Annotated in this window: 101 protein-coding genes, 4 tRNA genes, 3 rRNA genes and 1 riboswitch (1 of these 109 running past the window's edge); of the genes, 49 read left to right on the forward strand and 59 right to left on the reverse strand. The window is 49.9% G+C overall.

The annotated features are described in order from the left end of the window. From wecB to trxA, 5 genes are all read right to left on the reverse strand, one after another. Positions 1–90: the start of a non-hydrolyzing UDP-N-acetylglucosamine 2-epimerase gene (gene wecB / locus OH773_RS20750; RefSeq protein WP_270141532.1), read on the reverse strand. The gene continues 1,044 nt to the left of window position 1, outside the view; 90 of the gene's 1,134 nt are visible here — the first part of the coding sequence; its start codon is at positions 88–90; the stop codon falls past the left edge of the window. A gap of 62 nt (positions 91–152) precedes the next feature. Further along, complete coding sequence (gene wzzE, locus OH773_RS20755) at positions 153–1,202, reverse strand: ECA polysaccharide chain length modulation protein (RefSeq protein ID WP_270141534.1); 1,050 nt, start codon at positions 1,200–1,202, stop codon at positions 153–155. Positions 1,203–1,225: 23 nt separating this feature from the next. Next, positions 1,226–2,329, reverse strand: a complete 1,104-nt coding sequence (wecA, locus tag OH773_RS20760) for a UDP-N-acetylglucosamine--undecaprenyl-phosphate N-acetylglucosaminephosphotransferase (protein WP_270141536.1) — start codon at positions 2,327–2,329, stop codon at positions 1,226–1,228. A 215-nt stretch (positions 2,330–2,544) separates the two neighbouring features. Beyond that, positions 2,545–3,804, reverse strand: coding sequence for a transcription termination factor Rho (gene rho, locus OH773_RS20765; protein ID WP_034461716.1), 1,260 nt, complete (start codon positions 3,802–3,804; stop codon positions 2,545–2,547). Between the two features lie 357 nt (positions 3,805–4,161). Next, entirely contained in the window at positions 4,162–4,491 is a 330-nt protein-coding gene (gene trxA, locus OH773_RS20770; RefSeq protein ID WP_034461718.1) for a thioredoxin TrxA, read from the reverse strand. 131 nt (positions 4,492–4,622) lie between these two features. Between trxA and rhlB the strand changes: the two genes are divergently transcribed. Beyond that, on the forward strand, positions 4,623–5,894 hold the full coding sequence (rhlB, locus tag OH773_RS20775; protein WP_183273079.1) for an ATP-dependent RNA helicase RhlB: 1,272 nt from the start codon (positions 4,623–4,625) through the stop codon (positions 5,892–5,894). 6 nt (positions 5,895–5,900) lie between these two features. Continuing rightward, positions 5,901–7,385 carry a guanosine-5'-triphosphate,3'-diphosphate diphosphatase gene (gene gppA, locus OH773_RS20780; protein ID WP_270141542.1) on the forward strand — a complete coding sequence of 495 codons (1,485 nt, stop codon included), beginning with the start codon at positions 5,901–5,903 and terminating at the stop codon, positions 7,383–7,385. A 1-nt stretch (position 7,386) separates the two neighbouring features. Here gppA and rep read toward each other — a convergent pair whose 3' ends face one another. Continuing rightward, entirely contained in the window at positions 7,387–9,408 is a 2,022-nt protein-coding gene (rep, locus tag OH773_RS20785) for a DNA helicase Rep (RefSeq protein WP_270141544.1), read from the reverse strand. 83 nt (positions 9,409–9,491) lie between these two features. Between rep and ppiC the strand changes: the two genes are divergently transcribed. Further along, positions 9,492–9,773 carry a peptidylprolyl isomerase PpiC gene (gene ppiC / locus OH773_RS20790; protein ID WP_139883115.1) on the forward strand — a complete coding sequence of 94 codons (282 nt, stop codon included), beginning with the start codon at positions 9,492–9,494 and terminating at the stop codon, positions 9,771–9,773. 78 nt (positions 9,774–9,851) lie between these two features. Here ppiC and ilvC read toward each other — a convergent pair whose 3' ends face one another. After that, positions 9,852–11,327 carry a ketol-acid reductoisomerase gene (gene ilvC, locus OH773_RS20795; protein ID WP_270141548.1) on the reverse strand — a complete coding sequence of 492 codons (1,476 nt, stop codon included), beginning with the start codon at positions 11,325–11,327 and terminating at the stop codon, positions 9,852–9,854. Positions 11,328–11,493: 166 nt separating this feature from the next. Here ilvC and ilvY point away from each other — a divergent pair, with 166 nt between their 5' ends. Continuing rightward, positions 11,494–12,387: an HTH-type transcriptional activator IlvY gene (ilvY, locus tag OH773_RS20800; protein ID WP_270141550.1), complete on the forward strand. Its 894-nt coding sequence runs from the start codon at positions 11,494–11,496 to the stop codon at positions 12,385–12,387. Here ilvY and ilvA read toward each other — a convergent pair. From ilvA to ilvL, 6 genes are all read right to left on the reverse strand, one after another. Then, complete coding sequence (gene ilvA, locus OH773_RS20805) at positions 12,384–13,928, reverse strand: threonine ammonia-lyase, biosynthetic (protein WP_270145992.1); 1,545 nt, start codon at positions 13,926–13,928, stop codon at positions 12,384–12,386. The two genes, ilvY and ilvA, sit on opposite strands and share 4 nt — an antisense overlap. Positions 13,929–13,930: 2 nt before the next feature. Then, complete coding sequence (gene ilvD, locus OH773_RS20810) at positions 13,931–15,781, reverse strand: dihydroxy-acid dehydratase (protein ID WP_270141552.1); 1,851 nt, start codon at positions 15,779–15,781, stop codon at positions 13,931–13,933. Positions 15,782–15,844: 63 nt separating this feature from the next. Then, positions 15,845–16,777, reverse strand: coding sequence for a branched-chain amino acid transaminase (locus OH773_RS20815; RefSeq protein ID WP_183273073.1), 933 nt, complete (start codon positions 16,775–16,777; stop codon positions 15,845–15,847). Positions 16,778–16,796: 19 nt separating this feature from the next. After that, positions 16,797–17,054 carry an acetolactate synthase 2 small subunit gene (ilvM, locus tag OH773_RS20820; RefSeq protein WP_120066180.1) on the reverse strand — a complete coding sequence of 86 codons (258 nt, stop codon included), beginning with the start codon at positions 17,052–17,054 and terminating at the stop codon, positions 16,797–16,799. Beyond that, a complete protein-coding gene (ilvG, locus tag OH773_RS20825; RefSeq protein WP_270141557.1) occupies positions 17,051–18,697 on the reverse strand; it encodes an acetolactate synthase 2 catalytic subunit in 1,647 nt (548 codons plus the stop codon). The genes ilvM and ilvG overlap by 4 nt, the downstream gene beginning before the upstream one ends. Positions 18,698–18,836: 139 nt before the next feature. Next, complete coding sequence (gene ilvL, locus OH773_RS20830; protein WP_072009493.1) at positions 18,837–18,935, reverse strand: ilv operon leader peptide; 99 nt, start codon at positions 18,933–18,935, stop codon at positions 18,837–18,839. 356 nt (positions 18,936–19,291) lie between these two features. Here ilvL and OH773_RS20835 point away from each other — a divergent pair, with 356 nt between their 5' ends. Beyond that, positions 19,292–20,812: a YifB family Mg chelatase-like AAA ATPase gene (locus OH773_RS20835; protein WP_270141561.1), complete on the forward strand. Its 1,521-nt coding sequence runs from the start codon at positions 19,292–19,294 to the stop codon at positions 20,810–20,812. Between the two features lie 27 nt (positions 20,813–20,839). Here the strand turns inward: OH773_RS20835 and OH773_RS20840 are convergent, their stop codons facing one another. Further along, complete coding sequence (locus OH773_RS20840) at positions 20,840–21,178, reverse strand: DUF413 domain-containing protein (protein WP_064541626.1); 339 nt, start codon at positions 21,176–21,178, stop codon at positions 20,840–20,842. 119 nt (positions 21,179–21,297) lie between these two features. On the opposite strand from OH773_RS20840, the gene hdfR reads away from it, so the two are divergent. After that, positions 21,298–22,122, forward strand: a complete 825-nt coding sequence (gene hdfR, locus OH773_RS20845; RefSeq protein WP_270141566.1) for an HTH-type transcriptional regulator HdfR — start codon at positions 21,298–21,300, stop codon at positions 22,120–22,122. Between the two features lie 80 nt (positions 22,123–22,202). On the opposite strand, the gene OH773_RS20850 is transcribed toward hdfR, so the two are convergent. From OH773_RS20850 to btuB, 9 genes are all read right to left on the reverse strand, one after another. Continuing rightward, a tRNA-Trp gene (locus tag OH773_RS20850) sits at positions 22,203–22,278 on the reverse strand. 55 nt (positions 22,279–22,333) lie between these two features. Further along, positions 22,334–22,410, reverse strand: a tRNA-Asp gene (locus OH773_RS20855). Positions 22,411–22,464: 54 nt separating this feature from the next. After that, a 5S ribosomal RNA gene (gene rrf, locus OH773_RS20860) occupies positions 22,465–22,580 on the reverse strand. 110 nt (positions 22,581–22,690) lie between these two features. Then, a 23S ribosomal RNA gene (locus OH773_RS20865) occupies positions 22,691–25,600 on the reverse strand. Between the two features lie 206 nt (positions 25,601–25,806). Next, positions 25,807–25,882: transfer RNA gene (locus tag OH773_RS20870), tRNA-Ala, on the reverse strand. Between the two features lie 115 nt (positions 25,883–25,997). Continuing rightward, positions 25,998–26,074: transfer RNA gene (locus tag OH773_RS20875), tRNA-Ile, on the reverse strand. 69 nt (positions 26,075–26,143) lie between these two features. Beyond that, positions 26,144–27,684 (reverse strand): 16S ribosomal RNA (locus OH773_RS20880). Together the 16S, 23S and 5S rRNA genes with 4 tRNA genes alongside form the textbook arrangement of a ribosomal RNA operon. 384 nt (positions 27,685–28,068) lie before the next feature. Next, entirely contained in the window at positions 28,069–28,935 is an 867-nt protein-coding gene (murI, locus tag OH773_RS20885; protein WP_270141568.1) for a glutamate racemase, read from the reverse strand. Further along, positions 28,880–30,751 carry a TonB-dependent vitamin B12 receptor BtuB gene (gene btuB, locus OH773_RS20890; RefSeq protein ID WP_270145994.1) on the reverse strand — a complete coding sequence of 624 codons (1,872 nt, stop codon included), beginning with the start codon at positions 30,749–30,751 and terminating at the stop codon, positions 28,880–28,882. The genes murI and btuB overlap by 56 nt, the downstream gene beginning before the upstream one ends. 70 nt (positions 30,752–30,821) lie before the next feature. Beyond that, positions 30,822–31,013, reverse strand: a riboswitch (cobalamin riboswitch). A 109-nt stretch (positions 31,014–31,122) separates the two neighbouring features. On the opposite strand from btuB, the gene trmA reads away from it, so the two are divergent. After that, positions 31,123–32,223 (forward strand): tRNA (uridine(54)-C5)-methyltransferase TrmA, encoded by a 1,101-nt coding sequence (trmA, locus tag OH773_RS20895; RefSeq protein ID WP_270141570.1) that lies wholly within the window; start codon positions 31,123–31,125, stop codon positions 32,221–32,223. A 44-nt stretch (positions 32,224–32,267) separates the two neighbouring features. On the opposite strand, the gene OH773_RS20900 is transcribed toward trmA, so the two are convergent. Together OH773_RS20900 and fabR are read right to left on the reverse strand one after the other, a co-directional pair. Then, complete coding sequence (locus tag OH773_RS20900) at positions 32,268–32,624, reverse strand: YijD family membrane protein (RefSeq protein ID WP_270141572.1); 357 nt, start codon at positions 32,622–32,624, stop codon at positions 32,268–32,270. 14 nt (positions 32,625–32,638) lie between these two features. Further along, positions 32,639–33,280 (reverse strand): HTH-type transcriptional repressor FabR, encoded by a 642-nt coding sequence (gene fabR / locus OH773_RS20905; RefSeq protein ID WP_270145996.1) that lies wholly within the window; start codon positions 33,278–33,280, stop codon positions 32,639–32,641. A gap of 196 nt (positions 33,281–33,476) precedes the next feature. On the opposite strand from fabR, the gene sthA reads away from it, so the two are divergent. After that, the gene (gene sthA, locus OH773_RS20910; protein ID WP_270141574.1) at positions 33,477–34,877 is read left to right on the forward strand and encodes a Si-specific NAD(P)(+) transhydrogenase; all 1,401 of its coding nucleotides are present in this window, start codon (positions 33,477–33,479) and stop codon (positions 34,875–34,877) included. On the opposite strand, the gene oxyR is transcribed toward sthA, so the two are convergent. From oxyR to argC, 5 genes are all read right to left on the reverse strand, one after another. Beyond that, on the reverse strand, positions 34,851–35,777 hold the full coding sequence (gene oxyR, locus OH773_RS20915) for a DNA-binding transcriptional regulator OxyR (RefSeq protein WP_270141576.1): 927 nt from the start codon (positions 35,775–35,777) through the stop codon (positions 34,851–34,853). The two genes, sthA and oxyR, sit on opposite strands and share 27 nt — an antisense overlap. A gap of 265 nt (positions 35,778–36,042) precedes the next feature. Next, a complete protein-coding gene (gene argH / locus OH773_RS20920; RefSeq protein ID WP_270145998.1) occupies positions 36,043–37,416 on the reverse strand; it encodes an argininosuccinate lyase in 1,374 nt (457 codons plus the stop codon). A 122-nt stretch (positions 37,417–37,538) separates the two neighbouring features. Next, positions 37,539–38,756, reverse strand: a complete 1,218-nt coding sequence (locus tag OH773_RS20925; RefSeq protein WP_270141578.1) for an argininosuccinate synthase — start codon at positions 38,754–38,756, stop codon at positions 37,539–37,541. 19 nt (positions 38,757–38,775) lie between these two features. Then, positions 38,776–39,552, reverse strand: coding sequence for an acetylglutamate kinase (gene argB, locus OH773_RS20930; RefSeq protein WP_270141580.1), 777 nt, complete (start codon positions 39,550–39,552; stop codon positions 38,776–38,778). Positions 39,553–39,568: 16 nt separating this feature from the next. Then, positions 39,569–40,573, reverse strand: coding sequence for an N-acetyl-gamma-glutamyl-phosphate reductase (gene argC / locus OH773_RS20935; protein WP_183272876.1), 1,005 nt, complete (start codon positions 40,571–40,573; stop codon positions 39,569–39,571). Between the two features lie 184 nt (positions 40,574–40,757). On the opposite strand from argC, the gene argE reads away from it, so the two are divergent. From argE to OH773_RS20950, 3 genes are all read left to right on the forward strand, one after another. Then, the gene (argE, locus tag OH773_RS20940; protein ID WP_270141582.1) at positions 40,758–41,909 is read left to right on the forward strand and encodes an acetylornithine deacetylase; all 1,152 of its coding nucleotides are present in this window, start codon (positions 40,758–40,760) and stop codon (positions 41,907–41,909) included. Between the two features lie 237 nt (positions 41,910–42,146). After that, complete coding sequence (gene ppc, locus OH773_RS20945) at positions 42,147–44,798, forward strand: phosphoenolpyruvate carboxylase (protein WP_270141584.1); 2,652 nt, start codon at positions 42,147–42,149, stop codon at positions 44,796–44,798. A gap of 118 nt (positions 44,799–44,916) precedes the next feature. After that, on the forward strand, positions 44,917–45,771 hold the full coding sequence (locus OH773_RS20950; protein ID WP_270141586.1) for a helix-turn-helix transcriptional regulator: 855 nt from the start codon (positions 44,917–44,919) through the stop codon (positions 45,769–45,771). On the opposite strand, the gene OH773_RS20955 is transcribed toward OH773_RS20950, so the two are convergent. The 5 genes from OH773_RS20955 to OH773_RS20975 form a co-directional block, all read right to left on the reverse strand. Then, on the reverse strand, positions 45,764–46,108 hold the full coding sequence (locus OH773_RS20955; protein ID WP_270141588.1) for a PTS fructose-like transporter subunit IIB: 345 nt from the start codon (positions 46,106–46,108) through the stop codon (positions 45,764–45,766). The two genes, OH773_RS20950 and OH773_RS20955, sit on opposite strands and share 8 nt — an antisense overlap. A gap of 35 nt (positions 46,109–46,143) precedes the next feature. Beyond that, a complete protein-coding gene (locus OH773_RS20960) occupies positions 46,144–47,022 on the reverse strand; it encodes a [formate-C-acetyltransferase]-activating enzyme (protein WP_270141590.1) in 879 nt (292 codons plus the stop codon). Next, complete coding sequence (locus OH773_RS20965) at positions 46,988–49,285, reverse strand: formate C-acetyltransferase (protein WP_270141592.1); 2,298 nt, start codon at positions 49,283–49,285, stop codon at positions 46,988–46,990. The genes OH773_RS20960 and OH773_RS20965 overlap by 35 nt, the downstream gene beginning before the upstream one ends. 67 nt (positions 49,286–49,352) lie before the next feature. Continuing rightward, the gene (locus OH773_RS20970; RefSeq protein WP_270141594.1) at positions 49,353–49,673 is read right to left on the reverse strand and encodes a PTS fructose-like transporter subunit IIB; all 321 of its coding nucleotides are present in this window, start codon (positions 49,671–49,673) and stop codon (positions 49,353–49,355) included. Positions 49,674–49,694: 21 nt separating this feature from the next. After that, complete coding sequence (locus OH773_RS20975; RefSeq protein WP_270141596.1) at positions 49,695–50,777, reverse strand: PTS fructose transporter subunit EIIC; 1,083 nt, start codon at positions 50,775–50,777, stop codon at positions 49,695–49,697. Positions 50,778–51,087: 310 nt separating this feature from the next. On the opposite strand from OH773_RS20975, the gene ptsP reads away from it, so the two are divergent. From ptsP to gldA, 3 genes are read left to right on the forward strand one after another with little or no spacing between them, the layout of a single operon-like run. After that, positions 51,088–53,589 carry a phosphoenolpyruvate--protein phosphotransferase gene (ptsP, locus tag OH773_RS20980; protein WP_270141598.1) on the forward strand — a complete coding sequence of 834 codons (2,502 nt, stop codon included), beginning with the start codon at positions 51,088–51,090 and terminating at the stop codon, positions 53,587–53,589. Positions 53,590–53,610: 21 nt separating this feature from the next. Continuing rightward, positions 53,611–54,273 (forward strand): fructose-6-phosphate aldolase, encoded by a 663-nt coding sequence (gene fsa / locus OH773_RS20985; RefSeq protein ID WP_270141600.1) that lies wholly within the window; start codon positions 53,611–53,613, stop codon positions 54,271–54,273. Positions 54,274–54,308: 35 nt separating this feature from the next. After that, the gene (gldA, locus tag OH773_RS20990; RefSeq protein WP_270141603.1) at positions 54,309–55,412 is read left to right on the forward strand and encodes a bifunctional L-1,2-propanediol dehydrogenase/glycerol dehydrogenase; all 1,104 of its coding nucleotides are present in this window, start codon (positions 54,309–54,311) and stop codon (positions 55,410–55,412) included. 52 nt (positions 55,413–55,464) lie between these two features. Here gldA and katG read toward each other — a convergent pair whose 3' ends face one another. The 4 genes from katG to metB all read right to left on the reverse strand — a co-directional run bounded on the left by katG (position 55,465) and on the right by metB (position 62,594). Further along, entirely contained in the window at positions 55,465–57,642 is a 2,178-nt protein-coding gene (gene katG, locus OH773_RS20995) for a catalase/peroxidase HPI (protein WP_270141605.1), read from the reverse strand. A 242-nt stretch (positions 57,643–57,884) separates the two neighbouring features. Beyond that, positions 57,885–58,772, reverse strand: a complete 888-nt coding sequence (gene metF, locus OH773_RS21000) for a methylenetetrahydrofolate reductase (protein ID WP_270141607.1) — start codon at positions 58,770–58,772, stop codon at positions 57,885–57,887. Positions 58,773–58,998: 226 nt separating this feature from the next. After that, positions 58,999–61,431, reverse strand: a complete 2,433-nt coding sequence (locus OH773_RS21005) for a bifunctional aspartate kinase/homoserine dehydrogenase II (protein ID WP_270141609.1) — start codon at positions 61,429–61,431, stop codon at positions 58,999–59,001. A gap of 2 nt (positions 61,432–61,433) precedes the next feature. After that, the gene (gene metB / locus OH773_RS21010; protein WP_270141611.1) at positions 61,434–62,594 is read right to left on the reverse strand and encodes a cystathionine gamma-synthase; all 1,161 of its coding nucleotides are present in this window, start codon (positions 62,592–62,594) and stop codon (positions 61,434–61,436) included. 261 nt (positions 62,595–62,855) lie between these two features. Between metB and metJ the strand changes: the two genes are divergently transcribed. Then, entirely contained in the window at positions 62,856–63,173 is a 318-nt protein-coding gene (metJ, locus tag OH773_RS21015) for a met regulon transcriptional regulator MetJ (protein ID WP_139881114.1), read from the forward strand. Positions 63,174–63,358: 185 nt separating this feature from the next. Here the strand turns inward: metJ and rpmE are convergent, their stop codons facing one another. Then, complete coding sequence (gene rpmE, locus OH773_RS21020) at positions 63,359–63,574, reverse strand: 50S ribosomal protein L31 (RefSeq protein WP_034461415.1); 216 nt, start codon at positions 63,572–63,574, stop codon at positions 63,359–63,361. Between the two features lie 336 nt (positions 63,575–63,910). Here rpmE and priA point away from each other — a divergent pair, with 336 nt between their 5' ends. The 7 genes from priA (at position 63,911) to rraA (ending at position 71,945) form a co-directional block, all read left to right on the forward strand. After that, a complete protein-coding gene (gene priA / locus OH773_RS21025; protein WP_270141616.1) occupies positions 63,911–66,106 on the forward strand; it encodes a primosomal protein N' in 2,196 nt (731 codons plus the stop codon). 165 nt (positions 66,107–66,271) lie between these two features. After that, positions 66,272–67,306 (forward strand): DNA-binding transcriptional regulator CytR, encoded by a 1,035-nt coding sequence (cytR, locus tag OH773_RS21030; protein WP_270141619.1) that lies wholly within the window; start codon positions 66,272–66,274, stop codon positions 67,304–67,306. An 89-nt stretch (positions 67,307–67,395) separates the two neighbouring features. Then, positions 67,396–68,397 (forward strand): cell division protein FtsN, encoded by a 1,002-nt coding sequence (gene ftsN, locus OH773_RS21035; protein ID WP_270141621.1) that lies wholly within the window; start codon positions 67,396–67,398, stop codon positions 68,395–68,397. A gap of 90 nt (positions 68,398–68,487) precedes the next feature. After that, positions 68,488–69,018 carry an ATP-dependent protease subunit HslV gene (gene hslV, locus OH773_RS21040; protein ID WP_034461419.1) on the forward strand — a complete coding sequence of 177 codons (531 nt, stop codon included), beginning with the start codon at positions 68,488–68,490 and terminating at the stop codon, positions 69,016–69,018. Positions 69,019–69,027: 9 nt separating this feature from the next. Next, complete coding sequence (hslU, locus tag OH773_RS21045; RefSeq protein WP_270141624.1) at positions 69,028–70,362, forward strand: HslU--HslV peptidase ATPase subunit; 1,335 nt, start codon at positions 69,028–69,030, stop codon at positions 70,360–70,362. Positions 70,363–70,437: 75 nt separating this feature from the next. Continuing rightward, complete coding sequence (menA, locus tag OH773_RS21050) at positions 70,438–71,367, forward strand: 1,4-dihydroxy-2-naphthoate polyprenyltransferase (protein ID WP_270141626.1); 930 nt, start codon at positions 70,438–70,440, stop codon at positions 71,365–71,367. A gap of 92 nt (positions 71,368–71,459) precedes the next feature. After that, positions 71,460–71,945: a ribonuclease E activity regulator RraA gene (rraA, locus tag OH773_RS21055; RefSeq protein WP_034500052.1), complete on the forward strand. Its 486-nt coding sequence runs from the start codon at positions 71,460–71,462 to the stop codon at positions 71,943–71,945. Positions 71,946–72,002: 57 nt separating this feature from the next. Here the strand turns inward: rraA and zapB are convergent, their stop codons facing one another. Next, positions 72,003–72,242 carry a septal ring assembly protein ZapB gene (gene zapB, locus OH773_RS21060; RefSeq protein WP_270141630.1) on the reverse strand — a complete coding sequence of 80 codons (240 nt, stop codon included), beginning with the start codon at positions 72,240–72,242 and terminating at the stop codon, positions 72,003–72,005. 444 nt (positions 72,243–72,686) lie between these two features. On the opposite strand from zapB, the gene OH773_RS21065 reads away from it, so the two are divergent. From OH773_RS21065 to fpr, 4 genes are all read left to right on the forward strand, one after another. Further along, positions 72,687–73,538, forward strand: coding sequence for an MIP/aquaporin family protein (locus OH773_RS21065; RefSeq protein ID WP_270141632.1), 852 nt, complete (start codon positions 72,687–72,689; stop codon positions 73,536–73,538). Between the two features lie 21 nt (positions 73,539–73,559). Further along, positions 73,560–75,074, forward strand: coding sequence for a glycerol kinase GlpK (gene glpK / locus OH773_RS21070; protein ID WP_270141634.1), 1,515 nt, complete (start codon positions 73,560–73,562; stop codon positions 75,072–75,074). Positions 75,075–75,171: 97 nt separating this feature from the next. Continuing rightward, positions 75,172–76,182 carry a class II fructose-bisphosphatase gene (glpX, locus tag OH773_RS21075; RefSeq protein WP_270141636.1) on the forward strand — a complete coding sequence of 337 codons (1,011 nt, stop codon included), beginning with the start codon at positions 75,172–75,174 and terminating at the stop codon, positions 76,180–76,182. A 223-nt stretch (positions 76,183–76,405) separates the two neighbouring features. Then, a complete protein-coding gene (gene fpr, locus OH773_RS21080; RefSeq protein ID WP_183272900.1) occupies positions 76,406–77,152 on the forward strand; it encodes a ferredoxin--NADP(+) reductase in 747 nt (248 codons plus the stop codon). 2 nt (positions 77,153–77,154) lie between these two features. Here the strand turns inward: fpr and OH773_RS21085 are convergent, their stop codons facing one another. Beyond that, complete coding sequence (locus OH773_RS21085; protein ID WP_270141639.1) at positions 77,155–77,574, reverse strand: DUF805 domain-containing protein; 420 nt, start codon at positions 77,572–77,574, stop codon at positions 77,155–77,157. A gap of 114 nt (positions 77,575–77,688) precedes the next feature. On the opposite strand from OH773_RS21085, the gene OH773_RS21090 reads away from it, so the two are divergent. Next, a complete protein-coding gene (locus tag OH773_RS21090) occupies positions 77,689–78,288 on the forward strand; it encodes a YiiQ family protein (protein ID WP_270141641.1) in 600 nt (199 codons plus the stop codon). 109 nt (positions 78,289–78,397) lie between these two features. After that, positions 78,398–79,165 (forward strand): triose-phosphate isomerase, encoded by a 768-nt coding sequence (gene tpiA / locus OH773_RS21095; protein ID WP_034461430.1) that lies wholly within the window; start codon positions 78,398–78,400, stop codon positions 79,163–79,165. Positions 79,166–79,182: 17 nt separating this feature from the next. Here the strand turns inward: tpiA and OH773_RS21100 are convergent, their stop codons facing one another. The 5 genes from OH773_RS21100 to cpxP all read right to left on the reverse strand — a co-directional run bounded on the left by OH773_RS21100 (position 79,183) and on the right by cpxP (position 83,875). Continuing rightward, positions 79,183–79,968, reverse strand: a complete 786-nt coding sequence (locus tag OH773_RS21100; RefSeq protein WP_270141644.1) for a CDP-diacylglycerol diphosphatase — start codon at positions 79,966–79,968, stop codon at positions 79,183–79,185. A 94-nt stretch (positions 79,969–80,062) separates the two neighbouring features. After that, complete coding sequence (locus tag OH773_RS21105; protein ID WP_270141646.1) at positions 80,063–81,052, reverse strand: sulfate ABC transporter substrate-binding protein; 990 nt, start codon at positions 81,050–81,052, stop codon at positions 80,063–80,065. 152 nt (positions 81,053–81,204) lie between these two features. Next, positions 81,205–82,167, reverse strand: a complete 963-nt coding sequence (pfkA, locus tag OH773_RS21110; RefSeq protein WP_270141648.1) for a 6-phosphofructokinase — start codon at positions 82,165–82,167, stop codon at positions 81,205–81,207. A 183-nt stretch (positions 82,168–82,350) separates the two neighbouring features. Beyond that, a complete protein-coding gene (gene fieF / locus OH773_RS21115) occupies positions 82,351–83,253 on the reverse strand; it encodes a CDF family cation-efflux transporter FieF (protein ID WP_270141650.1) in 903 nt (300 codons plus the stop codon). A gap of 124 nt (positions 83,254–83,377) precedes the next feature. Next, positions 83,378–83,875 carry a cell-envelope stress modulator CpxP gene (cpxP, locus tag OH773_RS21120; protein ID WP_270141652.1) on the reverse strand — a complete coding sequence of 166 codons (498 nt, stop codon included), beginning with the start codon at positions 83,873–83,875 and terminating at the stop codon, positions 83,378–83,380. A 150-nt stretch (positions 83,876–84,025) separates the two neighbouring features. Here cpxP and cpxR point away from each other — a divergent pair, with 150 nt between their 5' ends. From cpxR to trmL, 3 genes are all read left to right on the forward strand, one after another. Then, positions 84,026–84,724: an envelope stress response regulator transcription factor CpxR gene (gene cpxR, locus OH773_RS21125; protein ID WP_034461436.1), complete on the forward strand. Its 699-nt coding sequence runs from the start codon at positions 84,026–84,028 to the stop codon at positions 84,722–84,724. Further along, positions 84,721–86,091 (forward strand): envelope stress sensor histidine kinase CpxA, encoded by a 1,371-nt coding sequence (cpxA, locus tag OH773_RS21130; protein WP_270141655.1) that lies wholly within the window; start codon positions 84,721–84,723, stop codon positions 86,089–86,091. Before cpxR ends, cpxA begins: the two co-directional genes overlap by 4 nt. A gap of 89 nt (positions 86,092–86,180) precedes the next feature. Further along, on the forward strand, positions 86,181–86,654 hold the full coding sequence (gene trmL, locus OH773_RS21135; RefSeq protein ID WP_120064389.1) for a tRNA (uridine(34)/cytosine(34)/5-carboxymethylaminomethyluridine(34)-2'-O)-methyltransferase TrmL: 474 nt from the start codon (positions 86,181–86,183) through the stop codon (positions 86,652–86,654). On the opposite strand, the gene cysE is transcribed toward trmL, so the two are convergent. The 5 genes from cysE to OH773_RS21160 all read right to left on the reverse strand — a co-directional run bounded on the left by cysE (position 86,651) and on the right by OH773_RS21160 (position 89,803). Beyond that, the gene (gene cysE, locus OH773_RS21140) at positions 86,651–87,472 is read right to left on the reverse strand and encodes a serine O-acetyltransferase (protein ID WP_183272909.1); all 822 of its coding nucleotides are present in this window, start codon (positions 87,470–87,472) and stop codon (positions 86,651–86,653) included. The two genes, trmL and cysE, sit on opposite strands and share 4 nt — an antisense overlap. 76 nt (positions 87,473–87,548) lie before the next feature. Next, positions 87,549–88,568 carry an NAD(P)H-dependent glycerol-3-phosphate dehydrogenase gene (gene gpsA / locus OH773_RS21145; RefSeq protein WP_270141660.1) on the reverse strand — a complete coding sequence of 340 codons (1,020 nt, stop codon included), beginning with the start codon at positions 88,566–88,568 and terminating at the stop codon, positions 87,549–87,551. Next, a complete protein-coding gene (gene secB / locus OH773_RS21150) occupies positions 88,568–89,035 on the reverse strand; it encodes a protein-export chaperone SecB (protein WP_139881178.1) in 468 nt (155 codons plus the stop codon). Before secB ends, gpsA begins: the two co-directional genes overlap by 1 nt. A gap of 59 nt (positions 89,036–89,094) precedes the next feature. Beyond that, positions 89,095–89,346, reverse strand: a complete 252-nt coding sequence (grxC, locus tag OH773_RS21155) for a glutaredoxin 3 (protein WP_124022207.1) — start codon at positions 89,344–89,346, stop codon at positions 89,095–89,097. A gap of 25 nt (positions 89,347–89,371) precedes the next feature. Continuing rightward, positions 89,372–89,803, reverse strand: a complete 432-nt coding sequence (locus OH773_RS21160) for a rhodanese-like domain-containing protein (RefSeq protein ID WP_270141664.1) — start codon at positions 89,801–89,803, stop codon at positions 89,372–89,374. 245 nt (positions 89,804–90,048) lie between these two features. On the opposite strand from OH773_RS21160, the gene gpmM reads away from it, so the two are divergent. The 3 genes from gpmM to OH773_RS21175 are packed head-to-tail and all read left to right on the forward strand — an operon-like array spanning position 90,049 to position 93,849. Continuing rightward, positions 90,049–91,596 (forward strand): 2,3-bisphosphoglycerate-independent phosphoglycerate mutase, encoded by a 1,548-nt coding sequence (gpmM, locus tag OH773_RS21165; RefSeq protein ID WP_270141666.1) that lies wholly within the window; start codon positions 90,049–90,051, stop codon positions 91,594–91,596. 9 nt (positions 91,597–91,605) lie between these two features. After that, positions 91,606–92,889, forward strand: coding sequence for a murein hydrolase activator EnvC (gene envC / locus OH773_RS21170; protein WP_270141668.1), 1,284 nt, complete (start codon positions 91,606–91,608; stop codon positions 92,887–92,889). A 48-nt stretch (positions 92,890–92,937) separates the two neighbouring features. Then, positions 92,938–93,849, forward strand: a complete 912-nt coding sequence (locus OH773_RS21175; protein ID WP_270141670.1) for a divergent polysaccharide deacetylase family protein — start codon at positions 92,938–92,940, stop codon at positions 93,847–93,849. Here the strand turns inward: OH773_RS21175 and OH773_RS21180 are convergent. Beyond that, on the reverse strand, positions 93,840–94,658 hold the full coding sequence (locus OH773_RS21180) for a glycosyltransferase family 2 protein (RefSeq protein ID WP_270141672.1): 819 nt from the start codon (positions 94,656–94,658) through the stop codon (positions 93,840–93,842). The genes OH773_RS21175 and OH773_RS21180 overlap by 10 nt on opposite strands. A 193-nt stretch (positions 94,659–94,851) precedes the next feature. On the opposite strand from OH773_RS21180, the gene OH773_RS21185 reads away from it, so the two are divergent. Both OH773_RS21185 and OH773_RS21190 read left to right on the forward strand, forming a co-directional pair. Then, positions 94,852–96,084, forward strand: coding sequence for a glycosyltransferase (locus OH773_RS21185; protein ID WP_270141674.1), 1,233 nt, complete (start codon positions 94,852–94,854; stop codon positions 96,082–96,084). Then, a complete protein-coding gene (locus tag OH773_RS21190; protein ID WP_270141676.1) occupies positions 96,077–96,997 on the forward strand; it encodes a hypothetical protein in 921 nt (306 codons plus the stop codon). Before OH773_RS21185 ends, OH773_RS21190 begins: the two co-directional genes overlap by 8 nt. Positions 96,998–97,047: 50 nt before the next feature. On the opposite strand, the gene tdh is transcribed toward OH773_RS21190, so the two are convergent. Continuing rightward, positions 97,048–98,073 (reverse strand): L-threonine 3-dehydrogenase, encoded by a 1,026-nt coding sequence (gene tdh / locus OH773_RS21195; protein WP_183272918.1) that lies wholly within the window; start codon positions 98,071–98,073, stop codon positions 97,048–97,050. A gap of 10 nt (positions 98,074–98,083) precedes the next feature. Further along, complete coding sequence (gene kbl / locus OH773_RS21200; RefSeq protein WP_270141679.1) at positions 98,084–99,280, reverse strand: glycine C-acetyltransferase; 1,197 nt, start codon at positions 99,278–99,280, stop codon at positions 98,084–98,086. 219 nt (positions 99,281–99,499) lie between these two features. Between kbl and rfaD the strand changes: the two genes are divergently transcribed. The 6 genes from rfaD to OH773_RS21230 are packed head-to-tail and all read left to right on the forward strand — an operon-like array spanning position 99,500 to position 105,730. Then, positions 99,500–100,432: an ADP-glyceromanno-heptose 6-epimerase gene (rfaD, locus tag OH773_RS21205; protein WP_270141681.1), complete on the forward strand. Its 933-nt coding sequence runs from the start codon at positions 99,500–99,502 to the stop codon at positions 100,430–100,432. Between the two features lie 16 nt (positions 100,433–100,448). Further along, positions 100,449–101,498, forward strand: coding sequence for an ADP-heptose--LPS heptosyltransferase RfaF (gene rfaF / locus OH773_RS21210; RefSeq protein ID WP_270141683.1), 1,050 nt, complete (start codon positions 100,449–100,451; stop codon positions 101,496–101,498). After that, complete coding sequence (rfaC, locus tag OH773_RS21215) at positions 101,498–102,475, forward strand: lipopolysaccharide heptosyltransferase RfaC (RefSeq protein ID WP_270141685.1); 978 nt, start codon at positions 101,498–101,500, stop codon at positions 102,473–102,475. Before rfaF ends, rfaC begins: the two co-directional genes overlap by 1 nt. 6 nt (positions 102,476–102,481) lie before the next feature. Then, positions 102,482–103,573: a glycosyltransferase family 9 protein gene (locus OH773_RS21220; protein WP_270141687.1), complete on the forward strand. Its 1,092-nt coding sequence runs from the start codon at positions 102,482–102,484 to the stop codon at positions 103,571–103,573. A 34-nt stretch (positions 103,574–103,607) separates the two neighbouring features. Further along, a complete protein-coding gene (locus OH773_RS21225) occupies positions 103,608–104,528 on the forward strand; it encodes a glycosyltransferase family 2 protein (RefSeq protein ID WP_270141689.1) in 921 nt (306 codons plus the stop codon). Continuing rightward, the gene (locus tag OH773_RS21230; protein ID WP_270141691.1) at positions 104,516–105,730 is read left to right on the forward strand and encodes an O-antigen ligase family protein; all 1,215 of its coding nucleotides are present in this window, start codon (positions 104,516–104,518) and stop codon (positions 105,728–105,730) included. Before OH773_RS21225 ends, OH773_RS21230 begins: the two co-directional genes overlap by 13 nt. A 17-nt stretch (positions 105,731–105,747) precedes the next feature. Here the strand turns inward: OH773_RS21230 and OH773_RS21235 are convergent, their stop codons facing one another. Further along, positions 105,748–106,707 carry a polysaccharide deacetylase family protein gene (locus OH773_RS21235; RefSeq protein WP_270141693.1) on the reverse strand — a complete coding sequence of 320 codons (960 nt, stop codon included), beginning with the start codon at positions 106,705–106,707 and terminating at the stop codon, positions 105,748–105,750. A gap of 151 nt (positions 106,708–106,858) precedes the next feature. On the opposite strand from OH773_RS21235, the gene rfaQ reads away from it, so the two are divergent. The 7 genes from rfaQ (at position 106,859) to coaD (ending at position 113,901) form a co-directional block, all read left to right on the forward strand. After that, positions 106,859–107,941: a putative lipopolysaccharide heptosyltransferase III gene (gene rfaQ, locus OH773_RS21240; RefSeq protein ID WP_270141695.1), complete on the forward strand. Its 1,083-nt coding sequence runs from the start codon at positions 106,859–106,861 to the stop codon at positions 107,939–107,941. Further along, positions 107,938–109,065 carry a glycosyltransferase family 4 protein gene (locus OH773_RS21245; RefSeq protein WP_270141697.1) on the forward strand — a complete coding sequence of 376 codons (1,128 nt, stop codon included), beginning with the start codon at positions 107,938–107,940 and terminating at the stop codon, positions 109,063–109,065. Before rfaQ ends, OH773_RS21245 begins: the two co-directional genes overlap by 4 nt. A gap of 3 nt (positions 109,066–109,068) precedes the next feature. Continuing rightward, a complete protein-coding gene (locus OH773_RS21250) occupies positions 109,069–110,169 on the forward strand; it encodes a glycosyltransferase (RefSeq protein WP_270141699.1) in 1,101 nt (366 codons plus the stop codon). Between the two features lie 20 nt (positions 110,170–110,189). Further along, positions 110,190–111,191: a glycosyltransferase gene (locus tag OH773_RS21255; protein WP_183272930.1), complete on the forward strand. Its 1,002-nt coding sequence runs from the start codon at positions 110,190–110,192 to the stop codon at positions 111,189–111,191. Between the two features lie 168 nt (positions 111,192–111,359). Beyond that, positions 111,360–112,634: a lipid IV(A) 3-deoxy-D-manno-octulosonic acid transferase gene (gene waaA / locus OH773_RS21260; RefSeq protein WP_270141702.1), complete on the forward strand. Its 1,275-nt coding sequence runs from the start codon at positions 111,360–111,362 to the stop codon at positions 112,632–112,634. Continuing rightward, positions 112,634–113,410, forward strand: a complete 777-nt coding sequence (locus tag OH773_RS21265; RefSeq protein ID WP_270141704.1) for a glycosyltransferase family 2 protein — start codon at positions 112,634–112,636, stop codon at positions 113,408–113,410. The genes waaA and OH773_RS21265 overlap by 1 nt, the downstream gene beginning before the upstream one ends. Beyond that, complete coding sequence (coaD, locus tag OH773_RS21270; RefSeq protein WP_270141706.1) at positions 113,407–113,901, forward strand: pantetheine-phosphate adenylyltransferase; 495 nt, start codon at positions 113,407–113,409, stop codon at positions 113,899–113,901. Before OH773_RS21265 ends, coaD begins: the two co-directional genes overlap by 4 nt. 4 nt (positions 113,902–113,905) lie before the next feature. Here the strand turns inward: coaD and mutM are convergent, their stop codons facing one another. From mutM to rpmB, 3 genes are all read right to left on the reverse strand, one after another. Continuing rightward, positions 113,906–114,715, reverse strand: coding sequence for a bifunctional DNA-formamidopyrimidine glycosylase/DNA-(apurinic or apyrimidinic site) lyase (mutM, locus tag OH773_RS21275; protein WP_270141708.1), 810 nt, complete (start codon positions 114,713–114,715; stop codon positions 113,906–113,908). 72 nt (positions 114,716–114,787) lie between these two features. Beyond that, on the reverse strand, positions 114,788–114,955 hold the full coding sequence (gene rpmG / locus OH773_RS21280) for a 50S ribosomal protein L33 (RefSeq protein ID WP_002208990.1): 168 nt from the start codon (positions 114,953–114,955) through the stop codon (positions 114,788–114,790). 13 nt (positions 114,956–114,968) lie between these two features. Then, a complete protein-coding gene (rpmB, locus tag OH773_RS21285) occupies positions 114,969–115,205 on the reverse strand; it encodes a 50S ribosomal protein L28 (RefSeq protein ID WP_034461465.1) in 237 nt (78 codons plus the stop codon). Positions 115,206–115,343: the final 138 nt, after the last annotated feature.

The following is a 115,343-nucleotide window of genomic DNA, read 5'->3' on the forward strand; positions in this document are numbered from 1 at the left end:
GTCAAAAAATGGATCTTTTGCCAACGCATCAACCAGAGGGGCCATTTTGATGGCCTCCGGGCGCGTGCCAAAAACAGTTAACACTTTCACAGCAATTCTCTTTTATTAAAAAAGGTGAAAGCCGTCCATCGAGCTTTCACCGGGTAAGGGCGTTATAACAATTTTGGACGGCGGGCTAATGCCACACCAGCACCAATCAGGGCCCCAACCATACCCCACATGATCAGTAAGAATGCCCGGCGCGGGCTATCGCGTTTCACAGGCTCTTCAGGGGTACGTAAATAGCGGTAGGTTTGGAAGCGAGCGTCGAGCGTCGGCCCAACATTCAGCGTCGATAGCATGGCTCGATTCTGGTCGTAGTCGATATCATAGTTTGGACCTACCGCTTGCAGGCTTTCAAGGCGTGCCTGCAACATTGGGCGTCCTAACATGAACATTTCAGAATCGGGTAACTCATCGGCAGGAACTTCTGTTTCACTTTTGGAAATATTTTGCTGTTGAGCGATTTTCAGCGCTTGCTCAATGCTGTGCACTTTGCGGTCAAAAATAGACTTCGCAACGGCTTCCTGGCGTTTAACTTGTGCTTTCATCTGAACAGTGCGAGCAGCCCAGGCTCCCGACAGTTCTTCATTCAGATGGCTTGCTGCACGCTGGCTGGCAAAAGCGACATACTGACGCAGCAGGTTGTTAGCGTCGGCGGCAGTTTCAGCAATTAACTTGACGCTATCGCTGGTATTACGGGCGACATCTCCTGCTGTAAACTGAATGTTATCAACCATTTCGTCTAGCAGCGCAGCATCAACTTTACTGTTGCCGACCTGACGTTGTTTGTAATAGTCAGTCTGCAGCCAAAAATCACGGCGGGTATCGTAGGCAGATAGCTGCATGATGAATTCTTTGTAAGCTTCATCCATCACCGACGGTTGATCAACCGGCAGCATATTGGCCCTGAGGTCGAGATTCCGCAGGAATTGCTGCTGCGAATAATAACCACCCAGCATATTCACTGTAGGGCGGTCAGTTATCGCGTTAGCACTCCACTCCTGCTTAGCAAAGAAGGTGTAGATTAGCGCGACAGCTGCAAACAACACTGCCACACCCACAATCCACAACTTACCTTGCCAAAGTGTCCGGAATAAACCACGAATGTCCAACTCGTTGTCTACCATTCCCGGGTTACTTCCTGGCACGTTTTGTTTCATCACTTCCCCAATTACATTCAGAATTAAGAAATGCCACTGCTGTTTCTACGTTGCCGACGCTTATGACGTCTTATAAAACGAGCCACTTTCCAGGCACGTTTAATGCAATAATCATATAGAACAAATGCAAGCAAGAATAATGCCAACATTACCCATTCAGGGACTTTCGCATAGTACTCTGCAAACACCCCTACTGCAGCTAACAGTGCAGCAGCTAGCGTAATCAATGCAAATGCCTGACGAGAAGTAAAGCCTGCTCGCATAATAAGATGATGAATGTGTTGGCGATCTGCAGAGAAAGGGCTTAATCCTTTACGGAGCCTCCGATACATAATGGCGATCATGTCCATAAGAGGGATTGCAATTAACCATAAAGCAGTCACTGGGCTCATTGGATGAGAGGTACCCTGCGTTGACTCAAGTAGCATCCAAATCAAGGTAAATCCAATAAGCGTACTACCAGCATCGCCCATAAAGACTTTATATCGTCGCCCCAGCACGCCGAGGTTCAATAATATATAAGGCAATGTTGCCGCAATCATGGCGAAGCTCCACATCGCGAGGCTCGTTTGCCCATCGAAGATTAAAATAATACCCAATGCTGCGAAGGACACACTCGAAAGCCCGCCTAGCAAGCCATCAATGCCGTCAACCATATTGAAGGCGTTTATTGCAGCCCAAACGGCAAACAGCGTTACAAGATAGCCAAATGGCCCAAGAATGAACTCCCAAGGTCCCAGAATAAATCCCAATGTAGCGAGATATAATCCCCCGTAGATCATCATCACAACTGCAATAGCCGCCTGAACAAGCGCCCGAAATTTTACGCTAATATCAAAGCGATCATCTAATGCTCCAACCAACACCATAACACCGGCGCATACCAGGTAAAGACGGGCATGAGGGATATAATAGCTAGAGGCCAACCACGACATAAAGAATGCGAAACAAACCCCAGCATAGACGGAAATACCGCCAACCAATGGGATTAGCCCCTGATGTCGTTTTCTGAAATTTGGTTTGTCTACCAATCCCACTTTTTTTGCCACTTTTCGGGCAAAAAACAAAAAGACGAAGGTAAAGGAGAAAACAAGGATGAGGTCTGTACTCTGATTGAGTAAGTTCACAATAATGACTCTCTGCTAAATCGTGCAGTTACTAAGCAAAAATTGTACCAACATAATGATTATTTGATGTTTTATATTGCAAATCAAGTATTCAATAACTTCATATTGCACTTATTTTGTTTACGAATACCATCGTTCGATCAATGCTGATTGTATTATACACCACTAAAGAAAAACGCCACGACTAAGCGTGGCGTTCCCCGAGTTTTTATTGCTTACGAGCGCTTCATCATATCGAAGAAGTCTTCGTTGGTTTTCGTCATCGCCAGTTTATTGATGAGGAATTCCATCGCATCAATCTCACCCATTGGGTGGATGATTTTACGCAGGATCCACATTTTCTGCAGTTCTTCCTGAGTCGTCAGCAATTCTTCTTTACGCGTACCAGAACGATTATAGTCGATAGCAGGGAATACACGCTTCTCAGCGATTTTACGCGCCAGATGCAGTTCCATGTTGCCGGTACCTTTAAATTCTTCATAGATAACTTCATCCATTTTAGAACCGGTATCAACCAGAGCCGTAGCGATGATAGTCAAGCTACCACCCTCTTCCACGTTACGCGCTGCACCGAAGAAGCGTTTTGGACGATGCAGGGCATTGGCGTCCACACCACCGGTCAATACTTTACCGGATGCCGGAACTACGGTGTTGTAGGCACGAGCCAAACGGGTAATGGAATCAAGCAGAATGATCACGTCTTTCTTATGCTCAACCAAACGCTTCGCTTTCTCGATGACCATTTCAGCAACCTGAACGTGGCGAGAAGCTGGCTCATCAAAGGTAGAAGCGACAACTTCACCCTTAACCAGACGCTGCATCTCGGTCACTTCTTCAGGACGTTCATCAATCAGCAGAACCATCAACACACAATCAGGGTGGTTGTAAGCGATGCTTTGCGCGATATTTTGCAGCAGCATGGTTTTACCGGCTTTCGGCGGTGCCACAATCAGGCCACGCTGGCCGCGACCGATTGGGGATGCCAGGTCCAGTACGCGAGCGGTTAAGTCTTCAGTAGAACCGTTACCACGTTCCATGCGTAAACGAGAGTTCGCATGCAGCGGGGTCAAGTTTTCGAACAGGATTTTGCTACGCGCGTTTTCTGGTTTGTCGTAGTTAACTTCGTTAACTTTCAGCAGCGCAAAGTAACGCTCACCTTCTTTCGGCGGACGAATCTTACCGGAGATGGTATCCCCTGTGCGGAGGTTGAAACGGCGGATTTGGCTGGGAGAAACGTAGATGTCATCGGGACCGGCGAGGTAGGAGCTGTCTGCAGAGCGGAGGAAACCAAATCCGTCCTGCAATATCTCCAGTACACCGTCACCAAAGATATCTTCGCCACTCTTCGCATGTTGCTTCAGGATGGAGAAAATAATGTCCTGCTTGCGCATACGGGCTTGGTTTTCCAGCCCCATATTTTCGCCGAGAGTAATCAGCTCAGAAACCGGCGTATTCTTTAATTCGGTAAGATTCATAATGGTGGGTTCTTAAACTCGGGGTAAATCTCGAACATGTATCGTGAATGGTATGGCAGGATCATCCATGCCTGTTTAATGGCCACCACCACATGTCTTATCGCTGTCTGGTCATAGGAAAAACGCAGAACTGAAACGACACGACGGAATGGGTGATACGCCCGAAATCGATTTTGCGACCGTATGTTCACTGTAAAACAGCGTCTTAGTGAAAGTTAACTGGAAGCATTGGGTATTACAAAGATTCAAACTACAAGACAAGTTCTAAATGCAGTAAAAGTAACTTAGCATGACTGACGCCGGGCGTCCAGCAGCTCACAAAAATTTGCGAACCCGCACGCACCGGCTGAGATTCCATTATGCCAGATTAGCGTCGAGGAACTCTTTTAACTGGCCTTTAGACAGCGCACCGACTTTGGTCGCAGCCACTTCACCGTTCTTGAACAGCAACAGAGTTGGGATACCACGGATACCGTATTTCGGCGCCGTGCCCGGGTTCTGATCGATGTTCAGTTTAGCAACGGTCAGATTGCCCTGATATTCATCAGCGATTTCATCAAGAATCGGGGCGATCATCTTGCATGGACCACACCACTCTGCCCAGAAATCAACCAGAATCAACCCATCAGCTTTTAGCACGTCCGTGTCGAAACTGTCGTCAGTCAGGTGAATAATTTTATCGCTCATGTTCTACTCCGCAGGATTATGTCTACCTTGTTGGTGTAGCATTAACCAACTCAGGGTGACTTTATTTCACCCCGTTTATTTCAACGGATGTGCTTTCGTAAAGCAATAGTAAACTGATATTCTACCACACTATGAGCAAAACACATTTGACCGAACAGAAGTTTTCCGACTTCGCCCTACACCCTAAGGTGATTGAAGCCCTTGAAAATAAAGGCTTTCATAACTGCACCCCAATTCAGGCACTGGCACTACCGCTGACACTAGCGAATCGTGACGTTGCAGGGCAGGCGCAAACCGGTACTGGCAAAACGATGGCGTTTTTAACGTCAACGTTCCATTATTTACTCTCTCACCCGGTTCCAGAGAATCGCCAGGTGAACCAGCCGCGTGCCTTAATCATGGCGCCGACTCGCGAACTGGCAGTACAAATTCACTCTGATGCAGAGCCACTTGCACAATCTACCGGTCTGAAACTCGGGCTGGCATACGGTGGTGATGGCTACGACAAACAGCTTAAAGTACTGGAAAGCGGTGTTGATATTCTTATCGGCACAACGGGCCGTTTGATTGATTACGCTAAACAAAACCACATTAACTTAGGTGCAATTCAGGTTGTGGTATTGGATGAAGCCGACCGGATGTACGATCTGGGCTTTATTAAAGATATCCGCTGGTTGTTCCGTCGCATGCCGCCTGTCACCCAACGCCTGAACATGCTGTTCTCCGCCACATTATCTTACCGTGTGCGTGAACTGGCGTTCGAGCAGATGAACAACGCGGAATACGTGGAAGTTGAGCCGGAACAAAAAACCGGTCATCGCATCAAAGAAGAGCTGTTCTACCCTTCTAACGAAGAAAAAATGCGCCTGCTGCAGACGCTTATCGAAGAAGAGTGGCCAGATCGCGCAATCATCTTTGCAAACACCAAACACCGTTGTGAAGATATCTGGGGTCACCTTGCCGCAGATGGACATCGTGTTGGGCTGTTAACCGGTGATGTTGCTCAGAAAAAACGTCTGCGCATCCTTGATGAATTCACCCGTGGCGATCTTGATATTCTGGTTGCAACCGATGTTGCCGCTCGCGGTTTACATATTCCGTTAGTGACTCACGTTTTCAACTACGATTTACCGGATGACTGCGAAGACTACGTTCACCGTATTGGCCGTACCGGTCGTGCAGGCGAAAGTGGCCATTCCATTAGCCTGGCATGTGAAGACTATGCGTTAAACCTGTCTGCCATTGAAACCTATATCGGTCACTCAATCCCAGTCAGTAAGTACAAAACTGAAGCACTGTTAAGCGAACTTCCTCCACCGAAGCGTCTGACTCGTTCCCGTCCGGGTAACGGTCCTCGCCGCAATGGTGGCGCCTCCCGTGGTAATCGTCGTCGCACAGGTTAAAAATTTATGCTCAGCTCCACCTCGCTGTATGCTGCAATTGATTTAGGCTCTAATAGCTTTCATATGTTGGTGGTACGTGAGGTGGCAGGGAGTATACAAACCCTTGCCCGCATTAAACGGAAAGTCCGCCTTGCTGCTGGTTTAAGCAGCGAAAATACGCTTTCACGCGAAGCGATGGAGCGCGGGTGGCAATGCCTGCGCTTATTTGCTGAACGTCTTCAAGATATCCCTCAGACACAAATTCGTGTTGTCGCCACTGCGACACTACGACTCGCCGTCAATGCTAATGAATTCATCGAGCAAGCTGAAAAAATCCTCGGCTGTCCGGTACAAATCATCCATGGTGAAGAAGAAGCCCGCCTGATTTATCAAGGCGTTGCTCACACTACGGGTGGTGCCGATCAGCGCTTAGTCGTTGATATCGGCGGTGCCAGTACTGAACTCGTGACGGGCAGCGGTGCGCAAACTACAGCACTGTTTAGTTTATCCATGGGATGTGTGACCTGGCTCGAGCGCTTTTTCAGCGACCGAAACCTGGCAAAAGAAAACTTTGATGCCGCAGAAGTGGCTGCAAAAGAAGTGCTCAAACCCATTTGCGATCGCTTAAAACATCATGGCTGGAAGGTTTGCGTCGGAGCTTCTGGCACCGTGCAAGCATTGCAAGAAATCATGATGGCGCAGGGAATGGACGAACGCATCACGCTTGTAAAACTTCAACAACTGAAGCAAAGAGCGATTCAATGTGGGCGGCTTGAAGAGCTGGAAATTGAAGGTCTGACGCTCGAAAGAGCACTGGTATTCCCAAGCGGTCTTGCCATTTTAATTGCGATATTCGAAGAGTTATCGATTGATTGTATGACGCTTGCAGGTGGCGCGTTGCGTGAAGGTCTGGTCTACGGAATGCTTCATCTGTCTGTTAATCAGGAAATCAGAAGTCGCACAGTGCGCAATATCCAACGCCGTTTTATGGTCGATACTGGCCAGGCAGAGCGCGTCCAGCAGTTAGCTCAGGCACTCGCCAACCAGGTCAAGGACGCATGGAGTCTTACGCCGCTCAGCATCGAAATGCTAAACAGCGCTGCTTTGCTTCATGAAATTGGTCTGAGTGTCGATTTTAAACAATCACCACAACATGCCGCTTATCTGGTGAAAAATCTCGATCTTCCAGGTTATACGCCAGCGCAGAAAAAGCTGCTTTCGACCCTGATGTTAAACCAGACAAACCCCGTCGATCTCTCTTCTCTCCACCAGCAAAATGCTGTGCCGCCGCGCATTGCAGAACATCTTTGCCGTCTGCTACGTCTGGCGATTATTTTCGCCAGCCGCCGACGGGATGACATCCTGCCGGAAATCACGCTGAAAGTGGAAAGTGAAACCTTACTTCTGGAGCTGCCAGAAAAGTGGCTTGAATGCCATCCACTGGGGGCTGAATTACTGGCACAAGAAAGCCTGTGGCAAAGCTATGTCCACTGGCCTTTGACTATCAGGTAACTCAGTTTTTACGTGCTTTTGCCAGCATTTCACGGATGTTGGCAACATTATTCTGGCCTTTATGCATCCGCTCTTCAGCCGATACCACCTTGCGTTCGGTCTCCCACTGCAAATCATCTTGCGGTAATTCCAGCAAGAAACGACTCGGCTCCGGACGTATCAGTTCGCCATACTGACGGCGTTCTTTACACAGCGTAAAGGTCAATTCTTTCTGCGCACGAGTAATCCCCACATACGCGAGGCGACGCTCTTCTTCGATATTATCTTCATCAATACTGCTTTGATGCGGCAGCAACCCTTCTTCCATCCCCACTAAAAATACATAGGGGAACTCCAGCCCTTTTGAGGCATGAAGAGTCATCAACTGAACCTGATCGGCTTCTTCATCGTTTTCTCCGCGTTCCATCATATCGCGCAGGGTAAAACGGGTGACGACTTGAGTTAGTGTCATCGGCTCGTCTATTTCCGATCCTTCAAGCATTTCGGTCATCCAACTAAACAGTTGGTTGACGTTTTTCATACGCATTTCTGCCGCTTTCTGGCTAGGCGATGTTTCGTAGAGCCAGCTTTCATAATCAATGCCATGAATTAAATCGCGTACCGCCGCAATCGGCTCACGCTCAGCAAGAGTTGCCACATCGCGTAACCAATGGGTAAAACGCTGTAACGACTCCAGACCACGGCCGCTTAGCGTCTGACTCAGCCCCATGTCGAAGCTGGCACCAAACAAACCTTTATTACGCTGCATCGCCCATGCACCCAGTTTTTGCAGCGTAGCCGGTCCGATTTCTCGCTTCGGTGTATTCACAATACGCATGAATGCGCTGTCATCATCCGGGTTGGTCAGTACACGCAAATAAGCCAGCAGGTCTTTGATTTCTGGTCGGGAGAAAAATGATGTTCCGCCTGAAATGCGATAAGGAATGCGGTTCTGCATCAGCATCTTCTCAAACACGCGCGACTGGAAATTCCCGCGATAGAGAATAGCGTAATCTTTGTAGCTGGTTTTATTGATAAAATGATGAGCTATTAGCTCGCCAGTTACCCGCTCAGCCTCATGATCTTCGCTATTTGCCGTCACCACTTTCAATTCAGTGCCGTAACCCAACTCCGAAAAAAGCCGTTTTTCAAAAACATGGGGATTATTGGCGATCAGAATGTTCGCCGCCTTCAGAATACGCCCGGAGGAACGGTAGTTCTGTTCAAGTTTAATAACCTGAAGTGCCGGGAAATCCTGACTTAGCAGGACGAGGTTTTGTGGCCTTGCGCCACGCCAGGAATAGATCGACTGATCATCATCCCCTACCACAGTGAATCGTGCGCGTGCACCCACCAACAGCTTCACTAATTCATACTGACTGGTGTTGGTATCCTGATATTCATCCACCAGCAAATAGCGGATGCGGTTTTGCCAGCGTTCACGCACTTCTTCGTTACGTTGCAAAAGCAGCGTCGGCAGCAAAATCAGATCGTCAAAATCCAGCACGTTGCAGGATTTCAGATGCGCATCGTAGAGGCCATAGCAATGGGCGAAGATTCGGTCACGCTCTCCTTTCGCCTGCGCTGCGGCCTGAGAAGGCGACATCAGATCATTTTTCCAGTTTGAGATCGTTGAGATCAGTTGCTGCAATAAAGTCTTATCTTCTTCGAGTAAACCTTCGGTCAGCTCTTTCAGCAAGGCTGTCTGGTCGGTGTCATCAAACAATGAGAAATTAGATTTCATCCCAAGCGCCGCGTATTCACGCTTAATGATTTCAAGCCCCAAGGTATGGAAAGTTGAGATCAGTAAGCCGCGCGCTTCTTTGCGCCCTAGCGTTTGTGCGACACGTTCTTTCATCTCACGCGCCGCTTTATTGGTAAACGTAACGGCGGCGATATGACGAGCCTGATAGCCGCATTCGCGGATCAAATACGCCATTTTATTGGTGATGACACGCGTTTTGCCCGAGCCTGCGCCAGCCAGAACCAGGCAAGGCCCAGTGACAAATTCGACGGCTTGTTGTTGGCCAGGGTTTAAACGCATAAGGTCACTCAATGAAAGTCAGGAGGGGAGAAAAAGAGCATGGTAGTATAACGAGCGTAATCAACATGACTCAAGGTACTATCATGGCAAAAACCGCGGCAGCATTGCATATCCTTGTTAAGGAAGAAAAACTGGCTCAGGAAATTTTGGCGCAGCTTCAGAATGGCGGCGACTTTGAGAAACTGGCTAAAAAGCATTCCACCTGCCCGTCAGGCAAAAAAGGCGGTCACTTAGGTGAATTCCGTCAGGGCCAGATGGTTCCGGCGTTCGATAAAGTGGTGTTCTCCTGCCCACTGCTCGAGCCAACAGGCCCGCTGCACACGCAGTTCGGTTATCACATCATCAAAGTGTTGTACCGGAACTAAATAACAAAGCCTTCTCAATGAGAAGGCTTTTAGTGTTTGCCCCCCTCTCCACGTGGGAGAGGGCATCAGGCGACTCGATTAACCCGCAACGGCGATGCGCTTCATATCTTTCATATATCCGCGCAGTGTATGACCAACGCTCTCAATCGCATGGCTACGAATCGCTTCATTCACGTCACGTAATTGCGCGTTATCAACAGCACCCGCTGGAATTTCTTTGCCCAGATCGCCCGCTTGCAGCGTAGTCATAAACTCTTTCAGCAATGGAACCGCTGCGTAAGAGAACAGATAGTTGCCGTACTCAGCGGTATCGGAGATAACCACGTTCATTTCGTACAGACGCTTACGAGCAATGGTGTTGGCAATCAGCGGCAGCTCGTGCAGTGATTCGTAGTAAGCCGACTCTTCGATGATGCCGGAATCCACCATGGTTTCGAATGCCAGCTCAACGCCTGCTTTCACCATGGCAATCATCAGAACGCCTTTATCGAAATATTCTTGCTCAGCGATTTTGCCATCAAACTGTGCAGCCGTTTCGAACGCGGTTTTGCCAGTCTCTTCACGCCAGGTCAGCAAGTTTTTATCGTCATTTGCCCAGTCAGCCATCATGCCGGAAGAGAATTCACCGGAGATGATGTCGTCCATATGTTTCTGGAACAGCGGAGCCATGATGGTTTTCAGTTGTTCAGACAGCGCATAAGCACGGAGTTTTGCCGGGTTGGACAGACGGTCCATCATCAGCGTAATTCCACCTTGTTTCAGCGCTTCGGTGATGGTTTCCCAGCCGAACTGAATCAGTTTTTCGGCGTATGCCGGATCGGTGCCCTCTTCCACCAGCTTATCGAAGCACAGCAGGGAACCAGCCTGCAGCATACCGCACAGAATAGTTTGCTCGCCCATCAGGTCTGATTTCACTTCAGCCACGAAGGAAGATTCCAGAACACCTGCGCGGTGGCCACCGGTTGCCGCAGCCCAGGCTTTGGCGATCGCCATACCTTCGCCTTTCGGATCGTTTTCTGGGTGAACCGCAATCAGCGTCGGCACGCCGAAACCACGTTTGTATTCTTCACGAACTTCAGTACCTGGGCATTTTGGCGCAACCATCACCACGGTGATGTCTTTACGAATTTGCTCGCCCACTTCAACCACGTTGAAACCGTGGGAGTAACCCAGTGCTGCGCCATCTTTCATCATTGGCTGAACAGCTTTAACTACCGCTGAGTGCTGTTTGTCTGGTGTCAGGTTTACGACCAGGTCAGCTTGCGGGATCAGATCTTCGTAAGTCCCAACTTTAAAACCATTTTCTGTCGCTTTACGCCAGGAAGCGCGTTTCTCAGCGATAGCTTCTGCACGCAGCGCATAGGCTACATCCAGTCCGGAATCACGCATGTTCAGGCCTTGGTTCAGGCCCTGTGCGCCACAACCGACGATGACGACTTTTTTGCCTTTGAGGTAGCTTGCTTCATCGGCGAATTCATCGCGCCCCATGAAACGACATTTACCCAGTTGCGCCAACTGCTGACGCAGGTTCAAAGTGTTGAAATAATTAGCCATCGTGGTGGTACTCCGTAGTCGTTGTGTTGTGCTTTTATAGGGTTCGCCAGCCGTGTCTTGCTTGCGATAATGAACTCACTATATGACAGGAAATGCGTTGCTTAAATTGATATATTAACAACGTGACGTTGCAATTTATGCAACGTGAAAACAAAGGCTGATAACCATGGATTTGCGCGATCTGAAAACGTTCCTTCATCTTGCGGAAAGTCGCCATTTCGGCAGAAGCGCACGTGCGATGCACGTGAGTCCCTCGACGCTATCGCGCCAGATTCAGCGCCTTGAAGACGATCTGGGTCAACCCTTGTTTTTACGAGATAACCGCACCGTTACGCTGACGGAAGCCGGAGAACAACTCAAACAGTTCGCCCAACATACCCTTTTACGATATCAGCAAATGCGCCACACCATCGGGCAGGAAGGGCCGTCGCTCACCGGGGAGCTACATCTTTTTTGCTCCGTCACCGCCGCGTACAGTCATTTACCCCCCATTCTTGATAGATTCCGCGCGGAGCACCCCAACGTGGAGATAAAACTGACCACGGGCGATGCCGCCGACGCCGTAGAAAAAGTGGATTCTGACGAGGCTGATATCGCTATTGCAGGTAAACCTGAGACATTGCCGCCAGGAATCGCTTTTTCCATTCTGGATAATTTGTCCGTGGCTCTCATCGCCCCGGCGTTACCCTGCCCGGTTCGTGCACAGGTAAATCTACCTGACCCAGACTGGGCAAAAGTTCCGTTTATTTTACCGGATCAAGGCCCGGTACGCCGCCGCATTGAGCTATGGTTCCGTCGCCAAAAAATCAGTAATCCGTTTATTTACGCGACTGTCGCGGGACATGAAGCAATGGTTTCGATGGTGGCATTGGGTTGCGGCGTGGCGTTGATTCCCGAAATCGTGCTGGAAAATAGCCCTGAGCCAGTACGCAACCGCGTGCAGATACTGGAACGCAGTGATGAAACCACGCCGTTCGAGCTTGGCGTTTGTGTACAAAAAAAGCGGCTCAATGAGCCGCTTGTTCATGCGTTCTGGAAGTTACTGCCCGGCAGTCACTAGCCCGCCAGGAAGAAACGGAACGCCGGATTGTTAGATTCGTCATGGCAATCGTAGCCCAGCTCGTTAAGCCGGGTTTCGAAATCAGGCTCGTTATCGCCCAGTTCGAATGCCGCCAGTACACGGCCATAATCCGTACCGTGGCTACGGTAGTGGAACAGCGAGATATTCCAGTGCGTCCCCAGCGTTTGCAGGAATTTCAGCAAAGCACCTGGTGATTCCGGGAATTCAAAACTGTACAGCCGCTCGCGCAATGGCTTAGACGGACGCCCACCCACCATGTAACGCACGTGTAGTTTCGCCATCTCGTCATCAGAAAGATCGACCACGCCGTAACCATTTTCGTTCAGCAGTGAGATAATCTCGTGTCGCTCTTCCACGCCGCGTGTCAGACGAACCCCCACGAAGATGCAGGCATCAGACGAGCTGGAGTAACGATAGTTAAACTCGGTGACCGAGCGCCCACCCAGCACCTGGCAGAATTTCAGGAAGCTGCCTTTCTGCTCTGGAATGGTGACGGCCAGCAATGCTTCACGCTGTTCGCCCAATTCGCAACGTTCAGACACGTAACGCAGACCGTGGAAATTGACATTGGCACCTGAAAGTACATGCGCAAGGCGCTCGCCACGGATCTGATGCTGCTGGATGTACTTCTTCATGCCCGCCAGCGCCAGAGCACCAGACGGCTCCGCAACAGCACGAACATCTTCGAACAAATCTTTCATAGCGGCGCAGATTGCATCGCTATCTACGGTGATGATGTCGTCGAGATATTCCTGGCACAGACGAAAAGTTTCATCGCCAATGCGCTTAACCGCTACGCCTTCAGCAAACAAACCCACACGCGCCAGATCAACCGGCTTGCCCGCATCCAATGCCGCTTTCAAACAGGCTGAATCTTCTGCTTCGACGGCAATCACTTTGATTTGTGGCATCAACTGCTTGATCAACACCGCAACACCCGCTGCCAAACCACCACCGCCAACGGGTACAAATACGCGATCGATATGCGCATCTTGTTGCAGCAGCTCAAGCGCCAGCGTGCCCTGCCCGGCAATCACTGCCGGATGGTCGAATGGAGGCACGTAAGTGAAACCCTGCTGTTGCGAAAGTTCGATGGCGCGAGCCTTCGCTTCATCAAAGTTTGCGCCATGCAGAAGCACTTCACCGCCAAACGCTCTGACAGCATCCACTTTGATATCCGCCGTGGTCACCGGCATGACGATTAAAGATTTAATGCCCAAACGCGTTGAAGAAAGCGCCACGCCCTGGGCGTGGTTGCCCGCCGATGCCGTAATCACGCCACTGGCTTTTTGCTCGCTATTCAGTCCAGCAATCATCGAATACGCGCCGCGCAGTTTAAAACTGTGCACCGGCTGGCGATCTTCACGTTTCACCAGAATGACGTTATCCAGACGTGACGACAGCTTTTCCATCTTCTGCAATGGCGTGACCTGCGCAACTTCGTAAACCGGAGCGCGCAGCACGGCTCGCAGATATTCCGCCCCGCAAGGGGCGTCTGGTAGCGGTTGTGATTCGGCCATCATTAGCCTCCAAGCTTACTTTTATCGCGCACCGCACCTTTATCAGCACTGGTGGCAAGCATGGCGTAAGCACGCAGAGCGAAGGAGACCAGGCGTTCACGCGCACGTGGAGTCCATGCCTGATCACCGAGAGCTTCTTGCGCTTCACGACGAGCTGCCATTTGTTGCTCGGACAGTTCCAGTTGGATACCACGAGACGGGATATCAATCGCAATCATGTCGCCATCTTTAATCAGTGCGATATTGCCGCCGCTTGCCGCTTCTGGAGAAACGTGGCCAATAGACAAACCAGACGTACCACCAGAGAAACGGCCATCAGTGATCAGAGCACAAGATTTTCCGAGGCCCATAGATTTCAGGAAAGTCGTTGGGTAGAGCATCTCTTGCATACCCGGCCCGCCTTTTGGCCCTTCGTAGCGAATGACGACGACGTCGCCTGCCACAACTTTTCCACCCAGGATGGCTTCAACCGCATCATCCTGGCTCTCGTAGACTTTTGCAGGGCCACGGAACACCAGGCTTTCATCGTCCACGCCTGCGGTTTTCACGATACAGCCGTTTTCCGCAAAGTTGCCGTATAACACGGCCAAACCACCTTCCTGGCTGTACGCATGCTCTTTGGAGCGGATACAACCTTCTTTACGATCTACGTCCAGAGAATCCCAACGGCAAGATTGTGAGAACGCCTTAGTAGTACGAATACCCGCCGGGCCCGCGGAGAACATGCTTTTCACGTTTTCGTCTTTGGTCAGCATGACGTCGTACTGTTCCAGCGTTTGCGGCAACGTCAGGCCCAGCACGTTTTTCACGTTGCGATGCAGTAAACCACCGCGATCAAGCTCACCAAGGATACCGATAACACCACCCGCGCGGTGCACGTCTTCCATATGGTATTTCTGGGTGCTCGGCGCGACTTTGCACAGTTGAGGCACTTTACGGGAAAGCTGGTCTATATCAGTCATCGTGAAGTCGATTTCAGCTTCCTGAGCAGCAGCCAGCAGGTGCAAAACAGTATTGGTTGAGCCGCCCATCGCGATGTCCAGCACCATAGCGTTCTCAAAGGCTTCTTTGCAGGCGATGTTACGCGGCAGCACGCTCTCGTCATCCTGCTCGTAATAGCGTTTGGTCAGAGAAACTATGCGTTTACCGGCATTGAGGAACAGATCTTTACGGTCAGAGTGGGTTGCCAACAGAGACCCGTTACCTGGCTGAGATAAGCCCAGCGCCTCGGTCAGACAGTTCATCGAGTTGGCGGTGAACATACCTGAACAAGAGCCGCAAGTTGGGCATGCGGAACGTTCAATCTGCTCGCTTTGCTCGTCACTGACCTTCGGGTCGGCGCCCTGAATCATCGCGTCAACCAAATCAAGTTTGATGATTTGATCAGACAGCTTGGTTTTCCCGGCTTCCATCGGGCCGCCAGAAACAAAAATAACCGGAATGTTCAGGCGCAAAGAGGCCATTAACATCCCTGGGGTGATTTTGTCGCAGTTGGAGATACACACCATCGCATCGGCACAGTGTGCGTTCACCATGTATTCCACAGAGTCGGCAATCAGCTCGCGTGACGGCAGAGAATAAAGCATGCCGCCGTGTCCCATGGCGATACCGTCATCAACGGCAATGGTATTGAATTCTTTAGCCACGCCACCGGAGGCTTCGATTTGTTCGGCAACCAGTTTTCCCAAATCGCGCAGGTGTACGTGGCCTGGTACGAATTGGGTAAAGGAGTTTACTACCGCAATAATTGGCTTGCCGAAATCGGCATCAGTCATCCCAGTTGCGCGCCACAGAGCGCGGGCACCCGCCATATTACGGCCATGGGTGGTGGTGGCTGAACGGTACTTAGGCATGCTTATTTACTCCCGTCTGTCTGAGAGCGGACGGTCTATCGCCATCCGCTTGATTATCATTTTTTACTGCGGGTTTACTGGATCTAACCAGCCCCATTTATCTTCAGTCTCACCCGTAAACAGGCCAAAGAATGCCTGTTGAATGCGTTTGGTGACCGGGCCGCAACGACCTTCGCCCACCTGAATACCATCAACGCTACGAACTGGCGTGATTTCTGCCGCTGTACCGGACATAAACACTTCATCCGCCAGGTAGAGTGATTCGCGAGACAGCACTTGTTCGCGCACTTCGATACCCATATCTTTCGCCAGTTTAATGATGGCGTCGCGTGTAATGCCCGGCAGCGCGGAAGAGGTAAACGGAGGGGTAAACAGAATGCCATCTTTCACTTCAAACAGGTTTTCGCCCGCACCTTCGGAGATGTAACCGTTCACGTCGAGCGCAATCCCTTCCTGATAACCATGGCGGCGCGCTTCGCTGCCAACCAACAAGGAAGAAAGATAGTTACCCCCTGCTTTCGCAGCGGTAGGAATGGTGTTTGGCGCAACACGGTTCCAGGAGGAGACCATCGCGTCGATCCCTTGATCCAGTGCTTCGGCACCCAGGTAGGCGCCCCATGGGAAGGCGGCGATGATCACATCAGTGGTGTATCCGTCTGGCGGGTTCACGCCCATACCGACATCACCAACAAACACTAACGGGCGGATGTACGCGCTGGTCAGATTGTTTTTGCGAATAACGGCGCGGCAAGCTTCCATCAGCTCATCAACGCTTTGCGATACAGGGAAACGATAGATTTTTGCTGAATCACGCAGACGCTGCATGTGTTCGCGATGGCGGAACACCACTGGACCAATGTGAGATTCGTAGCAACGGATGCCTTCAAATACCGATGTCCCGTAATGCAGTGCGTGAGACATTACATGAACCTTTGCCTCGCCCCACGGCGTCATCTCACCATTGAACCAGATGTAATCAGCTTTCTTCGTTGTCATTATTCTCTTCCTTCTACGCTCAGGCGCGGATTTGTTGTGTTGTTTGTTGCTGGATTTCGACGCGGCCCACGTCAACCAGTTTGCTTAATTGACTAAACAGTAATTCGACTGGACGCAGGCTGGCAACGGTCAATTCAATATTAATATCGTCGGTATTCCCCTGCGTGACCATGTTCATAGAACACACCTGAAAACCGCGGTGACGCACGACGCGTAACACGCGCTCCAGAGTTTCCGGGCGAAAACGGGCCGTTACTGCGAGCTGATGTTGCATCATGATAATTTCTCCAGCATTTGTGAGTTACTGGCACCGGGTGGTACCAACGGCCAGACGTTTTCGTACTCATCAATTGAGACGTGAAGCATGTACGGGCCATCGCAATTGAGCATGGTGTCGATGGCGGCTTCGACCTGGTCTTTACGGGTAATGTGAAGGCCAGGGATACCGAAGGCGCTGGCCAGCATGAGGAAATCGGGGTTATCAGAGAGGTTGGTTTCGCTGTAACGTTCGGAGAAAAACATCTGCTGCCACTGGCGAACCATCCCTAAACGTTGGTTATCCAGTAAAACGATTTTCAACGGCAGCTGTTTTCGTTTTACGGTGCCCAACTCCTGAACATTCATCATGAAGGAGCCGTCACCGGAGATACAGATTACCGTATCGTTCGGCCGGGCTACTTGCGCCCCTACTGCCGCCGGTAACCCAAAGCCCATCGTCCCTAACCCACTCGACGTGATGAAGTTTTCCGGTCGAGTAAAGGACATATGTTGAGCCGTCCACATTTGGTGCTGGCCCACATCGGTGGTCACCACGCAGTCTTGTGGTTTACGGTCGGAGATTTGCTTGAGCAGCAACGGAGCAAAAATAGCTTCACCTGGATGATCGTAACGCCACGGGTTTTCGGCACGTAAGTTCGCGACTTCCTGCTGCCACTCAGTGATATCCAGAGGTTGTTGCAGAGCCTGCAATAACTGAGTCAAATCACCCTGTAATCCGACATGCGCCTGGCGCAACTTACTCAGTTCTGCCGGATCGATATCCATATGAATCACTTCAGCGTGTGGGGCAAAGGTATTCAGTTTCCCGGTTACGCGGTCGTCAAAACGTGCGCCAACTGCAATCAGCAAGTCACACTCTTGTACGGCAAGATTTGCCGCTTTGGTACCATGCATCCCTAACATTCCGGTATAAAACGGATGGTCTGCCGGAACCGCCCCCAAACCTTTCAGTGTGACTGTTGAAGGCATGTTGGTGACCGCGATGAATTCACGCAATGCCGGAACCGCCTGAGCCATACCAACGCCACCACCAACATACAGCATCGGTTTGCGAGCATTGGCAATCATTTCGAAGGCCTGGTTCAGTTCTGCGCGTGGCATTTCAACATCATCTGCAACTGTTGATAACCAGGGCTCCAGGTCGCCTTGCGCTAACTGAATGTCTTTTGGAATATCCACCAAAACGGGGCCAGGACGGCCAGAGTTAGCTATTTCAAAAGCTTCTGCGAGAACGCGGGGTAAATCATCAAAAGATTCAACGAGGAAACTGTGTTTGGTGCAGGCGAGTGATAATCCTAAAACATCGACTTCCTGAAAAGCGTCAGTACCAATAAATGGGGCTGCAACCTGTCCGGTGATGGCAACGACTGGAACGGAGTCTAATAACGCATCAGCAAGACCAGTGATTAAATTGGTAGCGCCTGGCCCGGAAGTTGCGATGCAAACACCTGTTTTTCCAGTAGAACGAGCATAACCAATCGCTGCCATGGCAGCGCCCTGTTCGTGACGGCAGAGCAAATGTTCTACGCCACCGTCATACAACGCATCGTAGACTGGCATGATTGCGCCGCCCGGATAGCCGAATACAGTCTCTACCCCTTGCGCTCGCAACGCATGTACCACCCACTGTGCACCATTCATAGTTAGTTCCCCGTCTCATTATCGGAGAAACAGAATTTTATTCTGTAACGCATCATCTGTTCCTCTCCGAATTTCTTTGCCCAACAAAAAACCCCCGGACCTTTCGGTGCGGGGGTTCTTTTCGATTCAGGCTTGATTTTTAAGCCTTTCTTTCTCCAAGTGCAGCCCCGCACGGTGGGATAATAATCACCACCACGCTAATCACGACTAGGCTAATCACTTGTAGAAGGGCTTTCATATTTGTATGTTCTGACAACTTGTTCGAAGTAATGCCTACAGAGTTATCACAGGCTCAACCAGATGCACAAGATTTTTTTATGGTTTGCGAAAGACCTTAAAAATAAACTGACAGAAAACCTATTTGTTTTCAGCAGATAACACGATAGTGAAAATATTTCACGCAGAGCAAACTCTTATTCCTTTTCCAAAAACTCCCTCAATAAATAAATCTTTTGCGATACACATCGCAGAATAGTTTTCAAAATAAGATGTCTCGGTCGAAAGTCTGGAAGGCTTTTCGAGAAATAGCAATTCACCTCTTTTGACGGCCTCTGCTAACTGCCAGGATGAAAATTCATCCCAGAGGAATCAACTATGTCACTGGCAGTTGTTAATACAAGGGCAGCTTTAGGCATCGCCGCACCACTGGTCACCGTAGAAGTTCATATCAGCCAGGGATTGCCAGGCTTAACTCTGGTTGGTTTGCCGGAAACAACCGTCCGTGAAGCTCGGGACAGGGTACGAAGTGCCATCATAAATAGTGGTTACACTTTTCCAGCCCGTAAAATAACCATAAATCTCGCGCCAGCAGATCTTCCCAAAGATGGTGGCAGGTATGACTTACCCATCGCGCTAGCGCTGCTGGCAGCGTCTGAGCAACTCTCAACCGATAAGTTGAGTCAATATGAGTTCGTTGGAGAACTCGCGCTTACCGGTGCGTTACGTGGCGTCCCTGGCGCGATTTCGTCTGCCATGGAGGCTTTAAAATCAGGGAAGAAGATTGTTGTTGCAGATGAAAACGCTGCGGAACTTGGCCTAATAGAGCAGGCAGGTTGCCTTACTGCGAGCCATCTCACTGAGGTATGTGCATTTCTGGAAGGCAAAGGTGAATTGCCTGCACCAGAAAAACTGCAGCATCAGCAGATTGAGCATCGACAAGATCTCAATGAAATCTTTGGCCAGTCCCAAGGGAAGCGAGCGCTGGAAATCACAGCTGCGGGTGGGCACAACCTCTTGCTCATTGGGCCACCAGGTACGGGCAAAACCATGTTAGTCAGCCGTCTGACAACGCTGCTCCCTCCATTAAACGACAACGAAGCATTGGAGAGTGCGGCCATTCTCAGCCTGGTCAATCCACATACGCTACAGCAGCAGTGGCGTCTGCGGCCATTCAGAGCGCCTCACCATAGTGCTTCACTGACCGCCATGGTTGGCGGAGGTTCGATTCCCCTGCCCGGTGAAATATCGTTGGCACACAACGGAGTCCTGTTTCTTGATGAACTTCCGGAATTTGAACGTCGTGTGCTTGATGCATTACGTGAGCCTATAGAATCGGGGGAAATTCATATCTCTCGTACCCGGGCCAAAATCAGTTATCCGGCAAATTTCCAATTACTCGCAGCAATGAATCCCAGCCCGACAGGACATTATCAGGGAAAGCATAATCGCTGCACTCCCGAGCAAACATTACGCTACCTCAGTCGTCTTTCAGGCCCCTTTCTCGACCGCTTTGATTTATCGGTTGAGATCCCCCTTCCTCCTTCCGGCATGCTAAGCAATCCTGTTCTGAGCAGTGAAAGCAGCAGCGATGTAAGAGCTCGGGTAATCGCCACACAGCAGCGGCAATATATTCGCCAACAAAAGCTAAACGCTAGACTGGATAACCATGAGATTCGCAAACATTGTGTCATTGAGCACAGTGATGCTATTTGGTTGGAAGCAACGCTGTTAAAACTGGGATTATCAGTTCGCGCATGGCATCGATTATTAAAAGTTGCGCGAACGATCGCAGATATTCAGGAGTGCGAGAAGATAAAGCGGGAACATCTTTTGGAGGCGCTAAGCTATCGCGCAATCGACCGCTTGCTGATTCACTTACAGCAGCTTATTGGATAAAAAATGGGGCCTTAGCCCCATTTTTAATTAATCATCACTGTCGGTGTAGTCTTCAACAGCGTCCGCCTGTGGTTTTCCACCGGAGAGAGTATGGAAACGCTTAGGACGCTTGATTCGCGTCATATACTTGCTCCACACACGCTCAGCTTCTGTCACTGGCTCACGTTCGCCACGGCACACAGCAACAAACAGAACTTCTTCTTCAGTACCAGGTTCACGTTTGCCAAGATCCAACTCATTGAACGCATAACCATGACGTTCTAACAGTTGGGCTTCTTTGATGGTGAAATCACCATGGCGAGCGAACCCGCGCGGATAATGTTTATTGTCGAAAAACCGATTAGTCGTCGTAAAGCTTTCCGCCATCCTGCACGCTCCTAATTCTCTTGGTCGAGCTATTTATGGCGCGGAGTATTAGTTACGCTTGACAGAGCGTCAAACAAAACATTTAAATCATAACGACAAAATTTTTTTGGGAGTGAGTCGTGGATACTGAATTACTAAAAACGTTCCTCGAAGTAAGCAGAACTCGTCATTTTGGGCGAGCTGCGGAGGCTCTTTATCTAACACAATCAGCCGTTAGCTTCAGAATTCGGCAATTAGAGAATCAGCTCGGTGTAAATCTTTTTACTCGCCATCGTAATAATATTCGTCTTACTACGGCTGGTGAACGTTTACTGCCTTATGCAGAAAATCTCATGAATATTTGGCTTGCTGCCAAGAAAGAGGTTTCCCACACATCTCAGCACAATGAACTCACGATTGGTGCCAGTGCATCACTTTGGGAATGCATGCTCTCAGAGTGGCTAGTGACGCTCTATCAACAGCATAAAGACATGCAATTTGAAGCTCGTATTTCCCAACGACAGTCGTTGGTGAAGCAGCTACATGAGCGGCAGCTTGATCTGCTGATCACAACTGAGTCACCTAAAATGGACGAATTTTCGAGCCAGTTATTGGGACATTTCAACCTGGCGCTATTTTCCGCCTCTGCGCAAAACTCTAAGGAAGGATTGACGTATTTACGTCTGGAATGGGGTCCTGATTTCCAGCAGCATGAAGCGGGGCTCATCAGCAATGATGATATTCCCGTTTTGACGACCAGCTCAGCTCAAATTGCTTGTAAGTTATTACCACAGCTCAATGGATGTTCATTTTTGCCTGTGGAATGGGCTAAAAATCGCGAAGGAATTTATCAGGTACCGGATACAACTGCGCTTTCGCGTCCACTGTATGCAATCTGGTTACAAAATAGCGATAAACAAAACATAATCAAAGAGTTATTAAAGACACCACTCATGGCGCAGTAATGCGCTTTTGTAGTTTCTTGGAGGGAGGTTGGGGAATTTGGACAAAAAAAAATCCTTTGCCGAAGCAAAGGATCATTATATGGCAGGGGCGGAGAGACTCGAACTCGCGACACCCGGTTTTGGAGACCGGTGCTCTACCAACTGAGCTACGCCCCTAAATAACGCTTATTATTAAGCCCGCTAATTTAGCAGGCATAATATTTTTAATAAGTGGCGGAACGGACGGGACTCGAACCCGCGACCCCCTGCGTGACAGGCAGGTATTCTAACCGACTGAACTACCGCTCCACCGAATTTCTTGTCACTACCGAATTTTACTTCGGTTTACTTCCTGAATTTGGAGCCTGGCAGTTCCCTACTCTCGCATGGGGAGACCCCACACTACCATCGGCGCTACGGCGTTTCACTTCTGAGTTCGGCATGGGGTCAGGTGGGACCACCGCGCTACTGCCGCCAGGCATATTCTGTTTTCATCAACCGTCACAGTGTTACCTGTAACCATCGACTTAAAATCTTGGAATTAAGCTGAAAATTGTCTGTCTCTTCACCAAAACACCTTCGGTGTTGTAAGGTTAAGCCTCACGGATCATTAGTACTGGTTAGCTCAACGTATCGCTACGCTTACACACCCAGCCTATCAACGTCGTAGTCTTCAACGTTCCTTCAGGAGACTCAGGGTCTCAGGGAGAATTCATCTCGGGGCAAGTTTCGCGCTTAGATGCTTTCAGCGCTTATCTTTTCCGCATTTAGCTACCGGGCAATGCCATTGGCATGACAACCCGAACACCAGTGATGCGTCCACTCCGGTCCTCTCGTACTAGGAGCAGCCCCCCTCAATTCTCCAGCGCCCACGGCAGATAGGGACCGAACTGTCTCACGACGTTCTAAACCCAGCTCGCGTACCACTTTAAATGGCGAACAGCCATACCCTTGGGACCTACTTCAGCCCCAGGATGTGATGAGCCGACATCGAGGTGCCAAACACCGCCGTCGATATGAACTCTTGGGCGGTATCAGCCTGTTATCCCCGGAGTACCTTTTATCCGTTGAGCGATGGCCCTTCCATTCAGAACCACCGGATCACTAAGACCTGCTTTCGCACCTGCTCGAGCCGTCACTCTCGCAGTCAAGCTAGCTTATGCCTTTGCACTAACCTCACGATGTCCGACCGTGATTAGCTAACCTTCGTGCTCCTCCGTTACGCTTTAGGAGGAGACCGCCCCAGTCAAACTACCCACCAGACACTGTCCGCAACCCGGATCACGGGTCTACGTTAGAACATCAAACATTAAAGGGTGGTATTTCAAGGTTGGCTCCACGCAGACTGGCGTCCACGCTTCAAAGCCTCCCACCTATCCTACACATCAAGGCTCAATGTTCAGTGTCAAGCTATAGTAAAGGTTCACGGGGTCTTTCCGTCTTGCCGCGGGTACACTGCATCTTCACAGCGATTTCAATTTCACTGAGTCTCGGGTGGAGACAGCCTGGCCATCATTACGCCATTCGTGCAGGTCGGAACTTACCCGACAAGGAATTTCGCTACCTTAGGACCGTTATAGTTACGGCCGCCGTTTACCGGGGCTTCGATCAAGAGCTTCTCCTTACGGATAACCCCATCAATTAACCTTCCGGCACCGGGCAGGCGTCACACCGTATACGTCCACTTTCGTGTTTGCACAGTGCTGTGTTTTTAATAAACAGTTGCAGCCAGCTGGTATCTTCGACTGCCTTCAGCTCCATCCGCAAGGGACTTCACCTACCGACAGCGTGCCTTCTCCCGAAGTTACGGCACCATTTTGCCTAGTTTCCTTCACCCGAGTTCTCTCAAGCGCCTTGGTATTCTCTACCTGACCACCTGTGTCGGTTTGGGGTACGATTTGATGTTACCTGATGCTTAGAGGCTTTTCCTGGAAGCAGGGCATTTGTTACTTCAGCACCGTAGTGCCTCGTCATCACACCTCAGCGTTAACAGAAGTCCGGATTTACCTAAACTTCCCGCCTACATGCTTAAACCGGGACAACCGTCGCCCGGCTAACATAGCCTTCTCCGTCCCCCCTTCGCAGTAACACCGAGTACAGGAATATTAACCTGTTTCCCATCGACTACGCCTTTCGGCCTCGCCTTAGGGGTCGACTCACCCTGCCCCGATTAACGTTGGACAGGAACCCTTGGTCTTCCGGCGAGCGGGCTTTTCACCCGCTTTATCGTTACTTATGTCAGCATTCGCACTTCTGATACCTCCACCAGACCTCACAGTCCAGCTTCAACGGCTTACAGAAACGCTCCCCTACCCAACAACGCATAAGCGTCGCTGCCGCAGCTTCGGTGCATGGTTTAGCCCCGTTACATCTTCCGCGCAGGCCGACTCGACCAGTGAGCTATTACGCTTTCTTTAAATGATGGCTGCTTCTAAGCCAACATCCTGGCTGTCTGTGCCTTCCCACATCGTTTCCCACTTAACCATGACTTTGGGACCTTAGCTGGCGGTCTGGGTTGTTTCCCTCTTCACGACGGACGTTAGCACCCGCCGTGTGTCTCCCGTGATAACATTCTTCGGTATTCGTAGTTTGCATCGGGTTGGTAAGCCGGGATGGCCCCCTAGCCGAAACAGTGCTCTACCCCCGAAGATGAGTTCACGAGGCGCTACCTAAATAGCTTTCGGGGAGAACCAGCTATCTCCCGGTTTGATTGGCCTTTCACCCCCAGCCACAAGTCATCCGCTAATTTTTCAACATTAGTCGGTTCGGTCCTCCAGTTAGTGTTACCCAACCTTCAACCTGCCCATGGCTAGATCACCGGGTTTCGGGTCTATACCCTGCAACTTAACGCCCAGTTAAGACTCGGTTTCCCTGCGGCTCCCCTATACGGTTAACCTTGCTACAGAATATAAGTCGCTGACCCATTATACAAAAGGTACGCAGTCACCCCATAAAAGAGGCTCCCACTGCTTGTACGTACACGGTTTCAGGTTCTGTTTCACTCCCCTCGCCGGGGTTCTTTTCGCCTTTCCCTCACGGTACTGGTTCACTATCGGTCAGTCAGGAGTATTTAGCCTTGGAGGATGGTCCCCCCATATTCAGACAGGATACCACGTGTCCCGCCCTACTCTTCGAGTTCACAGCAAGTGCATTTTTGTGTACGGGAGTATCACCCTGTACCCTGCGACTTTCCAGACGCTTCCACTAATGCACAAACTGATTCAGACTCTGGGCTGCTCCCCGTTCGCTCGCCGCTACTGGGGGAATCTCGGTTGATTTCTTTTCCTCGGGGTACTTAGATGTTTCAGTTCCCCCGGTTCGCTTCGTTAAGCTATGTATTCACTTAACGATAGTGCAACGAATTGCACTGGGTTTCCCCATTCGGAAATCGTCGGTTATAACGGTTCATATCACCTTACCGACGCTTATCGCAGATTAGCACGTCCTTCATCGCCTCTGACTGCCAGGGCATCCACCGTGTACGCTTAGTCGCTTAACCTCACAACCCGAAGATGTCTCGTGAGACACAATCGAGGTTGCGAAAATTTGAGAGACTCGAACACACCGATACATCCTTTCTTATTACGGAGAAAGGAAACAGTGTGTCGTTTCAATTTTCAGCTTGTTCCAGATTTTTAAAGAGCAAATACTTCTCAGCACACTGTTAAACAGTACACTTAGAAGTATTGAGCGAGCATGAAATAATGGTGGAGCTAAGCGGGATCGAACCGCTGACCTCCTGCGTGCAAGGCAGGCGCTCTCCCAGCTGAGCTATAGCCCCATCGATTTCGTAAAACCTTTTGATTTACCGTGAATACTTCACTGTTCAAGGCGCAACTTCGCGACGCATAATGAATTATGCGAGCCGGAGGTGCAACGCAGAACAGGGGAGGATTTGGTAGGCCTGAGTGGACTTGAACCACCGACCTCACCCTTATCAGGGGTGCGCTCTAACCACCTGAGCTACAAGCCTATAAGGTTTTACTGCTCGTTTTCTATCAGACAATCTGTGTGAGCACTACGCAAGTTCGTATCTATTAGGTAAGGAGGTGATCCAACCGCAGGTTCCCCTACGGTTACCTTGTTACGACTTCACCCCAGTCATGAATCACAAAGTGGTAAGCGCCCTCCCGAAGGTTAAGCTACCTACTTCTTTTGCAACCCACTCCCATGGTGTGACGGGCGGTGTGTACAAGGCCCGGGAACGTATTCACCGTAGCATTCTGATCTACGATTACTAGCGATTCCGACTTCACGGAGTCGAGTTGCAGACTCCGATCCGGACTACGACGCACTTTATGAGGTCCGCTTGCTCTCGCGAGGTCGCTTCTCTTTGTATGCGCCATTGTAGCACGTGTGTAGCCCTACTCGTAAGGGCCATGATGACTTGACGTCATCCCCACCTTCCTCCAGTTTATCACTGGCAGTCTCCTTTGAGTTCCCGGCCGAACCGCTGGCAACAAAGGATAAGGGTTGCGCTCGTTGCGGGACTTAACCCAACATTTCACAACACGAGCTGACGACAGCCATGCAGCACCTGTCTCAGAGTTCCCGAAGGCACCAAGCCATCTCTGGCGAGTTTCTCTTGATGTCAAGAGTAGGTAAGGTTCTTCGCGTTGCATCGAATTAAACCACATGCTCCACCGCTTGTGCGGGCCCCCGTCAATTCATTTGAGTTTTAACCTTGCGGCCGTACTCCCCAGGCGGTCGACTTAACGCGTTAGCTCCGGAAGCCACTCCTCAAGGGAACAACCTCCAAGTCGACATCGTTTACGGCGTGGACTACCAGGGTATCTAATCCTGTTTGCTCCCCACGCTTTCGCACCTGAGCGTCAGTCTTTGTCCAGGGGGCCGCCTTCGCCACCGGTATTCCTCCAGATCTCTACGCATTTCACCGCTACACCTGGAATTCTACCCCCCTCTACAAGACTCTAGCTTGCCAGTTTCGAATGCAGTTCCCAGGTTGAGCCCGGGGATTTCACATCCGACTTGACAAACCGCCTGCGTGCGCTTTACGCCCAGTAATTCCGATTAACGCTTGCACCCTCCGTATTACCGCGGCTGCTGGCACGGAGTTAGCCGGTGCTTCTTCTGCGAGTAACGTCAATCACTGTGGTTATTAACCACAATGCCTTCCTCCTCGCTGAAAGTACTTTACAACCCGAAGGCCTTCTTCATACACGCGGCATGGCTGCATCAGGCTTGCGCCCATTGTGCAATATTCCCCACTGCTGCCTCCCGTAGGAGTCTGGACCGTGTCTCAGTTCCAGTGTGGCTGGTCATCCTCTCAGACCAGCTAGGGATCGTCGCCTAGGTGAGCCATTACCTCACCTACTAGCTAATCCCATCTGGGCACATCTGATGGCATGAGGCCCGAAGGTCCCCCACTTTGGTCCGAAGACGTTATGCGGTATTAGCTACCGTTTCCAGTAGTTATCCCCCTCCATCAGGCAGTTTCCCAGACATTACTCACCCGTCCGCCGCTCGTCACCCAGGAGCAAGCTCCCTGTGCTACCGCTCGACTTGCATGTGTTAGGCCTGCCGCCAGCGTTCAATCTGAGCCATGATCAAACTCTTCAATTAAAAGCTTGATTTGCTTCAACTCGTGAAGCGGTGCTCAAAAATTAACTTTCGTAATAATTCAACTAAATGAATTACTGCTTGGTCACTCTTCAAGACTTGATATTTTTTTGATACCCGAAGGTATCTGAGATATCAATCCTGCGAGTGCCCACACAGATTGTCTGATAAATTGTTAAAGAGCAGTGAGTTACGCGCTTTCGCTTGCTAACTCGAGGTGGCGTATATTACGCTTTCCTCTTTCAGAGTCAAGCGTTTATTTTCGCTTTTCGTCTGACTGACGGGCCGGTTTGTAAGCCGTTGTGCCGTGTCAGTGGAGGCGCAGTATAGGGATTTTCTGGAAGCTGACAACCCCTATTTTCAATTTTTATTTCAACCGTCGATTTTTTATTCAAAATCGTCGCAAACAGCCAGTTTTTCTAGCCTTGGGAAGCCATAACGCTGCAAAACGGGTGCTAATTGTGCAATCTCAGGAGTTAGCCCCATGCAGAATGCAATATTCTCATCCGCAGATGTTGCATTCGGAGATTCATGCTCCAGCAGCCATACCGTACGGCGAGCAATCGCAGCACCTGAATCTATCAACCTGGTGCCTTCAGGAAGAACTTGTAGCAACTCTTCTTCTAATAGAGGGAAATGGGTGCAACCTAATACGACAGTATCTGGCGGCTCCTTCATTCGTAGCCATGGGCGAAGAATCTTGCGCAGTTCTTCAAGGTCCACAGGCTGACCGTGTAACTTGGCCTCTGCTAATTCCACCAGCTCTGCCGAGCCGAGCATTTCGATTCTGCATTCCGAAGCAAAACGCGCGACCAGCTCATGAGTATAAGGGCGGCGAACCGTACCGCGAGTCGCCAGTAAGCCCACAACACCATTGGTCGTCAGACGGGCAGCAGGTTTAATCGCAGGAACGACACCAACAACCGGGAAAGCGAACTTTTCACGAAGAGCGGGAAGCGAAACGGTACTCGCCGTATTACAGGCGATGATGGCGAGCGCGAGTGGATAACGTTCCTGAACAGCGGTAACAATTTCCAATACGCGTTCAACAATGAACTCTTCGCTTTTCTCACCGTAGGGAAATGCTACGTTATCGAAAGCATAGATATAGTGCAGGTCAGGCAGAAGTTGCCGGACTTCATCATACACAGAGAGCCCACCGACACCGGAGTCAAAAACCAGTACGGTGGGACGTGTATTAGAAGGTATAGCTGCCAGAGAGGTAGTATTCCCGTCCTGGGGTTTGATAGCCATAAACCGTCTCGTAATCTTTATCGAACAGGTTGGCGATTCTACCACGAACGGTTAACTGAGAGGTGACTGGATATGAAGCCGCTACATCAACTGTGCTGTAACTCGGCAAAATTTGCTGAGTAGGGTTATAAGCAGAGGTGTTGTTGTCATAGCGTTTTCCGTAATACTGCCATGCCACATCCATATCTACGTTAAACATCGTCCAGTCGAGCTGGTACTTTGCCTGGCGCTTGGCGCGACGAGCCAGCACTTCATCATTCTGGTCATCACGCGGATCCATATACTGCAGCGTTAGCTTGTGGGTAAAGATGCCAGTATCAACGCTCCCGGTCCATTCAATCCCTTTGATGGTTGCAGACTTGATGTTGTCATAAGACCCATCATAAGTAACCGGATCGGAATAGTAGGTAATCAGGTTTTCAATCGTGTAGTGATAAGCCGACAGACGCCAGTCCACCGGTCCGGTCAAACCTTCAAGCCCTGCTTCCCATTGTTTAGATTCTTCTGGTTTCAGATTCGGGTTTGAGTCGATACCAAAGCGTGTCGAGCCATACTGTTGTCCGAGTGATGGCGCAAGGAACCCTGTACCGTAAGAGATCGTTGCGCGATATCCTTCAACGAACTGCCAACCCGCGGCAGTCTGCCATGTGCCGTGCCAGCCGAATTGTTCGTCATTATCTTCACGACCAGAGGCTTCTAAGGTTACGTCACCAAACTGCTGCTGCCCACTAAGGTACACGCCCGTGTTATCGCGTTTATAGCTATCAGACATCACAGTATCAGAGGATGTCAGACGCTGTTGCTGCCAGTCCACCCCAGCACTGATTGAGCCATTCCCAACAAGGAAGTTGTTACCCCATTGGATGTTGCTCTGGGTCATGCGGTCAAGTGTCGTACCATCGTTATAGCGGCCAAACTCACTGCTATAGTTGTAGTCCTTCACTTTTTGATAGCTCGCCAACAACTGCGTGGAATAGATTCCAGAATGGAAACGCAGGCCAGCATCATAATTCTGGTTATAGAGTTGATGCTCATCGGCGCTATACGCTGGTGAATAAGGAGGAGCACCTAAATCATAATCGCTGTTGTTGGTGTAACCGTAGGTACGGAAGAAACCATCAAACTCTTCGCTAAATTTGTGCTCAAGGCCCGCCCAATAGCTTTTGCTACGGTAGCCATCGCTGTCGTTATCACCGCTATAAGTCGAGTGTGGCTGAACGTTGAAACCGTTGGTGGATTCATACGCACCAGAGATTGTCGCTACTGTATCGCCAAAACGTTTACGCAACGTTCCATCATATTGTTGATAGCTATTCGAACCGACACCTGCATTGATCTGCGATTTCTCTTCATCGCTCTGGGTAATGATGTTCACCACACCGCCAATCGCACCGGAACCATAAACGGCGGAACGCGGGCCACGAATGTATTCCACTCGCTGCACTAAAGAGATAGGGATTTGGCTGATATCTGAAGAATTAGAAATGCCAGGGCGCGCAAGCGGAACGCCATCCACCAGCACTAATACATGGCTGGCGCTCGTCCCGCGAACAAACATGGAGGAGCTCTGCCCCAGACCACCGTACTGCACAATATCGACACCCGGTAAACGGCGCATCACATCATTAAGTGATTTTGCCTGCCATTGGTCGATCTCTTCCCGGGTGACAATATCAGTTGGAGCCAGAACAGTATTCACCGGTTGCTGAAAACGGTTAGCCGTTACCACCAGGGTTTCGTCAGAATTGCTGTCTTGCGCCCAGCCTGAAAAAGCCGTTACGGACAGAGCCGTAAGCAGCGAAAGGTTTTTTACCATCATTTTTAATAAGCATCCGCTTTCCAATAAGGATGCCGCAGACATAACCGATAGCACGCGATAGTTATGCAGATTGCGACGTATACCGGCAGGTCTTCGGGCTTGGAGGCGTATTACTTCCGGATGATGACTTCCCACTTAGTTAAGCAGTGTCTGCATATTGCGCTCATCCCACTCTTCCTTACCGCTGCGCGTCAGCCCCAGAATTACACTGGGTTCCCTTTTAACTCATAAAAAAGAGGCCGGAATCTCTATGCTACGATTTTGTTAACAAGTTTGTCTAGAAACATCAAAATGCAACAGCACTGGACATCACGTACCTATTCCCTACAATCGCCGCGTAGTTTGACTTCATTAACAGGTATGAGCTCATGACCCCCGAACATCTCCCAATTGAACAGTACGACGCGCAACTGGCCGAAAAAGTCGCCCGCTTGCAAAGCATGATGGCCCCTTTTACGGCACCCGCGCCGGAGGTGTTTCGCTCGCCGGTCAGCCATTACCGGATGCGTGCCGAATTCCGTATCTGGCACGATGAAGACGACCTGTATCACATCATGTTTGACCAGCAAACCAAACAGCGTATTCGGGTCAATAGCTTCCCTGCTGCCAGTACGCTTATCAATGCGCTGATGCCTGCGATGCTCGACGGAGTTCGTGACATCCCAGCCCTGCGCCACAAACTTTTCCAGATCGATTATCTGACCACAATGAGCAACCAGGCGGTTGTTTCGCTGCTTTACCATCGCAAGCTTGGTGAAGAGTGGCAGCAGCATGCCCAGGCGCTGCGCGATAATCTACGCGCGCAGGGTTTCAACGTTCATTTGATTGGCCGCGCCACCAAAACCAAGATTGAACTGGATCAGGACTTCATTGATGAACGCTTAACCGTTGCCGGTAAAGAGATGATTTATCGCCAGGTTGAGAACAGCTTTACTCAGCCTAACGCGGCGATGAATGTTCATATGCTGGAATGGGCGCTGGATGCGACTCAAGGTTCAAAAGGCGATCTGTTGGAATTGTACTGCGGTAACGGCAACTTCTCGCTGGCCCTGGCACGTAATTTCAGTCAAGTGTTAGCGACGGAAATTGCCAAGCCTTCTGTTGCTGCGGCGCAATACAACATTGCCGCTAACCAAATCGATAACGTGCAAATTATCCGCATGGCCGCAGAAGAGTTTACTCAAGCGATGAATGGCGTACGCGAGTTTAACCGCCTGAAAGGCATCGATCTGAAAAGCTATCAGTGCGAAACCATTTTTGTCGACCCACCTCGCAGTGGCCTGGATGCCGACACAGTGAAAATGGTTCAGGCGTATCCGCGCATCCTCTATATATCCTGCAACCCGCAAACCCTTTGCGAGAACCTGGAAACATTGAGCGAAACCCATAACGTGTCACGCCTGGCGCTATTCGACCAATTCCCGTATACGCACCATATGGAATGCGGCGTGTGGTTAACGCGCAAATAGCAAAACGGACGCCTCGGCGTCCGTTTTTGTTTCTTCCAGCGTGATTATTCAGTCACCTGCGTTTTACGAGCGCGGACTTTAAAACCAATCCAGAACAACAGAGCAACTGAAAGCACAGCTGGCAAGAAGTTAGAGCCGATCGCCGGATATTCAGCGCGCACAACAGCGCTATACAGCAACACACCCAACACGAAACACGCGGCGGCAATAGTTGGCAAACCAACCGGCATCGTGCGGTTTTGGTAGCGTTGATGCAAACAATACACGGTCAGCACCAGCGCAATAATAGGGAAAATGGAAAATGGCACGACCGAGCTAAACACCGCGGCAAACGTACCGTTTATCGACAAGCCAGCGATAAACGCTAACCCGAGCGTACCTCTCTCTTGTAACTGTTTCATAGCTCTTCCTTCACTCACTCTTCGGATAAATGAGCCAATGCCACTTTTTCTTGCTCCCGGCGATACCAGTAATACGCACCTTTAGAAATCATGCGCAGCTGAAGCACCAGTCGCTCTTCAAGCTGACGACGCTGATCGGCATCAACGTCCAACGCTTCGGCACCAGCACTAAATACAATTGTTACCATCGCTTCCGCCTGCGCCTCGGTAAAGCTGCGCGGCATGCGGTTTTCGAGTTCCAGATAGTCAGCAAGTTCCGCAATAAAGTGCTGAATTTCACGTGCGACGGCAGCACGGAAAGCAGCTGACGTTCCAGAACGCTCACGCAACAGTAAACGGAACGCGTTGGGATTATTACCGATAAATTCCATAAATGTTGAGACGGAAGTACGAATTACGCTTCCGCCTTTAGCAATTCGTTGGCGAGCCTGGCGCATTAACTGGCGCAGCATCAGGCCGCTCTCGTCGACCATCGTCAGCCCAAGTTCATCAACGTCACGGAAATGGCGATAAAACGATGTTGGCGCAATACCAGCCTCACGAGCGACCTCGCGCAAACTCAGGCTGGCAAAACTCCGTTCAGCACTTAACTGGCTAAACGCGGCTTCTACCAGAGAACGCCTGGTTCTTTCTTTTTGTTGCGCTCTTACACCCATCATATTGCCTGAATCTCTTAAATCGAAACCGCACTATACCAGAGATTAACTTAACTGGTTTTATACGGGATCGTGAATGATTGTTTACGCGAGCTTCCTCGCGTTACGTAGCAAAAAGCACAACGACAATTGGGTTATCTCGGCGTTGATGTTACCATCGTGTTGCTTTTATGTATAAGAACAGGTAAGCCTTACCATGTCACACACCTACGATTATGACGCAATAGTAATTGGTTCCGGTCCTGGCGGCGAAGGCGCTGCAATGGGGCTGGTGAAACTTGGAGCAAGGGTAGCCGTCGTCGAGCGCTACCATAATGTGGGCGGCGGTTGTACCCACTGGGGAACCATCCCCTCGAAAGCCCTCCGCCACGCAGTCAGCCGCATTATCGAATTTAATCAAAACCCGTTATACAGCGACCACACTCATCTTCTCCGTTCTTCTTTCGCCGATATTCTTAATCACGCCGACAGCGTTATTAACCAACAAACACGCATGCGTCAGAGCTTCTATGAGCGCAACCACTGTGAGATGTTGCAGGGCGATGCACGTTTTGTCGATGAGCACACCATTTCACTGGAATGCCACGACGGTTCAGTGGAATTGATCACCGCTGAGAAATTCTTGATAGCTTGCGGCTCACGGCCTTATCGTCCATCAGAAGTTGATTTCAGCCATCCCCGCGTGTACGACAGCGACTCCATTCTCAATCTGCACCATGAACCGCGCCACGTCATTATTTATGGTGCTGGGGTGATTGGTTGCGAATATGCGTCAATTTTCCGAGGCATGAATGTCAAAGTGGATTTGATTAACACCCGCGATCGCCTGCTGGCATTCCTCGATCAAGAGATGTCCGATTCGCTCTCTTACCACTTCTGGAATAGCGGCGTCGTCATTCGCCACAACGAAGAGTTCGAGAAGATTGAAGGCGTGGAAGATGGCGTCATTGTCTCGCTGAAATCAGGCAAAAAAGTGAAAGCTGATTGCCTGCTATATGCCAACGGACGTACCGGTAATACCGATTCATTGTCGCTGGAAAATGTCGGTCTGGAAGCGGATGGTCGTGGTCTGTTGAAGGTCAACAGCATGTACCAGACAGCCCAGCCGCATATTTATGCCGTGGGCGATGTGATTGGCTACCCAAGCCTGGCTTCAGCCGCATACGATCAAGGTCGAATAGCTGCGCAAGCGATGGTCAAAGGTGAAGCTACCGCGCATCTGATTGAAGATATTCCAACTGGTATTTACACCATTCCAGAAATCAGTTCCGTCGGGAAAACTGAGCAACAGCTGACCTCGATGAAAGTGCCATACGAAGTGGGCCGTGCGCAGTTTAAGCACCTGGCTCGTGCGCAAATTGTTGGAATGAACGTGGGTACGCTAAAAATTCTCTTCCATCGCGAGACGAAAGAGATTTTAGGTATTCACTGCTTCGGTGAGCGTGCGGCTGAAATTATTCACATCGGCCAGGCGATTATGGAGCAGAAAGGTGGCGGTAACACGATCGAATACTTTGTTAACACCACCTTCAACTACCCGACTATGGCGGAAGCCTATCGGGTTGCGGCACTAAACGGTCTGAACCGCTTGTTTTAACGCTGGCTCAAAATGGCCATCCATATGTGTACGGATGGCCTCTGCGAGCTGCTCATAGCGACCACGCAGCGGAGAACCCGGACGATAAACCAGGCCGATAGTACGGCGCGGTTCTGGTTTATAACACGGCAGATAGACGACACCATCGCGCTCGCGCTCATTCGGCACAGCCAGTGCGGGTAACAAGGTAATTCCGCTCCCTGCCGCAACCATGTTACGCAGCGTTTCAAGGCTGGTTGCACGGAAATGCGTATCTTCATCGGCGCCCGCTTCAAAGCAGAAACCCAGAGCCTGATCGCGCAGGCAATGCCCATCTTCCAGCATTAAAAGCTTTTCACCCGCAAGATCCGACAACGGCACACGATCGCGCTCTGCCCATGGATGATCCTGGTAAATCGCCAACTTCATCGGCTCGTCGAATAACGGTACTTCGATAAACGCTTCACTCTCTTTCACCAGAGCCAGAATCGCACAATCAAGCTTGCCGCTATCAAGTTGCGCGAGCAGTTGATGGGTTTGCGCTTCGTGAAGGTACATTTCTAGTTTGGGGAAGGTTTTATGCAGCATCGGGATAATCTGCGGTAACAGATAAGGCCCAACGGTTGGGATCAACCCAATGTGCAACGGCCCCGACATCGCTTCGCCTTGTTGGCTCGCCATCTCTTTCAGGACTTTCACTTCGCGCAGCACTGTACGGGCCTGATCCACTAACAGTAAACCCGCTTGCGTGAACAAGACTTTTCGGCTGGTGCGCTCAAGCAGCATGACACCGAGTTCATCTTCAAGCTTACGAATCTGGCCGCTCAGCGTTGGCTGACTGACATGGCAGGCATCCGCTGCCCGACGAAAGTGGCGATGTTCAGACAACGCCACCAGATATTCAAGATCACGAATATTCATTCTCTATCCTCCGTCGCCATGATAGCCCATGGCGATAGAAATCATAGCAACGAACGATTATCCCTATCAACCATTGATGGTAAATAATAGCCAGCAACAGCACAAACCATCCATGACCGTGGTTTTGTTGCAGAGACACCCTGAAAGCCTAAAAAAGTAATGAAGCCAACGTGAGTTATTTAGCGGACATCATGTCCGCTTTTTTTTATCCGTTATAAACAAAAAAACCTGGCACCAGGCCAGGTTCTTCCTACTGAAAACGATGTTAACTCAGACGTTGTTTTGCGTCGGCAATCGCCTGTGCTACCTGCTGTGGAGAGACGCCGCCTTTTGCTGCGCGCTTATCCAGGCAAGATTGCAATGACAAAATGGGATAAACATCATCACCAATCGTCGCGCTAAATTTCTGCAAATCAGCGAGTGACAATGCTTCCAGCGCTTTGCCCTGGCGAATCGCTTCCACCACTGCTTCACCCACAATATGGTGCGCTTCGCGGAATGGTACGCCTTTCGCGACCAGATAATCGGCCAACTCGGTTGCATTGGCATAACCCTGTTCGGCAGCTTCTTTACAACGCGGGCGTTTCACCTGAATACCATCCAGCACCAGCACGGACATATGCAGGCAATCCATCCAGGTATCGAGTGCGTCGAACAAGCCCTCTTTGTCTTCCTGCATGTCTTTGTTATACGCCAGCGGCAGCCCTTTCAGGGTCATCATCATGCCTGTCAGCGCACCCTGCACACGACCACATTTGCCACGGATAAGCTCCAGTGCATCCGGGTTTTTCTTTTGTGGCATCAGGGAAGAGCCCGATGTCACACGGTCAGACAGCTCCACAAACCCTGCTTCGCCGGTGTTAAAGAAAATCAGATCTTCAGCAAAACGCGACAAGTGCACCATACCGATGGACGCATCAGAAAGCAGCTCCAGCACGTGATCGCGGTCAGAAACACTGTCCAGACTGTTACGGGTTGCCGAGGCGAAACCTAACCAACCCGCCAGTTGTTCACGGTCGATTTCATAGGCTGTGCCTGCTAATGCGCCGCTACCCAGAGGACTAACATCCAGACGCTCGAGCGTGCTCTGCAAACGGCTTTCGTCACGCGCCAGCATTTCCACATACGCCAGACACCAGTGTGCAAAAGTCACCGGCTGAGCACGTTGCAAGTGCGTATAGCCCGGCATCACCGCATCCTGATTGTTTTCTGCTGTCTCAATCAGCGCCTGTTGCAGTTGGCGAGTCGCCCCCAGCAGCTCACTGATTTGCATTTTGCACCACAGTTTAAGGTCAGTGGCGACCTGGTCATTACGGCTACGGCCGGTGTGAAGTTTTTTACCCAACGCACCGACTTTATCGATGAGTTTTCCTTCCACCCAACTGTGAATATCTTCCGCATCGCTCTCAAGAATCGCCTGCGGGTTAGCCCGTACTTCTTCAAGCAGGAAACTCAGCGATTGCTCAAGTTCCTGTTGTTCAGCAACCGTCAGAACACCAACCGTGACCAGCGCTTTGGACCAGGCGACAGAACCCACAATATCTTGCTCAGCCAGTCGATAGTCAAAGCGCAATGAATCATTGAACGATTTGAACCGCTGATCTGCTGCCTGAGTAAAACGTCCACCCCAAAGTGCCATATTGATGCTCCATAAAATTATCATCTTGTCCCCCTCACCCCGACCCTCTCCCTGAGGGAGAAAACCGGTCAATCCCCTCTCCCTCAGGGAGAGGGTTAGGGTGAGGGCAAATATTTAAACTGTTACTTCTTCAATTCGTTCAATGCACGAATACGTGATGACAGCGAGAACAGACGGATGAAGCCGCCCGCGTGGCTGTGGTCATACACTTCATCTTCACCGAAGGTTGCGAACTCTTCGCTGTACAGGCTGTTCGGAGATTTTTTCTGCAACGCCGTTACCTGACCTTTATAAAGCTCCAGTACAACTTCACCGTTCACTTCTTCTGCCAATGACTCAGCGGATGCCTGCAAAGATTTACGCAGCGGTGCAAACCAACGGCCATCGTAAACCACGTAGGACATTTCCAGGCCCAATTGCTCACGCCATTTGAAGCTATCACGATCCAGAACCAACTGCTCAACGCCACGCAGTGCAGCCATCATGATGGTGCCTCCTGGGGTTTCGTAGCAGCCGCGGGATTTAATCCCTACCAGACGGTTTTCTACGATATCAATACGGCCAATACCGTGTTTAGAACCGATCTTGTTCAGCGTTTCCAGGCACTGGAATGGGCTCATGGTTTCGCCATTAACCGCAACAACTTTGCCCTGCTTAACAGTTACAGTGACTTGCTCTGCTTGATCTGGTGCTTCTTTAGGATCAACCGTCCAGACCCAGCAATCTTTGTTCGGTGCATTCCACGGGCTTTCCAGCACACCGCCTTCGGTCGAGATGTGCCATGCGTTTTCGTCACGGCTGTAGATTTTCTCTAGTGAAGCTGTAGTCGGGATATCACGCTCTTTCAGGTAATCCAGCAGAGCTTCACGGGAACGCAGGTCCCACTCACGCCATGGCGCAACCACTTTCAGATGTGGCGCCAGAGCCGCCCACGTGGATTCAAAACGTACCTGGTCGTTACCTTTACCAGTCGCGCCGTGGCACAGGGCATCTGCGCCGACTTTATTCGCTACATCAACCAGTGCTTTAGCAATCAATGGACGCGCCATTGACGTACCCAGCAGGTAGCTGCCTTCGTACAGTGCGCCAGTTTGCAATACTGGATAAACGTAATCGCTGATGAATTCTTCACGCGCATCCACGACATAGCACTCAGTTGCGCCAGAGCGCAGTGCCTTTTGTTCCACGCCTTTCAGGTCTTCACGATCCTGGCCAATATCCACCACACACGCGACCACTTCACAGCCGCCGTAGTTTTCTTTCAACCATGGAATGATGGCAGAAGTATCAAGGCCGCCAGAGTATGCGAGAACGATTTTTTTGATGCCGTGATTTTGCATTGTCTTTTTCCTTTAAATCTTAAGCTAAGATCCGGGTGCCGATGGCCACACCGTTAAACAAAGAAGGTAACTGCTCCGCGTGACGCCAGGACGCAATGTCCACAGGGCGACCCAGCGTGCGGGCTGCATCCAGCGCCGCGTTGACTTTAACAATCATGCCGTCGGTAATAATGCCTTGAGCGATTAACTGCTCCGCTTTTGCCGCCGTCATTTCTGCAATACGTTGCCCTTTGCCATCAAGAATGCCGCTGACATCTGACAGCAGAATCAGATCGGCACCCAGTGTTGCTGCCAGCGCCGTAGCAGCCTGGTCAGCATTTACGTTCATCAACTCGCCTTCAGCAGTCACGCCAATAGAGCTGACAATCGGCAGGAAGCCAGAATCCAAAAGCGTGGTAATCAGCTTAGCTGAACCTGGTTTCGCCAGGCCTACATGGCCCAGTTCTTCGTCAAGTCTGGAAACCGTTACGCTATTGCCATCACCAAGGCAAAGGCCGACACCATTGATGTCATGTTTTTTTGCCCACGCCAACAATGTTTTGTTCGCCGTTCCTGCCAACGCACCGGTAATAATGTCAATCTGGTCAGCAGGTGTCACACGCAGGCCATTTTTCTTGATAACCGGTAAGGAGAGCTTTTTCATCAGCTCATCGACTACGCAGCCGCCGCCGTGAACAATCACCAGTGGACGTTGATGAGACTGACGATAGTTCACCAGCGCAGTAAACAGACGCTCCAGCGCTTCTTCGCTATCCAGCAGTACGCCACCTAATTTGATAATTAATGGATTCATCATGTCACCCAACTACCGGTTAAATAAGAGACTGCGTTTCGGCAAAGCCAAAACGAATATTCAGACACTGCACAGCCTGAGCCGATGCGCCTTTAAGAAGATTATCTTCAGTTGCGACGACAATCAGATGCTCGCCTTGCACTGCGAAACCAATATCGCAGAACGGCAGGCCAACCACGTTTTTCAGTGCTGGCACGCCTTTGTCATACAGGCGCACTAACGGTTTATCTTGATAAGCTTGATTAAACACCTCAGCGACTTGCTGCTGAGTTACCCCTGCTTTCAGACGGCAGGTTATGGTCGCCAGGATCCCACGCGGGAAATTGCCCAAGTGCGGAGTGAAAATCACTGGAGTACCAAGATGGCTGACAATTTCTGGATGATGGCGATGATTAAAAATGCCATACGGTTGCAGGCTCACTTCGCAGAAACTGTTGGAAATCGCAGCCTTACGCCCAGCGCCGCTAACACCGCTGGTCGCGTTGATCACAGGCCATTGGTTTAAATCCAGCAGTCCAGCATCAATCAGAGGTTTTAACGCCAGCTGAGATGCAGTGGGATAGCAGCCAGGAACCGAGATCAAACTGGTTTCTTTAATGTTGTCGCTCTGCCATTCCGCCAGACCATAAACTGCCTGTTCCAGCAATTCAGGATGTTGATGCGTAAAGCCGTAGAAAAGTTGATAAAACTTGGCGTCGTTAACGCGGAAGGCGCCAGAAAGGTCGATAACGACACAGCCTTTCTCCAGAAACTGCGGTGCCAGGTCATGGCTGACTTCATGGGCAGTTGCGAGAAACACGACATCCACGCCGTCGGTAAATTCGCTGATATCCGACATTGGCTGTAACGGCATATCAACGATACCTTTTAATTGCGGGTGCAAATCAGATATCAATTTTCCTGCGTCATTACTTTGCGCTGAAACCGTCAAAGCGGTTATGTTCATATGAGGATGGCGATTCAAATAGTTCACAAGCTCTGCGCCTGCATAACCGCTGGCACCAACAATCAGCGTATTCAACATCTCGGCTGTACACCTTCTTAGGTTGTGTCTGCTAAAGGTGTCAGCTGGAAAGCCATCACCCAACGTACAATTACGTGGTTCAACCCACCGGAACCAGGGGTTCCATCGCGGCAGGTAATAATGTATTTTTATTCAATATTACTGCATGATTATGTATACCAACCTGAGCTAAGGCCTGTCAACAGTGAAGATGAAATTACCTCCTTTTATCGAGATTTACCGCGCATTGATCGCGAGCCCTTCCATCAGCGCTACCGATAGTGCGTTGGATCAGAGTAATGAGTCTTTAATCAATTTGCTGGCGGGCTGGTTCCGCGACATTGGATTTAACGTCGAAATACAACCGGTACCGGGTACGCGCAATAAATTCAACATGCTGGCGAGTACCGGTAGCGGTGCCGGTGGGCTACTGCTTGCAGGTCATACCGATACCGTGCCGTTTGACGATGGCCGCTGGACGCGCGACCCCTTCACGCTGACCGAGCATGAAAATAAACTGTATGGGCTCGGCACGGCGGATATGAAAGGCTTCTTCGCGTTTATACTTGATGCACTGCGTGATGTGGATGTCACCACGCTTAAAAAACCACTCTACATTCTGGCGACCGCCGATGAAGAAACGACGATGGCCGGTGCACGTTATTTCTCTGAAACGACGAGCTTACGCCCGGACTGCGCCATCATTGGTGAACCCACTTCATTACAGCCAGTACGTGCCCACAAAGGCCACATTTCGAATGCTATCCGCATCCTTGGACAATCTGGCCACTCGAGCGATCCAGCTCGTGGTGTGAACGCCATCGAACTGATGCACGACGCAATCGGCCATATCATGTCGCTGAAGAACACGTTGAAAGAGCGTTATCACCATGACGCCTTCACTGTGCCTTATCCCACGCTGAACCTCGGGCACATTAACGGTGGCGATGCCGCCAACCGTATTTGTGCCTGTTGCGAACTGCATATGGATATTCGTCCACTGCCTGGGCTGACATTAAATGATCTTAATGGTTTGCTAAATGAAGCATTAGAGCCCGTGAGCCAGAAATGGCCGGGTCGTTTGACGATTTCTGAACTGCACCCGCCGATTCCAGGCTACGAATGCGCCAAAGACCACCAGTTAGTGCAAGTTGTCGAGAAATTACTGGGCGCACAAACCGAGGTCGTGAACTACTGCACCGAAGCGCCATTTATTCAGACGATTTGCCCAACGCTGGTTCTGGGACCGGGCTCTATCAATCAGGCCCACCAACCAGATGAATACATAGAAACGCGATTTATCGAACCTACTCGCAAACTCATCACGCAAGTCGTGCATCATTTTTGCTGGCATTGAAAAATAGCGTTTATGGGGGTTTTGCCCCCTTTTTAAGCTACTTTTTAGCGAATCCTCATAAGAAATGCTTATCCACGAAGTTAGTAATTAAATTTCATGAATTAGCGCAATTTATTCGTTTGCTGAAACGATTTCGTAGCAATTGACGAAACAAAACTTACGTGGCTTTATAAAGACGGTGTTGAACCTTCACGGGTGAAATTAAGTTACATAAAAGATGGGGTGTGTGGGACTATAATGAACGAACAATATTCCGCTTTGCGAAGTAATGTCAGTATGCTCGGCAAGTTGCTCGGGGATACCATCAAGGATGCGTTAGGTGAAAACATTCTTGACCGCGTAGAAACAATCCGCAAATTGTCAAAGTCCTCACGGGCAGGCAATGAAGCAAACCGTCAGGAATTGCTGACCACGTTACAGAACCTGTCTAACGACGAATTACTCCCCGTAGCCCGTGCATTCAGCCAATTCCTGAACCTGGCCAACACCGCCGAGCAGTATCACAGTATTTCCGCCAATGGCGAAGCTGCCAGCAATCCTGAAGTCATCGCTAAGACACTCCAAAAATTAAAAAATCAGCCTGACCTTAGCGAAGCCGCCATTCGTGATGCTGTTGAATCATTGTCACTGGAATTAGTGCTGACCGCACACCCGACTGAAATTACCCGTCGCACCTTGATTCACAAGTTGGTTGAAGTAAACAGCTGCCTGAAACAGCTCGACCACAGCGACATCGCCGACTACGAACGCAACCAGATCATGCGCCGTCTGCGCCAGTTGGTCGCTCAAGCCTGGCACACCGATGAAATCCGTAAACACCGCCCTTCCCCAGTCGATGAAGCGAAATGGGGTTTTGCGGTGGTAGAAAACAGCCTGTGGGAAGGGGTTCCAAACTACCTGCGTGAGCTGAACGAGCAACTCGAAGACAACCTGAATTACAAACTGCCGGTCGATTTCGTTCCGGTGCGTTTCACTTCGTGGATGGGCGGCGATCGCGACGGCAACCCAAATGTGACCGCCGACATCACCCGCCACGTACTCCTGCTCAGCCGCTGGAAAGCAACTGACCTGTTCCTGCGTGATATTCAGGTACTGGTTTCTGAACTTTCAATGGTGGAATGCACGAAAGAACTAAGCGCGCTGGCAGGTCCTGATGCTGCGCAAGAACCCTACCGTTGCATTATGAAAGGCATTCGTCAGCAATTACTGGCGACTCAAGCCTGGTTAGAAGCTCACCTGAAAGGCCAGCGTCTGCCAAAACCAGAAGGTTTATTGACGCAGAACGAACAGCTTTGGGAACCGCTCTATGCGTGTTACCAGTCGCTGCAAGCGTGCGGCATGGGCATTATCGCCAACGGCCAGTTGCTTGATACTTTGCGTCGTGTGAAATGCTTCGGCGTGCCGTTAGTCCGTATTGATGTCCGCCAGGAAAGCACTCGCCATACCGAAGCGCTGGGCGAAATGACTCGCTATCTGGGCATTGGTGACTACGAAAGCTGGTCCGAAGCGGACAAACAAGCCTTCTTAATCCGCGAGCTGAATTCTAAGCGCCCACTGCTGCCACGTCAGTGGGAGCCAAGCGATGAAACTCGTGAAGTGCTGGAAACCTGTAAAGTCGTTGCCGAAGCACCGCGTGGCTCTATCGCTGCGTATGTTATTTCTATGGCGAAAACACCGTCTGACGTGCTGGCAGTCCACTTGCTGTTGAAGGAGGCGGGTTGCACCTTCGCTCTGCCTGTTGCTCCGCTGTTCGAAACACTCGACGACCTGAACAACGCCGATGACGTAATGACCCAGTTGTTGAACATCGACTGGTATCGCGGCTTCATTCAGGGTAAGCAAATGGTCATGATTGGCTATTCTGACTCCGCAAAAGATGCCGGCGTAATGGCTGCATCCTGGGCACAGTACCAGGCGCAAGACGCACTGATCAAAACCTGTGAGAAAGCCGGAATTACTCTGACACTGTTCCACGGACGCGGTGGTTCAATTGGCCGTGGCGGTGCACCGGCACATGCAGCTCTGCTTTCTCAGCCTCCGGGCAGCCTGAAAGGTGGCCTGCGCGTGACCGAACAAGGCGAGATGATCCGCTTCAAATATGGTCTGCCGGAAATCACTATCAGCAGCCTGTCGCTCTACACCAGCGCGATTCTGGAAGCGAACCTGTTGCCGCCACCAGAACCTAAAAAAGAGTGGAAACATATCATGGAGGAGCTGTCTGTTATCTCCTGTGATATGTATCGTGGCTATATCCGCGAAAACGAAGACTTTGTGCCGTACTTCCGTTCAGCTACACCTGAGCTGGAACTGGGTAAACTGCCGCTGGGCTCACGCCCTGCAAAACGTCGCCCGAACGGTGGTGTTGAATCTTTGCGTGCTATCCCGTGGATCTTTGCCTGGACGCAAAACCGACTGATGCTTCCAGCCTGGCTGGGTGCCGGTGCCGCACTGCAAAAAGTAGTAGAAGATGGCAAACAAGATGTCCTGGAAACCATGTGTCGCGACTGGCCGTTCTTCTCCACACGCCTTGGGATGTTGGAAATGGTCTTCGCCAAAGCCGACTTGTGGCTGGCGGAATACTACGACCAACGTCTGGTGAAACCAGAATTGTGGAAACTGGGTAAACAGCTGCGCGATCAACTGGAAGCAGACATCAAAGTGGTGCTGGATATTGCTAACGATTCACACTTGATGGCTGACCTTCCATGGATCGCTGAATCCATCATGCTACGAAATATCTACACCGACCCGCTAAACGTGTTGCAGGCTGAATTGCTGCATCGTTCACGTCAGTCGGAAGAAAAAGGTGAAGAGCCAGATCCGCAAGTAGAACAAGCGTTGATGGTGACCATCGCCGGTGTTGCGGCAGGTATGCGTAACACGGGTTAATCAGTAAAAATCGTTTCTTTCAAACCCCGCGCAAGCGGGGTTTTTTGTTTTGGCGCATGCGCAAAGTACGACTATTGTGCCAGGATAAGCCATCCCGGCAGGCCCAAAGCAGACTCCTATGAATGACGACGTAAGCCAAATTCTTTCCCGACTGCTCAATAGCCCCTCAGGCGTTCATCACGTCTGGTTTGCTGGCAGCCAAGTGGCCCCATCAGAACTTGCCTGGCAGGTAGACTTCCCGCGCATTGAAGTGGTGCTTGATGGCGTGCTTATGGATGCCTGTGATGAGGGTATGCCTGCAAGGCTTGAGCAACACGACGTGCTGTACGTCCCGGCCAAATGCTGGAACAACCCACAGTGGAACACCCCGGTCACCACGCTAAGTATTTTATTTGGCAAACAGCAGCTTGGGTTCAGTATTCTGCACTGGGACGGAACGAAATTTACCACGTTGGGGAAACAAAACGTGGCGCGTCGCGGGCCACGTATCGGCTCATTCTTGCTTCAGGCACTCAACGAACTGGTCACGCAACCTCAAGATCAGCAAACCGCAAAATTTATCGTCAGTAGTATTCTTAGCCATTGCACTGATTTACTGGGCAGCCAGATCCAAACCGCCTCCCGCAGCGAAGCGTTGTTCGATGCTATACGCGAGTACATTGATGAAAAATATGCTCAGCCGCTCACGCGAGAGTCAGTTGCCCAGGCTTTTTATATTTCACCCAACTACCTTTCGCACCTGTTTCAGAAAACCGGTGCTGTGGGCTTTAACGAATACCTGAATCACACCCGTCTGGAGCATGCCAGAACGTTGCTCAAACGTTACGACCTGAAGGTCAAGGAAGTGGCTCACGCCTGTGGATTTGTCGACAGCAACTACTTCTGCCGCCTGTTCAGGAAGAATACCGAGCGTTCGCCGTCAGAGTATCGCCGCCAGTACCACAGCCAGCTAACGGAAAAAACGCTCAGCTAAGGATGATATGAGTATCCTGGGGCGTTCCAAAAATTCGGCGTACAGCAGAGATAGTCTTTTGTGGCTCACGCAGAAATGCGCTAATTCCAGACTGCACACAGCGGCAGTGAGTAAAACGCGCAGCACCGGCAAGCTCAATATCCGTAATTAACAAAACCACATCAGCTTGTTCTATATCCGCCGCGGTCAGCTCGTTTTCAATACCCAATGCGCCCTGGGTTTCGATTTTTATCGACCATTTCTCTATCTGGCAGAGCTTTTCAAGACGCTCTGCTGCCATGTAAGTGTGGGCAACACCACTGACACATGCCGTCACTGCAACCAATTGTCTTGTCATCTGCACACTCCCTATAGCGAGCATTACACTTACATTTAGCCGCCAATCGTCACGCGGTAACCGGCATTTTCAGCCATCCGGCGCATTTGAGCAATTTCCCGCTCATCAGGCGGTGCGATCCCGGCCATTTGCCATGGTTTGCCGAGCAACTGATATTTCGGCTCTCCATACTGATGGAAGGGTAGCAGATGCAGCTCGGTAAGCTTCATGGGCGCGAGGAAATTGATAATCGCCTGCATATTATCCTGGTCTAAGGTATAGCCCGGAATAAGCGGCACCCTTGGAATAATACGCACACCAGCCTCCACCAATAACCTGAAGTTATCCAGCACGCGTGGCTGATGGATGTTCAGCACATTCTTCGCTTGAGCCACATCCATGATTTTCAGGTCAAACAACACTTCATCACACTGTTGTGCGAGAGCGAGCACTTTTTCAGGTGCCGCGTCACCCGCAGTTTCAATGGCGGTACGAATACCCAGCGACTTCAGGCGCTTCAAAAAGCGTGTGGCAAAGGCCGCTTGCATCAGCACTTCACCTCCCGAAAGCGTTACGCCACCGCCAGATGCGCGAAAAAAAACCTCATCTTTCAGCACTTCTTTTTCCAGTGCAGCCAAAGAAATATCGCGCCCAATTCTTTCTGTCGCACCTGTTGGGCATTCGTCCGCATCATTGAGACACGTTGCACAATGTATGCATTTCGCCATGCGTCTTACGGTCTGGATTTTCCTGGAAATAGACTCAGGATTAGCGCACCACGGGCAGTGATGCGGGCAACCCTTGAAAAAAACTACTGTCCGAATCCCATGCCCATCGTTTAATGAGTAACGCTGAATATTAAAAATCCGTGCCGTTAATTCCCCATCATCAATGATCACGTCACAGTTGATGCGCGGTGCGGCGAATAATGTCATCCTGGATCTCCTTCGACAGCTCAACAAAGAAGGCACTGTAGCCTGCAACCCGAACCACCAAACCTGCATAATCTTGTGGACGCAGTTGCGCTTCACGCAACGTTTCTGCATTCACCACGTTAAACTGAATATGCTGTAATTTAAGTTTGGTGAATGCCCCAAGGAAATCGGCCAGTTTGTGCAAGCCGGCATCACCCTCTAAAGTGCTGGGGGTGAATTTCACGTTGAGCAGTGTTCCATTGGAAAGCAGGTAGTTATCCAGTTTGCTCACTGACTTGAGCACAGCGGTTGGCCCCTGGCAGTCTTGTCCCAACATTGGCGACAACCCTCCATCGGCAAGTTGTTCACCCGCATAGCGCCCGTCAGGCGTCGCACCCACTACCGCGCCAAGCGGTACGTGTGCAGAAACGGTATAAGAACCTGGCGTGAAATAACCGCCGCGAGGATTCGCGTATTTCTCGACTTCTTTGCAGTAAAAACGCAACAGATCAGCACTAATGTTATCGACTTCGTCGATATCGTTGCCGTATTTCTCAAAACGATTAATCAGCCGTCCACGGATCTGCTCACCTTCTGGTGTGGCAAAATTCGCTTTCAGCACTGCTAGCAATTCATCAAAACTCAAACGCTGCTGTTCAAAAACCATGCCGTTGAGAGCGTGCAATGAGTCACTGAGATTTGCGATACCGATACCCTGCACGCCAGAAAAGTTATAGCGCGCTCCGCCATCAGTAATGTCTTTGCCCTTCATCAGGCAGTCGTCGATAAACGAAGAAAGTAAAGGAACCGGCGCCCAGTCGCGGTGGCCGATATCGCAAATGTTGCTACCCTCAACCATCAGCCTGATGTAGTGGCTAATTTTCTCCCGGATTTGCAGCAACAGTCCTGCGTAGTCAATCTTGTCGTTACCTTCGTTTTCCAGCAGCACAATTTCCATCACCTTCAGAAGGTTAAACATGGCAATGTCATGCAAGCCGTAAGTTTTGCCGGGAATGGAGAGTTCTACACAGCCCACCACCGCGTAGTCGCGCGCATCTTCAAGTGATACGCCACGATTCAGAAACGCAGGCACCACCACTTCGTCATTGAAGATTTGTGGGATACCGGTGCCTAAACGCACGGTTTCAGCCGTTTTAAGCAGGAACGGACGGTCGATAAGCTCATTGACCCGCACCCCAAGGTTAGGCTGCGGCAACTGGATGCTCTGGTAGGCGTCCAGACACAGGAAAGAGAGCACGTTCACCGCGCTGCGTCCGTTCTCCGTCAGGCCGCCTAACAAAATGGTGTATCCCGTCGGGAAGCCAGCAAAGTAGCGAGCACTACTTGTGGAGCGCAGTAATACGATGTCGTTACACTTCACCCATAAAGATTCGAGCAATTCACGCAGGAACGCCGGGCTTTCGTCACGATTCAGTGACGCCTGATAAAACGGCAACATGTACTGATCGAAACGGCCGAGTGATAACGAGCTGGCGTTGGATTCATACTGCAGAATAATGTTCATGTACCAGAACAACTGACACGCTTGCCAGAAATCTTCTGGGCGGCATTCTGAATTATGGCGAGAAATGGCCGCCATTCTCAGCAGTTCTTCGCGTCGCACCGCATCTTCACATAACGTTGCCATCTCCTCTGCCAGTGCAGCGTAACGCAGGATATGTCGTTGTGAGGCTTCAAGCAGAATTAACGCTGACTGATAGAAAGGGTTTTCTGGTGCTTTCCTGCAATGTTCACGTAGCTCCATCACCAACTTACCCAGACCATTTTGCAGCAGGCGCGGATAATCAATGATGATATGTCCTTGCCCTTTGTCAGTCTGGTTAACGCTAAAAATTTGCGTTTTGACTGCAGCTTTAACTTCATCTGTCATCTGGCTGTTGATGAAGTCTTTCATTGAACGCTTTTCCCAGTAGGGATAAAGCTGCTCACGATAAAGCGCTTTGTCTTGCTCGCTGATTTCAAAGCGGTCCTGTGGGCGATCAGGGAATTTATCTAACTCGTTGAGTAGCCAGTAAGGGTCCATCTCCGGGGACATGATTCCAGCACGGGGTTTCACTGTGCGATTCCCCGCGATCAACTCATCTTCACGAATGGTTATTTCGACGTTGTCGAGAATGTACGCCGTTGCTTTTGCGCGCCGTAAAAGGACATGTTCCCCTTCCGTTTTGCGATGGCTGGCGGTATACAGCACAGCTCGTTCAAGTGAGATTTCGCGCGGCTGAGCAAACAAAGCTGATTTCAGTCGTTCGATGCGATGAGTCATGATGAATTCCTTACTGCAGGGCTATACCAGATGAAGAAAGGGCGCCATGTTCCGCGCCCTGCAATACTCAGGCGGTCTGCGCTAAGTGGGCTTCAATTTTATTCATAATGGCGTCAGCGCGTTTCACCGCATCGCTGATGTTGACGCGCACAATCGTTTTCCCGGTAAAGCGCTCTTCCATTTTGATACCAATGTCTTTGGTCAGGATCACCATATCGGCGCTTGCTACATCGGATGTTGTCAGCTCATTTTCCAGGCCAATTGAGCCTTGAGTCTCAACCTTAACTTCCCAGCCCTTCGCTTTTGCAGCACTTTCCAGCGCTTCAGCGGCCATGTAAGTATGGGCAACACCTGATGGACAAGCGGTCACAGCAATAATTTTCGTCATGGTCAATTCCTTCTATCTCAATCAGTTAATTTCAAAATCCAAATCCAGGTCGTCTTCAGTCTTCGCTGATGCAGCAGACTGATTTTTGCGTGCATAGCTTTTGAGGAGGTTGACGCACACAGCAGTCACCACGGCCCCCACCAGCAACGCAGCGATATAGCCTAATTTCCCGTCAACGACTGGCAGTACAATCAAACCACCCCAGCCCGCGTAACACTGCGCACCTAACAATGCGGCTGTCACTGCACCGCAAGCTGAGCCCAACATAATTGAAGGGATTACACGCAGCGGGTCAGATGCTGCAAAAGGAATCGCCCCTTCAGTTACGCCCACGCATCCCATCACCAGTGCCGCTTTACCCGCTTCTCGTTCTTCACCCGTGAAGTTTTTACGGTTGATTAATGTCGCAAGACCCAGCCCAAGTGGAGGCACAGCAATCCCAACGGCGGCAATCGCTACGACGCTATAAACCCCTTGCGCCACACAGATCAGCATGAAGGCGTAGGCCACTTTATTCACAGGGCCACCCATATCGAATGCCAGCATCAGCCCCATAATGACGGCAAGAACCACGATGCTGCCCTGCTGCATTCCTTGCAGCCATTGCGTCAAGCTGCCTGTGATTGCTCCAACAGGTTCACCCAGGCCCCACATCATTACGCCTGCGGTAATAAAGGTGCCAATGATTGGAATAACGAAGATGGGCATCACTGAACGCAAAATTTTAGGGACAGGGATTTTCTTCAGATAAAAAACGATGATGCCGCCAATAATGCCGGCGATGATGGCTCCAAAAAAACCTGCGCCGAAACTGTTACCTACCCATGCACCAATTGCACAGGGTGCCAGAGCTGAACGCTCCGCAATGGAGTAACCAATGTAGGCCGCCAAAAATGGCACCATCAGCGTTAACCCTGCCACCCCGATATCAAATAACTTTTTCAGATTGGGGTCTGTCAACGCATCCGGGACAGCGCCTTTGCCATAGAGCATCACCGAAACAGCCAACAAAATGCCGCCAGCCACCACGAATGGGATCATATGTGAAACGCCAGTCATCAAATGCTGACGCGTATTCTTGAGGATCTGGACTAACTCTTTCATAAAGCACTTCCTTCTCGAGCAGTGATTGTCCAAACAGCGTTGGGCACACAATAGGGAATCTGTGCAACGGCAGACAGTGGACAAAAACACCATTTACTGGATTTTTGTAATACAGAAAGAAAAATGCGATCGGACTCAAAACTTCCATGGCTGGCGATCATTATTTGTTACAGCTTGATTTTGTGAGGTATCTCGCAAACTGACGTGGATATTACATTTGTCCAGTTTTTGGCAGTTTTGTCCCGTGGTAGTCCGGACCGTGGCACTCTTATGCTGTAACTCATTTCAAGCGTTGGCTCAGGAGAAGGTTATGGCCCTGATAGTAAAATTCCGCTGCGACTTACCCAATGGCGTACACGCCCGTCCAGCCAGTCATGTTGAAACGCTGTGTAATCAGTTTTCCTCGGCCATTGAGTGGCTCAACCTGCGTACCGAGCGCAGCGGGGATGCGAAAAGTGCGCTGGCGTTGATTGGCACCGGCACTTTAAAGGGAGATGAGTGCCAGTTGTCGATCAGCGGTGAAGATGAAGAAAGTGCCTTCGCAAGGCTTTCAACCTATATCGTTGAAGAGTTCCCCCATTGTGATGCCCCTTTGCCTCAGGCGCCCATCGCTGAAATCTCCGAACTTCCTGAATCTCTTTCGCGTTTGAATCCAACCTTTTTCCGCGCTCTGCCAGTCTGTGGTGGCGCAGCCAACGGGACGTTGATTCGCCTGGCTTCTCTTGATTTACACCAGTTGGGCGAACTGCCCGCTACACGGAGTCTCGACCAGGAACAAGCGGCTCTGGATCAGGGGCTGGCACAACTTCTTAAAGCGATAAATCTCGAGTTACTGGCCAATGAAGGGACGGCCAGCGCGATTCTGGAAGCACACCGTTCACTGGCAAGCGATTTATCCCTGCGCAATATGTTGTTGGAAAACGTCTCTACCGGCGCGAGTTGCGCACAGGCTATCGTCGCAACAGCCGACCATTTCTGCGCCCAGTTGACTCAGTCAGAAAGTGCTTATCTTCAGGAACGCGCACTCGATGTTCGTGATGTTTGCTTCCAGCTTTTGCAGCATATTTATGGTGCAAGCCGCTTCCCTACGCCTGGAAAACTCCAACAAGCGGCGATATGCATGGCGGACGAACTCACACCAAGTCAGTTTCTTGAATTGGATAAAACGCTGCTCAAAGGCTTGCTGCTACGTAGCGGCGGGACGACCTCTCACACCGTTATCCTCGCGCGCTCTTTTAATATTCCAACGCTGGTTGGCGTTAATCTCGATGCCCTCACCCCGTGGCTTGGCCAGAATGTGCAAATTGATGGTGATATTGGCCTGGTCGCCGTGGCACTCACCGAAAACGTCACCCGTTACTACCAGCAAGAGGCAGCCGTGCAACAAGCGATTCGCGCACAACAGCAGGTTTGGCTAGACCGGCCAGGGCGGACACATGACGGAATACAGCTCGAAGTCGCAGCAAATATTGCACACTCGATAGAGTCAGCTCCGGCCTTCAATAACGGTGCTGAGGCCATTGGTCTGTTCCGTACAGAAATGCTGTATATGGACCGCACTCATGCTCCTTCCGAAGATGAGCTTTACAATATCTATTGCCAGGCACTGGAAGGGGCCAATGGGCGCAGTATTATTGTAAGAACGATAGATATCGGTGGTGATAAGCCAGTGGAATATTTAAATATTCCTACTGAAAACAACCCATTCCTGGGGTATCGCGCGGTACGAATTTACCAGGAATTTTTGGCACTTTTTCAAACGCAGCTACGCTCAATTTTGCGCGCCTCGGCACATGGATCGTTAAAAATCATGATCCCCATGATCTCCTCAATGGAAGAGATCCTATGGGTGAAGGATCAATTGGCGGAAGTGAAACAAAGCCTGCGCAGTGAACATATTCCTTTTGATGAAAAAATTCCGTTGGGCATTATGCTGGAAGTGCCATCGGTGATGTTTATCATCGACCAGTGCTGCGAAGAAATTGATTTCTTTAGTATTGGCAGCAACGACCTGACGCAATATTTGCTGGCAGTCGATCGTGATAACGCCAAAGTGACCCGACACTATAACAGTCTTAATCCTGCATTCTTGCGTGCTCTGGATTACGCAGTGCAAGCCGTTCATCGCGAGGGGAAATGGATTGGTTTGTGCGGCGAATTAGGGGCGAAAGGTTCTGTACTTCCGTTACTGGTTGGCCTGGGCCTGGATGAAATCAGTATGAGCGCCCCGGCTATTCCGGCAACCAAAGCACGTCTTGCTCAGCTCGATAGCAAAGCCTGTCGCCAGTTGCTTAATCGCGCTATGGCTTGCCGCACCTCGCTGGAAGTCGAGCATTTATTAGCGCAGTTCCGTATGACTCAGCAAGATACTCCGCTGATCACCACGCAGTGTATTTCGCTCAACAACGACTGGCGTAGCAAAGAAGAAGTGATGAAAGGCATGACAGATAATTTGCTGTTAGCCGGACGTAGCCGCTATCCCCGCAAGCTGGAAGCCGATTTATGGGCGCGTGAAGCGGTGTTCTCCACAGGCCTGGGCTTTAGTTTTGCCATCCCGCATAGCAAATCGGAACATATTGAGCAGTCCACCATCAGCGTGGCGCGTTTGCCTGCACCGGTTCGTTGGGGTGATGACGAGGCGCAATTCATCATCATGCTGACACTCAACAAGCATGCCGCAGGCGATCAGCATATGCGTATTTTCTCCCGCCTGGCGCGCCGCATTATGCATGAAGAGTTCCGCAATGCGCTGGTGAATGCTGTGCGTTGCGAAGATATTGCCGCTCTGCTGGAACGTGAGCTGGAACTGTAATTCATTTAAGAGGAAATATTGATGGAGCTTTATCTCGATACAGCAAATGTTGCAGAAGTAGAACGTCTGGCACGTATTTTCCCTTTGCAGGGCGTGACAACAAACCCCAGCATTATTGCGGCGGGTGGAGAATCTATCTGGGATGTGCTGCCGCGTTTGCAAGCTGCGGTAGGTAAGGAAGGTCGTTTGTTTGCCCAGGTGATGAGCCGCGAAACCAGCGGTATGGTTGATGAGGCGCAAAAACTGGTCTCTCATGTTCCCGGTATTGTAGTGAAGATCCCTGTCACATCTGCAGGGTTAGCCGCCATTAAACAACTCACAGCATTGGGCATTCCTACACTGGGCACGGCAGTTTACAGTGCAGCGCAAGGGTTACTGGCAGCATTGGCTGGAGCAGCTTACGTCGCGCCTTACGTTAACCGCGTTGATGCACAAGGCGGGGACGGGATTCAGATGGTGCAAGAGTTACAAGCACTCCTCGAGCTTCACGCGCCAGACAGCAAAGTTTTGGCTGCCAGTTTTAAAACACCGCGTCAGGCACTGGATTGTTTACTGGCTGGATGTGAATCCATCACGCTCCCTCTGGATGTAGCTCAGCAGTTTTTAGCGGCCCCGGCAGTGGAAGCGGCGATCGTGAAGTTTGAAGAGGACTGGCAGGAAGCGTTTGGTCGCTTAAGCCTGTAACCCAATTTATTTGGCTTAATCACAGGAGGCAGTAAATGGACCGCATAATACAATCACCAGGTAAATACATTCAGGGCGCAGAGGTTATTACTCGCCTCGGCAGTTATCTCAAACCACTGGCGGACCGCTGGTTGGTCGTCGGTGATAAGTTTGTATTAAGTTTTGCGCAAGAAGCATTATGCAAAAGCATGAAGGATTCCGGGCTCGCGCTGGAAGTTGCACCATTTGGTGGCGAATGTTCGCAAACTGAAATTAATCGTTTACGCGCCGTGGCCGAAAAGATGCAGTGCGGTGCCATTCTGGGGATCGGCGGGGGGAAAACTCTCGATACTGCCAAAGCACTGGCGCATTTTATGAACGTCCCGGTTGCTATCGCCCCGACCATTGCCTCTACAGACGCCCCATGCAGCGCACTGTCCGTTATTTATACGGATACAGGGGAATTCGACCGCTATCTGTTGCTTCCTAATAACCCTGATATGGTCGTCATTGATACTCAAATCGTCGCCAATGCGCCCGCTCGTTTACTGGCCGCAGGTATTGGCGATGCGCTGGCAACCTGGTTTGAAGCCCGCGCCTGCTCACGCAGTGGTGCCACCACTATGGCTGGAGGCCGTTGCACACAGGCCGCTCTGGCTCTGGCGGAGTTGTGCTACAACACGCTTCTGGAAGAGGGTGAAAAAGCAATGCTCGCAGCAGAGCTTCACGTTGTCACGCCGGCGCTGGAACGCGTCATCGAAGCAAACACCTATTTGAGTGGTGTCGGTTTTGAAAGTGGCGGCCTGGCTGCAGCGCATGCGATACATAACGGCTTGACGGCAATTCCAGATGCTCATCATTTCTATCATGGTGAGAAAGTGGCTTTCGGGACGCTAACCCAGCTAGTGCTGGAAAACGCACCGCAAGAAGAGTTCGAAACCGTTGCAGCATTGTGCAACGCGGTCGGTTTGCCACTCACACTTTCACAACTGGATATCAAAACTGGCATTGAGGAAAAAATGCGGATTGTTGCGCATGCTGCCTGCGCGGAAGGAGAAACTATTCACAACATGCCAGGTGGTGTATCACCCGACCAGGTCTACGCTGCGCTTTTGGTCGCCGACCAGTACGGCCAGCGTCTCCTGCAAGCGTGGGAATAACACCAATAAAAAAATCCCCGCATTTGCGGGGATTTTTGTGTCAGATACAGGCTTAGTTCAGATCAAAACGATCCAGATTCATCACTTTTACCCAAGCCGCAACGAAGTCTTTCACAAACTTCTCTTTCGCATCTTCACTGGCATATACCTCTGCCAGTGCACGCAAAATGGCGTTGGAACCAAAGACCAGATCCGCGCGAGTCGCCAGGTGCTTCACTTCACCCGTTTGACGGTCACGGCCTTCAAACAGTTCAGAAGAGGCATCGGTCGCTTTCCATTCCGTGCGCATATCCAGTAGATTGACAAAGAAATCGTTACTGAGTACACCCAAACGATCGGTGAACACCCCATGCTTGCTACCATCAAAATTCGCACCCAGCGCGCGTAAACCACCCACCAGCACTGTGAGTTCCGGCGCGGTTAGCGTCAATTGTTGCGCTTTATCAATCAGCAGTGACTCTGTTGTTGTCTCCGAATCAATACGCGCACGGTAGTTGCGGAAACCGTCTGCAGCAGGCTCAAGCAGGTTGAACATCTCGATATCAGTCTGCTCCTGACTCGCATCCACACGTCCAGGAATAAATGGAACACGTACACTGATACCTGCAGCTTCCGCCGCCTGCTCAACACCCACAACACCCGCCAGCACAATGATATCGGCCAGCGAAGCTTTGCCAGAGGCTTTCTGAATGGCTTCCAGTGCAGGCAGAGCACGAGCAGCAGTGGCGTTCACATCCCAGTTACGCTGAGGAGCCAGAGCCAATCTCGCACCATTTGCGCCGCCACGTTTATCGCCGCCACGGAAAGTAGACGCTGACGCCCAAGCCACAGAAATCAGTTCACTGACCGAGAGACCGGAATGAGCAATCTCTGCTTTCAGGTGATCAATATCTGCTGGAGTTGGCTTAAATGTGGCTTTTGGCAATGGATCCTGCCAAATCAGCTCTTCTTTTGGCACTTCTGGGCCAATGTAACGCGCTACCGGCCCCATATCGCGGTGAGTCAGCTTGAACCATGCACGGGCAAAAGCTTCATTGAATGCTTGAGGATCATTGAGGAAACGGCGTGAAATTTTCTCAAATTCCGGATCGAAACGCAGCGTCAGGTCAGTGACCAACATAGTCGGCTTACGTTTTTTCGATGGGTCAAAGGGATCTGGAATGATTTCTGGTGCATCCACAGCTTCAAATTGAATGGCGCCAGCAGGACTGCGTGTTTGTACCCATTCGAATTTGAACAAGTTCTCGAAGAAGTAGTTGCTCCATTGAGTCGGCGTTTGTGACCAGACGACTTCCAGGCCTGAAGTGATGGCGTCAGCACCTACCCCAGTGCCGTGGCTGCTCGCCCAACCTAAACCCTGAGCTTCAATAGGTGCCGATTCTGGATCGACGCCCACATGAGTTGCCTCTGCTGCACCATGGGTTTTCCCCAGCGTATGACCGCCCGCAATAAGCGCAACCGTCTCTTCGTCGTTCATTCCCATGTTGCCGAACGTAGCACGAATGGCAGCGGCCGCTGAGAGCGGTTCACCACTGGCATTTGGCCCTTCAGGGTTAACGTAAATCAGCCCCATTTCGGTCGCAGCTAATGGACGTTTGGCCAGCGCTTCTGGGTCACGATGCTCAAGCCAGGCTTTTTCATTACCCCAGTTCACATCGAGGTCTGGCTCCCAAACGTCTTCACGCCCAGCACCAAAACCAAAGGTACGGAAACCGGAGTTTTCCAGCGCCACGTTTCCTGCCAGCACATAAAGGTCGGCCCAGGAAATTTTCTGACCGTATTTCTGTTTGATAGGCCACAGCAGGCGACGAGCTTTATCAAGGCTCACGTTGTCTGGCCAGGAATTGAGTGGTGCAAAACGCTGCTGACCACGGCCTGCTCCACCACGCCCGTCAACTGAGCGATAGGTACCGGCACCATGCCAGGCCATACGAATAAACAGCCCGGCGTAGCTGCCCCAGTCCGCAGGCCACCATGGTTGAGAATCCGTTAATAATGCTTTCAGATCGCCTTTCAGCGCAGAATAATCGAGTTTGCTAAATTCTTTGCGGTAATCGAAATCTTCACCCAGAGGGTTTGAACGGTTGGAATGCTGATTGAGGAGATCGACGCGGAGTTGTTTCGGCCACCAGTCACGACTGCTTGTTCCGGCTCCAGCACTTTCATCATGGCTACCCTGATGGAACGGGCATTTTCCTGCGGACAATTGATCGTTTTCGTTTGTGCTCATCTTCCTGCTCCCTTCGCTATTTTTTTATCAGGATATACAGCTCTGCAGATAAGTTATAGATGAAAAAAACTACAGATTTGATAGTTATTTCCTGTTGGCTACCAGGCAACATAGCAAAAATTTTTATACGAAACGTCGACAGCTACATAAACTTTCAAAACTTAACATTAGAAATGATATGGGTATTTGAAGGGGGGCGGAACAAGGGAAGGAGTAATGGCCCTGGCGGGCCATTTTCTGGATCAGACTGGGCGAACACCCAAAGTGTGGCAGATCGCATAGCTCATTTCTGCGCGATTCAACGTGTAGAAGTGGAAATCTTTCACCCCTTCACGGCTCAGAATCTTCACCATATCCATCGCAATATTGGCACCGACCATTTTGCGAGTCTCTGCGTCGTTATCCAGCCCTTCAAACATCTGCGCCATCCAATTTGGAACGCGCACATTGGTCATAGTGGCGAATTTGTGAGCCTGGTTGTAGTTACTTACCGGCAGAATGCCCGGCACGATCTCGACATCGATACCGGCGGCAGCACAACGGTCGCGGAAACGCAGATAGCTTTCTACATCGAAGAAAAACTGAGTAATCGCGCGGTTTGCACCGGCATCAATCTTGCGCTTCAGGTTGATAAGATCAGCTTGCGCACTTTTTGCTTCAGGGTGAACTTCCGGGTAAGCAGCGACCGAAATATCAAAATCACCGACATCTTTCAGTAACGTCACCAAATCTGATGCGTACATATCTGGTTTGCCGCTACCTGGGGGTAAATCACCGCGCAGAGCAACAATATGACGGATACCGTTATTCCAGTAGTCCTGGGCGATGGCGCGCAGTTCATCGCGAGTGGCATCAATACAGGTCAGGTGCGGTGCCGCTTCCAGGCCCGTGCGATCTTTAATGCCTTTGATGATGCTATGCGTACGGTCGCGTTCTCCAGAATTTGCGCCGTAAGTCACGGAGACAAATTTTGGTTTCAGGCTGCTGAGCCTGTCAATTGAGCTCCACAGGGTCTGTTCCATTTCACTGGTGCGCGGCGGGAAAAATTCAAAGGAAACGTTAATTTGCCCAGCAACTTCAGCCAGACTCTGATTCAGTGCTTCCCGCTGGTTGGCGTGAAAAAAGCTCATACCCTTACCTCATCAATCGCATTTATCGTTATGTGTTGTGTCTTGTTTCTATCCAGACGTTTAGACGTCCAGATAGCAAGATGAAGGAAAAGCGTGACGTCGTCAACTGAAAATTCAACACAAGAAATGAGGAATTCTCAATCAACTTGAAATTTCTTCATGTTAGATAAAAACAATAAAAAAAGACCAGCAAAAGCTGGCCTTCGTATTTTTATGCCTCAGAAATTTACAGCAACTGTGCCAGACGGTTGAGGTCCGATTGAATAGCGCCCGCTGTCACATCACGTCCAGCACCCGGCCCACGAATAACCAATGGGTTATCGCGATACCAACGGCTTTCAATGGCAAACACGTTATCGCACGGCAGCAATGAAGCCAAAGGATGCTCTGGACGCACCGCTTCCACACCCACACGCGCTTTACCGTTAGCGTCGAAACGTGCGACATGACGCAACACCAGCCCCATTTCCTGAGCGGCTTCCAGACGCTGAATCATCTGCTCGTTTATCTCATCGCCATTTTCAAAGAAATGGTCAATAGAGCCTTCTTCGCTACCGTTGGTTACCAGAGACTCAACACGCACCTGATCCGGTTCGATGTCATAACCCGCTTCGCGGGCAAGGATCACCAGCTTGCGCATCACATCTTTCCCGGAGAGATCAACGCGTGGATCAGGTTCAGTCAATCCTTGCTGCCAGGCCTGGTCCACCAAATCGGTGAACGGCACCGTGCCATCGAATTGCAGGAACAGCCAGGAGAGCGTGCCGGAGAAAATACCGCTGATCGCAAGAATCGAGTCACCACTTTCACGCAAGTCACGAACGGTATGGTTCACCGGCAAACCTGCACCCACCGTGGCGTTATACAGCCAGTGACGGCCAGTTTTGGTAAATGCGTTACGAATTTCACGGTACTTCTGGCTGTTGCTGGCGCCCGCCAGTTTATTAGCGCTAATAACGTGGAAACCATGGCTTGCGAAATCAAGATATTGGTCGGCCAATTGCTCGCTCGCCGTCACATCCAGAACCACCAAATCGTCATACGGATGCGAACGCATCCACTGGAACAGCGATTCTTCATCCTGCTCTACTGCTTCGTCGTTAAAGAAAGCAAGCGCACGGCTAGCGTCCAGCCCTTCGTAATTCAGCAAGCTGCGGCTACTGTCTACCACTCCAGCCAGCACGAATTCAAAACCGGTACGCGCGGAGAGGGTTTCTTGTTCGCGAGCGAACAGTTCCAGCCAACGCGAACCAATGTTTCCTTTACCGAACAAAACCAGACCAACGCGTTTTTCAGCGCGGAACAGAGACTTATGCAGACCCTTGATTAAGTTTTCAGTTGGGCCAACACGCAGTACCGCAACCAGACTAATTCCGTCCTCAGACTGCCAGATAAACTCAACAGGTTGGTCTTTTAGCTGCTGCCAGAAACGGTGGCTGTGCAGTGGGTTACGACAAACACCTGCGCCAACCATTGCCACTAGCGCCAGACCTTCACGCAGGCGTAGTTCGCCCGGCAGACTGGCCTTCGCGAGCGTTTCTAACACGCTGCCAGCAACTTCCGAGGTATAGCAAAGTTGCAGCAGGTTACGATCGGGATGAACCCCCACTGACAGCGGGCGAATCTGAGCGCGTTTTAACAACGTATCCAGCTCTTTGTGCGCTAGCTTAAAATCTTGCTGTGGGGAAACCTGCAGTTCAATCAGGCAGACATCGTCGTGGCTGGTGACGATACGCGCGCCAGTACCTGATGCCAGTACGCGTTCGATACGTGTTGAGCCTTGTTCCGGCGAATAGCTGCAACGTAATTGCAGGTCGATGTCACTACCAGAAACAGGCTGCAATGTACGAGCGTGCAGTACAGGAGCGGCCAGACGAGCCAATTCACTTGCTTCATCGAGCCGTAAGAGTGGGAGCAAGCACGCATCTTTCACTTTGCGTGGATCGGCGCTGTAAACCCCAGCAACATCACTCCAGATGGTCACGCGGGAAACCCCAGCCAGTGCGCCAATCTGCGTTGCAGAATAGTCAGAACCATTACGGCCAAGTAACACGGTTTCACCCGCATCATTACGACAAATAAAACCGGTAACGACGAGGCGTTTATGCGGATGTTGCGCCATGAGCTCTTGCAACAAAGGCCATGATAAACCTTCGTTAACTTGTGGTTGAGCAGCACGTTCAGCGCGCATAAATTCGCGAGCATCCAGCCACGCGGCAGGATGACCTAATTGATTCAGCACCGCAGACATCAGACGCGCAGACCAAATTTCACCATGACCCACAACTTCGGCATACACTGCGTCAGTTATTTTGCCATCGAGCAAACCCGCCAGACGCTCAAGGTCATGAATAAACTGACCGATTAAGCTGTCAGCAACTTCAGGTGCCACAAGACCGCTAATCAAATCGCTCTGATAACGGCGTAGTGCTTGCTGAACCTGATGAGCTGAAAGACGATCGCTTTGGCTCAATTTCAACCAGTTAATCAATTGGTTAGTTGTGCTACCGGCGGCAGAAACCACCATCATATCGCCAGGATTAGAGTACTCGGCCATAATCCCCGCAACGCGCAGGTAACACTTCACATCTGCCAGACTACTGCCACCAAATTTATGCAGTTGACGAACCGGCGCCCCTGCAGGTGCTGAAACACTCATGCTTACCCCTCGGCTGCAACCCGGAACGCATTTTCCAGGTCAGCAATTAAATCTTCGCTATCTTCAATGCCAGTCGAAATACGCAGCAGGCTTTCGGAAATCCCCGCTGCGGCACGCGCTTCTGGCGCCATGCCCGCATGGGTCATTGTCGCCGCGTGTGAAATCAAACTTTCTACTCCACCCAGCGATTCCGCCAAAGTGAAAAGAGTCAGGCTACTCAGGAATCGACGCAGCGTTTGCTCGTCGCCATTAAATTCAAAACTCAGCATCGCGCCAAAACCTTTTTGCTGACGAGCAGCAATTTCATGGCCCTGGTTTTCTGGCAGCGAAGGATGATAAAGCTTTTTCACCAGCGGTTGCGTTTGCAGGAAATCGACAATCGCCTGTGCATTTCGTTGCGCCACTTCCATACGTGGTGAAAGTGTACGCAGGCCGCGAAGCAGCAAGTAGCTATCGAAAGCACCGCCGGTTACGCCAATGTTGTTTGCCCACCAGGCAAGCTCTGTGACGGTTTCCGCGTCTTTCGCAATCACTACACCCGCAACAACATCTGAGTGGCCATTCAGGTATTTAGTACAAGAGTGCAGCACCAGATCCGCGCCCAAAGCCAACGGGTTTTGCAGCGCAGGGCTCAGGAAGGTGTTATCCACCACACTGATTGCCCCTGCTTCGCGCGCAGCGGCGCAGATTTTCGCAATATCTACCACTCGTAACAAGGGATTACTTGGGCTTTCGACCAGCACCAGTTTTGGTTTTTCGTTAAGAGCCTTAGCTAAGGCTGCTTCATCACCTTGATCGACAAACAAAACACGATATGCGCCGCGTTTTGCCAGGCTATCAAAAAGTCGATAGCTGCCGCCGTAACAGTCATGTGGAGCCACCAGCAGATCGCCAGGTTTCAGGAAAACCGTCGTGACCAGGTGAATGGCTGACATACCGGTATTTGTCAGCACAGCCCCCGCTCCCCCTTCCAGTTCGGCCAGTGCACGTTGTACAACATCACGCGTAGGATTCCCTCGACGCGAATAGTCATGCGCGCGCGGTTCGTTAAACCCGGTGAAATTGTAAGTACTGGAGAGGTGGATAGGCGGTACAACGCAGCCGTATTGCTCGTCATCGTTTAAACCGCTACGTACTGCGATAGTTGCCTGTTTACGCGTCATGGCTCTCGAATCCTTGCTGGTCGAATAAAGGTCAGGCACCAGAGTAAACACTGCCGAGTTAGACGTCAATACATCTGGACATCTAAACTTCTTTGCGTATAGATTGAGCAAACGCGCAATAGCCGTTAAAATTATACGCTTTAGGGTGATAGCGTCGCAGACCGCGAATCAATAAACGCTTACACTACGACCAGAAAATCGCCTCAGTCGCGAATCGTCCGACTGGAGCCTATATACATTGATAAGAGGATTAAGTATCTCATGGCTGAATGGAGCGGCGAATATATCAGCCCTTACGCTGAGCACGGGAAGAAGAGTGAGCAAGTAAAGAAAATTACGGTGTCCATTCCTCTGAAGGTGTTAAAAATCCTCACCGATGAGCGTACCCGTCGCCAGGTGAACAACCTGCGTCACGCAACAAACAGTGAGCTCCTGTGTGAAGCATTTTTGCATGCGTTTACGGGCCAACCGTTGCCAAACGATGCAGACCTGCGCAAAGAGCGTAGTGATGAAATTCCTGAGGCAGCGAAGGTGATTATGCGCGAGCTGGGGATCGATCCGGATACCTGGGAATACTGATTTCAGAAATCACAGGGTTACCCTATAGCATTTGAGTCGTAGGAAGGCAGCAAGAGAGAGAATCCCGGGAGCTTACTGAAGTAAGTGACTGGGGTGAACGAGCGCAGCTAACGCGCCTATGGCTCGAATGATGATGGGTAACAAAAAAGGCGCCTATAGGCGCCTTTCTCTTACCGTGCGGCGAATTACTTCTTCGCGCCTGGAACGCTGAAACGCTTGTTGAAGCGGTCAACGCGGCCACCGGTAGCAACATCACGCTGCTTGCCAGTGTAGAACGGGTGGCATTCGCCACAAACGTCCAGGTTCAGATCGTGACCCACGGTAGAACGGATCTTGATAACATTACCGCATGAGCAGTTTGCAGTAACTTCTGCGTAGTTCGGGTGAATATTCTTTTTCATGGAAAACCTCTGTATAAGGCCGCGTCGCTCTTCCAGCCCTAACGCCAGACACCACGCGAAGTTGATAAATTAGGTTTTTTGATACCAAAAACTGCGCATCAAAGGCGGCGAATCATACAGAACCCCGCACATGGATGCAAACTGATCCGCATTTTCTGGAACACACAGTGTACACTATTTGTTTGTTCGAATCATTCTTGCTACCGCAAGGCGGCAACTGAACGAATCACCAGGAGCTTACTTAAGTAAGTGACAGGTGTGAGTGAAGGCAGCCAACACAGTGGTAGTGAGAAGGATGAAGAATAAATCGTCATTTTTATCAGCCTGGAAGCTTTCATGCCTGTAGCCCACGTCGCTTTGCCGGTTCCCCTTGCCCGAACTTTTGACTACCTCATTCCCGCTGGAATGCAGGTGGCATCAGGTTGCCGCGTCAAGGTGCCGTTTGGTAAACGCCAGGCTGTCGGGATTGTCGTAGCCGTTAGCGAGCACAGCGAATTGCCGCTTAACGAGCTCAAGCCAGTGGCTGAAGTTCTGGATGGAACCTCATTGTTTCCAGCTTCGCTATGGCGTGTCCTGATATGGGCTTCCGAGTATTACCATCATCCCATTGGCGATGTGCTTTTTCATGCGCTTCCTGGTTTGCTGCGTGAAGGCAAGCCCGCGCACCACGCGCCGTTGTGGTACTGGTTTGCCACCGAAGAAGGCAAAGCTGTTGACCTTAACAGCCTCAAGCGCGCGCCCAAACAGCAGCAGGCACTGGCAGCGGTTCGGCAAAATATCATCTGGCGTCATCAGGTCAGCGAGCTGGAAATCAGCGAAGCAGGGCTACAAGCGCTGCGGGCCAAAGGTTTGTGCGACCTGAAAAGTGCTGCACCAGCGACGACTGACTGGCGCGATAGCTATTCCGTCGAAGGCGAACGCTTACGCCTGAACACTGAGCAAGCCACTGCAATCGGTGCCATTCATAGCTCTGCCGATCACTTTGCGGTCTGGCTTTTGGCGGGCATTACCGGCTCCGGTAAAACGGAGGTGTATCTCAGCGTGCTGGAAAATGTACTGGCCCAAGGCAAGCAGGCATTGGTGTTAGTGCCAGAAATTGGTTTAACGCCACAAACCATCGCCCGTTTCCGCGAACGTTTTAACGCGCCAGTAGAAGTCCTGCATTCCGGGCTTAACGACAGTGAGCGTCTTGCTGTGTGGTTAAAAGCACGCAGCGGCGAGGCCGCGATTGTCATTGGCACACGCTCGTCGCTGTTTACCCCATTCTGTCGACTCGGCGTGATCGTCATTGATGAAGAGCACGATAGCTCCTATAAACAGCAAGAAGGCTGGCGTTACCACGCTCGCGACTTAGCCGTTTACCGTGCACATGCGGAAGACATCCCCATTATTCTTGGCTCCGCGACGCCCGCCCTGGAAACCCTGCACAACGTTCAATTGGGAAAATATCGGCAGTTACGCCTGACAAAGCGAGCCGGTAATGCACGCCCTGCTACACAGCAAGTCGTGGATTTAAAAGGACAGCCGTTGAAGTCCGGTCTGGCACCTGCGCTTATCAAAAAAATTGGCCAGCATTTAAAGGCTGATAATCAGGTGATCCTGTTCCTTAATCGCCGTGGATTTGCCCCCGCCCTGCTGTGCCATGAGTGCGGTTGGATAGCGGAATGCCCTCGCTGCGATCACTACTACACCTATCATCAAGGCCAGCGCCATTTACGCTGTCACCATTGCGACAGCCAAAGGCCGGTTCCGCAGCAATGCCCGCACTGTGGTTCAACCAATCTGGTTCCGGTCGGCATGGGGACGGAACAGCTTGAGCATAGCCTTGCACCGGAATTCCCAGGTGTTCCGATTTCGCGTATCGACCGCGATACCACCAGCCGAAAAGGGGCGCTTGAGCAACAGCTGGCGGAAGTCCATCAGGGTGGCGCGCGAATTTTGATTGGTACGCAGATGTTAGCAAAAGGCCATCACTTCCCTGACGTCACTCTGGTGGCGTTGCTGGATGTCGATGGCGCACTTTTTTCCGCAGATTTCCGTGCAGCAGAGCGCTTTGCCCAACTCTACATTCAGGTTTCTGGGCGTGCTGGACGAGCAGGCAAGCAAGGTGAAGTCCTTCTGCAAACGCACCATCCTGAGCACCCTTTATTACAAACACTGCTCACCAAAGGTTACGACGACTTCGCAGGCCAGGCTCTAAAAGAACGCCAGACGGTCTTTTTACCGCCGTTTACTAGCCACATCATGTTCCGCGCGGAAGATCAGAATAATCATCAAGCACCACTGTTTTTGCAGCAATTGCGCAATCTGCTGGAATCCAGCCCGTTAAGAGATGAGCAGTTATGGATTATGGGGCCCGTTCCTTGTTTGCAGCCTAAACGAGGCGGACGTTTCCGCTGGCAAATTCTGCTGCAACATCCTTCACGAGCACGTCTGCAACGCCTGGTTAGCCATTCACTGAAACTGATCAATACCTTGCCGGAATCACGCAAAGTGAAGTGGACGCTGGACGTTGATCCGATAGACGGGTAGCACAAACTCCTGTGGATATGCGAAGCGGATCTAGAAATTCAACAACCATCACACTTTTAATGAAATAACTGTAACCAACGAACATCAATTTCTGCTAAGAATGTGGACATGGTCAGACACCAGGGACGTTGTCAGCACCTGTCGAGTGCACGCGAGGAGAAGAAGTTGAAGCCGAAGAATCAGGTTGCAAGTGCAACCATGAAAGATGTTGCTGTTAAGGCGAAAGTCTCAACCGCAACAGTGTCCAGGGCACTAATGAACCCGGACAAAGTATCGCAAAGCACTCGTAATCGTGTGGAACAAGCGGCAATAGCCGTAGGTTATTTACCCCATTCATTGGGGCGAAATTCAAAGCGTAATGAATCACGCACTATTCTGGTTATTGTCCCGGATATCTGCGATCCCTTCTTTAGCGAAATTATTCGCGGTATCGAAGTGACGGCAGCGGAACAAGGCTATTTGGTGTTAATTGGTGATTGCGCTCATCAAAACCAGCAAGAAAAAACCTTCATCAATCTGATCATCACCAAGCAGATTGACGGGATGCTATTGCTTGGCTCGCGCCTTCCCTTCGATGCCAGCATTGAAGAGCAACGCAATTTGCCGCCGATGGTCATGGCAAACGAATTTGCGCCGGAACTGGAACTGCCAACGGTTCATATTGATAACCTGACAGCCGCGTTTAACGCTGTTTATTATCTGCAGCAGCTTGGCCATCAAAAAATTGCCTGTATTGCGGGCCCTGAAGAGATGCCACTTTGTCACTACCGCTTGCAAGGGTACGTGCAGGCATTGCGCCGTGCAGGAACCGTTGTCGATCCGCATTATATTGCGCGGGGAAACTTCACCTATGAAGCAGGTGCAGCGGCGTTATCGGCTTTACTGGCACTGCCAAATCCGCCGACCGCGGTGTTCTGCCATAGCGATGTAATGGCGTTGGGAGCACTATCCCAGGCCAAGCGCAGCGGCTTACGCGTGCCGGAAGATTTATCAATCATGGGCTTTGATGACATCGCGCTTTCCCAGTTCTGTGACCCACCGCTCACCACGGTAGCGCAACCCCGTTTCGATATCGGGCGAGAAGCTATGCTGTTGCTATTGGATCAACTTCACGGGCAAGCCGTGAGTAGTGGTTCGCGTTTGCTGGACTGTGAGCTCATTGAACGAGGCTCCACCAGCGCACCAGGCAGTAGAAAATGAACCGCTTTAGGACACTGGATTCTGGTCAAAGGGATGTCCATTAAGTAACATGGCGGGCTGATAAACGTAAAAAATATAGCGAATCGATAGTGGCACAACGAGATTATGTACGCCGCGGGCAATCGGCAGGTACGCGGCGTAAGAAAAGTAGCACCCGCAGCAAGCAACGCAGCCTACCATCTGTCTCGCCGACAATGGTCGCCATTGCGGCCGCCGTTCTGGTGACCTTTATTGGTGCTCTGTACTTTATTACTCATCATAAGAAAGATGAAAGCGAAACCCTGCCTGGCCATAAAGTCACAGGAAATGGTCTGCCGCCTAAACCAGAAGAACGCTGGCGTTATATCAAAGAGCTGGAGAATCGCCAGACCGGAGTGCGTAGCCCTACTGAGCCTACTGCCGGTGGCGAAGTGCAGAATAAAGATCAGCTCACCAGCGAGCAGCGCCAGTTGTTGGAGCAAATGCAGGCGGATATGCGCCAGCAGCCCACGCAGTTGAATGAAGTGCCATGGAATGAGCAGACGCCAGAACAGCGTCAACACACATTACAGCGCCAGAAAGCCATTCAGCAGCAGCAAGTACAACAGCAGCAGTTCACCGCTCAACAAGTTGCGCCACAACCAAGAGCCGTGCAACAGCAATCGCAGCCAGTAACGACGCAACCACGTCCAGTACAGCAGCAACCGCGTGCAACAGTGACAACGCAGCAGCCGTACCAGGATTTGTTGCAGACTCCACCGCATACTCAGCAACGTACGGCAACGACGCAACCACGCGAACAGGCGCAACCAAAAGCGACTCAACCGGCAGCGCCGATCGACGTTGTAAAATCTGCTCCGGCTCCGCAGGATAAACCGAAAGATGAAAAACGCTGGATGGTGCAGTGTGGTTCATTTAAAGGTAGCGAGCAGGCTGAAACCGTTCGTGCTCAGTTGGCTTTCGAAGGTTTTGATTCGCGCATCACCACCAATAATGGCTGGAATCGCGTCGTGATTGGGCCAATCAAAGGCAAAGAGAATGCCGATGGGACGATCAACCGTCTGAAGATGGCAGGTCACTCTAACTGTATTCGTCTTGGCACTGGGGGTTGAAACCCCCAAAATCCCCCCCATCTATAATTGCATTCAGCCCCGATATAATATCGGGGTACTTTTTTAGCTGATGCAATAAGGGGTCTGCTCGTGACAACAATAGTAAGTGTACGCCGCAACGGCCATGTCGTAATCGGTGGTGATGGTCAGGCCACGCTTGGCAATACCGTGATGAAGGGCAACGTCAAAAAAGTGCGTCGTTTGTATAACGACAAAGTGATTGCTGGTTTTGCTGGCGGCACCGCTGATGCCTTCACCCTATTCGAACTGTTTGAGCGCAAGCTTGAAATGCACCAGGGTCACCTGGTGAAAGCGGCGGTTGAACTCGCAAAAGACTGGCGTACCGACCGTATGCTGCGCAAACTCGAAGCGCTGCTGGCCGTCGCCGATGAAAATGCTTCCCTTATCATCACTGGTAATGGTGACGTTATCCAACCAGAAGACGACCTGATTGCTATTGGTTCCGGTGGCCCTTACGCCCAGGCCGCAGCGCGTGCGCTTCTTGAAAACACCGAACTGGGTGCTCGTGACATCGTAGAGAAATCGCTGGGGATCGCCGGTGATATCTGCATCTACACCAACCATTTCCATACTATTGAAGAATTAGCGTCTAAGGCGTAAGGAATCCCCATGTCTGAAATGACTCCACGCGAAATTGTCAGCGAACTGAACAAACATATCATTGGCCAGGACAATGCCAAGCGTTCCGTGGCGATTGCGCTACGTAACCGCTGGCGCCGTATGCAGCTTGATGAAGAGCTGCGCCATGAAGTTACCCCAAAAAACATTTTGATGATCGGCCCAACGGGTGTCGGTAAAACCGAAATCGCCCGTCGTCTGGCGAAACTCGCAAACGCCCCGTTCATCAAAGTTGAAGCAACCAAATTCACCGAAGTCGGTTATGTGGGTAAAGAAGTGGATTCTATCATCCGCGATCTGACTGATTCCGCGATGAAAATGGTACGTCTGCAATCCATCGAGAAAAATCGCTTCCGCGCTGAAGAAATGGCAGAAGAACGTATTCTTGACGCGCTGATCCCACCGGCTAAAAACAACTGGGGCCAGGCTGAAGCACCGCAAGAACCTTCTGCAGCTCGTCAGTCATTCCGTAAGAAATTGCGCGAAGGCCAGTTAGACGATAAAGAAATTGAAATCGATCTGGCTGCAGCGCCAATGGGCGTTGAGATCATGGCTCCTCCAGGCATGGAAGAAATGACCAGCCAGTTGCAGTCTATGTTCCAGAACCTGGGCGGCCAGAAGCAAAAGCCACGCAAGCTGAAAATCAAAGATGCGATGAAACTTCTGATTGAAGAAGAAGCCGCGAAGCTTGTGAACCCGGAAGAACTGAAGCAAGACGCGATTGATGCCGTTGAGCAACACGGTATCGTGTTTATCGATGAGATCGACAAAATCTGTAAACGCGGCGGCAACAGCTCCGGCCCGGACGTTTCCCGTGAAGGCGTTCAACGTGACTTGCTGCCGCTGGTTGAAGGCTGCACCGTTTCGACCAAACACGGTATGGTCAAAACTGACCACATTCTGTTTATCGCATCCGGTGCGTTCCAGGTGGCAAGCCCGTCAGATCTGATCCCTGAATTACAGGGTCGTCTGCCAATTCGTGTGGAACTGCAGGCGCTGACCGTTGAAGATTTCGAACGTATTCTGACCGAGCCAAATGCATCTATCACCGTGCAGTATAAAGCGCTGATGGGCACTGAAGGCGTGACTATCGACTTCACTCCAGACGGTATTCGCCGTATCGCTGAAGCCGCATGGCAGGTGAACGAATCCACCGAAAATATCGGCGCACGTCGTCTGCACACGGTGCTGGAACGTCTGGTTGAAGACATCTCTTATGATGCCAGCGACCTGAGTGGCCAATCCATTCTCATTGACGGTGAATATGTCAGTAAGCATCTGGATGAGTTGGTAGCAGATGAAGACTTGAGCCGTTTTATCCTATAATCCCGCTCAACGTATTTTCTTCATTTCAAATGGAGGGCTTATGCCCTCCATTTTTTATATCTAACAGAGAGACTTATGAGCGAATCGCACTCTGTAAGCACAACTCAGGCCTGGCTTGAAAGCTTGCGTCCACGCACGTTACCCCTGGCATTTGCCTCTATCGTCTGTGGCTCCGCGTTGGCTTTTTGGCAAGACGTGTTTAATCCGGCCATTGCATTACTGGCGTTGCTGACAGCGGGGCTCCTTCAAATCCTCTCGAATCTGGCGAATGACTACGGCGATGCGGTTAAAGGTAGTGATAAAGAAGACCGAATCGGCCCACTACGCGGAATGCAGAAAGGGGTGATTACTCAGGCGCAAATGAAGAAAGCGCTGATGATCACCGTGGTGTTGATTTGCTTGTCTGGCCTTGCTTTAGTCGCCGTTGCTTGCCATACGCTGGCAGATTTCCTTGGCTTCCTGGCCCTGGGCTTGTTGGCTATCATCGCCGCTATTACCTACACCGTGGGCACTCGTCCCTATGGTTACATGGGGCTTGGCGATATTTCAGTGCTGGTCTTTTTTGGCTGGTTGAGCGTGGCAGGAACCTGGTATCTGCAAGCGCATACCCTCGCGCCATTGGTCTTTTTCCCCGCGACAGCATGCGGATTACTCGCAACGGCAGTGCTCAATATCAACAATTTACGTGATATCGATAGTGACAGGGAAAACGGTAAAAACACGCTGGCTGTGCGCCTCGGGCCTGTTTTAGCTCGTCGCTATCATGCCTGCCTGTTACTAGGCGCTCTGGCATGCCTTGCGCTATTTAATCTGTTCTGGCTGCAAAGCCTTTGGGGATGGCTGTTTGTTCTGGCCGCGCCATTGCTGATTAAGCAGGCACGTTATGTCTTGCTTGAGAAGGAGCCTGTCGCTATGCGCCCGATGCTTGAACGCACGGTAAAAGCGGCATTACTCACTAACCTGTTGTTTGCAGTAGGAGTTGTACTAAGTACGGTGTCGATTTAGCTGACAAATATCAATTAACAATTGATGATTTTGCCAACAGTTAACATTAAGCGATATACTGACAACTCGTGCAGCAACAGAATCTTAATCCTATGAAATATGATACTTCCGAGCTTTGCGACATCTATCAGGAAGATGTCAACGTCGTTGAACCGCTGTTTTCCAATTTCGGTGGGCGGTCGTCCTTTGGCGGGCAAATCATCACGGTGAAATGTTTCGAGGACAACGGATTGTTGTATGATCTGCTCGAACAAAATGGCCGTGGCCGTGTTCTGGTCATTGATGGCGGCGGCTCTGTTCGCCGTGCTTTGATTGATGCAGAGCTTGCTCGCCTGGCGACGCAAAATGAGTGGGAAGGCATTGTGGTATACGGTGCCGTGCGTCAGGTTGATGACCTGGAAGAACTGGATATTGGTATCCAGGCTATCGCTGCTATTCCTGTGGGTTCCGCAGGTGTTGGTGTTGGCGAAAGCGATGTACGCGTTAATTTTGGCGGCGTGACGTTCTTCTCCGGTGACCATTTATATGCCGATAACACGGGCATCATCCTTTCCGAAGATCCTCTCGATATAGAATAGCGAAATCGAATAACAAAACGGGCGCCCAGGGCGCCCGTTCTTTTTGAAGCTCAGGTCTTACACTTCTTCCATTTTACCCAGCAGGGCATGCAGACGATCCTGCCAAACGTGCTGTTGTTCTTTCAGAGAATTGTTTTCGCGTACTAATTCTTCATGATTGCTCTGAGACTGCTGAACTTGTTGAGACAAATTGTTGTTGTTCTCTTTCAGCTCTTCGATTTCCATTTGTAGCAGGGTGATGGTATCAATCGCCTGCTGTACTTTTGCTTCCAGTTTCTCAAACACTTCAAATGACATTTAGAATCTCTCCTGAATTGCAAGGCGTTGATGGATGTTTAAATCCCCGTCCCGGATATTCCCCGAAGACACCTTATGAATATATGCGCTCCACGCGGCGTGTCTCGATTGTAAGTAGCGTGAGTACCCGTGTCCAGCGAGTTCAAGCGCTCTTTGCGTAACATAACGTTTTTCAGCATATGCCGAATGATGCGGCCCCCAAAAATCACTCTTTGTTAACCCACTGATGACTTCTATGAGCGTTTACGTTGTCTTTTTTGGGTGATAATGCGCACAAGTTGGCGCGAGATCGCTCATTTTTATGACGTAACACACAAATTTAAAGCTCGATATTTCTCGTTTATGTTCGTTAACGATAAATTAACACTATGCCTACATGGCACCTGCGCGGCAGGGAATGCCCGAACAAACAATAATCATTAATTTTGCCTTCAGGACCCTATTATGAGTCAGACAGCTCCATCAACCTTGAAAGGTCAGTGCATCGCCGAGTTCATGGGTACCGCGTTGTTGATTTTCTTCGGTGTAGGATGTGTAGCCGCCTTAAAAGTGGCAGGTGCCAGCTTTGGACAATGGGAAATTAGTGTCATCTGGGGTCTGGGGGTGGCAATGGCTATCTACATGACCGCGGGGGTTTCCGGCGCGCATCTTAATCCGGCTGTGACCATCGCATTATGGTTGTTTGCCTGTTTTGATAAACGCAAAGTCGTGCCATTTATTGTGTCGCAAGTTGCAGGTGCGTTTTGCGCAGCAGCTTTGGTTTATGGCCTGTATTACAATTTATTCCTTGATTACGAGCAGACGCATCACATGGTGCGTGGCAGCGTAGAAAGTCTGGATTTGGCGGGGATTTTCTCAACCTACCCTAATCCACACATTAATTTTCTACAGGCGTTCGCAGTAGAGATGGTGATTACCGCCATTTTGATGGCCGTTATCCTGGCACTGACGGACGATGGCAACGGCGTTCCTCGTGGCCCGTTAGCTCCACTGTTAATTGGTTTGTTGATCGCAGTAATCGGCGCATCAATGGGACCTTTGACCGGATTTGCCATGAACCCTGCGCGTGACTTTGGCCCGAAACTTTTCGCCTGGCTTGCAGGTTGGGGCGACATTGCCTTTACAGGAGGTCGTGATATCCCTTACTTCCTGGTACCGGTATTTGGCCCGATAGTTGGCGCTGCGTTAGGTGCGTTTGGTTACCGTAAGCTTATTGGTCGCCATTTACCGTGTGATGTTTGTGTGGAAGAGGAAGAGAAGTCTAACCACTCCACGCAGCAAAATGCTTCTTTGTAAGACTGACTTCAGGACAAAATTATGACCCACGAAAAAAAATACATCGTCGCACTTGATCAAGGTACCACCAGCTCTCGCGCCGTCGTCCTGGATCACGATGCCAACGTCGTCAGCGTTTCACAGCGTGAATTTCAGCAAATCTATCCAAAAGCAGGATGGGTAGAACATGACCCTATGGAAATTTGGGCAACACAAAGCTCCACGTTGGTAGAAGTCCTGGCGAAAGCAGACATCAACTCAGACCAAATTGCCGCCATTGGCATCACTAACCAGCGTGAAACCGCAATTGTCTGGGAAAAAGAAACCGGTAAGCCGATTTACAATGCCATCGTCTGGCAATGCCGCCGCACCGCAGAAATCTGCGAACAGCTGAAACGCGATGGCCTGGAAGAATACATCAAATCAACGACTGGCCTGGTGGTTGACCCGTACTTCTCTGGCACCAAAGTGAAGTGGATCCTCGACCACGTGGAAGGCTCGCGTGAGCGTGCTCGTCGTGGCGAACTGCTGTTTGGCACGGTTGATACCTGGCTTATCTGGAAAATGACTCAGGGGCGTGTGCACGTTACTGATTACACCAACGCCTCGCGTACGATGCTGTTTAATATCCACACACTTGACTGGGATGACCGCATGCTGGAAGCGCTGGATATCCCACGTGCCATGCTGCCAGAAGTACGCAAATCCTCAGAAGTGTATGGACAGACCAACATCGGTGGTAAAGGAGGTACACGTATTCCTATCGCCGGGATCGCCGGTGACCAGCAGGCTGCGTTGTTCGGCCAGCTGTGCGTCAAAGAAGGAATGGCGAAAAATACCTACGGTACCGGCTGCTTTATGTTGATGAACACCGGCACGCAGGCGGTTAAATCCACGCACGGTTTGCTGACCACTATTGCCTGTGGCCCGCGTGGCGAAGTGAATTATGCGCTGGAAGGTGCGGTATTCATGGGTGGCGCATCTATTCAGTGGCTACGCGATGAGATGAAACTTATCAGCGATGCTACAGACTCTGAGTACTTTGCCACTAAAGTCAAAGACACCAACGGTGTGTATGTCGTTCCAGCCTTTACCGGCCTGGGCGCGCCGTACTGGGACCCGTATGCCCGTGGCGCTATCTTCGGTCTGACCCGTGGCGTGAACGCCAACCATATTATCCGCGCAACGCTTGAATCCATCGCCTACCAGACACGTGATGTGCTGGAAGCGATGCAGGCCGATGCAGACATTCGTTTGCACGCTTTACGTGTTGATGGCGGTGCAGTGGCGAATAACTTCCTGATGCAATTCCAGGCGGACATTTTGGGTACCCGCGTAGAGCGCCCTGAAGTGCGCGAAGTGACTGCGTTAGGCGCTGCTTATCTGGCAGGTCTGGCGGTAGGCTTCTGGCAGAATCTGGATGAAGTCAGCGAGAAAGCGGTTATCGAGAAAGAGTTCCGTCCGGGTATTGAAACCACCGAGCGCAACGTCCGTTATGCTGGCTGGAAAAAGGCCGTTAAACGCGCACTGGCCTGGGAAGATCACGAAGAAAGCTAATCTTCATTTCCCCCTCACCCTGCCCCTCTCCTTCAAAGGAGAGGGGATCAATCTGTGCTACAATCCGTCGCAATTGGGCTTGCTAAATGAGTGTGCGATGAGACGAGAACTGGCGATTGAATTTTCCCGTGTAACCGAAGCTGCAGCGCTGGCGGGTTATAAATGGTTAGGGCGTGGCGATAAAAATATTGCGGATGGTGCCGCTGTTAACGCGATGCGTATCGTGCTCAATCAGGTCAATATTGATGGCCAGATTGTGATTGGCGAAGGGGAAATCGACGAAGCGCCCATGCTCTACATTGGCGAAAAAGTCGGTACTGGCCTTGGCGACGCGGTAGATATCGCCGTTGACCCAATCGAAGGCACCCGCATGACCGCCATGGGTCAGGCAAACGCGCTGGCAGTACTGGCCGTGGGTGATAAAGGTAGCTTCCTGAACGCTCCAGATATGTATATGGAAAAGCTGATTGTGGGCCCGGATGCTAAAGGAATCATCGACCTGAATCTGCCGCTGGCTGAAAACCTGTATAACGTCGCCGTAGCACTCAATAAACCGCTCAGCGAACTCACCGTAACCATTCTTGCTAAACCTCGCCACGATGAAGTCATTGCTGAAATGCAAAAGCTCGGGGTGCGCGTATTTGCGATTCCTGATGGTGATGTTGCGGCTTCTATTTTGACCTGCATGCCTGATAGTGAAGTCGATGTGATGTACGGTATTGGCGGCGCACCTGAAGGCGTTATTTCCGCAGCGGTTATCCGCGCTCTGGACGGTGATATGCACGGCCGCCTGTTGGCTCGCCACCACGTGAAAGGTGACAACGAAGAAAACCGTCGAATCGGTGAGCAAGAGATAGCTCGTTGTACAGCAATGGGCATTGAAGCCGGTCTGGTATTGAAGCTCGATGATATGGCGCGTAATGACAACGTTATTTTCTCGGCCACCGGTATTACCAAAGGCGATTTGCTGGAAGGGATCACGCGTAAAGGGAATATGGCGACCACTGAAACGCTGTTGATTCGTGGTAAATCTCGCACCATTCGCCGCATCAAATCGATTCACTACCTCGACCGTAAAGACCAGGACGTACAGACCCATATTCTGTAAGTCCGTCGTTTGTCTGATTGAGCTTTCCAGCTTTAACCGGCTGGAAATCTCTCACTTTTCTGGTGAAGATAGGGCAATTGAAATTTACCCTAAATAATTCGAATTTCAGGTAGGCGGCAAGGGAGCGAATCCCCAGGAGCTTACTTGAGTAAGTGACTGGGGTTTGTGAGTGCAGCCAACACCCCTGAAATTTGAAGTATAACGGGTACATAAGGAGGACATCATGGCGGAATGGGTTAAAGGTAAAGTAGTTCAGGTTCAAAACTGGACTGACGCTCTTTTTAGTCTCACAGTTCATGCGCCTGTCGCCCCTTTCACTGCGGGTCAATTTACCAAACTTGGGTTGGAAATTGATGGCGAACGCGTTCAGCGCGCCTATTCCTACGTCAATTCGCCGAGTGATCCCAACCTTGAGTTTTATCTGGTGACGGTACCTGAAGGCAAACTCAGTCCCCGCCTGCACGCACTGCAACCTGGCGATGAAATTATGCTGGTGAGCGAAGCGGCTGGATTCTTCGTGCTAGATGAAATCCCGGATTGTCAGACATTGTGGATGCTGGCAACGGGAACAGCACTCGGCCCGTATCTTTCTATTTTACAGGAAGGCAAAGGGCTCGAGCGTTTCGAAAATATCGTGTTGCTGCATGCTGTGCGCTATGCGCAGGACTTGAGTTATCTGCCGTTGATGCAGAAACTTCAGCAGCAATATGAAGGGAAATTACGCATTCAGACGGTTGTTAGCCGGGAATCTATTGCAGGGTCATTAACCGGGCGTGTGCCTGCACTTATAGAAAGCGGTGAACTTGAAGCAGCGGTTGGTCTGCCGATGAATATCGAAACCAGCCATGTGATGTTATGCGGCAATCCGCAAATGGTGCGAGATACGCAGCAGTTGCTGAAAGAGACCCGGCAGATGACCAAACATCTTCGCCGCCGGCCGGGGCATATGACTGCTGAGCACTACTGGTAAAATCAGCGGTACTTCACTTCGCTAGTGTCTTTACCAAAGCGGTTTTCACCCTGGGTGCCAACAAATGCGCCCAGGTCCATAATAATCATCACTAAAATAAGCGTCGGGATAAAACGACCCAGTCCCCACTGCGCTAACGTACCGAAAGTTTCCCAATTACCTGCAAGCAGCAGCCACGCAGGAATAAACAGCAGTGCCCACCAACCTTTCTTATTTCGGTCATGCAGACGTTTCACAATCACGGCGGCAGTCGGTATCAACGAACCCGATAAAAAGAAACCGGCGGTAGAATATGGCATGATTTCAGCACCCGCGAGGGTGAAGAGTATGATCAGCGCAATTAACCAAACGCCAATCCAAATCCAGAAATCACGGCGCCCTATACGTCCGTTAAAAGAGAACAGCCATTGCTGTATGGTCATGGTAAGGTCCATTTTATTGTTTAGCGCCGTAGTGTACCCTGGCTATGCTGGGTTTTGACAAGCCAACGGAATGCCGATTTAATCGGAAAGCAGAATTCACAGGAGAATTTGTCGATGAGACATCTGGTTGCAGCTCTGGCTTTACTGACACTACCCGTCGCGGTGGTTTGGGCTGATCCGCCTTCAGATTCCCCCTCAACGCTACAAGCCGCTCCCTATTTATTAGCAGGCGCCCCAACATTCGACATGAACATCACGCAGTTTCGGGAAAAATTCAACGCTGAAAACCCGACATTGCTCATCAATGAGTTCCGTGCCATTGACGCCAATGCTGATGAAGTAAACTTGATTCGTGCTGCCAGTAAAATTAACGAAAATCTCTACACATCTTCTGCGCTAGAGCGCGGCACGTTGAAAATAAAGTCTATCCAGATAACGTGGTTGCCGATTCAAGGACCTGAGCAAAAAGCGGCGCGGGCAAAAGCGACAGAGTATATGGCAGCGCTGATCCGCACATTTACGCCCTCGCTTTCAAAGCCGCAAAGCGTGGCTAAACTCACTAAACTCCTCAGCAATGGCAAGAACAAACGTTATTACGCACAAACTGATGGCGCTATCCGCTATGTTGTCGCAGACAACGGTGAAAAGGGGCTCACCTTCGCTGTTGAACCGATTAAGCTGACGCTATCTGAAACACTTAACAACGGCGAATAAATGACAAAAAGCAAAGCCTTTCGCCTGTTGAGTCTCTATACTGTTTCACAGACCATGCTGCCTGAAGGGCAGCGATTCTTTTATTAGTTTGACCTTGTGGAGAATTAAGATGCGACATCCTTTGGTGATGGGTAACTGGAAACTGAACGGCAGCAAGCACATGGTACACGAGCTGATTGCTGGCTTACGCAAAGAACTGGCTGGCGTTGCTGGCTGTGGCGTGGCTATCGCTCCTCCTACTATGTATCTGGATCTGGCTAAACACGCCGCATCTGGCAGCCACATCATTCTTGGTGCTCAGAACGTAGACCTGAACCTGTCTGGCGCATTCACTGGTGAAGTTTCTGCAGAAATGCTGAAAGATGTAGGTGCTAAATACATCATCATCGGTCACTCCGAGCGTCGTACTTACCACGCAGAGTCTGATGAGCTGATCGCTAAAAAATTCGCAATTCTGAAAGAAGTGGGCCTGATCCCCGTTCTTTGCATCGGTGAAACCGAAGCAGAAAACGAAGCGGGCAAAACTGAAGAAGTTTGCGCACGTCAAATCGACGCCGTTCTGAAAACTCAGGGCGCTGCGGCATTCGAAGGCGTTGTTATCGCTTACGAACCAGTATGGGCAATCGGTACTGGCAAATCAGCAACTCCAGCTCAAGCTCAGGCTGTTCACAAATTTATTCGTGACCACATTGCTAAAGCTGATGCGAAAGTGGCTGAGCAAGTCATCATCCAGTACGGCGGTTCCGTAAACGATAAAAACGCAGCAGAGCTGTTTGCTCAGCCGGATATCGACGGCGCGTTGGTTGGCGGTGCTTCTCTGAAAGCTGACGCATTTGCCGTTATCGTTAAAGCTGCGGCTGAAGCGAAAAAAGCGTAAGTTTCTGCTTTGAAATGTTAAGGCTCTGCTCCGGCAGGGCCTTTATTTTTTAGAAGCTCACAATCATGGTCTTGTAGCTGTTCAGCTGACGCCAGATTCAATTGCAATAAATTCCGCTCCGTCGCCAACACGACCCACTCCCCATCCTTTAGTTGTGCCATCGCCAGGCCGTAATGCCCCATGTTTTCCCTTACCTGCGAAACCTGGGAGGCAAGCAGGATAAAAGGACTGTACTGTGAAAACTCAGCTTCCGTCACTTTTCTTGCGATGTATTGGTTTCCCGCCAGTGTTACCGGAAATGCCTGCCATTGCGTGCTTAACGTATTCGAATACTGATTCAACTGCTCTCGAACATCCGTACGCAAACAAGAAATGTGGATATGCAGCTGATTCTGAGTGCGCCCTGTCGCAGAGTTTATCGTAAGAGAAATCACGCTATCAGGAATCGGAGATTCATGGCGCATACTCATAACGTTACGCTGTTGCCACGCCAGCCATAAGAAATTAGCGGTTTTAGACTGCAACAATTCCGGGCTTTCCATACCGCTCATTTTCGCAGTCGGTAGCAGCAGGTATTGCAGCGGGCCATTGATATCTTTTAGCAGCACATATCCCGTCTGCAAATCCACTTTGGCGCAAGGCTCAGGATTCTGATTATCACGCTGATGAGGGACGCACTGTTCGCTAACGATACGCCACAAGGCGTCTGGATGATGCAGGTATTGCCGCAGGGTTAACCCGCAAACAACCGCAACGATCAATAAGAGGATAATGAGAACAATTGTTCGGCGGCGGCGCAGCATTGAAACCTCAGGAACAATGAAGAGGGCTGCTCAGCGTAACGCAATCGTGGGGACCGCAAAAGCAAAACGGCCCTTTTCAGGGCCGTTACTACGCTTACCGCTGACTAATTTGGTCGAAGGTACCACCATTCGAGAAGTGTTCTTTCTGCGCTTTCGTCCAACCGCCAAACTCGTCATCAATCGTGAACAATTTAAGTTTTGGGAAGACGTTTTCATATTTCTTCGCCACTTCGGCATTACGTGGACGATAGTAATTTTTCGCCACAATTTCCTGCCCTTCCGGTGAATAGAGGTATTTCAGGTACTCTTCAGCCACTTTCTGAGTACCTTTCTTCTCTACCACTTTATCTACGACTGAAACAGTAGGTTCAGCAAGAATCGACTCACTTGGCGTTACGATTTCAAACTTGTCTTTGCCCAGCTCGTTGGTTGCCAGAAACGCTTCGTTTTCCCAGGCAATCAACACGTCACCGATTCCACGCTCAACAAAAGTACTGGTTGAACCACGAGCCCCAGAATCCAGCACTTCAACGTTTTTATACAACGCTTTCACAAAATCCTGTGCTTTGGCCTGGTCGTTATTGTTGTGATGCAAAGCGTAGCCCCAGGCTGCCAGATAGTTCCAGCGCGCGCCACCTGAGCTTTTTGGGTTCGGGGTGATAACAGAAACGCCCGGTTTAATCAGATCGTTCCAGTCATGAATTTGTTTTGGGTTGCCTTTGCGTACCAGGAACACGATGGTCGAGGTGTAAGGTGCGGAGTTATCCGGCAGGCGTTTGATCCAGTTTTTATCGATACGGCCACGCTCAGCAATAGCATCCACATCGTATGCCAGTGCAAGAGTCACCACATCAGCTTCAATACCGTTGATAACAGAGGTCGCTTGCTTACCGGAACCGCCATGAGACTGGCGAACCACAACGTTATCGCCAGTTTGCTGTTTCCAGTGAGCACTGAACGCCTTGTTGTACTCGTCATAAAGTTCGCGAGTGGGATCGTAAGAGACATTAAGTAACTGAATATCTTTAGCCAACACGCTGGTTGATGCCAACAGTAATGTAAGTCCAACTCCCCACTTATTCATCGTTCGCTCTCTTTAATCGGATTTGATAAAAGCAGCGTGCCAGAAAGTTAACCATTCATTAAAGAATAAAAAAAGATTGGCTATAACTATTGAGCATATAACAGACAGCAAAAAGCCGGGTTTCCCCGGCTTCAATTTTCACAATCCGCGAATTAGTACAGTTTCTTCGCGCAATCCAACCAATCACCTTTGAACGGACGCTTCATGTTTTCGATAGCGTCGATAATGTCATGGTGAACCAGTTGTTCGTTCTGAATACCGACACAACGACCGCCATAGCCCTGCAACAGCAGCTCAATGGAGTACGCACCCATACGGGAAGCGAGAATACGGTCATAAGCAACCGGAGCCCCACCGCGCTGGATGTGGCCCAGTACGGTTGCACGCGTTTCACGTTTGGTTTCAGTCTCGATGAACTGCGCCAGTTCGTGAATATCACAGATGTGTTCTGTAATCGCGACAATGGCGTGTTTTTTTCCTTTCGCAATACCGGCTTTGATTTCTTCAACCAGCTCTTCGCGCTTGAACTCGACTTCCGGCAATACGACAAACTCACAACCACCAGCGATCGACGCAGCCAGGGTCAGATCGCCACAGTAACGCCCCATCACTTCAACGATAGAAATACGCTGGTGAGAAGAAGAAGTGTCACGCAGACGGTCGATAGCTTCAACGACTGTTTCCAGTGCCGTGAAGAAACCGATAGTGTAATCGGTACCTTTGATGTCGTTATCAATCGTGCCTGGCAGGCCGATGCATGGGAAACCCATTTCGGTCAGACGTTTTGCGCCCATGTAGGAACCGTCACCACCGATAACCACCAGCGCATCAATGCCGCGTTTTTTTAAATTCTCGATAGCTACTTCGCGAATTTTCTCATCACGGAATTCCGGGAAGCGAGCTGAACCCAGGAAAGTACCGCCACGGTTGATCATATCGGACACGCTATAGCGGTCCAGATTTACCATGCGGTCTTCGTACAAACCGAGATAGCCGTCATATACGCCCGCAACTTCAAGACCTTCGCTCAATGCTGCACGGACAACACCACGAATTGCAGCGTTCATGCCTGGAGCATCACCACCACTCGTCAACACACCAATTTTTTTGATCATGACTACCTCTGAACTTTTGAATGCAAATTAATCCTGTTGCCGGAAACGGCCTGCGGCATGCCGTGGCTCGACTCTGCTACAAATAGTATAACAGCCGCTTCTTGCTGAATTGATTCAGGTCAGGCCATATGTCGGTATTTTATTCACAAAGCATCGACTCTGTCTGACTTTTACAACGAAAAATTAAAGCTCAAAATGCCCTTGCTGCTGCGTCGGCACAACCGAGCAGGGGTCCTGGTGAATAATCACATCTGATCCAGGGAAACGACGCAAGAGAGCTTGCTCCACTTGTTCAGCAATAACATGTGCTTGAACCAGTGGTAGGTTGTCTTCCATTTCGATATGAACTTGAATAAAGCGGGTCGGCCCTGACTGCCGCGTTCGTAGATCATGCGCCCCTTTAACACCCGGCCATGAATTGATGATATCAATAATTACCTGTCGCTCGTCATCGGGTAAAGCGCGATCTAAAAGAGATTGCACGGCTTCATAACCCATACGCAGTGCGCTATACAAAATATAGACACCAATACCTAAAGCAAATATCGAATCTGCGCGGTGCCAGCCATGCCAGGACAACGCTAGCGCAATCAGAATGGCTCCATTCATCATAACATCAGACTGATAATGAAGCATATCTGCTCGAACCGCCTGGCTTTGTGTTTTCCGCACGACCCAGCGTTGGAATGTCACCAGAATTAATGTGCTGACTAACGCAATGACCGTGACCACAACCCCCACTACAGGCTGTTTCATGGGTGACGGTTCAGCTAAATGCTGAATACCCGTCAAAAACAGGAACAGCGCAGAACCGGAAATAAACATACTTTGCGCCAGTGCTGCCAGCGATTCAGCTTTGCCGTGGCCAAAAGTATGTTCTTCATCTGCAGGTTGCAGCGAGTAACGCACGACAAGTAGGTTAGTCAGCGACGCAGCAATGTCCACCAGCGAATCGACCAACGCGGCCAGAATACTGACCGAACCGGTGTTCCACCAGGCGAAAATCTTTATTAAAAGTAACAGTGAGGCCATTACCGTCGCGGCAATTGCTGCACGGCTAACCAGCATCCCATATTGTTGATTCATAGGGGCTCCAGCAAATCATTGCTGGCTAGTATAGCGGATTCATGTGAACCATCAGGCAAAAAAAACCCGCCTTGGTAGGCGGGGAAGACAGGGATGGTGTCTATGGCAAGGAAAACAGGGTTTGTTACTGGTTACTACGCTTACTGCTACTACTCAGTTCCTGCAACGAAGGCATCTGTTGCAGATCCGCCAGTTCACGAAATTGATCCATGCGCTGTTGGTGTTTGTCGTTTAAAACGGCCTGCTGCTCAGGCGTTAACAAGCGGTACATTTGATTGCGTACTTTCGCCATTTCAACCTGGCGAGCCACTTGTTCTTGTGCCATTTTTTCAGCCTGGACACGCACTGCCGTTTCATCAAAATTTTCAGCGATGACCAGATTATGCATGGTCTCCATTTCGCTTACATTCACGGGTGGGCTATCATGCCGTGCCCGTTGCATTAGATCGCGCATCTGTTGGCGCTGTTGTTCGGTCAGGTTTATCCCTTCGAACATATGACTCTGAAGGTTATTACGCTTAACTAAGCCTTCACCGCCTTGATACCAGTTGTCGCTTGCCTGACTGGACAGGGTTATCAGAGTCAATGTAGAGGCCATGACGGCAGCGGTAACATTGCGCATCACTTGCTCCTGAAATCATCTGTGCTGCGATTCAACGAGAGCCAGTCTACGATTCCCGCTGCAAACTAGCGTCAGGGGGTGTAAAACAACGTAAAGTCATAGATTAGCGCGCCTTGATGACGTAATTTCTGCCTCGGAGGTAATTTAACAATGAATAAAATTCTGCTAGTTGATGATGACCGAGAGCTTACTTCCCTGTTAAAGGAACTGCTCGACATGGAAGGTTTTAACGTAATTGTTGCCCACGACGGCGAGCAAGCGTTGGAGCTTCTTGATGACACCATTGACCTTTTATTGCTCGACGTGATGATGCCAAAGAAAAACGGCATTGATACGTTAAAAGAGTTGCGCCAGTCACACCAGACTCCTGTCATTATGCTTACAGCTCGAGGAAGTGAGCTAGATCGCGTTCTCGGCCTTGAACTGGGTGCAGATGACTATCTGCCTAAACCATTCAACGATCGTGAGCTGGTGGCCCGTATACGCGCTATTTTGCGTCGTTCACACTGGAGTGAGCAGCAGCAAAACAGCGACAGCGGTTCTCCGACGGTCGAAGTTGACGGTTTAAGCCTGAATCCGGGTCGTCAGGAAGCGAGCTTTGATGGACAAGCGCTTGATTTAACCGGCACCGAATTCACCCTGCTCTATTTGCTTGCACAGCATCTGGGCCAGGTCGTTTCACGCGAACACCTAAGCCAGGAAGTTCTGGGTAAACGCCTGACACCTTTCGACCGCGCTATCGACATGCATATTTCGAACTTGCGTCGTAAGTTACCGGATCGCAAAGATGGGCATCCGTGGTTTAAAACATTACGTGGCCGCGGCTACCTGATGGTGTCTGCTTCATGATAAGTAGCCTTACCGCGCGTATTTTTGCCATCTTCTGGTTGACGCTGGCGTTAGTGCTGATGCTTGTACTGATGCTGCCGAAACTGGATTCGCGTCAAATGACCGAGCTGATGGAGAATGAGCAACGTCAAGGCATCATGATTGAACAGCATGTCGAAGCGGAACTTGAAAACGATCCACCGAACGACCTGATGTGGTGGCGTCGCTTGTTCCGGGCCATTGATAAATGGGCACCACCCGGACAACGTTTGTTACTCGTGACCAGCGAAGGGCGAGTTATTGGCGCCCAGCGCAATGAAATGCAGATTATTCGTAACTTTATCGGCCAGTCTGATAACGCCGATCATCCGCAAAAGAAAAAGTATGGCCGCGTGGAATTAGTGGGGCCATTTTCGGTACGTGATGGTGAAGATAACTACCAACTCTACCTAATTCGCCCTGCAAGTAACTCCCAATCTGATTTTATTAACCTGCTGTTTGATAGACCTTTATTGCTGCTTATTGTCACGATGCTGGTCAGTTCACCGCTGCTGCTATGGCTGGCATGGAGTCTGGCAAAACCTGCACGTAAGTTGAAAAATGCCGCCGATGAAGTGGCTCAGGGTAATTTACGTCAACATCCTGAACTCGAATCCGGGCCCCAAGAGTTTCTGGCAGCCGGAGCCAGTTTTAACCAGATGGTTACCGCGCTGGAAAGGATGATGACAACTCAACAAAGACTGTTGTCCGATATCTCTCACGAATTGCGTACTCCGCTAACCCGCTTGCAATTAGGCACAGCTTTATTGCGACGCAAAACCGGTGAAAGCAAGGAACTGGAGCGTATCGAAACGGAAGCTCAGCGTCTAGATGGGATGATCAACGACCTGCTGGTGATGTCCCGTAATCAGCAAAAAAATGCGCTGGCGAGCGAGACTATGAAAGCCAATCAAATCTGGTCCGAAGTGCTGGATAACGCAGCCTTTGAAGCAGAACAGATGGGTAAATCGCTGGAAGTGACCTACCCGCCTGGCCCATGGTTGATGTACGGCAATCCCAACTCGCTGGAAAGTGCGCTGGAAAATATTGTCCGCAACGCATTACGCTATTCACACACGAAAATTGCGGTTAACTTCTCCGTTGATAATCAAGGTATTACTATCACCGTAGATGATGATGGCCCAGGCGTTAGCCCGTCCGATCGTGAACAAATATTCCGTCCTTTCTACCGTACAGACGAAGCGCGCGATCGTGAGTCAGGCGGTACGGGTTTGGGGTTAGCGATTGTAGAAACTGCCGTTCAGCAACATCGTGGTTGGGTGAAAGCCGACGACAGTCCTCTAGGTGGATTGCGCCTGATACTGTGGTTACCGCTCTACCATCGTTAATTCTTCATCGTAAAGAACAGGTCCTTCGGGGCCTGTTTTCCTTCTGGTAATAAATTGATATTCTGCGCGCCAAGTCTTATGGGGGCAGTATGCTAAATATCGTTTTGTTTGAACCTGAAATCCCACCGAATACCGGGAATATCATCCGTCTGTGCGCCAACACTGGCTTCCGGTTACACATCATTGAACCAACAGGTTTTGGTTGGGATGACAAGCGCCTGCGCCGCGCCGGGCTGGATTATCACGAATTTGCCGCTGTGAATCGCCATAAAGACTATGACGCCTTTCTGGAAGCAGAAAATCCGCAGCGCCTGTTTGCCTTAACGACCAAAGGCACCCCAGCCCACAGCGCGGTGAGTTATCAGGATGGTGATTATCTGGTGTTTGGACCAGAAACACGTGGCCTGCCTGCAACTATTCTTGATGCATTGCCCGCTGAGCAAAAAATCCGCATCCCAATGATGCCGGACAGCCGCAGCATGAATTTATCAAACGCAGTATCGGTAGTGGTGTATGAAGCCTGGCGTCAGCTTGGTTATCCTGGCGCCGTTTTGAGAAGTTAGATCCCGTCGCCGTACTCGAAGCCATTGCTGGCTCCGTTAAAGTGCTGGTCCATATCGATGGCAGGCTTATCGCTTTCAGGCTTGCCAACAATTCGAGCTGGAACGCCTGCTGCAGTGGTATGAGGTGGCACAGGTTGTAACACCACGGAACCTGCGCCAATTTTCGCTCCGCGCCCTACTTCAATATTGCCAAGGATTTTAGCCCCAGCACCAATCATCACACCTTCACGAATCTTTGGATGGCGATCGCCGCTGGTTTTACCTGTACCGCCCAACGTGACCGACTGCAAAATTGACACATCGTTTTCGACAATCGCCGTTTCACCGATCACAATGCCGGTCGCGTGATCGAGCATGATCCCGCAACCAATTTGGGCCGCCGGATGGATATCCACCTGGAATGATACTGATACCTGGTTTTGCAGGAAAATAGCTAACGCCCGACGTCCCTCTTTCCACAGCCAATGGCCGATACGATAGGACTGCAAAGCATGAAAGCCTTTCAGGTATAACAGCGGAGTGGAATATTTATCGACTGCCGGGTCACGGGTACGCACAGCCTGAATATCACAAGCGGCTGAGGCAATCATTTGTGGTTCTGCCGCGTATGCTTCTTCGACAACCTCACGAATGGCGATAGCAGGCATAATCGGGGAAGCTAACTTATTGGCGAGCATATAGCTCAATGCACTACCGAGATTTTCGTGCTTGAGGAGAGTTGCATGATAAAAACTGGCCAACATCGGTTCACAATCGGCAAGCGCTCGTGCTTCAGCTTTAATATTGTTCCACACCAGATCCAGTTCTTCAGACGACATTGCTCTCTCCAGACAGAAAAACAGCGCCCGGCACTTAGTACCGGAACGCTTCAGTTATCGCGGTTGTGTTGTTCCATCAGTTGCTGCTTCGTTCATCCTTGCGCGTTCGACCCAGCAACGTTAATGCTGCCTCGCGAGCGTTTTTTCCGCAATACAATACCTGATAAATTTCCTCGGTTATTGGCATTTCGACGCCAAAACGCGCCGCCAATTCCCGCACTTCTTTGGTATTGCGGTAACCTTCAACCACCTGGCCGATTTTCTGCTGTGCCGAATCTACATCCGCACCCTGCCCCAGCGCCATGCCGAAGCGACGGTTACGTGATTGGTTATCCGTACATGTCAGTACCAGATCGCCCAAGCCCGCCATTCCCATGAAGGTTTCAGGATCAGCACCCAAGGCGCAACCAAGACGAGTCATCTCAGCAAGACCACGGGTAATCAACGCTGTACGTGCGTTCGCCCCGAAGCCAATGCCGTCGGACATTCCCGCACCAATCGCAATCACGTTCTTCACCGCACCGCCTAGCTGCACGCCAATGAAGTCAGGGTTGCTGTAAACACGGAAGCTTTTGCCGCAGTGCAGCAATTGCTGGAGGTCTTGAGCGAAGGTTTCATCCGTTGCCGCCAGCGCGATTGCCGTCGGCAATCCTGCAGCCAGCTCTTTGGCAAACGTCGGGCCGGAGATCACCGCTAACGGGATTTCATCGCCAAGCGCTTCACGTGCAACGTCTTGCAACAAGCGTCCGGTGTCCGCTTCCAAACCTTTTGTCGCCCAGACGATACGAGCATCTTTACGCATTAACGGTTTGATTTGACGCAGCACTTCCCCAAAAACGTGGCTCGGCACGACAACCAAAATATTACGGCTGGCAGACAGTGCTTTCGCCAAATCGCTTTCGAGGTGGAGTGTGTCAGGGAAAGGGACATCAGGAAGAAACGCCGCATTACAGCGATCGGCCTGCAATGTAGCAAGGTGTTTAGGGTCATGGCCCCACAGTACAACGTGGTGACCATTACGCGCCAGGGTGATGGCAAGAGCGGTGCCGTACGAACCGGCACCGATCACAGTCATTGAGGCATTAAGGCTATTCATCAGGCATCCTGATGGTTTTCAGCACCTTCGCCGTTTTGCTGCTGCAGGTAACTCATGAACAGTGCATCGAAGTTAACCGGTGCAAGGTTCAGCTGCGGGAAGGTACCACGAGAAACCAGGCTAGTGATTGCTTCACGTGCATAAGGGAACAGAATGTTCGGGCAGTACGCACCCAGGCAATGTGCCATCTGCGGACCTTCGATCCCACCGATGGAGAAGATACCAGCCTGCTGAACTTCACACAGGAATGCAGTGTCTTCGCCCAGTGTTGCGGTCACAGTCACACGCAACACAACTTCATAGACGTCGTCTGCCAGTTGGCTGGAAGCGGTATCAAGATCCAGCTTCACTTCTGGCTGCCAATCTTTCTGGAAAACGTGCGGCGCATTAGGTGCTTCAAAAGAAATGTCTTTGGTGTAGACACGCTGAATCTGGAAAGCCATTTCTGTGTTGTTTTGTTCTGACATTGTTAACCCTTAAAAAATTAATACGTCCTTAAACGGCAGTAAGCGACAAAGGAGTTGCACTAGCGAAGTAGGGGATCGAGTCCACCACGAGCATCAAGTGCATACAAGTCATCGCATCCGCCAATGTGCTGTGCGTCAATAAATATCTGCGGCACTGTGGTTCGCCCACTGCGTTTAATCATCTCTTCACGCTTAACGGCATCACCGTCAATCGCTAACTCCTGAAACGTGACCCCTTTGCTTTGCAGCAGGTCTTTTGCACGGTGGCAAAACGGACAGGTTGCTTTAGTGTAGATTTCAATATTCGCCATGGTCTTCTCCAGTGTGCGTCTCGATTTATTTACCGCGAACTAATGGCAGGTTATCCCCGCTCCAGCCAGCAATACCTTCTTTGAGCAAGGTAACTTGTTCGAAACCGGCTTTTGTCAGCAATACGGCTGAATCTTGAGAAGTCACGCCATTGCCACAAACCACGATTACAGGCTGCGCTTTATGTTTTTCCAGCTCACCGAAGTTGCCACTTTTAATATCAGCTGGCAGGACATTCAATGAGTTAGCAATATGGCCTTTGCGATAATCATCACGTGAACGCACGTCGACTACAATGGCATCTTCTTTATTGATGAGGCGGGTTGCTTCGCCACGGGTGATGACCTTCACCTTGGAGGTTAAACCTTTAAAGGTCATGAAAAGTACGGCGGCAAACAAGCCAACCCACGCCAGACTAAGTATGGGATGACGACCAATGAATTGCATAATTTCTTGCATGGGGGGGTGTAGCTCCCGACTAAGTAATATGAAAAAACCAGGTGAGGAGTATACATTTGCATTGTGCCAAATACAGCCAGTCTGCGTTAGGTTATGTTGATTCTGCGGACTGTTACGAAAAAAATTACCTTAACGACGTAAAACCGATCACAATCCAACCCGTTTCTTTGATCTTCTGCGGCTATTTACCCCGTGGCCTGTAGTAAAATTACGCAAATTTTGTCTTTGACTTAGAGGTTATCGCAATGTCAGTTACTAAAAAACCTATGGTTCTGGTGATTCTGGATGGCTATGGTCACCGTGAAGAGCAGCAGGATAACGCTATTCTGAATGCTAAAACCCCGGTTATGGATAACCTGTGGGCACAGCGTCCACATACCTTGATTAACGCTTCTGGTATGGAAGTCGGTTTGCCAGACGGCCAAATGGGTAACTCCGAAGTGGGTCACGTAAACCTTGGCGCTGGCCGCATTGTTTACCAGGATCTGACTCGTCTGGACGTGGAAATTAAAGAACGTACTTTCTTCTCCAACCCAACGCTTACCGCCGCAGTAGACAAAGCTGTTGCCGCAGGTAAAGCAGTACACATCATGGGTCTGGCATCAGCTGGCGGCGTTCACAGCCACGAAGAACACATTCTGGCGATGATTGAACTGGCTGCCGAGCGCGGTGCTGAAGCAATCTACCTGCACGCTTTCCTGGATGGTCGTGATACTCCACCTCGCAGTGCAGAGTCTTCACTGAAGAAATTTGCTGATAAATTTGCATCCCTCGGTAAAGGCCGTGTTGCCTCGCTGATTGGCCGTTACTACGCAATGGACCGCGATAATCGCTGGGACCGCGTTGAACTGGCTTATGACCTGCTGACTCAAGCAAAAGGCGAATTCCAGGCAGAAACTGCCATTGCAGGTCTGGAAGCAGCATACGCTCGTGATGAAAACGACGAATTCGTTAAACCAACCGTGATCCGCGCAGAAGGCGAAGCTGAAGCAGTCATGAACGACGGCGATGCGCTGATTTTCATGAACTTCCGCGCAGACCGTGCACGTCAAATTACTCGTACATTTGTTAACGCTGACTTCGACGGTTTTGCTCGTAAGAAAGTGGTTAACTTCGGTGATTTCGTGATGCTGACTGAATACGCAGCAGACATCAAAGCCGCATGTGCCTACCCACCAGCATCACTGACCAATACATTTGGTGAGTGGATGGCGAAGCACAATAAAACTCAGTTGCGTATCTCCGAAACTGAAAAATATGCACACGTTACTTTCTTCTACAACGGTGGCGTTGAAGAGCCGTTTGCTGGCGAAGACCGTATTCTGATCAACTCCCCGAAAGTTGCCACCTACGATCTGCAACCAGAAATGAGTTCTGTAGAACTGACCGAAAAACTGCTGGCAGCAATCAACAGCGGCAAATACGACACCATCATTTGTAACTATCCAAATGGTGACATGGTTGGGCATACCGGTGTTTACGAGGCGGCTGTGGCAGCAATCGAAGCTCTGGATAACTGCATTGCTCAGGTTGTTTCTGCCGTTGAGAACGTGGGTGGGCAGTTGCTCATTACCGCTGACCACGGTAACGCAGAGCAGATGGCAGATCCGGCAACAGGTCAGGCTCATACTGCGCACACCAGCCTGCCAGTTCCGTTGATTTATGTGGGCTCCCGTAGCGTGAAAGCAGTAGAAGGCGGCAAGCTTTCTGACATCGCTCCGACAATGTTGAACCTGATGGGTATGGATATCCCGCAAGAGATGACTGGCAAGCCGCTGTTCATCGTGGAATAATCCCTCCCCATGAGGGGAAAGGCGATTTATTCAATAAGATGGGCCGTGAAATCGAAACTGTTTTCAGTCAGGCCTATTTTCTACGCCAGCGTTCTAAGCGCTGGCGTATTGTTATGCCCTTTTACCAGTCACGCAGACGATCGCGACCACTTGAAATCTATCCAGCAGGATATTGCGACTAAAGAGCGCGCGGTACGCCAGCAGCAACAGCAACGCTCAACATTACTTGCTCAACTCCAGGCACAAGAAAAAGCCATTGCTGAAGCCAGCCGCAAGCTGCGCGACACGCAAAATACGCTTGCCGATCTCAATCGCCAAATTGCCACCATGAATGCTTCCCTCGCGAAACTGCAAAAACAGCAGGCATCGCAGGAACGTAATCTGGCCGCTCAACTCGATGCTTCATTCCGCCAGGGCCAACATACTGGTATTCAGCTGATTTTAAGCGGTGAAGAAAGCCAGCGTGGACAACGCTTGCAGGCTTACTTCGGCTACCTGAACGCCGCACGTCAAGAAACCATTGAGCAGCTAAGGCAAACTAAAGCGGAAGCGGCAGAGCAAAAAGCGGATCTGGAATCGAAGCAAACCGAGCAACAGACGTTGCTCTACGAGCAACAAGCTCAGCAAGCTAAGCTTGAAAGCGCACGCAACGAACGTAAAAAAACACTCTCTACTCTCGAATCCTCTTTGCAGCAAGATCAGCAAAAGCTGAGTGAAATGCGCCAGAACGAATCGCGTCTGCGTGATCAGCTCGCCCGTGCAGAAGCCGCAGCTCGAGCGCGTGCCGAGAAAGAAGCACGTGAAGCTGAACAGGTTCGAAACCGTCAAAAAGAAGCGACCAGCAAAGGCAGTACCTACAAACCTACAGAGAACGAACGTTCGCTGATGTCACGCACCGGCGGTCTCGGGTCACCTCGTGGGCAAGCATTCTGGCCAGTTCGCGGCTCAATCTTGCATCGCTATGGCGAACAGCTTCAGGGTGAGCTACGTTGGAAAGGGATTGTTATCGCCTCAGGTGAAGGCACAGAAGTTAAAGCCATTGCTGATGGACGCGTGATCCTTGCTGATTGGTTACAGGGTTATGGCCTGGTCGTTGTCGTTGAGCACGGTAAAGGCGATATGAGTTTGTACGGTTATAACCAGAGCGCATTGGTTAATGTTGGAACACAAGTTCGCGCCGGCCAGGCTATTGCTCTGGTAGGCAACAGTGGCGGTCAGGGCCGCCCGTCACTTTATTTCGAAATTCGTCGCCAGGGCCAGGCCGTCAATCCACAACCGTGGTTGGGAAGATAAGTTTTGCTTCAAATCCGTCGTGTGTTTTTCTCTCTCGTCAGCACACTAATGCTGACAACCCCCGTTTACGCCGGAAAACTGGCAATTGTGATAGATGATTTCGGTTATCGCCCCGCACAAGAAAATCAAGTTATCGCACTGCCTCCTAACATTTCTGTTGCCGTTCTGCCCAATGCTCCTCACGCCCGCGAAATGGCCACCAAGGCGCATAATGCCGGGCACGAAGTGCTGATTCACTTGCCAATGGCTCCCCTGAGCAAACAGCCTTTGGAAAAAGACACCCTGCGCCCGGATATGAGCAGCGGTGAGATCGAAAGAATCATCCGTGACGCAGTCAATAAAGTGCCCTTCGCAGTGGGTTTAAACAACCACATGGGGAGCGCCATGACCTCCAGCCTGTTCGGCATGCAGAAAGTGATGCAGTCACTTGGGCAATACAATCTTTATTTTCTCGACAGTATGACGATAGGAAATAGCCAGTCGATGCGGGCTGCTGCAGGTACTAGCGTCAAAGTTATCAAGCGTAAAGTCTTCCTGGACGATACACAAAACGAAGCCGATATTCGCTTCCAGTTTAATCGGGCTGTAGAGTTAGCTCGCCGAAATGGTTCCGCGATTGCCATCGGACACCCACACCCGTCGACGGTGCGCGTGCTGCAACAAATGGTCTACAACCTGCCTTCGGATATTACGTTGGTGCGCCCAAGCAGCTTACTCAACGAACCTCAGATTGATACTTCCAGACCAAATAATACGCGCCCTGTACAGCCTGTTAAACCGACTGAACAACCCAGAAATCCTTTCAGTGGCGTGAAACTTTGCAAGCCTAAGAAACCGCTGGAACCCGTGTATGCCACAACATACTTTACTGTTCTGAGCGACAGTATCAGTCAAAGCACGCTGGTGAAATATATGCAGTATCAATGGCAGGGATGGGACACAAGCAAACCTCAGTCCTGACGCGAAACACGCGCAGAGGAAGTCGTGGCTGAACTTTCTTTGCGCGCTTTCTTGTGTTCCTGCCCTTTTTTATACCAGGCTTTGAAATATTTCAGGAAACTGTAGAAAGTTGCATAAATACCTGTCACCAACCCTACTCGCCCAGTTCGCCATGCACCACTGAATAAATACCATTTAAAGAACGCCCCGATTGCGCTAAATATACCTCTGGTAAGTGAAGGAGTGATATCTTTGTTGGCAACAAGTCTTGTGGTGTAACTATTTAATTTATTAAAAACTTCATGAAGATTATAAAAAGTATCATGACGAACAAAGCCGGGTATTACTGATGAGTGAGAATACCCGGTAACCTGATCGTCCACCGGGCGATCGTTAAATTTTGCTTGCTGGCGATTAAACAGTCGGACGGGAAAATCAGGTGAGGAAACAGGATAAATTGTTCTGACTTGTTCACCCAACACGAACCAGTAGCGCGAAATTCGCCATGACTGCCCGGCCTCTGGGCTTTCGCCGGATTTCAATGCCAACAGATAACTCACCGTCTTATCATCAAGTATCTCATCACTATCCATGCAGAATACCCAATCGTGGCTGGCCAGAGTGATGGCATAATTCATTTGCTGACCATGAGTCTGGAATTTATTGTAGACCGGCTCAATACCAAACCGACGAGATATATTAATCGTTTCATCAGTACTTCCTGAGTCTGCAATAATAACTTCATCAGCGATTTTCATTAATGGCGTCAATACATCACTCAGCAAACGAGATGAATTAAAGGTCAGGAGACAAACAGTTAATTTAAACATAGCCACACATCGAAAAAAGGAAAAACTATATAATGAAAAAACCACCAACTTTAAAATAAATGATGTCCGGTTTCATATTATATATAATCATAAAACTGGAAGCAGCGCCGCATGAACAACTAAAAGCATTAGTTATCACACTTATCAGCCTTTATAATGCGGGCTGATTATTGCTACAAAGGCCTGGGCTTCAATGACGCAACAACGGCGTAAAATTCTCCTGCTGGATAACGGTAAAGAGTGGGGTGGCGGTACCAACAGCATGTTGGAACTGCTCAAACGTATTGACCGTCAGCGGTTTGATATCACGTGCTGCTTTTACTACAACTACGCACGCGGAGAAGGTGAAACCATTGAGAAGGTGCTGAATAGCATTGATATCCCTGTTATTTTCATCCCGCAGCGCAAACAGCCGGGTTGGGCAAAAGTCAGCAAAGAAGTGGCACGCGCATTTTTGTTTTTCAGCAAGGCTGGGCGCAAAAAAGTAACCGCATATATTGATGCTCAATGGCGAATCCAACCGAACGCAAAACGTATTCGCGAGATAATCCAGCGCGATAATTACGAAATTCTGTACATGAATAACCAACCTGGATCCAATTTGGAAGGTTATCTGGCGGCAGAGCCACTTGATGTTGCTGTCGTTCAACACTGCCGCATTGAGCCGGTGATGAGTCAGTCGATTTCCAGAATAGTGAACCGTGTCGGCGATGCCGTTATTGCCGTCTCCCATGGTGTTGAGCGGGTATTGCTCAATCATGGTGTGAAGAAATCACTCTGTGTTACGGTTCCAAACGCCATTGATATACACCAACCGCTGCCTTCCGGCATTGCGTTACGCCGCTCGTTGGGCATTGAAGACGGCACATTTTTGTTTGGCAGTATTGGGTCATTGATCCCACGAAAATCCTGCCATCATACACTTGAAGCTTTGCATCGTTTTCAATTGCAGCACCCCGAAGCAAAATGGAAGTTTGTCCTGGTGGGAGAAGGCGCAGATCGCGAAAAGTTAAAGCGCCAGGCAGCTGATTATGGATTCGCCGATCGCGTGATTTTTACTGGCTTTCGTAATAACCCACTGGATTATTTGGCCGCGTTTGATGCCTTCATACTTGCTTCTAAAAGTGAGGGATTGCCGCGAGTTGTCCTCGAATCCATGTTGCTCAAAACTGTCGTTATCGGTTCAAATGTGACAGGTACTGCCGAGTTAATCGACTCAGGCCGCACCGGTCTGCTCTACCCATATGGTGATACCGTTAAACTCGCTTCGCAACTTCAGCAAGTATGGCAAGATAGCGAATTACGTGATGCTTTAATTGAGCAAGCTTACGTGCGTGTGATTGATAATTATGCGATCGAGCACTATGTTGCCGGTGTCGAAGCCGTTCTTGGCGCAGTAAAACCAACCCGGAATGAAAATGTTTAAATTTCTGAATGCAAAATATCGCCATATTACGGCGCGACATAACATCCCTTATCAGGAGCCAGCAGTTGGAAGTGCTGCTGTGCCAGTAACGTCAATTGTCATTCCTTGCGCTGGCGCGGATTACATCGAAGAAGGTTTGCTTTCAGCAACGTTCGCAGCACGTTTCGCTCCTGATGTTGAGGAGATCGTGCTTGTTTCCGATCGCCCTGCCAGTGAGTTTGGCGAATTACCACCTAAAACGAGAGTCGTCACCCTTGATCTTCCTCAGCGCGAAGAAGGCTATCGTTACAAGCAAATTTATCTAAGTCGCTTAATCAAGCTGAATGCGCCTTTGCAAGCTCGTACCGACGGTATTTTGATGATCGACTCCGATCTCAATCTGCTGCAAATGCCGCGTTTTAAAATCGAAGAACATCATATTTATTCCAGTTTCCGTCAGGGGAAAATGATCGCCAAACTGGATAAAGCACCGGCCGAAAAGGTGCCTGCATATTACAAAGATACCGTTCGTCCATACATTGTCGATCACGTTAACGGGGCTTTCCTGGCCGCGTCACGAAAAACCTGGCGTCGAATCTGCCCGTTATGGCTCACGTTATTCCAGGACACCTGGGAGCTGATGGACGATAGCCAACCGCCAACAGACCAGCTACCTTTGGCTGCATTACTGGATATGCTCGATATCAAAACGGTGAATTTGGGTGACTGGATGAACTGGCCGGTATCCAAGAAAATTGGGGGAGTAGCCTCAGTTATCCCAAAACCGGTTGTAGGTGCACATGGCGGTTTCCCACTTTCAGAATGGCAAAAATATCTTGTCTCGCCGGAGAGCGAATTGCTGTTTAAAGGACAAGATTACACCCGTAAAGTGCGTTACCTGACGGATGCAGAAAAGCTTACTGCAAGCGAATAAAGATGTTAAAAAGGCCGGTTTCCCGGCCTTTTTTAATCGTCACGGCGTGATTAATCCCAGCTAAGAATCACTTTACCTGACTGCCCGGAACGCATTGCATCAAACCCTTTCTGGAAATCATCGATACCAAAACGATGAGTGATAATGGGTGACAGATCCAGGCCAGACTGAATCAATGCCGCCATTTTGTACCACGTTTCGAACATCTCACGTCCGTAAATCCCTTTGATGAACAGACCCTTGAAGATAACTTTCGTCCAATCGATAGACATATCTGATGGCGGGATCCCCAACATCGCAATACGGCCACCGTGGTTCATAGTATCGAGCATGGTACGGAACGCAGGCGGTGCGCCTGACATTTCCAGACCCACATCAAAGCCTTCGGTCATACCCAACTCTTTCATCACATCAGTCAGGTTTTCTTTGCTGACGTTAACCGCACGAGTGATACCCATTTCACGCGCCAGCTCAAGACGGTACTCGTTCACATCAGTGATGACGACGTTGCGCGCGCCCACGTGTTTAGCTACTGCCGCAGCCATGATGCCGATCGGGCCAGCACCAGACACCAGTACATCTTCGCCAACCAAATCGAATGACAGCGCGGTGTGAACAGCGTTGCCAAACGGGTCAAAGATAGAGGCTAAATCGTCGGAGATGTTGTCAGGAATTTTGAAAGCATTAAAAGCAGGCAGGACCAAATATTCTGCAAAACAGCCAGGACGGTTAACACCAACGCCAGTCGTATTGCGGCACAGATGAGTACGGCCCGCACGGCAATTACGGCAGTGGCCACAGGTAATATGGCCTTCGCCGGAAACACGATCGCCGATTTTAAACCCTTTCACTTCCTGGCCGATTCCGACCACTTCACCTACATACTCGTGGCCAACAACCATCGGAACCGGAATGGTCTTCTGAGACCATTCATCCCAGTTATAGATATGCACATCGGTCCCGCAAATCGCGGTTTTACGGATTTTGATCAGCAGATCGTTATGACCCATTTCTGGCTTGGGCGCATCCGTCATCCAGATGCCTTCTTCTGCTTTCAGTTTCGCTAATGCTTTCATGACCGCTCCCTCAGGCGATAACGCCCAACTTTTTACCGATACACGTAAATGCGTCAACCGCACGTTCAATTTGCTCTGTGGTATGTGCCGCAGACATTTGAGTACGGATACGCGCCTGACCTTTTGGTACCACCGGGAAGAAGAACCCAGTGACATAAATGCCTTCTTTTTGCAGTTCACGAGCAAAGTTCTGCGCCACAACAGCTTCACCTAACATCACAGGAATGATGGCATGATCAGCACCGGCTAAAGTAAAACCAGCCGCGGTCATTTTCTCGCGGAACAAGCTTGCATTAGCCCACAGGCGATTACGCGTTTCGGCGCCCGTTTCCAGCATTTCCAACACCTTAATCGAGGCAGAAACAATAGCGGGAGCCAAAGAGTTGGAGAAAAGATATGGGCGAGAACGCTGACGCAACCACTCGATAACTTCTTTACGACCCGCGGTGTAACCACCGGAAGCGCCCCCCAGAGCTTTACCCAACGTGCCGGTGATGATATCTACACGATCCATTACATCGCAGTATTCATGGGTACCGCGTCCGTTCTCACCCACGAAACCTACCGCGTGAGAATCATCAACCATGACCAGTGCGTCATATTGATCGGCCAGGTCGCAAACCCCATTCAGGTTGGCAATAACCCCATCCATAGAGAACACACCATCGGTGGCGATCATGATGTGGCGAGCACCTGCCGCTCGCGCTTCTTTCAGGCGAGCTTCAAGTTCTTGCATGTCGTTGTTGGCATAACGATAACGCTGAGCCTTACACAGGCGCACACCATCAATAATAGAAGCATGGTTCAACGCATCAGAAATAATCGCATCTTCTGTGCCGAGCAAGGTTTCAAACAAACCGCCGTTGGCGTCAAAGCATGAAGAGTAAAGAATCGCATCTTCCATTCCCAGGAAACGAGCAAGTTTCCCTTCTAGCTCTTTATGGCTGTCTTGCGTGCCACAAATGAAACGAACAGAAGCCATCCCAAAACCATGTTTTTCCATGCCCTGCTTTGCGGCATCGATCAGTTGTGGGTGGTTAGCAAGCCCCAGGTAGTTATTGGCGCAGAAGTTAATAACATGGCTGCCGTCAGCAACAGTAATGTCAGCCTGTTGGGCTGAAGTAATAATACGTTCTTCTTTGAACAACCCTTCCGCGCGTGCGGTTTCAAGTTGGGATGTTAACTGTTGGTAAAAATCTCCGCGCATTGCGATTCTCCAGGCATGGCTAATTTCAGAACATATTACCCAAACCTATACCAGGAGACGAGATGACGCTTCAATGAAATTGGAATTTTCAGCATAAATCACGAGGTGCTTTCCAGAATCGGGTTATTAGGAAAGACAATTCGGGTGGTGGTATGATAGGAGTCATATACGCGTGAGGTATTGGGCCTCATTGCCCCCTAATTTTTTAAGGTTACGCTTATGATCATTGTCACCGGTGGTGCCGGATTTATCGGCAGCAACATCATTAAATCACTGAATGATATCGGTCTTACGGATATCCTGGTTGTGGACAACCTGAAGGATGGCACTAAATTCGCCAACCTCGTAGATTTAAATATCGCTGATTACATGGATAAAGAAGACTTCTTAATCCAGATTATGGCCGGCGAAGAGTTTGGCGATATTGAAGCAATCTTCCATGAAGGTGCATGCTCTTCCACCACTGAGTGGGACGGTAAGTACATGATGGATAATAACTATCAGTACTCTAAAGAAGTTCTGCATTACTGCATGGAACGGGAAATTCCGTTCCTGTATGCCTCTTCAGCAGCAACCTATGGTGGCCGTAACAGCGACTTTATTGAATCTCGTGAATACGAGCAACCACTGAACGTCTACGGCTATTCAAAATTCTTGTTTGACGAATACGTTCGTCAAATCTTACCTGAAGCTAGCTCTCAGATTACGGGTTTCCGTTATTTCAACGTTTATGGGCCACGTGAAGGCCACAAAGGCAGTATGGCAAGCGTTGCATTCCATCTGAATACCCAGCTGAATAACGGCGAGAATCCGAAACTCTTTGAAGGTAGCGATAGCTTTAAACGCGACTTCATCTATGTGGGCGATGTAGCAGCTGTAAATCTGTGGTTCTGGCAAAACGGCGTATCCGGTATTTATAACTGTGGCACAGGTCGAGCAGAATCCTTCCAGGCCATTGCTGATGCAGCACTCGCATTCCATAAAAAAGGCAGCATTGAGTACATTCCATTCCCGGAAAAACTCAAAGGTCGCTATCAGGCATTTACTCAGGCCGATTTAACCAATCTGCGTGCCGCAGGTTACGACAAGCCATTTAAAACTGTTGCCGAAGGCGTAACAGAATACATGTCCTGGCTCAACCGTGACGCATAAGCAGGTAGCCTGACGCATGAAAATACTGGTGATTGGCCCGTCATGGGTGGGCGACATGATGATGTCGCAAAGTCTCTATCGCACGCTCAAAGCGCGCTATCCCCAGGCAATCATTGATGTGATGGCACCGGCATGGTGCCGTCCATTACTGTCACGTATGCCGGAAGTTAACGAAGCATTGTCGATGCCACTCGGGCATGGTGCTTTGGAAATTGGAGAACGTCGTCGCCTTGGACACGCCTTGCGTGCCAAACGTTACGATCAGGCATATGTGCTGCCCAACTCATTTAAGTCAGCACTTGTTCCGTTCTTTGCCAATATCCCGCAACGCACGGGTTGGCGTGGTGAAATGCGCTACGGGTTACTCAATGACGCGCGTGTTCTGGACAAGCAAGCCTGGCCATTAATGGTTGAGCGTTACATTGCTTTGGCTTATGACAAAGGCAAAATGCAGTCCGCTAAAGATCTTCCCCAACCGTTGCTGTGGCCACAGTTGCAGGTTAACGACGGGGAAAAAATGCAAACTTGTCAGTCTTTTAGTCTTGATGCACAACGGCCGATAATTGGTTTTTGCCCAGGCGCTGAATTCGGCCCGGCTAAACGTTGGCCGCATTATCACTATGCTACGCTTGCGGGCAAACTCATTGATGATGGCTATCAGGTCGTGTTGTTTGGTTCGGCAAAAGACAAAGAAGCGGGTAACGATATCGTCGCCGCTTTGACCACGCAACAACAGGCTCATTGCCGCAATCTGGCAGGTGACACCGCGCTTGAGCAAGCAGTTATTTTAATTGCGGCTTGCCAGGCTGTTGTGTCCAATGATTCAGGTTTGATGCACGTTGCCGCCGCGCTGAATCGTCCGCTTGTAGCATTATACGGTCCGAGCAGCCCTGACTTTACTCCACCGCTTTCACATAAGGCGCGAGTTATTCGCCTTATTAGTGGTTATCACAAAGTCCGTAAAGGTGATGCCGCAGAAGGCTATCATCAAAGCTTGATTGATATTACGCCCGAGCGCGTTATGGATGAGCTAACCGCCCTGATTTTGGCGGAGAAGGAAGCGTAATGCGGGTATTGATCGTCAAAACATCGTCAATGGGTGATGTCTTGCATACGTTGCCAGCTCTTACAGATGCGATGCAAGCTATTCCCAGCATCCGTTTCGACTGGGTTGTTGAAGAAGGTTTTGCTCAAATCCCAGGCTGGCACCCTGCAGTCGATAACGTTTTTCCAGTCGCAATTCGCCGTTGGCGTAAAAGCTGGTTTTCAGCCCCTGTAAAGGCCGAGCGTGCCGCTTTCTACAAAATACTACGCGCTGAAAATTACGACGCCGTCATTGATGCCCAAGGACTGATAAAAAGTGCCGCTCTGGTTACAAGAAAAGCCAGAGGGATAAAACACGGCATGGACTGGAACAGCGCCCGCGAACCATTGTCGAGCCTGTTCTACAACCGTCGCCACGCCATTGCGAAGCAACAACATGCGGTTGAACGCACGCGTGAGTTGTTCGCCAAAAGCCTAGGTTACCAGAAGCCTGCAGCTCAGGGCGATTACGCTATCGCGCAGCACTTCCTGACTACAGCCTCCTCCGATACGGGGAATTATTTCATTTTCCTGCATGCAACAACTCGCGACGAAAAGCACTGGCCGGAATCACACTGGCGAAATCTTATTCAATTAATGCATGATGCGGGATTACATATTAAACTCCCGTGGGGTGCGGAACACGAGCACAAACGAGCAATCCGTTTGGCTTCCGGATTTGATAATGTTGAGGTGTTGCCGCGCTTGTCGCTTGAACAAGTAGCCAAACAGCTTGCAGGAGCCAGGGCTGTAGTTTCAGTCGACACTGGACTGAGCCACCTGACTGCTGCACTTAATCGGCCGAACATAACATTATATGGCCCTACCGATCCGGGTTTGATTGGTGGTTACGGCGAGAATCAGCACGAACTACGAGGCGCAGAGAAAAGCATGGCTAACATTACCGCTGCAGATACGTTTACCGCACTCCAGAAAATTAGTCACATAGCAGCAGAATAACGATTAATGAGCTATCTATTCCTTTTTGTCATCTTTCTCCCGTTCAAGTTATTCGGAAAACTGTTTTATAAAAAAACAGGTCGAAACTTGATGATTCAAACGGCAAAAATAGGTGATTTCGTCAATGTCACGCCTTTGCTCAGCCATCTGAAGCACAGTGATGTGTTAATCAGTAAAACAGTTCTTCCGTTGGCTAAATATGATGAAACCATCGACACTATTTTTCTTATCGAAGAACATAAAAAGAGCCTGTGGCGTAAGTTTCGTCTGGCATTCACTCTGTTGAATTGCTACGAAAACGTCTATTTGTTACAACCTAACAGCACTAATCTGTTCTTTGCTGCGGTTTGCAATGCAGCGAACAAGCAATTCCTCTCGACTTACACTCGCCGTTGGTATCACACTTTTTTTTACCTGACAGCGAACGGCATTGTTGAACATCGCAAAGAACAGCTAACTGTAGACGATTACCTTAAGCTTGCAGATCGCAGCCTAACCTGGCGTGATGTTCCTAAGCATGCCACTCTCCCGTTAAGAAAACCTACGACCTATCCACTATCACTGGATAAACAAAACGTAACCAAAATAGGTCTGAGTATTTCTGCAGGAAACAAATCAAAAACCATTCCATCAGCAATCTGGAAGAAAATTTTTAGTGCGTTAGAGGGATTAAATTGTACTTATTTTGTTTTTGGCCCTAAAAGTGAACAAGTATGGTTAGATGATCTACACCGCGAAGTCGGAATGCGGGAAGATATTGTGAGTCTGGTGGGTGAACTTCCTTTAGAAGATGTGCCTTTTGCCATCAGCAAAATGGATTTCTATATTGCCTCAGATTCCGGGAACGTATATATCGCCGATGCAGTAGGCGTCCCCATTGTTCTCATTTACGGTCCATGCTGCATTGCAGAACAAAGGCCGTTGGGGAACGTGTTGTTGCTTGGAAGCAAAGAATATGAAAAATCATATATCTTCGAAGCACCTTATTATTTTGACCGGACAAGAGAAGAGATGTTTGCATTGAGTGATAACGATCTCAATGCTATCCGTGATTTCATCCACCAAAATCTACAACACAATGACATCATCAAAAATTAAATCAATTCTGTGTTGTGCTTTTAAAGAGTAAGTTATGGCAGATAAACCACTTCTAAGCATCATCATTGCTGCACATAATTGTGAAGAAACGATTGATGCTACGTTTCAAAGCTTGCTCGACGCTCTAGGCTCGGAGATTAATGAGTCTGAAATCATCATTATCAATGATAGCTCTGTAGATTCTACACACGAAAAAATAAAAATCATTGCCCAGCAATGTGCGCAAGTAGAGATTTCCACAGTAAATTATAAAAATGTAGGATTAGTTCGTCAGCATGGAATTTCCTTATCTCATGGGGAATACATCACAATGCTGGACAGTGATGACATAGTAAAATCAGGAAGTTTTCCTTCGATTCTTTCTTTTCTTCGAAAAAACCAGCCTGACATGTTGCTAACACGACTGCATGAAATTCGTGATCTCACAAAAATAGATCATCAATGGTCAGGCCTAAACCCTGAAAAAATATCTCAGGATGAAGCAATCACCCGCTTCTTAATCCATAAAGATCTACAAGCCCACCTGATTGGTCAGTTTATTAAGCGTTCAATTTATCTCAACAATGAAATTCCCGGCATGACATGTTATGAGGATTTCTATGTATTTCCTCGAATGTTAATGAATGCAGTTAATATCTACTTTCAGTTTGACAGCCATTATTACTATATTAAAAGACAAGGCAGTCTATCTTCAGCTCTAGATCCAGTTAAAATAAACAACCTGCTAACCTGCACATTGAAAATGGAAAATGATCTGCCCGATAGATTCCACCACCTAATATTATGCCACTGGCTAGACATTTACCTTAAATACAATAATTTTTTGCAGGACGCAGAGCATAAAAGCATCGTTAAAAAACATGTTTTGCAGTCACATTCTTTAGGTTTTTTTATTAACCGCCATGTTCGATTAAGTTATAAGAGAAAAGCTTTGAGTACATTATGGAAAAATTAAAATCTCGTCTCTATGTTACGGCATTTGTTTTTGCAGCTCTTTCAATCGCATTCACTTTACTGAGCAATGGAAGACAAAAAGACTTTTATTATATTGCTGTATATTTAAGCATTGCTGGTATGATGATTGAATGGAAGAGTCTTTCATTTAAGAAATTCAATATCGCGTATCCGATAATATTACTCGGTGTCATAAAATTGATATGGTTTCTTTGGCTAGGTCGCGATGCAAGCGGCTATAATACCTATAGTGACCAACTTGGAGCTGGAAAAAAGTTGCTACTGGGTGGGGTCATGGTCTTTTACATAACACATTTCAAACACTACCTCAGAGCATTAAACTATAAGAATGTCATGCTTGCCATAATCGGTATTGCGTTTATATTAGCCTCTTCTTATGCCTTTTGGCAGTCTTTCCATGGTATGGTCCGTGTTGAAATGGCAATTAATCGAGCAACAATTTCAGCATATATTTACTCGACGTTGAGCATGATTTTTATTTATTTTCTGTACCTTCAAAAAAAACCAACATACTATGTTATCGCGGCATTATCTATTTTAACCTCGTTTGTGGTGATTATTTTAACAGGCACTCGAGCCGCAATTATTTTTCATTTACTCATTATCGCAGTGATGACAACGTATTACTTCAAAAAAATCCATCTTAAATCAATGCTGATCGTTTTGATTGTTGCAATATTGGCTATTTTCTTTTTGTATAAAAATTATATTTATCCAAAAATTGAGCAAACCTATGATGAAGTCAGTCTCTATCAGGAGGGGAAAGACAACACCTCACTTGGTGCTCGCTTCTCTATGTGGACCGTGGGAATAAATAACTTTGTCAATGCCCCATTTGGGCAATCAATGCAATCACGGTATAGTTACTCAGATCAATTCACTACTCAGAATCCACAATATAAAAGTGCAATGGAATTCATCTCAGTCCATCTACATGATGAGATGATTGAAACATTGTCCTTACAAGGGATATTTGGTGGTCTGGCATTATTATGGTTATACATGAGTCTATGCTGGGTGGCTTTACGTGAGCGGAATACTCCATTATTGTTTGCAATGAATGGGTTGATTGTCTATGGCTTAAGTGATGTATTACTTTTAAGTTCAGAGGCGATATTGTTTTACGTTGCTGTAATTGGTGTATGTGGGATTAGTTTCCCACTCAAACAAAAAGAAGTGTAGTAAGAAAAGCCGGGCTCTTACCCGGCTCTTTTATAATCATAATACTCTGCCAGCGTCATTCCCCTGGTCCGCTCTGCGAGCCAGGAGAATAATATCTCAAGGTCCTGATAAAGCCTCTCAATATCCGCTTCATCTTTGAATGTGGGACTACCACCCGGCATAAACTCTGATGAATGAAGCATAAACTCAACGTAATCATTACCTTGAGATAATGTTTTTTCAGCTACCGCTATCATTTGTGCAGCATTACCGCCTGACGGGCGCAACCAATTAACCGAAGGGCTACGATATTTACCTCTCAGCCGATCATAACTTTGTTTAAAACTATTCATCAAAGCACTGTGCTTATACTGAATACTCATCGGAACCTCGAGAAATGATGAATTTCCTGTCTGATGAATATTATCCAGATCCATAAAATAAGCCTGACTTGGAAAATGTTGATAATCCGTTCCGCCAGAGCCCGAAGGGGATCCTTTCGCATTTCGCCAGTTAACCCTCGGCGTCACTGAGCAATCGACTTTATAACCCAACTCCACCAGTAACCTGGCGTAGCGGCTATCAAATGCCCAACGTCCTGCACGGTGGCTGATCATTTTTGTGCCGAATGTTTCTTCCAGCAATGTGGTCATATAAACCACTTTCTCTCGCATGATCTCATCACTGTACTCAATGAGATAGGGCTGCCAACGCCAATCATCGCCGGTTAAATCGTGTTCTGGTGGGCTATTCCAGGCGTGCAAGTGCATGCCTACTTCACCCTGGCCACGCGCAATCACATCCTTAGCAAACTCGATAAAAACCGGATCTACAGCCATCTCATAGTTCGTTAGCCAAACCGGTTTGAACCCGTACTTTTCGCATAAAGACTGAAAACGAGGCAGAAAACGCGCATTTTCAGTTTTAATTTGTCGGTGGTTTTGCCAGAGATTATCGCCTTCGGTATCAATGGTGATGATAAATGCAGGTTTGGTCATTTCCGTCTCTGAGATAAAGATGTTCACATCATGTTACGCAGCCTGCCAGATAAGGGCAAACCGCTTACGTTCAAATTTCTAACTCCTGAGCACAAATGTAGCAACCACACTCAAGGTCTATTAGAATCACTCTTTGGTTAATCACCTAAAGATGATAATGAATAACGCTTTGAATGCTCTCGCGGCCGTGCCACCAGCCCGTATTTTACTGATAAAGTTGCGCCATCATGGTGACATGTTGCTCACTACTCCGGTGATCAACGCATTACATCAAGCCTGGCCACAAGCAGAAATTGATGTTCTGCTCTATGAAGAAACGCGAGACATGCTAGCGGCACATCCATTCATTCATCGTATTTATGGAATTGACCGTAAATGGCGAAAACTCGGTACTCGCCAGCATTTATGCAAAGAATGGCAATTACTGAAAACTTTGCGCGATCAAAAATACAGCCTGGTTATCAATCTTGCAGATCAATGGCGTAGCGCCATTGTTACCCGCTTCACCGGGGCTCCTTCGCGTATCGGTTTCGATTTCAATAAGCGCCGTGGTTGGTTTTGGCAATATTGCCACACGCAACTCGCTTCAGTGTCCGGTCATCAGACCCTGCACACTGTGGAACAAAATTTATCCATTATTACCCCATTGAATATTGCGCCTGTCAGAGATGTTACGATGAGCTATCAGCCTGACGACTGGCAGTCCGTGCAAGGAAAGCTGCAAAGCAATGGGGTTGAAGGTTCTTACATTGTTGTTCAACCCACCTCCCGCTGGTTCTTCAAATGCTGGGATGAGGGCAAAATGGCTGAAACAATCACAGCGCTGCAAAAAGACGGGCATACCCTGGTGTTAACCTCAGGGCCCGATAAATACGAAAAAGCGATGATTGAAAAAATTCGTGCGTTATGTCCTTCAGAGCGTGTTTATTCCCTCGCTGGTGAGTTAACCCTGCGTCAATTAGCGGCTCTGATCGACCATGCCAAACTGTTTATTGGTGTTGATTCGGTGCCAATGCATATGGCTGCCGCATTAAAAACGCCATGTATCGCCCTATTTGGCCCTTCGAAACTGGTGTTCTGGAGCCCGTGGGACGTCGTCGGCGAAGTTATTTGGGCAGGGAATTATGGTGAACTGCCAGACCCTGACAAAATCGATACCAACACGAAAGAACGTTTTCTCGATGCCATCCCGGTTGATGATGTTGTCGCTGCTGCAAGGAAACAATTGTTATGAAGCGCTGCCGTCTGGCTATCGTCCGCCAAAAATACCGCCCCGATGGAGGGGCTGAGCGTTTCGTTTCACGCGCACTTGAGGCGTTAAGCGCCCATGACATGGAACTCAACGTTATCACGCGGCAATGGCAAGGTGCGCGCCAGGACAATTGGCATATTCATATTTGTGATCCGATAAAACTAGGTCGAATTAGCCGTGAAAAAGGCTTTGCAGATGCGGCAAGAGCGATATGGCAACGCGAGAGTTTCGATATTGTCCAAAGTCATGAACGCATAGCGGGCTGTGATATTTATCGTGCAGGTGATGGTGTTCACCGTCGATGGTTAATGCAAAGAGCGAGAATTTTACCTACATGGCGTGGAAAGTGGCTGTTTCTCGATAGGTATCATCGTTACGTAATGCAGGCCGAAAAGGCGATGTACCAGGCTCCCGAGCTCAAAGCCGTCATCTGTAATGCAGAAATGGTTAAAAGAGAAATTATTGAAGATTTCTCTATTCCTGCTAATAAGATACATGTCATCTATAATGCAATTGACTCCTCCCGCTTCGTTCCGGCAAATGAAGAACTGCGTGTGAAACTGCGTGATGAGATGTCTATCCCGCAAAACGCAGTGACATTGGTTTTTGTCGGCTCAGGATTTGAGCGTAAAGGACTGGCCAATGCAATCAAAGCTATTGCCCCTACCGATCGTTACTTGATTGTGGTCGGGCAAGATAAAGCAGAGAAAAAATATCGCGAACTGGCACAATCTCTGGGGTGCCTGAATCGGATACGGTTTATAGGAATGCAGAAAAATACACTGCCTTTCTATCAGGCCGCAGATGGACTATTACTGCCAACACTATATGATCCATTTCCAAATGTGATACTTGAAGCAATGGCATGTGGTTTACCGGTTATTACATCAGCCACTTGTGGTGGGGCTGAATTTATAACAACCGGACAAAACGGATACGTTTGTGATGCACTCGCCATCCCCCAACTTTCAGAAGCGGTAATGGGAATATCTTCACGCTTTGTAGATGAGAAAATGGGGAGCTACGCTCGCGAACGCGTCAGGGATGCGACACCGGAAAAACTTTCACAGCAACTTATTTCGCTGTATCAAAATATACTGGATTAGACGATGCGTATCCTAATGATTATTGATGGTTTACCTGGCGGTGGTGCTGAGAAGACCGTACTTACCTTATCGAAAGGTTTGGTAGGAATGGGCCATCAGGTATCCGTTTTTTCGCTGCGCCGCGTCTGTGATTATGAAATCCCGGAAGACGTTGATTATCAGGTCATTCTGGATACCTGTAAAAAACCCTGGCGCAAGCTGACAGAATTGTCTCGCCGTGCAGCCCTGCTTGATAGCGCGATTGAACAAGCACAGAAAAAAGGGAATTTCGACCTCGTCTTTTCACACCTGCATAAAACCGACCGCATTGTTGCCCATACCAAGTCAATTGCGCGTGAGAAGCTCTGGTACTGTGTCCATGGCATGTTTTCTTACTCCTATCTTCAGCATCGGCAGGGGTTCTCTCGCTGGCTAAAACGTAAAAAAATTCAACGCGTTTACCAAAATAGCAATGTCGTTGCCGTGTCGCAGGCGGTACTGCACGATATTACGACTGCTTTCGATATTACGTTGTCCAGGGGCACAGTCATCCATAACCCTTTCGATATCGACGGAATACATTTAAAAGCGAAAGAGCCGTGCGAAATGGCGGGGCAGGAGTATTTAATCCACGTTGGCCGCTTCCATGAACATAAACGCCATGACCGGTTGATCAAAGCTTATGCACTCAGTGGAATTCAGGTTCCGCTAATCCTGATGGGTAACGGCAGTGACGAGCGTGTTGCCGAAATTAAAGCGATGGCTGCAAATGCAGGCGTTGCCGACCGCGTGATTCTGAAACCATTCGCATCAAACCCTTATCCGTGGATTGCCAATGCGCGTATGCTGCTGCTGAGCTCCGATTGCGAAGGGTTTGGTAATGTACTGGTCGAAGCCTTAATTTGCCAGACACCCACTGTCAGTACGCATTGCCCCGGTGGGCCGGCAGAGATTCTTACCGGAGAACTGGCGCGAGGCCTGTCAGGTATGAACTCTCAGGAATTTGCAGACACTATGCTGGATATTTATAACAACCCACCCGTTATTGATACCACGACTATTGAGTCATACAGCATTGGTGCCATCTGCCAGCAGTATTTGTCACTGGCAACGGAAGAAAGATAACAATATTTCCAGGTAATTTTATGCAACAGAACCTACGTCCACTCCTCAGCGTTGTCGTTGCTGTTTATAACGGCGAATCTTTTTTGGCTAAATTCTTTGCCTGTCTAGACGCTCAGAATATCGACGGCATGGAAGTCATTATGGTGAACGATGGTTCAACCGATGGATCCATGGCGATTATTGAAGCCTGGAGTAGCAAGTTCCCTGGCATGAAAATCATTGAGCAGGAAAATCAGGGCGTTTCGATTGCGCGTAATACTGGGCTCGCTGTCGCCACTGGCCAGTACCTTTCATTCCCGGATATCGATGATGACTTTAAACCCGGCATGTACCGCCACTTGCTTGATCTGGCATTAAAAAATGACCTGGATGTCGTGACGTGTAATGGGAATTACGTTTACGAAAACAACAAGAAACCTTCACGACCGATCTTTCCGCGAGACAAGCTTCAGTCGACCGACGTCCTGAGTGGCCCCCAGTGGCTTAAACGTGCGCTGGATTCACGCAAGTTTCTGCACGTGACCTGGCTGAACCTTTATCGACATGATTTTATTCGCGAACATGGTTTTACTTTTGAACCCGGTTTGCGCCATCAGGACATTCCGTGGACAACAGAGGTGTTACTGGCTGCGGAGCGCGTCCAATATACTGACGAGCAATACTACGATTACTACATCCATTCAGCCTCGGTTTCCCATAAACCAGATACTGATGACACCCTTATCCGATCAGCTCGCCATTATATGAAAATACTGGAAATGTTGGATGCTATTAACCAGCGTTATCCGGAAGCGGTAAAGAATATCCCTGCCTGTAACTGGCAAATAGCTAAAGAGGGTCTTGGGATATTACACACTTTCAATAATATGAAAGATCCGCACAAGAAGAAGATGATCGTTCAGGAGTTTTTTGATCGCGGCATCTGGCGTTTGATTTGGAAAAATGCTCGCGGATTCCGACTACGCTGGCGCTTGGGTCGTCGCTACCTAAAACTGAAGAAAGCGACCCGCGTACCGGGTTGAAAAACCGCTCACAAGCGGGTGGCCGCATGCCGCCCGCAACTTCTGCAACTCAAGCACTATCGCATCTGAATACTAAGCAATGCCTTCGTGATATTACCAAAACAATAGCTTTAAGCTTCCCGAATGCTTAGAATTTGCCCGCCGATAATGAAAATACGGAAAATTCGCTTGGAATCGTTGTATACCGCTCTGTTCTATCTTATTCAGCCGCTAGTTTGGCTGCGACTGTTACTCCGTAGCCGTAAAGCTCCCGCGTACCGCAAGCGCTGGGCGGAACGCTACGGCTATTGCCGTGGAAAAGTGGAGCCCGATGGTATTCTTCTGCATTCAGTTTCCGTTGGCGAGACACTGGCGGCAATTCCGTTAGTTCGTGCCCTGCGCCATCGCTACCCAACGATTCCCATTACCGTCACCACAATGACCCCAACGGGTTCGGAACGTGCGCTGTCGGCCTTTGGGAAAAATGTGCACCATGTTTATTTGCCATATGATCTCCCTTGCGCCATGAAGCGCTTTTTCAATACCGTGCGTCCTAAATTAGTTATCGTGATGGAAACAGAATTGTGGCCCAACATGATCAACGAATTACACCAACGTAAAATCCCACTGGTCATTGCGAATGCTCGTCTCTCTGCACGCTCGGCCAAGGGATATAAAAAACTGGGTAATTTCACGCGTCGTCTGATGAGCAAAATTACACTCATCGCTGCGCAAAATGAAGAAGATGGGGCTCGGTTCATCGAGCTTGGTCTTAAACGCACTCAGTTAACGGTCACCGGCAGCCTGAAATTTGATATTTCTGTGACCCCAGAACTTGCCGCACGTGCGATTACGCTACGCCGCCAATGGGCCCCGCATCGTAAAGTATGGATTGCCACCAGCACCCATGATGGTGAAGAGAGCATTATTCTGGATGCGCACCGTCAGTTGCTGGCCAAGTTCCCAGATTTACTACTCATTCTTGTTCCACGCCACCCTGAGCGGTTCAAAGATGCTCGGGATATGGCTCAGAAGGCCGGTTTCAGCTATATCATGCGCAGCAGTGGCGAAAAACCGTCCAGCAGCACGCAAGTCGTTATTGGTGACACAATGGGCGAACTGATGATGCTGTATGGAATTGCCGATCTCGCCTTTGTCGGTGGTAGCCTTGTTGAACGTGGCGGCCATAATCCGCTGGAACCTTCGGCACACGCTATTCCAGTATTGATGGGCCCACATACTTTCAATTTCAAAGATATTTGCGCTCGCTTACAGCGTGCGGATGGATTGATTACCGTCACGGATGCCTCATCGCTAGTGAGTGAAATCACTACTCTACTAACCGATGAAGATTATCGTCTTTACTATGGCCGCCATGCCGTGGAAGTCCTTCACCAGAACCAGGGTGCACTACAACGGTTACTGCAATTATTGCAACCGTATCTGCCGCAACGGAGCCACTAATGCCCAATCGTTTGTCAGTGGTCATGATCGCTAAAAACGCGGCGGACGTGCTGCCAGAATGCCTGGCTTCGGTCACGTGGGCAGATGAAGTGGTCTTGCTGGATTCGGGGAGTACGGACTCCACCGTCGAGATTGCCCTTCAGGCGGGTGCGAAAGTTTTCATTAACGAAGACTGGCAAGGGTTTGGTAAACAGCGTCAACTGGCACAGAGCTATGCCAGTCACGAATATATTCTGATGATCGATACCGATGAGCGTGTTACGCCGGAACTGGCCAGTACGCTTAAAGCTGTGTTAGATAATCCTCAGCCAGATGCTGTATACAGCATTGCGCGCCGCAATCTATTCCTTGGCCGTTTTATGCGCCACAGTGGATGGTATCCGGATCGCGTGACACGCCTCTATGCCCGCTCAAGCTACCGCTATAATGACAATCAGGTCCATGAATCTCTCGAAGCGCCAGGTGCAAAAATTATCCCACTCAAAGGGGATTTGCTTCATCTTACCTGCCGCGATTTCGCCAGCTTCCAGCGCAAACAGTTAAATTATGCGACCGCCTGGGCTCAGGAGCGCCACCAACGTGGCAAGCGAGTTTCCCTTGCCGGGATTTTTGGACACACATTTGGCGCTTTTTGTAAAACGCTGCTATTGAGAGCGGGGTTTCTTGATGGAAAGCAAGGCTGGTTACTTGCGGTGGTCAATGCGCAGTATACGTTTAATAAGTACGCTGAACTCTGGGCGCTGAATCAAGGCTATACGGAAAACAAAATTCTATGACCACCCGAGCGATTTACCCTGGTACGTTTGATCCCATTACCAATGGTCATCTGGACATCGTGACACGTGCTGCGATGATGTTTGATACCTTGATTCTGGCCATCGCCAATAGCCCGCACAAGAAGACCATGTTCACGCTGGAAGAAAGAGTTCTGCTGGCACAAGGGGTTACCGCACACTTACCAAATGTTGAAGTTGTCGGCTTTAGCGATCTGATGGCGAATTTTGCTAAAACTCAACATGCTAACGTTCTGGTCAGAGGGCTGCGTACAGCAGCGGACTTTGAGTATGAAATGCAGCTGGCTCACATGAACCGCCACTTAATGCCCGAACTTGAAAGTGTGTTCCTGATGCCTTCGAAAGAGTGGTCTTTTGTCTCTTCATCGCTGGTAAAAGAAGTCGCTCGTCATCATGGCGATGTTGCACACTTCCTGCCTGAGCCTGTCTGCAAAGCGCTATTGGAAAAACTCAAGCAGGCACCCGCGAATTAAAGAGTTAGTGCTGGCAATGGCGGCAATAAAACGTGCTGCGTTGCCCGTGCTTACTGGTAACAATTGGCGCACCACAAGCCTTACATGGCTCTCCTGCTCGCCCATAAACCTGCAACTCCTGAGCGAAATAGCCAGGCTTACCATCCGACTGCAAAAAATCTTTTAGCGTTGTTCCGCCCTGCTCAATCGAACGTAGCAATACCGCTTTAATAGTTTTGACCAGCAATTCGCATTCAGCATATGAAAGTGACTGAGCAGTGCGATCAGGATGGATTCCTGCAGCAAACAGCGATTCACTGGCATAAATGTTACCCACCCCCACCACCAGTTTGTTATCCATAATCCACTGCTTTATCGCCATTTTCTTTTTCGCAGATTTTTCGCGTAGATAATCTGCAGAAAACGCATCACTTAGAGGTTCAGGGCCAAGATGCGCCAGCACATTACTGCCTTCTAACTCTTTCGCCCATAACCAGGCACCGAAGCGGCGCGGATCGGTATAGCGCAGGACTTTGCCATTGCTCATCACCAAATCGACATGGTCATGTTTTTGGGCAGGATAATCTTCCGGAAGAATACGCAGGCTACCCGACATGCCAAGATGGATAATAATCCAGCCATCCGGGAGTTCGAGAAGCAGATATTTAGCGCGGCGCTGCACACTTAAGACGGGTTTATCACTTAGAGCATGGATTTCATCGGAGACTGGCCAACGTAAGCGACCGTTACGCACAACGGCATGCAGGATAGTTTCCCCCACCAAATGTGGTTCAATGCCACGTCGACTGGTTTCTACTTCAGGTAATTCAGGCATCTCTCCTCCAGACTAAAAGTCCTAAAACGAAAAAACCCCGCCGAAGCGAGGTTTTCATCAAAGACACTAAAATTATTTAATTTTAGCTTCTTTGTACAGTACGTGTTGACGGACAACTGGATCGAACTTTTTCAGTTCCAGTTTTTCCGGCTTAGTACGCTTGTTCTTCGTGGTGGTATAGAAGTGACCAGTACCAGCAGAAGAAACCAGCTTGATCTTCTCGCGAACACCTTTAGCCATGACTTAATTCCTCTTAGTACTTCTCGCCACGGGTACGCATATCGGCCAAGACCGTTTCGATACCCTTCTTATCAATTACACGCATACCTTTAGCAGATACACGCAGTGTGACAAAACGCTTCTCGCTCTCAACCCAAAAACGGTGAGAGTGCAGGTTCGGCAGGAAACGGCGTTTGGTCGCGTTCATTGCGTGGGAACGGTTATTACCGGTCACCGGACGCTTGCCAGTAACTTGGCAGACTCGGGACATGTCTATTCTCCAAAAATCAAATTAGCTCGAGCTTCGTATAGGGTTATGGCGCCTCGTCAGGCCGCAAGCCTGGTCCCTGGCGGTTCAATGTGAACCACAGTGCCAGGCGCATAATGCCAAAACCCGAGATTCTCAAAG

Origin of the sequence: Buttiauxella sp. WJP83 (assembly GCF_027594725.1) — a bacterium.
Lineage (GTDB): Bacteria > Pseudomonadota > Gammaproteobacteria > Enterobacterales > Enterobacteriaceae > Buttiauxella > Buttiauxella selenatireducens.

Coding starts and splice junctions, on each gene's coding strand:
- cysE (WP_183272909.1), bottom strand. CDS start 87,472: ATGTCGTCTGAAGAACTGGATCTGGTGTGGAACAATATTAAAGCTGAA.
- trmA (WP_270141570.1), top strand. CDS start 31,123: ATGACCCCCGAACATCTCCCAATTGAACAGTACGACGCGCAACTGGCC.
- argC (WP_183272876.1), bottom strand. CDS start 40,573: ATGTTGAATACGCTGATTGTTGGTGCCAGCGGTTATGCAGGCGCAGAG.
- zapB (WP_270141630.1), bottom strand. CDS start 72,242: ATGTCATTTGAAGTGTTTGAGAAACTGGAAGCAAAAGTACAGCAGGCG.
- gppA (WP_270141542.1), top strand. CDS start 5,901: ATGCTCAGCTCCACCTCGCTGTATGCTGCAATTGATTTAGGCTCTAAT.
- OH773_RS20900 (WP_270141572.1), bottom strand. CDS start 32,624: ATGAAACAGTTACAAGAGAGAGGTACGCTCGGGTTAGCGTTTATCGCT.
- ilvY (WP_270141550.1), top strand. CDS start 11,494: ATGGATTTGCGCGATCTGAAAACGTTCCTTCATCTTGCGGAAAGTCGC.
- rfaD (WP_270141681.1), top strand. CDS start 99,500: ATGATCATTGTCACCGGTGGTGCCGGATTTATCGGCAGCAACATCATT.
- fabR (WP_270145996.1), bottom strand. CDS start 33,280: ATGGGTGTAAGAGCGCAACAAAAAGAAAGAACCAGGCGTTCTCTGGTA.
- OH773_RS20815 (WP_183273073.1), bottom strand. CDS start 16,777: ATGACAACGAAGAAAGCTGATTACATCTGGTTCAATGGTGAGATGACG.
- OH773_RS21220 (WP_270141687.1), top strand. CDS start 102,482: ATGAGCTATCTATTCCTTTTTGTCATCTTTCTCCCGTTCAAGTTATTC.
- OH773_RS21235 (WP_270141693.1), bottom strand. CDS start 106,707: ATGACCAAACCTGCATTTATCATCACCATTGATACCGAAGGCGATAAT.
- OH773_RS21255 (WP_183272930.1), top strand. CDS start 110,190: ATGCAACAGAACCTACGTCCACTCCTCAGCGTTGTCGTTGCTGTTTAT.
- cpxP (WP_270141652.1), bottom strand. CDS start 83,875: ATGCGCAATGTTACCGCTGCCGTCATGGCCTCTACATTGACTCTGATA.
- gldA (WP_270141603.1), top strand. CDS start 54,309: ATGGACCGCATAATACAATCACCAGGTAAATACATTCAGGGCGCAGAG.
- OH773_RS20955 (WP_270141588.1), bottom strand. CDS start 46,108: ATGACAAGACAATTGGTTGCAGTGACGGCATGTGTCAGTGGTGTTGCC.
- grxC (WP_124022207.1), bottom strand. CDS start 89,346: ATGGCGAATATTGAAATCTACACTAAAGCAACCTGTCCGTTTTGCCAC.
- rpmB (WP_034461465.1), bottom strand. CDS start 115,205: ATGTCCCGAGTCTGCCAAGTTACTGGCAAGCGTCCGGTGACCGGTAAT.
- trxA (WP_034461718.1), bottom strand. CDS start 4,491: ATGAGCGATAAAATTATTCACCTGACTGACGACAGTTTCGACACGGAC.
- ilvA (WP_270145992.1), bottom strand. CDS start 13,928: ATGGCCGAATCACAACCGCTACCAGACGCCCCTTGCGGGGCGGAATAT.
- OH773_RS21160 (WP_270141664.1), bottom strand. CDS start 89,803: ATGCAAGAAATTATGCAATTCATTGGTCGTCATCCCATACTTAGTCTG.
- OH773_RS20840 (WP_064541626.1), bottom strand. CDS start 21,178: ATGGCGGAAAGCTTTACGACGACTAATCGGTTTTTCGACAATAAACAT.
- btuB (WP_270145994.1), bottom strand. CDS start 30,751: ATGGTAAAAAACCTTTCGCTGCTTACGGCTCTGTCCGTAACGGCTTTT.
- wzzE (WP_270141534.1), bottom strand. CDS start 1,202: ATGAAACAAAACGTGCCAGGAAGTAACCCGGGAATGGTAGACAACGAG.
- secB (WP_139881178.1), bottom strand. CDS start 89,035: ATGTCAGAACAAAACAACACAGAAATGGCTTTCCAGATTCAGCGTGTC.
- ilvD (WP_270141552.1), bottom strand. CDS start 15,781: ATGCCTAAGTACCGTTCAGCCACCACCACCCATGGCCGTAATATGGCG.
- OH773_RS21005 (WP_270141609.1), bottom strand. CDS start 61,431: ATGAGTGTTTCAGCACCTGCAGGGGCGCCGGTTCGTCAACTGCATAAA.
- OH773_RS21250 (WP_270141699.1), top strand. CDS start 109,069: ATGCGTATCCTAATGATTATTGATGGTTTACCTGGCGGTGGTGCTGAG.
- tpiA (WP_034461430.1), top strand. CDS start 78,398: ATGCGACATCCTTTGGTGATGGGTAACTGGAAACTGAACGGCAGCAAG.
- tdh (WP_183272918.1), bottom strand. CDS start 98,073: ATGAAAGCATTAGCGAAACTGAAAGCAGAAGAAGGCATCTGGATGACG.
- fieF (WP_270141650.1), bottom strand. CDS start 83,253: ATGAATCAACAATATGGGATGCTGGTTAGCCGTGCAGCAATTGCCGCG.
- cpxR (WP_034461436.1), top strand. CDS start 84,026: ATGAATAAAATTCTGCTAGTTGATGATGACCGAGAGCTTACTTCCCTG.
- katG (WP_270141605.1), bottom strand. CDS start 57,642: ATGAGCACAAACGAAAACGATCAATTGTCCGCAGGAAAATGCCCGTTC.
- rpmE (WP_034461415.1), bottom strand. CDS start 63,574: ATGAAAAAGAATATTCACCCGAACTACGCAGAAGTTACTGCAAACTGC.
- OH773_RS21230 (WP_270141691.1), top strand. CDS start 104,516: ATGGAAAAATTAAAATCTCGTCTCTATGTTACGGCATTTGTTTTTGCA.
- OH773_RS20960 (WP_270141590.1), bottom strand. CDS start 47,022: ATGACATTATTCGCCGCACCGCGCATCAACTGTGACGTGATCATTGAT.
- kbl (WP_270141679.1), bottom strand. CDS start 99,280: ATGCGCGGAGATTTTTACCAACAGTTAACATCCCAACTTGAAACCGCA.
- argB (WP_270141580.1), bottom strand. CDS start 39,552: ATGATGAATCCATTAATTATCAAATTAGGTGGCGTACTGCTGGATAGC.
- OH773_RS20975 (WP_270141596.1), bottom strand. CDS start 50,777: ATGAAAGAGTTAGTCCAGATCCTCAAGAATACGCGTCAGCATTTGATG.
- OH773_RS20835 (WP_270141561.1), top strand. CDS start 19,292: ATGTCACTGGCAGTTGTTAATACAAGGGCAGCTTTAGGCATCGCCGCA.
- ilvG (WP_270141557.1), bottom strand. CDS start 18,697: ATGAATGGTGCACAGTGGGTGGTACATGCGTTGCGAGCGCAAGGGGTA.
- OH773_RS21225 (WP_270141689.1), top strand. CDS start 103,608: ATGGCAGATAAACCACTTCTAAGCATCATCATTGCTGCACATAATTGT.
- OH773_RS21105 (WP_270141646.1), bottom strand. CDS start 81,052: ATGAATAAGTGGGGAGTTGGACTTACATTACTGTTGGCATCAACCAGC.
- gpmM (WP_270141666.1), top strand. CDS start 90,049: ATGTCAGTTACTAAAAAACCTATGGTTCTGGTGATTCTGGATGGCTAT.
- cpxA (WP_270141655.1), top strand. CDS start 84,721: ATGATAAGTAGCCTTACCGCGCGTATTTTTGCCATCTTCTGGTTGACG.
- rfaQ (WP_270141695.1), top strand. CDS start 106,859: ATGATAATGAATAACGCTTTGAATGCTCTCGCGGCCGTGCCACCAGCC.
- OH773_RS21085 (WP_270141639.1), bottom strand. CDS start 77,574: ATGACCATACAGCAATGGCTGTTCTCTTTTAACGGACGTATAGGGCGC.
- OH773_RS21175 (WP_270141670.1), top strand. CDS start 92,938: ATGCTGACAACCCCCGTTTACGCCGGAAAACTGGCAATTGTGATAGAT.
- trmL (WP_120064389.1), top strand. CDS start 86,181: ATGCTAAATATCGTTTTGTTTGAACCTGAAATCCCACCGAATACCGGG.
- menA (WP_270141626.1), top strand. CDS start 70,438: ATGAGCGAATCGCACTCTGTAAGCACAACTCAGGCCTGGCTTGAAAGC.
- metF (WP_270141607.1), bottom strand. CDS start 58,772: ATGAGCTTTTTTCACGCCAACCAGCGGGAAGCACTGAATCAGAGTCTG.
- ppiC (WP_139883115.1), top strand. CDS start 9,492: ATGGCAAAAACCGCGGCAGCATTGCATATCCTTGTTAAGGAAGAAAAA.
- glpX (WP_270141636.1), top strand. CDS start 75,172: ATGAGACGAGAACTGGCGATTGAATTTTCCCGTGTAACCGAAGCTGCA.
- OH773_RS21185 (WP_270141674.1), top strand. CDS start 94,852: ATGACGCAACAACGGCGTAAAATTCTCCTGCTGGATAACGGTAAAGAG.
- ilvL (WP_072009493.1), bottom strand. CDS start 18,935: ATGAAAGCCCTTCTACAAGTGATTAGCCTAGTCGTGATTAGCGTGGTG.
- rpmG (WP_002208990.1), bottom strand. CDS start 114,955: ATGGCTAAAGGTGTTCGCGAGAAGATCAAGCTGGTTTCTTCTGCTGGT.
- OH773_RS21065 (WP_270141632.1), top strand. CDS start 72,687: ATGAGTCAGACAGCTCCATCAACCTTGAAAGGTCAGTGCATCGCCGAG.
- mutM (WP_270141708.1), bottom strand. CDS start 114,715: ATGCCTGAATTACCTGAAGTAGAAACCAGTCGACGTGGCATTGAACCA.
- gpsA (WP_270141660.1), bottom strand. CDS start 88,568: ATGAATAGCCTTAATGCCTCAATGACTGTGATCGGTGCCGGTTCGTAC.
- rfaC (WP_270141685.1), top strand. CDS start 101,498: ATGCGGGTATTGATCGTCAAAACATCGTCAATGGGTGATGTCTTGCAT.
- OH773_RS20950 (WP_270141586.1), top strand. CDS start 44,917: ATGAATGACGACGTAAGCCAAATTCTTTCCCGACTGCTCAATAGCCCC.
- fsa (WP_270141600.1), top strand. CDS start 53,611: ATGGAGCTTTATCTCGATACAGCAAATGTTGCAGAAGTAGAACGTCTG.
- rho (WP_034461716.1), bottom strand. CDS start 3,804: ATGAATCTTACCGAATTAAAGAATACGCCGGTTTCTGAGCTGATTACT.
- metJ (WP_139881114.1), top strand. CDS start 62,856: ATGGCTGAATGGAGCGGCGAATATATCAGCCCTTACGCTGAGCACGGG.
- ppc (WP_270141584.1), top strand. CDS start 42,147: ATGAACGAACAATATTCCGCTTTGCGAAGTAATGTCAGTATGCTCGGC.
- OH773_RS21090 (WP_270141641.1), top strand. CDS start 77,689: ATGAGACATCTGGTTGCAGCTCTGGCTTTACTGACACTACCCGTCGCG.
- OH773_RS20970 (WP_270141594.1), bottom strand. CDS start 49,673: ATGACGAAAATTATTGCTGTGACCGCTTGTCCATCAGGTGTTGCCCAT.
- argH (WP_270145998.1), bottom strand. CDS start 37,416: ATGGCACTTTGGGGTGGACGTTTTACTCAGGCAGCAGATCAGCGGTTC.
- fpr (WP_183272900.1), top strand. CDS start 76,406: ATGGCGGAATGGGTTAAAGGTAAAGTAGTTCAGGTTCAAAACTGGACT.
- rhlB (WP_183273079.1), top strand. CDS start 4,623: ATGAGCAAAACACATTTGACCGAACAGAAGTTTTCCGACTTCGCCCTA.
- metB (WP_270141611.1), bottom strand. CDS start 62,594: ATGACGCGTAAACAGGCAACTATCGCAGTACGTAGCGGTTTAAACGAT.
- ptsP (WP_270141598.1), top strand. CDS start 51,088: ATGGCCCTGATAGTAAAATTCCGCTGCGACTTACCCAATGGCGTACAC.
- OH773_RS21265 (WP_270141704.1), top strand. CDS start 112,634: ATGCCCAATCGTTTGTCAGTGGTCATGATCGCTAAAAACGCGGCGGAC.
- rraA (WP_034500052.1), top strand. CDS start 71,460: ATGAAATATGATACTTCCGAGCTTTGCGACATCTATCAGGAAGATGTC.
- pfkA (WP_270141648.1), bottom strand. CDS start 82,167: ATGATCAAAAAAATTGGTGTGTTGACGAGTGGTGGTGATGCTCCAGGC.
- OH773_RS21245 (WP_270141697.1), top strand. CDS start 107,938: ATGAAGCGCTGCCGTCTGGCTATCGTCCGCCAAAAATACCGCCCCGAT.
- envC (WP_270141668.1), top strand. CDS start 91,606: ATGAGGGGAAAGGCGATTTATTCAATAAGATGGGCCGTGAAATCGAAA.
- rfaF (WP_270141683.1), top strand. CDS start 100,449: ATGAAAATACTGGTGATTGGCCCGTCATGGGTGGGCGACATGATGATG.
- oxyR (WP_270141576.1), bottom strand. CDS start 35,777: ATGAATATTCGTGATCTTGAATATCTGGTGGCGTTGTCTGAACATCGC.
- priA (WP_270141616.1), top strand. CDS start 63,911: ATGCCTGTAGCCCACGTCGCTTTGCCGGTTCCCCTTGCCCGAACTTTT.
- coaD (WP_270141706.1), top strand. CDS start 113,407: ATGACCACCCGAGCGATTTACCCTGGTACGTTTGATCCCATTACCAAT.
- hslU (WP_270141624.1), top strand. CDS start 69,028: ATGTCTGAAATGACTCCACGCGAAATTGTCAGCGAACTGAACAAACAT.
- sthA (WP_270141574.1), top strand. CDS start 33,477: ATGTCACACACCTACGATTATGACGCAATAGTAATTGGTTCCGGTCCT.
- OH773_RS20925 (WP_270141578.1), bottom strand. CDS start 38,756: ATGCAAAATCACGGCATCAAAAAAATCGTTCTCGCATACTCTGGCGGC.
- ilvC (WP_270141548.1), bottom strand. CDS start 11,327: ATGGCTAATTATTTCAACACTTTGAACCTGCGTCAGCAGTTGGCGCAA.
- OH773_RS20965 (WP_270141592.1), bottom strand. CDS start 49,285: ATGACTCATCGCATCGAACGACTGAAATCAGCTTTGTTTGCTCAGCCG.
- OH773_RS21100 (WP_270141644.1), bottom strand. CDS start 79,968: ATGCTGCGCCGCCGCCGAACAATTGTTCTCATTATCCTCTTATTGATC.
- glpK (WP_270141634.1), top strand. CDS start 73,560: ATGACCCACGAAAAAAAATACATCGTCGCACTTGATCAAGGTACCACC.
- OH773_RS21180 (WP_270141672.1), bottom strand. CDS start 94,658: ATGTTTAAATTAACTGTTTGTCTCCTGACCTTTAATTCATCTCGTTTG.
- rep (WP_270141544.1), bottom strand. CDS start 9,408: ATGCGTTTAAACCCTGGCCAACAACAAGCCGTCGAATTTGTCACTGGG.
- murI (WP_270141568.1), bottom strand. CDS start 28,935: ATGGCTATCAAACCCCAGGACGGGAATACTACCTCTCTGGCAGCTATA.
- ilvM (WP_120066180.1), bottom strand. CDS start 17,054: ATGATGCAACATCAGCTCGCAGTAACGGCCCGTTTTCGCCCGGAAACT.
- OH773_RS21190 (WP_270141676.1), top strand. CDS start 96,077: ATGTTTAAATTTCTGAATGCAAAATATCGCCATATTACGGCGCGACAT.